At 43.9% G+C, this 115,343-nt stretch carries 98 protein-coding genes, 9 tRNA genes and 1 riboswitch (1 of these 108 running past the window's edge); of the genes, 38 read left to right on the plus strand and 69 right to left on the minus strand.

All coding sequences use genetic code 11. The features are described 5' to 3' along the window. From Q4592_RS17095 to ruvA, 10 genes are all read right to left on the minus strand, one after another. Window positions 1–76: transfer RNA gene (locus tag Q4592_RS17095), tRNA-Lys, on the minus strand. A gap of 197 nt (window positions 77–273) precedes the next feature. Continuing rightward, window positions 274–1,041 carry a tol-pal system protein YbgF gene (gene ybgF / locus Q4592_RS17100; RefSeq protein WP_303515403.1) on the minus strand — a complete coding sequence of 256 codons (768 nt, stop codon included), beginning with the start codon at window positions 1,039–1,041 and terminating at the stop codon, window positions 274–276. A gap of 25 nt (window positions 1,042–1,066) precedes the next feature. Further along, window positions 1,067–1,630 (minus strand): peptidoglycan-associated lipoprotein Pal, encoded by a 564-nt coding sequence (gene pal / locus Q4592_RS17105; protein ID WP_303515406.1) that lies wholly within the window; start codon window positions 1,628–1,630, stop codon window positions 1,067–1,069. 30 nt (window positions 1,631–1,660) lie between these two features. After that, complete coding sequence (tolB, locus tag Q4592_RS17110) at window positions 1,661–3,007, minus strand: Tol-Pal system beta propeller repeat protein TolB (protein WP_303515662.1); 1,347 nt, start codon at window positions 3,005–3,007, stop codon at window positions 1,661–1,663. Window positions 3,008–3,015: 8 nt separating this feature from the next. Continuing rightward, window positions 3,016–3,990, minus strand: coding sequence for a cell envelope integrity protein TolA (tolA, locus tag Q4592_RS17115; protein WP_161985194.1), 975 nt, complete (start codon window positions 3,988–3,990; stop codon window positions 3,016–3,018). Window positions 3,991–4,003: 13 nt separating this feature from the next. Continuing rightward, window positions 4,004–4,441 carry a protein TolR gene (gene tolR, locus Q4592_RS17120; protein WP_137674524.1) on the minus strand — a complete coding sequence of 146 codons (438 nt, stop codon included), beginning with the start codon at window positions 4,439–4,441 and terminating at the stop codon, window positions 4,004–4,006. Window positions 4,442–4,453: 12 nt separating this feature from the next. Continuing rightward, the gene (gene tolQ, locus Q4592_RS17125) at window positions 4,454–5,137 is read right to left on the minus strand and encodes a protein TolQ (protein ID WP_137674523.1); all 684 of its coding nucleotides are present in this window, start codon (window positions 5,135–5,137) and stop codon (window positions 4,454–4,456) included. Then, window positions 5,127–5,525, minus strand: a complete 399-nt coding sequence (ybgC, locus tag Q4592_RS17130) for a tol-pal system-associated acyl-CoA thioesterase (protein WP_137674522.1) — start codon at window positions 5,523–5,525, stop codon at window positions 5,127–5,129. The genes tolQ and ybgC overlap by 11 nt, the downstream gene beginning before the upstream one ends. A 173-nt stretch (window positions 5,526–5,698) precedes the next feature. Further along, entirely contained in the window at window positions 5,699–6,706 is a 1,008-nt protein-coding gene (gene ruvB / locus Q4592_RS17135) for a Holliday junction branch migration DNA helicase RuvB (protein WP_303515411.1), read from the minus strand. A gap of 15 nt (window positions 6,707–6,721) precedes the next feature. After that, window positions 6,722–7,342, minus strand: a complete 621-nt coding sequence (gene ruvA / locus Q4592_RS17140; protein ID WP_303515412.1) for a Holliday junction branch migration protein RuvA — start codon at window positions 7,340–7,342, stop codon at window positions 6,722–6,724. Window positions 7,343–7,566: 224 nt separating this feature from the next. Between ruvA and Q4592_RS17145 the strand changes: the two genes are divergently transcribed. Next, complete coding sequence (locus tag Q4592_RS17145; RefSeq protein WP_303515413.1) at window positions 7,567–7,911, plus strand: hypothetical protein; 345 nt, start codon at window positions 7,567–7,569, stop codon at window positions 7,909–7,911. A 55-nt stretch (window positions 7,912–7,966) separates the two neighbouring features. Here Q4592_RS17145 and Q4592_RS17150 read toward each other — a convergent pair whose 3' ends face one another. The 3 genes from Q4592_RS17150 to Q4592_RS17160 are packed head-to-tail and all read right to left on the minus strand — an operon-like array spanning window position 7,967 to window position 13,009. Beyond that, a complete protein-coding gene (locus Q4592_RS17150) occupies window positions 7,967–11,071 on the minus strand; it encodes an efflux RND transporter permease subunit (protein ID WP_303515414.1) in 3,105 nt (1,034 codons plus the stop codon). After that, complete coding sequence (locus Q4592_RS17155) at window positions 11,064–12,365, minus strand: efflux RND transporter periplasmic adaptor subunit (RefSeq protein WP_303515416.1); 1,302 nt, start codon at window positions 12,363–12,365, stop codon at window positions 11,064–11,066. The genes Q4592_RS17150 and Q4592_RS17155 overlap by 8 nt, the downstream gene beginning before the upstream one ends. Further along, window positions 12,362–13,009 (minus strand): TetR/AcrR family transcriptional regulator, encoded by a 648-nt coding sequence (locus Q4592_RS17160; RefSeq protein ID WP_303515417.1) that lies wholly within the window; start codon window positions 13,007–13,009, stop codon window positions 12,362–12,364. The genes Q4592_RS17155 and Q4592_RS17160 overlap by 4 nt, the downstream gene beginning before the upstream one ends. Before the next feature lie 355 nt (window positions 13,010–13,364). Between Q4592_RS17160 and Q4592_RS17165 the strand changes: the two genes are divergently transcribed. The 5 genes from Q4592_RS17165 (at window position 13,365) to Q4592_RS17185 (ending at window position 16,503) form a co-directional block, all read left to right on the plus strand. Beyond that, window positions 13,365–13,772, plus strand: coding sequence for a hypothetical protein (locus Q4592_RS17165; RefSeq protein ID WP_303515420.1), 408 nt, complete (start codon window positions 13,365–13,367; stop codon window positions 13,770–13,772). Between the two features lie 9 nt (window positions 13,773–13,781). Continuing rightward, window positions 13,782–14,162 (plus strand): hypothetical protein, encoded by a 381-nt coding sequence (locus tag Q4592_RS17170; RefSeq protein ID WP_303515421.1) that lies wholly within the window; start codon window positions 13,782–13,784, stop codon window positions 14,160–14,162. Continuing rightward, a complete protein-coding gene (locus Q4592_RS17175) occupies window positions 14,162–14,320 on the plus strand; it encodes a hypothetical protein (protein WP_303515424.1) in 159 nt (52 codons plus the stop codon). The genes Q4592_RS17170 and Q4592_RS17175 overlap by 1 nt, the downstream gene beginning before the upstream one ends. Before the next feature lie 128 nt (window positions 14,321–14,448). Continuing rightward, window positions 14,449–15,381 carry a patatin-like phospholipase RssA gene (gene rssA, locus Q4592_RS17180; protein WP_303515426.1) on the plus strand — a complete coding sequence of 311 codons (933 nt, stop codon included), beginning with the start codon at window positions 14,449–14,451 and terminating at the stop codon, window positions 15,379–15,381. A gap of 180 nt (window positions 15,382–15,561) precedes the next feature. After that, on the plus strand, window positions 15,562–16,503 hold the full coding sequence (locus Q4592_RS17185; protein WP_303515429.1) for a YeiH family protein: 942 nt from the start codon (window positions 15,562–15,564) through the stop codon (window positions 16,501–16,503). Between the two features lie 36 nt (window positions 16,504–16,539). Here the strand turns inward: Q4592_RS17185 and Q4592_RS17190 are convergent, their stop codons facing one another. Then, a complete protein-coding gene (locus tag Q4592_RS17190) occupies window positions 16,540–16,701 on the minus strand; it encodes a hypothetical protein (RefSeq protein ID WP_303515430.1) in 162 nt (53 codons plus the stop codon). Between the two features lie 176 nt (window positions 16,702–16,877). Here Q4592_RS17190 and Q4592_RS17195 point away from each other — a divergent pair, with 176 nt between their 5' ends. Further along, complete coding sequence (locus Q4592_RS17195; protein ID WP_303515432.1) at window positions 16,878–17,342, plus strand: hypothetical protein; 465 nt, start codon at window positions 16,878–16,880, stop codon at window positions 17,340–17,342. Here Q4592_RS17195 and Q4592_RS17200 read toward each other — a convergent pair. From Q4592_RS17200 to Q4592_RS17215, 4 genes are all read right to left on the minus strand, one after another. Beyond that, a complete protein-coding gene (locus Q4592_RS17200; RefSeq protein WP_303515435.1) occupies window positions 17,339–18,160 on the minus strand; it encodes an Mbeg1-like protein in 822 nt (273 codons plus the stop codon). The two genes, Q4592_RS17195 and Q4592_RS17200, sit on opposite strands and share 4 nt — an antisense overlap. 89 nt (window positions 18,161–18,249) lie before the next feature. Further along, window positions 18,250–18,825 (minus strand): hypothetical protein, encoded by a 576-nt coding sequence (locus Q4592_RS17205; protein ID WP_303515438.1) that lies wholly within the window; start codon window positions 18,823–18,825, stop codon window positions 18,250–18,252. 44 nt (window positions 18,826–18,869) lie between these two features. Further along, on the minus strand, window positions 18,870–19,649 hold the full coding sequence (locus tag Q4592_RS17210) for an alpha/beta fold hydrolase (RefSeq protein WP_303515440.1): 780 nt from the start codon (window positions 19,647–19,649) through the stop codon (window positions 18,870–18,872). Next, the gene (locus Q4592_RS17215; protein ID WP_303515441.1) at window positions 19,639–20,658 is read right to left on the minus strand and encodes a DUF2817 domain-containing protein; all 1,020 of its coding nucleotides are present in this window, start codon (window positions 20,656–20,658) and stop codon (window positions 19,639–19,641) included. The genes Q4592_RS17210 and Q4592_RS17215 overlap by 11 nt, the downstream gene beginning before the upstream one ends. 164 nt (window positions 20,659–20,822) lie before the next feature. On the opposite strand from Q4592_RS17215, the gene Q4592_RS17220 reads away from it, so the two are divergent. From Q4592_RS17220 to Q4592_RS17230, 3 genes are all read left to right on the plus strand, one after another. Further along, window positions 20,823–21,515, plus strand: a complete 693-nt coding sequence (locus tag Q4592_RS17220; RefSeq protein WP_137674506.1) for a sensor histidine kinase KdpD — start codon at window positions 20,823–20,825, stop codon at window positions 21,513–21,515. Between the two features lie 31 nt (window positions 21,516–21,546). Next, complete coding sequence (locus Q4592_RS17225) at window positions 21,547–22,311, plus strand: DNA repair protein (RefSeq protein WP_137674505.1); 765 nt, start codon at window positions 21,547–21,549, stop codon at window positions 22,309–22,311. 130 nt (window positions 22,312–22,441) lie between these two features. Beyond that, window positions 22,442–23,401, plus strand: a complete 960-nt coding sequence (locus Q4592_RS17230; protein WP_303515446.1) for a methylenetetrahydrofolate reductase — start codon at window positions 22,442–22,444, stop codon at window positions 23,399–23,401. Between the two features lie 64 nt (window positions 23,402–23,465). Here Q4592_RS17230 and topA read toward each other — a convergent pair whose 3' ends face one another. After that, window positions 23,466–26,096, minus strand: a complete 2,631-nt coding sequence (gene topA, locus Q4592_RS17235; RefSeq protein WP_303515447.1) for a type I DNA topoisomerase — start codon at window positions 26,094–26,096, stop codon at window positions 23,466–23,468. Window positions 26,097–26,397: 301 nt separating this feature from the next. On the opposite strand from topA, the gene astB reads away from it, so the two are divergent. After that, window positions 26,398–27,738, plus strand: coding sequence for an N-succinylarginine dihydrolase (gene astB, locus Q4592_RS17240; RefSeq protein ID WP_303515450.1), 1,341 nt, complete (start codon window positions 26,398–26,400; stop codon window positions 27,736–27,738). A 56-nt stretch (window positions 27,739–27,794) separates the two neighbouring features. Here astB and sohB read toward each other — a convergent pair whose 3' ends face one another. Together sohB and Q4592_RS17250 are read right to left on the minus strand one after the other, a co-directional pair. Beyond that, on the minus strand, window positions 27,795–28,820 hold the full coding sequence (gene sohB / locus Q4592_RS17245) for a protease SohB (RefSeq protein WP_303515453.1): 1,026 nt from the start codon (window positions 28,818–28,820) through the stop codon (window positions 27,795–27,797). 108 nt (window positions 28,821–28,928) lie between these two features. Further along, window positions 28,929–31,385, minus strand: coding sequence for a VolA/Pla-1 family phospholipase (locus Q4592_RS17250; RefSeq protein WP_303515455.1), 2,457 nt, complete (start codon window positions 31,383–31,385; stop codon window positions 28,929–28,931). A 147-nt stretch (window positions 31,386–31,532) separates the two neighbouring features. Here Q4592_RS17250 and Q4592_RS17255 point away from each other — a divergent pair, with 147 nt between their 5' ends. From Q4592_RS17255 to Q4592_RS17280, 6 genes are read left to right on the plus strand one after another with little or no spacing between them, the layout of a single operon-like run. After that, a complete protein-coding gene (locus Q4592_RS17255; protein ID WP_303515458.1) occupies window positions 31,533–32,294 on the plus strand; it encodes a YciK family oxidoreductase in 762 nt (253 codons plus the stop codon). A gap of 11 nt (window positions 32,295–32,305) precedes the next feature. Next, on the plus strand, window positions 32,306–33,208 hold the full coding sequence (locus tag Q4592_RS17260; protein ID WP_303515460.1) for a LysR family transcriptional regulator: 903 nt from the start codon (window positions 32,306–32,308) through the stop codon (window positions 33,206–33,208). Window positions 33,209–33,216: 8 nt separating this feature from the next. Continuing rightward, a complete protein-coding gene (locus tag Q4592_RS17265) occupies window positions 33,217–33,963 on the plus strand; it encodes a 5-oxoprolinase subunit PxpA (RefSeq protein ID WP_303515463.1) in 747 nt (248 codons plus the stop codon). 6 nt (window positions 33,964–33,969) lie between these two features. Further along, window positions 33,970–34,629 carry a 5-oxoprolinase subunit PxpB gene (pxpB, locus tag Q4592_RS17270; protein WP_303515465.1) on the plus strand — a complete coding sequence of 220 codons (660 nt, stop codon included), beginning with the start codon at window positions 33,970–33,972 and terminating at the stop codon, window positions 34,627–34,629. Continuing rightward, window positions 34,626–35,603: a biotin-dependent carboxyltransferase family protein gene (locus tag Q4592_RS17275; RefSeq protein WP_303515468.1), complete on the plus strand. Its 978-nt coding sequence runs from the start codon at window positions 34,626–34,628 to the stop codon at window positions 35,601–35,603. Before pxpB ends, Q4592_RS17275 begins: the two co-directional genes overlap by 4 nt. After that, window positions 35,596–35,880: a TfoX/Sxy family DNA transformation protein gene (locus tag Q4592_RS17280; protein WP_303515471.1), complete on the plus strand. Its 285-nt coding sequence runs from the start codon at window positions 35,596–35,598 to the stop codon at window positions 35,878–35,880. The genes Q4592_RS17275 and Q4592_RS17280 overlap by 8 nt, the downstream gene beginning before the upstream one ends. Window positions 35,881–35,909: 29 nt before the next feature. Here the strand turns inward: Q4592_RS17280 and Q4592_RS17285 are convergent, their stop codons facing one another. Both Q4592_RS17285 and Q4592_RS17290 read right to left on the minus strand, forming a co-directional pair. Beyond that, window positions 35,910–37,676: a glycerophosphodiester phosphodiesterase family protein gene (locus Q4592_RS17285; protein ID WP_303515473.1), complete on the minus strand. Its 1,767-nt coding sequence runs from the start codon at window positions 37,674–37,676 to the stop codon at window positions 35,910–35,912. A 77-nt stretch (window positions 37,677–37,753) separates the two neighbouring features. Continuing rightward, a complete protein-coding gene (locus tag Q4592_RS17290) occupies window positions 37,754–38,521 on the minus strand; it encodes a copper homeostasis protein CutC (RefSeq protein WP_303515476.1) in 768 nt (255 codons plus the stop codon). A gap of 295 nt (window positions 38,522–38,816) precedes the next feature. On the opposite strand from Q4592_RS17290, the gene Q4592_RS17295 reads away from it, so the two are divergent. After that, window positions 38,817–39,779 carry a TAXI family TRAP transporter solute-binding subunit gene (locus tag Q4592_RS17295; RefSeq protein WP_303515478.1) on the plus strand — a complete coding sequence of 321 codons (963 nt, stop codon included), beginning with the start codon at window positions 38,817–38,819 and terminating at the stop codon, window positions 39,777–39,779. Between the two features lie 13 nt (window positions 39,780–39,792). Here the strand turns inward: Q4592_RS17295 and Q4592_RS17300 are convergent, their stop codons facing one another. After that, a complete protein-coding gene (locus Q4592_RS17300; RefSeq protein WP_303515479.1) occupies window positions 39,793–41,220 on the minus strand; it encodes a cobyric acid synthase in 1,428 nt (475 codons plus the stop codon). Beyond that, complete coding sequence (locus Q4592_RS17305; protein ID WP_137675306.1) at window positions 41,220–41,618, minus strand: CBS domain-containing protein; 399 nt, start codon at window positions 41,616–41,618, stop codon at window positions 41,220–41,222. The genes Q4592_RS17300 and Q4592_RS17305 overlap by 1 nt, the downstream gene beginning before the upstream one ends. A 153-nt stretch (window positions 41,619–41,771) precedes the next feature. Between Q4592_RS17305 and Q4592_RS17310 the strand changes: the two genes are divergently transcribed. Next, window positions 41,772–42,401 (plus strand): MBL fold metallo-hydrolase, encoded by a 630-nt coding sequence (locus Q4592_RS17310; RefSeq protein ID WP_303515481.1) that lies wholly within the window; start codon window positions 41,772–41,774, stop codon window positions 42,399–42,401. 60 nt (window positions 42,402–42,461) lie between these two features. On the opposite strand, the gene Q4592_RS17315 is transcribed toward Q4592_RS17310, so the two are convergent. From Q4592_RS17315 to Q4592_RS17330, 4 genes are all read right to left on the minus strand, one after another. Further along, window positions 42,462–42,929 carry a hypothetical protein gene (locus tag Q4592_RS17315; RefSeq protein ID WP_303515484.1) on the minus strand — a complete coding sequence of 156 codons (468 nt, stop codon included), beginning with the start codon at window positions 42,927–42,929 and terminating at the stop codon, window positions 42,462–42,464. Between the two features lie 165 nt (window positions 42,930–43,094). Further along, on the minus strand, window positions 43,095–46,247 hold the full coding sequence (locus Q4592_RS17320; RefSeq protein WP_303515487.1) for an efflux RND transporter permease subunit: 3,153 nt from the start codon (window positions 46,245–46,247) through the stop codon (window positions 43,095–43,097). A gap of 1 nt (window position 46,248) precedes the next feature. Continuing rightward, a complete protein-coding gene (locus Q4592_RS17325) occupies window positions 46,249–47,331 on the minus strand; it encodes an efflux RND transporter periplasmic adaptor subunit (protein ID WP_303515488.1) in 1,083 nt (360 codons plus the stop codon). A gap of 198 nt (window positions 47,332–47,529) precedes the next feature. Beyond that, window positions 47,530–48,726, minus strand: coding sequence for an MFS transporter (locus tag Q4592_RS17330; RefSeq protein ID WP_303515491.1), 1,197 nt, complete (start codon window positions 48,724–48,726; stop codon window positions 47,530–47,532). A 191-nt stretch (window positions 48,727–48,917) separates the two neighbouring features. Between Q4592_RS17330 and Q4592_RS17335 the strand changes: the two genes are divergently transcribed. Together Q4592_RS17335 and Q4592_RS17340 are read left to right on the plus strand one after the other, a co-directional pair. Further along, complete coding sequence (locus Q4592_RS17335; protein WP_303515494.1) at window positions 48,918–49,808, plus strand: LysR family transcriptional regulator; 891 nt, start codon at window positions 48,918–48,920, stop codon at window positions 49,806–49,808. Between the two features lie 86 nt (window positions 49,809–49,894). Next, window positions 49,895–50,287, plus strand: coding sequence for a carboxymuconolactone decarboxylase family protein (locus Q4592_RS17340; protein WP_303515496.1), 393 nt, complete (start codon window positions 49,895–49,897; stop codon window positions 50,285–50,287). A gap of 42 nt (window positions 50,288–50,329) precedes the next feature. Here Q4592_RS17340 and Q4592_RS17345 read toward each other — a convergent pair whose 3' ends face one another. Both Q4592_RS17345 and Q4592_RS17350 read right to left on the minus strand, forming a co-directional pair. Then, window positions 50,330–51,115, minus strand: a complete 786-nt coding sequence (locus tag Q4592_RS17345) for a helix-turn-helix domain-containing protein (RefSeq protein ID WP_303515497.1) — start codon at window positions 51,113–51,115, stop codon at window positions 50,330–50,332. Window positions 51,116–51,122: 7 nt separating this feature from the next. Continuing rightward, complete coding sequence (locus Q4592_RS17350) at window positions 51,123–51,584, minus strand: carboxymuconolactone decarboxylase family protein (protein ID WP_303515500.1); 462 nt, start codon at window positions 51,582–51,584, stop codon at window positions 51,123–51,125. Between the two features lie 183 nt (window positions 51,585–51,767). Between Q4592_RS17350 and Q4592_RS17355 the strand changes: the two genes are divergently transcribed. The 5 genes from Q4592_RS17355 (at window position 51,768) to Q4592_RS17375 (ending at window position 62,079) form a co-directional block, all read left to right on the plus strand. Further along, the gene (locus tag Q4592_RS17355; RefSeq protein ID WP_154675884.1) at window positions 51,768–51,935 is read left to right on the plus strand and encodes a hypothetical protein; all 168 of its coding nucleotides are present in this window, start codon (window positions 51,768–51,770) and stop codon (window positions 51,933–51,935) included. A 1-nt stretch (window position 51,936) separates the two neighbouring features. Further along, window positions 51,937–52,365 (plus strand): hypothetical protein, encoded by a 429-nt coding sequence (locus Q4592_RS17360; protein WP_303515503.1) that lies wholly within the window; start codon window positions 51,937–51,939, stop codon window positions 52,363–52,365. A gap of 1,006 nt (window positions 52,366–53,371) precedes the next feature. Next, window positions 53,372–57,400, plus strand: coding sequence for a carbohydrate-binding protein (locus Q4592_RS17365; RefSeq protein ID WP_303515506.1), 4,029 nt, complete (start codon window positions 53,372–53,374; stop codon window positions 57,398–57,400). Between the two features lie 156 nt (window positions 57,401–57,556). After that, window positions 57,557–60,664 (plus strand): RICIN domain-containing protein, encoded by a 3,108-nt coding sequence (locus Q4592_RS17370; protein ID WP_303515508.1) that lies wholly within the window; start codon window positions 57,557–57,559, stop codon window positions 60,662–60,664. A gap of 185 nt (window positions 60,665–60,849) precedes the next feature. Beyond that, on the plus strand, window positions 60,850–62,079 hold the full coding sequence (locus Q4592_RS17375; protein WP_303515510.1) for an MFS transporter: 1,230 nt from the start codon (window positions 60,850–60,852) through the stop codon (window positions 62,077–62,079). Between the two features lie 115 nt (window positions 62,080–62,194). On the opposite strand, the gene Q4592_RS17380 is transcribed toward Q4592_RS17375, so the two are convergent. The 29 genes from Q4592_RS17380 to Q4592_RS17520 all read right to left on the minus strand — a co-directional run bounded on the left by Q4592_RS17380 (window position 62,195) and on the right by Q4592_RS17520 (window position 91,146). Next, the gene (locus Q4592_RS17380; protein ID WP_303515513.1) at window positions 62,195–62,581 is read right to left on the minus strand and encodes a VOC family protein; all 387 of its coding nucleotides are present in this window, start codon (window positions 62,579–62,581) and stop codon (window positions 62,195–62,197) included. A gap of 225 nt (window positions 62,582–62,806) precedes the next feature. Further along, window positions 62,807–63,145, minus strand: coding sequence for a thioredoxin family protein (locus Q4592_RS17385; protein WP_303515516.1), 339 nt, complete (start codon window positions 63,143–63,145; stop codon window positions 62,807–62,809). 70 nt (window positions 63,146–63,215) lie between these two features. Next, window positions 63,216–63,908 carry a triacylglycerol lipase gene (locus Q4592_RS17390; protein ID WP_303515518.1) on the minus strand — a complete coding sequence of 231 codons (693 nt, stop codon included), beginning with the start codon at window positions 63,906–63,908 and terminating at the stop codon, window positions 63,216–63,218. Window positions 63,909–63,929: 21 nt separating this feature from the next. After that, entirely contained in the window at window positions 63,930–64,442 is a 513-nt protein-coding gene (locus tag Q4592_RS17395) for a hypothetical protein (protein ID WP_303515521.1), read from the minus strand. 118 nt (window positions 64,443–64,560) lie between these two features. Beyond that, on the minus strand, window positions 64,561–64,956 hold the full coding sequence (locus tag Q4592_RS17400; protein ID WP_303515524.1) for a hypothetical protein: 396 nt from the start codon (window positions 64,954–64,956) through the stop codon (window positions 64,561–64,563). Then, window positions 64,956–65,267: a hypothetical protein gene (locus tag Q4592_RS17405; RefSeq protein WP_303515527.1), complete on the minus strand. Its 312-nt coding sequence runs from the start codon at window positions 65,265–65,267 to the stop codon at window positions 64,956–64,958. The genes Q4592_RS17400 and Q4592_RS17405 overlap by 1 nt, the downstream gene beginning before the upstream one ends. A 188-nt stretch (window positions 65,268–65,455) precedes the next feature. Beyond that, window positions 65,456–66,088, minus strand: coding sequence for a LysE family translocator (locus Q4592_RS17410; RefSeq protein ID WP_303515530.1), 633 nt, complete (start codon window positions 66,086–66,088; stop codon window positions 65,456–65,458). 264 nt (window positions 66,089–66,352) lie between these two features. After that, window positions 66,353–68,206, minus strand: a complete 1,854-nt coding sequence (locus tag Q4592_RS17415) for a retron Ec67 family RNA-directed DNA polymerase/endonuclease (RefSeq protein WP_303515532.1) — start codon at window positions 68,204–68,206, stop codon at window positions 66,353–66,355. Between the two features lie 443 nt (window positions 68,207–68,649). Further along, window positions 68,650–70,467, minus strand: a complete 1,818-nt coding sequence (atzF, locus tag Q4592_RS17420) for an allophanate hydrolase (protein ID WP_303515534.1) — start codon at window positions 70,465–70,467, stop codon at window positions 68,650–68,652. Then, a complete protein-coding gene (gene uca / locus Q4592_RS17425; protein ID WP_303515537.1) occupies window positions 70,467–74,111 on the minus strand; it encodes an urea carboxylase in 3,645 nt (1,214 codons plus the stop codon). Before uca ends, atzF begins: the two co-directional genes overlap by 1 nt. Window positions 74,112–74,198: 87 nt before the next feature. Further along, the gene (locus Q4592_RS17430; RefSeq protein WP_235836254.1) at window positions 74,199–74,846 is read right to left on the minus strand and encodes an urea amidolyase associated protein UAAP2; all 648 of its coding nucleotides are present in this window, start codon (window positions 74,844–74,846) and stop codon (window positions 74,199–74,201) included. A gap of 22 nt (window positions 74,847–74,868) precedes the next feature. Next, window positions 74,869–75,621, minus strand: a complete 753-nt coding sequence (locus Q4592_RS17435; RefSeq protein ID WP_303515542.1) for an urea amidolyase associated protein UAAP1 — start codon at window positions 75,619–75,621, stop codon at window positions 74,869–74,871. A gap of 12 nt (window positions 75,622–75,633) precedes the next feature. Further along, entirely contained in the window at window positions 75,634–76,419 is a 786-nt protein-coding gene (locus Q4592_RS17440) for an ABC transporter ATP-binding protein (protein WP_303515545.1), read from the minus strand. Then, window positions 76,419–77,243 (minus strand): ABC transporter permease, encoded by an 825-nt coding sequence (locus Q4592_RS17445; RefSeq protein ID WP_137674760.1) that lies wholly within the window; start codon window positions 77,241–77,243, stop codon window positions 76,419–76,421. The genes Q4592_RS17440 and Q4592_RS17445 overlap by 1 nt, the downstream gene beginning before the upstream one ends. 9 nt (window positions 77,244–77,252) lie before the next feature. Beyond that, window positions 77,253–78,335 (minus strand): putative urea ABC transporter substrate-binding protein, encoded by a 1,083-nt coding sequence (locus Q4592_RS17450; RefSeq protein ID WP_303515551.1) that lies wholly within the window; start codon window positions 78,333–78,335, stop codon window positions 77,253–77,255. Window positions 78,336–78,394: 59 nt separating this feature from the next. After that, window positions 78,395–78,492: riboswitch (guanidine-I (ykkC/yxkD leader) on the minus strand. A gap of 254 nt (window positions 78,493–78,746) precedes the next feature. Beyond that, window positions 78,747–78,833 (minus strand) — tRNA-Leu (locus Q4592_RS17455). A gap of 17 nt (window positions 78,834–78,850) precedes the next feature. Further along, window positions 78,851–78,924 (minus strand) — tRNA-Cys (locus tag Q4592_RS17460). A gap of 18 nt (window positions 78,925–78,942) precedes the next feature. Beyond that, window positions 78,943–79,018 (minus strand) — tRNA-Gly (locus Q4592_RS17465). Window positions 79,019–79,144: 126 nt separating this feature from the next. Further along, a tRNA-Leu gene (locus Q4592_RS17470) sits at window positions 79,145–79,231 on the minus strand. Window positions 79,232–79,547: 316 nt separating this feature from the next. Continuing rightward, window positions 79,548–79,634: transfer RNA gene (locus Q4592_RS17475), tRNA-Leu, on the minus strand. Between the two features lie 20 nt (window positions 79,635–79,654). Beyond that, window positions 79,655–79,728 (minus strand) — tRNA-Cys (locus tag Q4592_RS17480). 18 nt (window positions 79,729–79,746) lie between these two features. Further along, window positions 79,747–79,822 (minus strand) — tRNA-Gly (locus Q4592_RS17485). Between the two features lie 167 nt (window positions 79,823–79,989). Then, a complete protein-coding gene (pgsA, locus tag Q4592_RS17490; RefSeq protein ID WP_201798767.1) occupies window positions 79,990–80,541 on the minus strand; it encodes a CDP-diacylglycerol--glycerol-3-phosphate 3-phosphatidyltransferase in 552 nt (183 codons plus the stop codon). 43 nt (window positions 80,542–80,584) lie between these two features. After that, a complete protein-coding gene (uvrC, locus tag Q4592_RS17495) occupies window positions 80,585–82,417 on the minus strand; it encodes an excinuclease ABC subunit UvrC (RefSeq protein ID WP_303515553.1) in 1,833 nt (610 codons plus the stop codon). Between the two features lie 2 nt (window positions 82,418–82,419). Next, window positions 82,420–83,064 (minus strand): UvrY/SirA/GacA family response regulator transcription factor, encoded by a 645-nt coding sequence (gene uvrY / locus Q4592_RS17500; RefSeq protein ID WP_303515555.1) that lies wholly within the window; start codon window positions 83,062–83,064, stop codon window positions 82,420–82,422. Between the two features lie 258 nt (window positions 83,065–83,322). Next, a tRNA-Ser gene (locus Q4592_RS17505) sits at window positions 83,323–83,413 on the minus strand. 155 nt (window positions 83,414–83,568) lie between these two features. Further along, window positions 83,569–85,059, minus strand: a complete 1,491-nt coding sequence (locus Q4592_RS17510) for a glutamate synthase subunit beta (RefSeq protein ID WP_303515557.1) — start codon at window positions 85,057–85,059, stop codon at window positions 83,569–83,571. 9 nt (window positions 85,060–85,068) lie between these two features. Next, entirely contained in the window at window positions 85,069–89,715 is a 4,647-nt protein-coding gene (gene gltB / locus Q4592_RS17515; protein ID WP_303515559.1) for a glutamate synthase large subunit, read from the minus strand. Window positions 89,716–90,225: 510 nt separating this feature from the next. Continuing rightward, window positions 90,226–91,146 (minus strand): manganese-dependent inorganic pyrophosphatase, encoded by a 921-nt coding sequence (locus tag Q4592_RS17520; protein ID WP_303515561.1) that lies wholly within the window; start codon window positions 91,144–91,146, stop codon window positions 90,226–90,228. A gap of 303 nt (window positions 91,147–91,449) precedes the next feature. Here Q4592_RS17520 and Q4592_RS17525 point away from each other — a divergent pair, with 303 nt between their 5' ends. The 3 genes from Q4592_RS17525 to Q4592_RS17535 are packed head-to-tail and all read left to right on the plus strand — an operon-like array spanning window position 91,450 to window position 94,608. Then, window positions 91,450–92,115 (plus strand): Bax inhibitor-1/YccA family protein, encoded by a 666-nt coding sequence (locus Q4592_RS17525; RefSeq protein WP_137674752.1) that lies wholly within the window; start codon window positions 91,450–91,452, stop codon window positions 92,113–92,115. Window positions 92,116–92,167: 52 nt separating this feature from the next. Continuing rightward, entirely contained in the window at window positions 92,168–94,237 is a 2,070-nt protein-coding gene (locus tag Q4592_RS17530) for an FUSC family membrane protein (protein ID WP_303515564.1), read from the plus strand. A 41-nt stretch (window positions 94,238–94,278) separates the two neighbouring features. Beyond that, window positions 94,279–94,608, plus strand: a complete 330-nt coding sequence (locus tag Q4592_RS17535; RefSeq protein WP_137674750.1) for a TusE/DsrC/DsvC family sulfur relay protein — start codon at window positions 94,279–94,281, stop codon at window positions 94,606–94,608. A 58-nt stretch (window positions 94,609–94,666) separates the two neighbouring features. On the opposite strand, the gene serS is transcribed toward Q4592_RS17535, so the two are convergent. The 5 genes from serS to lrp form a co-directional block, all read right to left on the minus strand. Beyond that, a complete protein-coding gene (serS, locus tag Q4592_RS17540; RefSeq protein ID WP_303515568.1) occupies window positions 94,667–95,956 on the minus strand; it encodes a serine--tRNA ligase in 1,290 nt (429 codons plus the stop codon). Window positions 95,957–96,141: 185 nt separating this feature from the next. Further along, complete coding sequence (locus Q4592_RS17545) at window positions 96,142–97,458, minus strand: replication-associated recombination protein A (RefSeq protein WP_303515570.1); 1,317 nt, start codon at window positions 97,456–97,458, stop codon at window positions 96,142–96,144. Beyond that, the gene (lolA, locus tag Q4592_RS17550) at window positions 97,458–98,063 is read right to left on the minus strand and encodes an outer membrane lipoprotein chaperone LolA (protein ID WP_303515573.1); all 606 of its coding nucleotides are present in this window, start codon (window positions 98,061–98,063) and stop codon (window positions 97,458–97,460) included. The genes Q4592_RS17545 and lolA overlap by 1 nt, the downstream gene beginning before the upstream one ends. Before the next feature lie 9 nt (window positions 98,064–98,072). Then, complete coding sequence (locus Q4592_RS17555) at window positions 98,073–100,580, minus strand: DNA translocase FtsK (RefSeq protein ID WP_303515669.1); 2,508 nt, start codon at window positions 100,578–100,580, stop codon at window positions 98,073–98,075. Window positions 100,581–100,723: 143 nt separating this feature from the next. Then, window positions 100,724–101,212, minus strand: coding sequence for a leucine-responsive transcriptional regulator Lrp (gene lrp, locus Q4592_RS17560; RefSeq protein WP_040306996.1), 489 nt, complete (start codon window positions 101,210–101,212; stop codon window positions 100,724–100,726). A 419-nt stretch (window positions 101,213–101,631) separates the two neighbouring features. On the opposite strand from lrp, the gene trxB reads away from it, so the two are divergent. The 4 genes from trxB (at window position 101,632) to infA (ending at window position 104,374) form a co-directional block, all read left to right on the plus strand. Next, window positions 101,632–102,588 carry a thioredoxin-disulfide reductase gene (trxB, locus tag Q4592_RS17565; protein ID WP_137674745.1) on the plus strand — a complete coding sequence of 319 codons (957 nt, stop codon included), beginning with the start codon at window positions 101,632–101,634 and terminating at the stop codon, window positions 102,586–102,588. A 111-nt stretch (window positions 102,589–102,699) separates the two neighbouring features. After that, on the plus strand, window positions 102,700–103,389 hold the full coding sequence (gene aat, locus Q4592_RS17570; protein ID WP_368509304.1) for a leucyl/phenylalanyl-tRNA--protein transferase: 690 nt from the start codon (window positions 102,700–102,702) through the stop codon (window positions 103,387–103,389). After that, the gene (locus Q4592_RS17575; RefSeq protein WP_303515581.1) at window positions 103,389–104,072 is read left to right on the plus strand and encodes an arginyltransferase; all 684 of its coding nucleotides are present in this window, start codon (window positions 103,389–103,391) and stop codon (window positions 104,070–104,072) included. The genes aat and Q4592_RS17575 overlap by 1 nt, the downstream gene beginning before the upstream one ends. 83 nt (window positions 104,073–104,155) lie before the next feature. Then, window positions 104,156–104,374 (plus strand): translation initiation factor IF-1, encoded by a 219-nt coding sequence (infA, locus tag Q4592_RS17580; protein ID WP_016401030.1) that lies wholly within the window; start codon window positions 104,156–104,158, stop codon window positions 104,372–104,374. A gap of 69 nt (window positions 104,375–104,443) precedes the next feature. On the opposite strand, the gene clpA is transcribed toward infA, so the two are convergent. Beyond that, window positions 104,444–106,696 (minus strand): ATP-dependent Clp protease ATP-binding subunit ClpA, encoded by a 2,253-nt coding sequence (gene clpA, locus Q4592_RS17585; protein WP_137674742.1) that lies wholly within the window; start codon window positions 106,694–106,696, stop codon window positions 104,444–104,446. A gap of 35 nt (window positions 106,697–106,731) precedes the next feature. Next, complete coding sequence (gene clpS, locus Q4592_RS17590; protein ID WP_137674741.1) at window positions 106,732–107,049, minus strand: ATP-dependent Clp protease adapter ClpS; 318 nt, start codon at window positions 107,047–107,049, stop codon at window positions 106,732–106,734. 192 nt (window positions 107,050–107,241) lie between these two features. On the opposite strand from clpS, the gene cspD reads away from it, so the two are divergent. Further along, on the plus strand, window positions 107,242–107,457 hold the full coding sequence (cspD, locus tag Q4592_RS17595; protein WP_137674740.1) for a cold shock domain-containing protein CspD: 216 nt from the start codon (window positions 107,242–107,244) through the stop codon (window positions 107,455–107,457). A 144-nt stretch (window positions 107,458–107,601) separates the two neighbouring features. Here cspD and Q4592_RS17600 read toward each other — a convergent pair whose 3' ends face one another. Then, window positions 107,602–109,824, minus strand: coding sequence for an NADP-dependent isocitrate dehydrogenase (locus Q4592_RS17600; RefSeq protein ID WP_303515596.1), 2,223 nt, complete (start codon window positions 109,822–109,824; stop codon window positions 107,602–107,604). A gap of 214 nt (window positions 109,825–110,038) precedes the next feature. Here Q4592_RS17600 and Q4592_RS17605 point away from each other — a divergent pair, with 214 nt between their 5' ends. The 4 genes from Q4592_RS17605 to purB all read left to right on the plus strand — a co-directional run bounded on the left by Q4592_RS17605 (window position 110,039) and on the right by purB (window position 113,869). Further along, on the plus strand, window positions 110,039–110,671 hold the full coding sequence (locus Q4592_RS17605; RefSeq protein WP_303515597.1) for a pseudouridine synthase: 633 nt from the start codon (window positions 110,039–110,041) through the stop codon (window positions 110,669–110,671). Between the two features lie 76 nt (window positions 110,672–110,747). Beyond that, window positions 110,748–111,851: a tRNA 2-thiouridine(34) synthase MnmA gene (gene mnmA, locus Q4592_RS17610; RefSeq protein ID WP_137674737.1), complete on the plus strand. Its 1,104-nt coding sequence runs from the start codon at window positions 110,748–110,750 to the stop codon at window positions 111,849–111,851. Between the two features lie 5 nt (window positions 111,852–111,856). Beyond that, entirely contained in the window at window positions 111,857–112,483 is a 627-nt protein-coding gene (gene hflD, locus Q4592_RS17615) for a high frequency lysogenization protein HflD (RefSeq protein ID WP_137674736.1), read from the plus strand. 18 nt (window positions 112,484–112,501) lie between these two features. Then, the gene (gene purB, locus Q4592_RS17620) at window positions 112,502–113,869 is read left to right on the plus strand and encodes an adenylosuccinate lyase (RefSeq protein ID WP_137674735.1); all 1,368 of its coding nucleotides are present in this window, start codon (window positions 112,502–112,504) and stop codon (window positions 113,867–113,869) included. A 142-nt stretch (window positions 113,870–114,011) separates the two neighbouring features. On the opposite strand, the gene Q4592_RS17625 is transcribed toward purB, so the two are convergent. Further along, window positions 114,012–115,343: the end of an Ig domain-containing protein gene (locus Q4592_RS17625; protein ID WP_303515600.1), read on the minus strand. Its footprint extends 1,950 nt past the window's final position; only the last 1,332 of its 3,282 coding nucleotides appear in the window; its start codon lies off the right edge, out of view — the gene reads right to left on this strand; its stop codon occupies window positions 114,012–114,014.

The raw sequence follows: 115,343 nt of genomic DNA on the forward strand, positions 1-115,343 counted from the left end.
TGGTGGGTTGTGAAGGATTTGAACCTTCGACCAATTGATTAAAAGTCAACTGCTCTACCAACTGAGCTAACAACCCGCTCTGAACTTCAGTTAAATCCGGCTCAAAATTGCCTCTGCAATTGCCCCGACTCAACGGCGGCCTATGATACGGATTTAAGACTGTTGTGCAATAGTATTTTGAATCTTTTTTTCTAAGCGTTCAGCAATTAAGCAACCAGCTTCATGTTTGTACAGAATTTTGAATTTGCTGAACTTTATTCGCTTAAAAGCGCGTTAAAACTGCGCTAAGCGATTCTGTGCCAATCCTGCTGCTGCAGAATTTGGATGCTCTTTTACGACGCGAGCAAACAAGCTTTTTGCCTCTTCATTGTTATTTTGAAATTGTGCAATGATACCCAATTTTAACAATGACTCAGCAACCTTATTAGATTGCGGATAATCGTTAACAACTTTATTAAACTGTTCTGAAGCCGCATCACGTTGTCCACGTGTATATTGTAGCTGGCCTAACCAATAATGCGCGTTAGGTGCATAATTGGATTTAGGGTAGTCAGCAATAAAGCCTTGAAAAGCCGGTATGGCGGCGTCGTAATCTTTATCTTGCATAACCAAAGCTACAGCGGCGTCGTAAGCTTGGTCTTCACCGGCAGCGGTTGGCGCAGCAGAATCGGTGGTTGATTTTGCGGTCACAGGCGAACTTTGTACTTGCGCGAATCTGCGATCCATTTCTTGATAGATTTCGCGTTGGCGCTCAATCATTTGTTCAATTTGATAATTACTCTGCTCTAGCTGCCCCACTAAGGTAGACATGCTGTTAGACATATCTTCTACTTGATTTTGTAAGTCGAGTTGAACTTGATTACGCGCTTGCAACATACGCTCTAAGCGCTCAATGCGTTGCTCTAAACTTAAGCTAGACGCGGTTGACGTAACAGCTACAGCTTTTGACGAGCTACCGGCTTCCTCTACAGGGGCGGCGGCATAAATACTAGCGGAAAATAAAACGGCTACAGAAGTAGCCGTAATCATATTAAGTTTCATAAATTACTCTACACGATTAAGCGTATTAATAAACTAACACAGCACGACGATTCTTAGCCATAGCTGCTTCGGTATGAGAATTATCTACAGGCTTCTCTTCGCCGTAACTTACGATTGAGATCTGCGATGCTAACACACCCAAACTTTGCAAATATTTTGAAACGGCTTTACCACGGCGTTCGCCCAACGCGATGTTGTACTCTGGCGTGCCTTTTTCATCGGTATGGCCTTCAATTAGCACTGATACCGATGGGTTATCACGTAAGTAGCTAGCGTGAGCTTCAAGAATTTCGGCGTATTCACCGCCGATGTCTGAACGGTCAAACTCAAAGTAAACCACTTGGCTTTGACGTAATTCAGCAGCCTTTTGGCGCTCTTCTTCTTCAGCACTCAACACTGGATCAACTGAACCAACTTCTACGCCGCCAGCTGTTTCATCAGTAGTGGTATCTTCGATAATAACGGTTTCTCCACCGGCTTTATCTGTTTCGCTCACATCACTATCGCTAGTGTTGTTTGAGCTACACGCTGCTAAACCCGCAAAGGCTAAACCTAAAAATATTGTTTTTACTACTCTTTCGAATTGCATTATGGATTCCTTGTAATCACATAGTTTTTTCTAGTTTAAAAAAGGAGACCAAGCTGGAGCGCGTACACTGCCCTCTTTAGCTGGTAAAGTTGCTTTAAATCTTCCGTCCATGGACACCAATGCCAACACTTGGCGGCCGCCGGCCACTGTGCTGTACATAATCATGCTTCCGTTCGGTGCAATTGTTGGCGACTCATCTAATTGAGTGCGCGTTAATACTTGTACATAACCCGTATCAAAATCTTGGCGAGCAATGCGATATTGGCCGTTAACACGACTCACCATCACCAGTGCTGAACCGTCAGGTGTTACCGAGCCACCTAAGTTCATTTCACCTTCCCAGGTAACGCGGTTGATTTTGTTAGTGTCTAAGTTAACTTTGTAAATTTGTGGTTTACCGCCACGTTCCGAAGAAAACAGTAAATCGTTGCCACTTGGCAACCAGGTAGGCTCAGTATCGATTCGACGGTTTTTAGTGATACGTTTTAACTTTTTACTGGCAACTTCAATCACGTAAATATCTGGTTGGCCATCTTTTGATAATACCAAGGCGATTTTGGAACCGTCTGGTGACCATTCTGGCGCCCCATTAATACCGCTAAAAGATGTGAGTTTGGTGCGTTGTGACGTATAGATATCTTGAACGTAAATCTCTGCAGTACGGTTCTCAAAGCTTACGTAGGCCAGTTGACGGCCGTCTGGTGACCAAGACGGTGACATAAGCGGTTCTTGAGAGCGCAATAAGGTTTTTTCATTGTGACCGTCATAATCAGCAATGCGTAATTGATATGGGTAGGTCGCTTCATTGTTCACCACTACGTAAGCGATACGAGTGAGAAATGCACCCCGCTCACCAGTCAATGACTGATAAGCACCATCAGAGATCAGATGCGACATTTGGCGCAACTGAGCGCGTGCAACACTTTTGAAACGGTCGAGCAAAATATGATCTTGGCTAGTCACTAACTGGCCATCTTTTAGCTCTTGTTTATTACCCGCGGTTACTTGCCCTCGTAATACATCTACCAAGGTGTAACTCACTTTGAACTTACCCGCCTCTAGCGCTTCTACTTTTCCGGTCAGTACCGCTTCTACGCCTAATGCTGCCCACGCTTCATAATCAATTTGTTCTATTGATTGTGGGGTTTGCGGCATATCACTAATGGCAACAGGGTTGAACTTGCCTGAGCGGCGTAAGTCATCCGCGACTACTTTCGCTAAATCTAGAGGGACGTCTCCATGTCCTTGCCATACAAACGGCACTACCCCAACAGGGCGAGCGCTGTCTACACCTTCCGTGATTACAATTTCTAGGTTAGCTTGAGCAACATTCATAAATGCGAACACTAAGCTCACACTCACTAAGAATTTTTTCATCATCACAGCTATTCCGGTTTTAAGGTTAAAGTAATATTTTTCATTTTCGCAAATACATCTGGGTCTTTAGAAACGGGTAACGACACCGCTTTTTTAATCGCTCGACGAGCGGATTCACACACTGCTCTATCACCTTTACCATCACCGATACTGGTAACAAAACCGCTAGAGGCCAAAGTGAGTTGGATCTGGCACTGTCTACCTAACATACTTGGTTCAATCAACCAGTTACGTTGAATAGTAGACATAATTAACGCGCGGTACTTATCTACCTCACCAAGTACTTGGCGTTGATGTCTGGCATTTGCTTCTACAGCCATTTCCGACTGCATTTGACGCTCAAACTCAGCTTCCTGGCGAGCGATTTCAGCTTGGCGTTTACGTTCAGCTTCAGCTTTAGCCGCCTTCTCAGAAGCAACTCTCGCCTCTTCTTCTTTACGTTTGCGAGTTTCTTCTGCTTTACGTGCCGCTTCTTCAGCTTTCTTTTGCTGTTCCACTTTACGCACTCGCTCGGCTTCTGCAGCCACGGCGGCAGCTTCTGCTACTTTGCGCTGTTCTTCTTTCTTAACTCGTTCAGCCTCGGCTTTAGCTGCCTTTTGCTGCTCTAGTTTTTGTTTTTCTTTGGCTCGGCGGGCTTGTTCGTCCGCTTTTTTCTTAGCGTTTTCCTGCTGGCGTTTTTCCAACTCCAGTTGCTTAATTCGCTTTTCTTCAGCTAAGCGCTTTTTACGCGCTTGCTCGGCGTCTTTCTCGGCCTTGGCAATACGTTGTTTTTCTTTATCTACCTTGGCTTGTTGCTGATTCTTTAAACGTTCAACTTGCTGAGTCACTTGATTAATGTCTACAGCCGTTGCGTTAATAATAGGTGCACTCGGTGTTGGCTCTAGCTTCACCCGCTCAAAATCTACCGACCATACCAAAGCGATAAACAACCCGGCATGCAGCACAATTGAAATAATAACCGATAGGCTAAATGGCGACTTCAATGCTATTCCTATTCTAATTATTGTCGGGTTGGGTCATTAAACCCACAGAAGGTACACCTGCACTTTGCAGCAATACCATTAAGTTAATAATTTGTTCATAGCGAACATTTTTGTCACCACGCACTACCACAGGCAAATCAGGGTCTAACTGCAGATGCGCAATCACTAAAGCTTGTAGATCGTCTCCAGACACCGATTGCTTAGCAGAGTCACTGTTATCGCCAGTGTCTAAAAAGTACTGACCACTTTCATCTACGGTAGCAACCAACGGTGGTTTACTGTCTTCGGGCATCGCTTCTGCGCTAGCCTGAGGCAAATCCACTTTTACCCCTTGGGTAATGAGCGGAGCCGTTACCATAAATATGATCAGCAGCACCAACATCACATCGATATAGGGCACCACATTAATCTCGGCAACTAAGCGTCTTTTAGGACGTTGATAATGGTTCACTCTCGCCCCTTACTAGTTAGCGCCAGTGTGCGTTTGACGATGTAAAATACTGGAAAACTCTTCCATAAAGTTGGCATAACCATTTTCTAGTTTAGCCACCCCGGTCGAAAAACGGTTAAAGGCAATAACCGCAGGAATAGCAGCAAATAGGCCCATAGCCGTTGCGATAAGCGCTTCGGCAATGCCTGGTGCAACCATATTCAAACTGGCTTGTTGAACTTCGCCTAAGGCGATAAAAGCGTTCATAATGCCCCACACGGTACCAAACAAACCGATATATGGGCTAATTGAACCAATTGTTGCTAGCATCGGCAGTTGGTTTTCTAAGGACTCAACTTCGCGAGACAAAGATACCCGCATACTTCGGTAAGTACCGTCCATAACCGCGTCAGCACTTCTGCCGCTGGTTTTATGTAATCGTACATATTCTCTAAAGCCTGAATGGAAGATTTGTTCCATTCCTTGTAAATGATCAGCACGCGCGTTGCTTTCTTGATACAGTTTGTTGAGATCTACACCAGACCAAAATTTCTGTTCAAAACTATCACTAGACGATTTTGCAGCCTTAAGTACTCGATTACGATTAATTATCATCGCCCACGAGTAAATAGACATACTCACCAACAATAACATTACAAACTTAACTAATAGGCTCGCCTGCCAAAACAAGCCGATAAATGACATATCAGAGTGCACCGAGTAAATCCTCTTTAAGTGTTTCAGGAATGGCCGTGGCCTTCATTGATGACAATGTGACACAAGCCACGGTAACCATTCCGTGGGCAATGACTTGTTGTGCAGCATTTGTGATTGTTTGTTCGAATACCATACTTGCTCGTTTCATCGTATCAATTCGCGTTGTTACGTTGAGCATTTGGTTAAATCGAGCAGGAAGCTTGTAGTCGATAGTAAGAGAACGAACAACAAAACAAAGATCTTGTTCCATCAAGGTATCTTGATCGTAGCCGAGCTCTCGTAGCCATTCTGTACGCGCTCGTTCAAAGTACTTGATATGGTTAGCATGATAAACAACGCCTCCCGCATCAGTATCTTCGTAATAAACCCGAACAGCTAAAACCGACATTACACCTACCCTAGTATTTCAATTAGAAAATACTATACACAGGCAAGTGCATAAGGTTAAGACTCAAACCACTTAATTTAGAGAATTGCGTGAGAAAACCGGGGTAACGGCTTAAAACTAAACACTTTAAGCCGATTTTTAAACCACACTGTCGTGACTAAACGACAGCATTTTTAACGCTTAGGTATATCAAAACCCAAGTGTAAATAGGCTTTATCGCTAGCAATGCGACCACGTGGGGTACGTTGTAAATAGCCTTGCTGAATAAGAAACGGTTCGAGTACATCTTCAATGGTTTCTTTATCTTCACCAATGGCTGCAGCAAGGTTGTCTAAGCCAACGGGACCACCTGCAAAAGTTTCCGTTATCGCTTTGAGTAGCTTAGTGTCCATGTAGTCGAAACCAGCACTGTCTACGCTCAGTAAATCTAGCGCCTTAGCAGCTACTTCTTGCGTTACTTTGCCATCAAATTTTACGTCAGCAAAATCACGAACACGTCGCAGTAAACGGTTAGCGATACGCGGGGTTCCTCTTGAACGCCTAGCAACTTCCCACGCCCCTTCAGCATCAAGCTCTAAATTTAGATAATGCGCACTTCGTTTAACAATCTCGGCCAAGTCGTCGGTTTTATAAAACTCCAAGCGTTGCACAATACCAAAGCGGTCCCGCAAGGGTGACGTTAACATGCCTGCGCGCGTGGTAGCGCCAATCAACGTAAATGGGGGCAAATCGAGTTTAATCGAGCGGGCCGCTGGGCCTTCGCCAATCATAATGTCCAGCTGGTAATCTTCCATCGCTGGGTACAGCACTTCTTCAACTACTGCGCTAAGTCGATGAATTTCATCAATAAACAATACATCGCCAGGTTCAAGATTAGTGAGCAAAGCTGCCAAGTCACCGGCTTTCTCTAATACAGGGCCAGAGGTGGTTTTAATATTCACATCAAGCTCGTTAGCCACAATATTGGCTAAGGTGGTTTTGCCTAGACCCGGAGGACCAAAAATTAACAAATGATCGAGCGCGTCATCTCTGCGCCTAGCTGCTTCAATAAATATTTCTAATTGTTCAACTACCGCTTGCTGGCCTGTGTAATCATCCAGCTTTTTGGGTCTAATCGCGCGGTCTACAGTTTCTTCTTCAATCACCGGCGTGGCTGAAACTAAGCGATCTGCTTCAATCATCTACTCTACCTTTGTTCACAAAGCCGCTTTTAGTGCTTCGCGGATCAACTCTTCACTGCTCATGCCGTTTGAATAAACTTGCTTAACCAGTTTTTCTGCTTGAATGCCTTTATAACCCAGCGACTCAAGCGCTGCAACGGCTTCTTCTTTAGGATCAACCGTAGCCACTAAGGGTAAGTCACCATGACTAGATAAACTGTCGCTTAATGGTGTTGCCGGTAGTTCGGCATTCCAGTTCTTCAAACGGTCTTTCATTTCAACTAACAAACGTTCGGCAGTTTTTTTACCAATGCCAGGCACTTTTACCAAACTTGATAAGTCTTCGTGTTTAACCGCGAATACAAACTGCTCGCAACTTAAACCAGACAAAATGGCCAAGGCCACTTTCGGCCCAATACCGTTTACTTTTATCAGCTCGCGGAATAACGAGCGCGAGGCTTTATCATGAAAGCCATAAAGCAGTTGGGCATCTTCTCGCACAATAAAATGCGTTAATAACCGCACCGACTCACCCAGTTCGGGCAATTGGTAAAAGCAATTCATAGGAAGTTGTATTTCGTAGCCTACTCCGGCTACATCTATCAATACAAAAGGTGGGACTTTTTCTTCTAAGATACCTTTAATGGTAGCGATCACTGCAAAGACTCCTAACTTTAGATAGCGTAAGCTTACCTTAAACACTGGATATATATCCAGCCCTCTATATTTGAAATTGGAAAATGTGTTGGCTAAGGGCTGATTAACTCGGGCAGCGACAACTCTATGAGTCTGTTAGCGATATATCTAAAACAAAAAGTTGCCATTACAATTGAACAAATAACCAACAAGGAGAGTGCACATAAACTAAATTGAGGTAACACATGAATAAATTAATGCTTATCGTTTCCGCTAGCCTGATTGTTTTAACTGGCTGTTCTAACACTCCCACTACTTACCATGGTGTAACGCTATTGGAAGACGACCGAGATATCTCTCAATGCACCGCGCTTGGCAGTGTTTATTACACTAGCCATCATGATTCAAAAGGACATGAAGCTCGCGATGAATATGTAAAATCGGTACGCCCACAATATCCAACCGCAGATACAGTATCAATCACCAGCTATCGTCAGGCCTCTAAAAAAGCCTTTAGGCGAGATGTGGCCATTAGAGGAATTGCTTATCAGTGTTACGACTTAGCCTCAGCAAACACCTCTACTGGCTAATTTCGTAAATCGACCAAGCCTCATGCTCAAATAGGCAAGAGGCTTGGACATATAACTAATGTAAGCTTTTATGTTTATGCACTAAGTTCCAATCGGCCAAAATAGCGTAGGCCGCCGGGATAATAAACAATACCATCATCGTAGACGCTACAATTCCAAACACAATAGACACCACAATAGGCTGCACCACTTGTGCTTGTAAACTGGTCTCTAACAACAACGGCAGTAAACCTGCTGCAGTGGTAAGTGAGGTTAAAAATACCGCTCTGAAGCGTTCTTTACTGGCGTTCACCACCGCTTGATAAACATCGTCTCCTTCATCTAAATGGTGCCGAATATATTGCACCAGCAATATGGAGTCATTCGTCACAATCCCAGCCAATGAAATAAAGCCTAGAATAGACGGCATACTTAGACTGTGTCCTAACAAAAAGTGTCCCCACAACACACCTATTAACGCCATGGGAATAACGGTTAATACAATCACGGGTTCAAGGTAGCTTCTAAATTGGAAACTCAAAATGGCAAAAACACCAAAAATGCCAATTGTGAAGCTCTTACCCAAAGACGACCCCACTTTAGCGCTCTCTTTAGCCTCCCCTTCAAAATCAACTCTTAAGCCAGGTATTTTAGCGATTAGCTCCGGGAGAAAACTTTTTTGCACCAGTTGCATCACTTCGTTGGTATTAGCAACTCGAGTATCAACATCAGCCATCACAGTTACCGTGCGTAAGCCGTCTATACGCTGAATGCGGACAAACGATCGTTGATATTCTAAGTTGGCAATTGAAGATAGAGGCACTTGTTTTCCGTCGCTAAGCACTACCGGGAAATTAGCCAAGGCTTGTAAACTACCGGATTGCGACTTATCTAAACGTACATCGATTTGAATGTTTTCAGGGCCAAGTTGAAATTCATCCGCAATCGCTCCTTGATAAGACGCTCTCAGTTGTTCAGCCACCATCTGTCCGTTTACATTAAAAGATTCAGCGCCACCACGTAACGAAATTACCACCTCTTCTTTACCGGGTCGCATGTCATCAAGGATGCTATTCACCCCTTTAAACTGGCTCAAATAGGCTTGCAACTCTACCGAGGCAGTTTTTAAGGTGTCTAAATCTGAATGCTGCAGCCTCACTTCAACAGCTCGTCCCGCTGGCCCCATGGTAGGTTGTGTAAACGCCAACGCTAACGGTAAAGCTTGCTCACCAACTTGTTCACGCCAGGCACTAATGAACTCTTCGATATAAGTATTGCGCACTTCTGCTGATAAAATATCTAACCGAACAGTTGCCACATGCGGACCAGATTCTCCGGCATCAGCGTTGTAATTGTATTGAGCGGTAATGTCGTGAATTAAACGCTGCGGCTCGTTATTTTGTTCGGTAAATTGTTCGCCAACTTGACGGGCAGCAGTCACAATTTCAGCAACTAAGGTTTCGGTTTGCGATAAGCTTGAACCGGGTGGGAGAATGATTCTTGCTTCAGCAATATCGCCATCAAGTTCAGGGAACGCGGTAAACTTTAGTAAACCGCTTACCACCAACGAAAACGATAGCAGCAATAAGCCGAATACCGCACCCACAGAAACATAGCGCCACTTAACCACAAAGGTTACAGCCGGCACTAATTTGTTAAGGCGAAAATCTTCAAACATATTGAGGAACTTGGCTTTAAAGCCAGACTTTGGCTTTTCAATGCCTTGATGTTGCAAAGTGTGGCGCAGGTGGTTTGGCAAAATGAGAAATGCCTCTACCAAGCTAATACACAGCACTAACAGCAATGCCATTGGCACTACGCTTAACACTGCGCCCATTTGGCCATCTAGCCACATCAAACTACCCAGCACAAAAATGGTAGTAAAGAAGGATGAAATAACCCCTGGTGCCGCTTTTTTAACCCCCTTAACTACCGCTTCGTCAGCACTCATTCCCCGCTCTAAATGCGCAGCAATCGACTCAGCGATCACAATCGCGTCATCCATCATAATGCCAATGGCCATTAGTAAACCGACTAAGGTCATAATGTTGATCGATAAGCCGAACACCGACATTAAGAACATGCCCCCCATAAATGCAACGGGCAGACCGGCGGCTATCCAAAACGAATATCGCAGCGAAAAGAATAGCCACATGCTCAAAAACACCAAAATGATGCCCTGCCAGCCGTTTTTAAGCATCATGTTTAAACGGTCGCTCAACAGTGACGACATATCATTGGTTAAGGTTAGGCTTACCCCGTTTGGCGCAACCAGACGCTGGTCATCAACAAAACGTTGAACCGAATCTTTTATTCGCAAGGCATCGTCGGCTTTGTTTTTACTGATTTTGAGCATCGCAGAGGGCAAGTCGTTAAACAGTATTTTTTCTTCATCTAGCTCAAAGCGATCACTAATATTTGCGACATCGCCTAAATACACCACGCTGCCATTGCTGTCTGAGGCGACAACGGTTTTTGCTAATGCAATTGGGTCTCGCTTTCGCTGATCAAAACGGATCAACAAATTCTTTTCGTTTAATTCAATGGTGCCAGCCGGCAAATTGATATTCTGCTGGCTAATAGTGCTAGCAATATCGTTAACACTTAAGTTCAGTCGCCGTAGCGCTGTTTGGTCTAATTCCACCCGTAACTGGTGATCAGAAAAGCCACTCACACTCACCATGGCCACGTCGTAATCTACTTTTAGAATGTGTTTCAATTCTTCAGCATAGGCTTTTAAATCGGGCCAACTAGCTGGCGCACTAATAGCGATATCCACTACCGGCTCAGCCCAATCCATTTCTTTTACTACTGGCGGTTCAATTTGCTCTGGAAAGTCTTTAATGGCGTTTATTTCGGTTTGTATATCCACCAACATGCGACCAACATCTGCGTCTCCGTCTAACTTAACGATTAGCGAACCTAAGCCTTCAACAGCCTCACAGCGTGTTTCTTCAATATTAGACAAGCCGTCTACAGCATCTTCCATGCGCATACATAAGCTTTCTTCCACTTCGCTTGGCGACGCGCCAGGGTAAACCACCGTTGCAATAATAAAGGGGTTAGTAAACTCCGGAAATGTTTCACGTTTTAAGGTTCCTAAGCTGCTTAACCCCAGCAGCAAAAAGGTGATCATGCACAAATTGGCAAGGGTTGGATGCCGAATAAAGAAATTAAGCATCGCCCTGCTCCTTGGTACGCAAGGTCATGCCATTTACAGCAGGAATTAAATCATTAAGAATGAGTATTTGCCCCTCATGCAACTCACCACTAATCGCAACGCCCTGCTCACTTCTAAACAACACATTAATGGGCAGTATTTGCAGGTTCTTCTGTTCATCCATTAAATAGATATTGGTGCCATGTAAAGCTCGCTCTGGCACCACAAAATGAGATTGAGGATAGCCTTGTATTTTCGCTTGCACATACATGCCTTTGGTTAAGGGGATCTGTTGAGCAAGATCCATCGCCGCGAGATTTTGCTCAACCTCTAGAAACATGCCAACAGTGGCTTGAGCTACATTGACCGATTCGGCAACTCTAGCGACTTTTGCTGGCCATTTGTATTCAATGCCTGAAGCCACCAAGCTAATAGATGCATCAAAATTTAAGTCGTCAATGGAAGGTAAACCCGCTGTGTTCTGATAGTGTTGAACGCTAGCGATCAGCTGGCGCATATCGCCCAAAGACAACTGTACATCGGCGACCATTGTGTCGAGTTTTTGCGCCACTACCATGACCGATTGCAAGTTAACTACCTGCTCGTTTTCAATATTAACTTCCGCTATTTTGGCATCAAAAGGCAATACAATTTCGGTTTTACTTAGTTGCCGTTTGGCGTCTTCATATTTGGCTTGCTCTACAGCTAATTGCGCTTCTAATACACGGCGATCATCAGGTACTAACTGCAGTGCATTTTCTAACTCTTGAATAACTTTATTTTGTATCAGTACATTTTGTTTTTCATTCTCTAACTCAGAGCTTGAAATAAGGTTTTGTGTTTTAAGTTTTTGTTTTCGTAAGTACTCTTCTTCCACCAATAACGCCCGCTGTCGCTCTATCGATAAACTGGTTTTTAGATTGGTTTCTTCCTGAACTAAGCGGGTGATTTGGGTTTTGCTAGCGTTTAAATTTGCTTCCGCCTGAGTCATTTTTAAGGTGTATTCCAAGGGATCTATTTTTAACAACAATGTCCCTTGTTTAAGAAACCGCCCTTCTTCTAGTTGTGGATGACGAAACACCAAATTGCCACTCACCTCAGCAACAGCTTCCCAATTGGTTTTAGGTTCAACCTGACCAAAAGCAATCGCCATGGGTGCGGCATCAACTTTAGTTAGTGTTGTTACTTCCACTAAGCGAGTTGATTGATGCTCAGTGTTTAACGGCACCACTTCTTTACTGGTGATAGCTAACACCAGCACAATTATGCCTATTGCTACGCCAGGTATAATTAGCCAAGGTTTAGTGATGCTCATGAATCGGTTCCTTTGTGTTTAAATAAGCCACGTTGTAGCAATTGAATATTGTGGTCTGCTAATTTCAAAAACTTAGCTTTAGATAATGCGATTTGATTGGCTTGTAATAAGCGTTCTGGTATCAAAAATGGAAATACCATTAAACTTAAAAAACTTAGCTGAGCTAGCTCTGTGTCAACGTCGTCTAGTAACACATTGTTGCTTAATAACTGGTCGAATAAATGTTTGCTTTTAAAGCGACCCATATTATCGATCATATGTTGCAGTTGCTGAGCACTTTCATGTTCTTTAGGGGTGTTGCTCAGCTTAAATATAAGCTTAGGAAAATACGGGTTTTCTACCATTGTTTGGTAGTAACTGCGCATCAAACGCCCTAAGTCATCGGCATCAAAATCACGACTGGCTTTATCCAAAGTAGCAAAAACTGGTTTTGCCACACTGTTAAGCATTTCTCCAAACAACTGAGCTTTAGATCCAAAGTAGTAGCGTATTAAAGCCGCATCCACTTCTGCCTTGTTCGCTATCATGCGAATTGACACTTTGTCGTAATCAAGGCTCACGAACAATTCTGTGGCTGCCAACAGCAGCTGTTCTCGAGCTTGGCTATCCCCTTTGGGTCGGCCAACTTTGTTCTTAATGGTCATAATCGTTTGGTTATTCTTCAACTGTAGAATAATTCTAATCTAAATGTTAAATCGGTGCGTTAAGTTAAATTCCTCAATCCAATGCATTCAATGAATTTTGTGAAACTCATCGCTTCAAGCCATTGTTAAAGAAAGCCTTATTGCAAACTCACAGAGGCTTTACTCTTTCACGCTGGAGCTTACTGGAAGAGCGGTATTGACCTCAGACATACCGTAAGTTATACGGAAAGTGACATATCTATAAGTCATTTATCGATATTTCTAAACACTAGGTGAATCAATATACTCTCTCCTAAATAGGATTCATCAGACACCGGACGTCACCATACAAATAAGTATCTAATAAGGTGACACGATGACAATACAATTTGGCAAAGGTTTTCTCGGCGTAATATTCGGGCTAACGGCTTTTATCGCCCCTCATTCCCTAGCTAGCGAACTAACTGAAACCACTTATCAACGTTACGAACAACAAACCGCTTGCGCTGCTTCGGTCATTTATCTGCAACAGAAGGTATCTAACGACGCGTTTGACAGTGGATATACTCCTCAAGAATTAATGAACCTGGAAATAAGCTACGAACAAGCAGCCTTAGTGCACTTAAGCACTTGGGATGAACTGAGTCATACCGAACTAGGTAGCGATGAAGACCTTAAGCGCATCACCTTCACCGAAATTGGTCGACGATTTGGTTGGATGCAGTCTTTAGACAGCGACAGGTACGCTGAACAAGTACTGAGCACACTCAACGACTGTATATAGGATTCAATCATGCTAGAACTATTAAAATCATTACGCAGTAAACGCGCGCTACAAAAACAGTTACAACACTTAGATGTAGATCCTTACCTAAGTGCTATGTTAATGAAAAGCATTACCCGCAACGAATGGGGAAAACACAGTGTAGCAACCAGTCACATGAACGAGGCGCAAGCAGGAATATTTAGCTTACACCTCATTGTTATAGCTTCTCGAGAACTCGCACACTTAAGGCGCCAGTGGTTTGGCTATAAGGTATTCAACGAATTGTTAGCAGCTAACGCTTTAGACCTTGGTTATTTAGATCAACAGCAAACCAGTACCGCACTCAATAAAATGAAGTGCTTGCAAATGCCGCACTACAACATTGCTAAAACAGTTTGGGGAACCTAATGAGAAGAAGACAAGAACGCAAACAACTTATCTGGTGTGTTGCTTACGCCCTACTAGGGTTTACCATTGGAATGGCAACAGTAAAAGCAGAAAACGCCGTGTGCCAAGAGGACTACCAACAGTTTATTCAAAGCGAAGTATTAAGAAACCAGCACTAGCGCTATTGGTACCGCAGTTAAAGTAAGCTGATTACTTTAACGTGAATCTGTTGCTTGCGCCGTTGCAGTCACCGCTAATATCAGCAACACTTGCTCGGTAAATACTTGGATTCACAGAGAGATAAAGGATGTCGAATAAAAAGGACCCAGTTATAGGGCTAGCCCTAGGCAGTGGCGCTGCTAGGGGCTGGTCGCATTTAGGCGTCATTTTGGCTTTGCGCGAAATGGGCATACAACCTCATATTGTATCCGGTTGTTCCATTGGCGCATTAGTGGGTGCAGCTTATGCCTGTCATCGAGTCGATAAGCTTACCGATTGGGCCTTAAGCCTATCTAGCTGGCAAGTATTTAACTTAATGGATTTCTCGTTGTATAGAGGCGGATTACTCACTGGTGAGAAAGTGTTTAATGCCGCCGAACAATACATTGGAAGCGACAGCATAGAGCAGCTAGATATTCCCTTTGGAGCGGTAGCCACAGAGTTAGAATCTGGTAAGGAGATTTGGCTACAAAAAGGCAGCGTGCGAGACGCCGTACGTTCATCTTGTGCTATGCCCGGGTTAATGGCGCCTTATCGATTAAACGACCAATGGTTGGTTGATGGAGCAGTGGTTAATCCAGTGCCTGTTTCTTTATGCCGAGCTATGGGAGCGGATGTAGTTATTGCGGTAAACCTAAACAACGATAAATCACGGATTGCACTACTCGATGACGACTTAAACGAGACCCTTAGCCACAATGAAAACCCCAGTAATCAGCCATTTTGGCGTTTATTAGGCGGCGGCAAAGACTACCTCAATTCCATGCTAAGCAATTTAAAGCAACAAAACAGCAACCGCTCTCCGGGAATGATTGGGGTAATGTCTACTTCAATAAACATCATGCAAGAACGATTAACCCGTACTCGTATGGCTGGCGATCCACCAGATATTCTACTTTCGCCTAAACTTGGAGATATCGGCATCATGGATTTCCATCGAGCGGAAGAAGCCATTAGCGAAGGGAAAAGGGTTACTGAGTTAATGCGCCCACAAATCGAAGAAGAGCTTTTTTACCGATAACGAGATAAAACTAGACACTGAATAATATTGATTAATTTAATCAATATTATTGATAAGCAATAGAATATACCAATAAAAACAATAATATATTTATCTTTAGTCGATTTTCATCAATCAAAACTTACTCTACCCTCAGAAGCGCCAAGGCTCTACAATAAAACTCTATTCGATGGGGGCGATATGCAGATAAACCTTAAACAATTTCAAGCCGCAGACCTACTATGTATCGCCATTGCCCTATTGGTGTTAAGTCCTTGGGTTAATGGCCCTGCTGCCTTAGTTATAGGTGCCTGTTTAGCGAGTTTTGGATTTACGCCTAAAGCAATTAATATTGGCGCAGCAACTAAACGTTTATTAGCCATCTCGGTGGTAGGTTTAGGTTTCGGCATTTCCATCGACCAAGCCATAGAATACACCCAAAATGGATTTGGCCTTATTGTAGGTTCTATCCTGTTTACCTTAGTGTTAGGCACTGTAGTCACCAAGCTACTCGGTATTGAAAGAAAAACCGGCTATCTGATCTCTGTAGGTACTGCTATATGCGGTGGTAGCGCAATTGCTGCAGTCTCGCCGGCGATAAAAGCCAGCAGCAAACAAATCTCATTGGCGCTTGCTACGGTGTTTATTCTTAACGCTTGTGGCTTATTTCTTTTTCCAGTGCTGGGCCACCTATTTGATTTAAGCCAAAGCCAATTTGGCTATTGGGCAGCCATTGCTATTCACGATACATCTTCAGTTGTTGGAGCTGCCGCAGCTTATGGCGACGAAGCGCTAACGGTGGCAACCACCGTTAAGCTAGCGCGAGCGTTATGGATCATTCCGGTAGCCCTATTAAGCGCGGTCTATTTTAAAGAGAAAGATGGAAAATTCTCTTTCCCCTACTTCATCGTTTTTTACATACTCGCCATGCTGGTGAGCAACTACGTGCCTATGTTTGATAGCTTATATCAAGGCTTGTTTAGCATATCTAAACAATTATTGGGTGTGTGTTTGTTTTTAATCGGCTACGGGTTAACCGCAAAGAATATGCAAAGTGCTGGAATCAAACCCTTATTATTGGGAGTAAGTCTTTGGATTAGTATCGCCAGCGCCTCATTACTAATAATACTGGCTTACTATTAAAAATAGCTTGAACACTTTGGTAGGTTGAAAATAGGCTTAACGAGATTGTTTATTTCGCTTAACCGAGAATGAGCAAAGCAACATAGCAATAACCGCAACAAACGCGCTAGCTTCAAAAATGGCTCGGGTAAGATCAGCGCTAAACCACGCAGCAACCAAACTTATCACAACAATTAATAACAATAACTTACGTAACATAGCATCTCTCCAGTTAAGCTTATCCTAACCCTTGCTAAGCCCCTTACAAATTCTCTTTTCCTATAAGCTATTTCCCTTACTTATATAGTGGCACTGATAGATACGCGAATAATAATTAGACATACATCACATTTTTGGTAGAATCGTCGGCGATTCCTAAACTTACGGCAGAAATAATGCTTCGAACTTTGCTCTATCGAATTCTTTTTCCATTCATTATTGTGCTGCTGGTTATGATCCTAGCCATATTGCAAATGCAGAAAGTGACCTTAGCGAAGTTTTACGACAAAGAGCTCAGTGTGTCTGATTACCTTAATTGGTTTTCTACCCACCCCGCCAACACTGTTGATGTACTCACCGTACTTAAAGCCAAACAGCCAAATCATCATGGTGGAACCACTAAAGATTGGTGCCCTAGCGTAAGTTCTGACGACGGTTTTGTTCATATTAGCTATTTAGACGAGCAACCCGTTTGTTGCATGTTGGGTAAAGGCCAACGTTACGTTTATTACAAGGAAAATGAACAGGAAATCACTTTACTGTGTGGCCGTTGGCCAAGAACTGAAGTAGTGAGCGTAAACAAGAAAGGAATGCGCGCTGTGCAGTCCTATCGTAGTGCCAACCCAATTGTTCAACCTTAATGTTCGTCAAAGTAGTCTTTGTTACGAATATACTTGCGCATGTAATGGTAAGTAAAAGGAAGCAGTAACCAACTCACTATCGATTTAGATAAGCGATACCAGGTTGGCGTGTTCTCGTAAATTTTCTCGTCATGTAACCAAAGCATTCGACCTACGTGCCAATACATAAATGGCACTGGCGGCAAAAAAGTCACTACATCCAAGTCACAACAGATTCGATAGGTTTTTCGGTGTAGCGTGTAATGCTTTTTAAAATTCCACAATCCCGTTGCTGGTTGACCAAAAGTAACCACCCGTTTAACTTTTTTGGGATACTTCCTCTCTAAACGATCTGCCACTAACACAGCCATGCACCCACCAGAGGAATGCCCAGTAAGTGATATGCGTTTCCCCTGTGCCATTAAGGGTAACAGTATCGACTCTAGCCGCTGGTAAACGGTCAGCTGGTGTTTGCTACGGTGTGGGTCACAACTTAACTGTTCGAGCAGCTGCAAATAGCCCCAGTGCACATGATATTGATAGCCTTCTGCCACATACTTTTTAGGTATAAATGCCAAGTTAACTAACCAATCAAAAATGTTCATTGAGCCGCGAAAAACCACAATCACTTCGTCTTTGTTTTCCTTCCATAATACGCGTGTGGTAGAACGTCCCCAGCGGTCAAACACATCTTGATAAACGTATTTGTCTAATTGCTCAACCATGCCTTCCATCGCAGAGGGATAAGCAAGTCGGCACAACACTGCGTAGCGTTCATATTGGTAACGTTTTAGCTTTTTGAGTTTAGCTGTGGGTTCTTGATGTACAGTGTGGTTCAACAGCAAATCCGAGACTAAATAAGGTAGCTTATTGAAACACAGTGTTTCCTGCGCAATATGACACTTTAGTGAAACCACACAGTTTAACCTTACTCAGCGTAATGCTTTAGCCAGTATTGTTGAGCTCGTTGTGGGTTTGGGGCAACAAGTTTGAACACATAACCCTTAGTAGTGGCGTGCGCCGCAAAAAAGCTGATAGCTTGAACACTACCACTTTCTTTTCGCTCTACCCTGCCCCAATGTTGATTGAAACTTAGTAAATCAGGAAAAGCTAACTGTAATACTTGTTGGCGACATTGATCGTCACTACTAGGGAACAAAACCAACAAATTTGCTTGTTGCCAAGGTTTGTTTTGGCTAATCAAAGCAAGCTGCTTTCCAAGGGTTGCTGTCCAAGCTAACTCAACAATGACCAAGCGACCTTTTAAAGGTGCAAGCGTTTTGTTGATACAGCTAGAGCTAGTGGGAAGGACAACTTGTATATGGTCTTTTAGTTCAGGCTCAAAGCCTGAGCTTTGCGTATTGGCGAGATGTTGAGTTAACTCTGTTACTTTTTCCAATCTAAGCGTAAGTTTTGGATAAGCGCCTTCTACTACCTCTAGGGCTAACTGGTTAGCATATAAAAGTGGGCTAAAAAGTACTAATAGTGTTATCCATAGCTTCATATGTCACATCCTTCTACTCTACCAATTTTAGTCTTAGATGAGGTCTAATCTGAGGTCAAGCTTTCTAACCACGCTTGTATTTGTTTTGCAGTCCAATCGGGTGCGTCTAACGGTAAGTCATGCCCGGCGCTTGTATGTTGCTTATGTGTGCAGGCCCAATGCTTGGCGAGCTGCACACTACATTCCGCACTAACCAACTGATCTTGCTGACTACTTAACACCAAAACAGGCACCACTGGTTTAATGGCTAATTTAAACAACATCGCTGCTTTTAACTGACTAAAGGCATTTGTCTTTGTTACAACATGTTCCTTTGACCATGCTAGCCAGTTTTCCACAACATCGCCATGTAAGGCTGGAAACTGGCTTGTTACGTTCATTATTCGCTGCTGTCGTTGTCTATCTGTTTTAGCAAATAAAATACCCCACACTTTTAGGTATGACTGCCATCTTAAACGCTGATAAAACGGCGAAAACGCTGCGTTTGAAGAATTGATTAATGTTATCGAGTGTATTTCTTGTGGGTATCTATCTGCCCAATCTACTGCCAACATTCCCCCCAAAGAAATCGCGACTAAATCAACCTTGTTTATTTCAAGCGGACTTAGTTTTAGTTGAATCCTCAAAGATTGTCGCAACTCGGCAATACTTGACGGACTTCTAAGGTTTGCAAGCGAACCATTTCCGGGAATATCAAAGCTTAAAATCTTTCGCTCAGGCAAAGTCTGCTGAAGAACTGTTTTGAAAAATCCCCAATGGCGTTGCTCGCGAACCAAGCCTCGAATAAGCACGATTGGGCGAGGCTCCCGATTTTTATTTGTCATTAAACCATTTGTCCTTAGCCAATTTTGTAGCACGTTTTAGCGGCTCAGTTTGATGAAGTACGCGCCAAGAGTAGCTGGCGTTAATTAAAAACTCCATTAGCACCAGGTGTCGCCTTAAAACACGCTGAACGCGATGTGGTTTCATTGGATGGTACAAACCTAAACTACTAAACACTTGTAAGGGGTTTTTCTTTAACCAACGCCAAGATCCCATTTCCAAGGTTAGTGGGATGAAGATGCCTGGTCGTTTTAATGATTGCTCGTAACAATAATCCCAGAGATCACCATTGCAGACGTAATGTTTGGTTTGAGGCTCAAATAAGTAGTTTTGATGGGGAAAGCTCTCAAAAAATACCTGGCGTAAACGATATACAGAACCAATATCTTCAATAGCCGTGGTGGCAGACTTTGCATAGGGAAACCAAATTCGATCTTGGTGACCAAAACCACTGTGGCAATCCAACACTAAACTAAATGGCCTGCCAAAAAGGTGTTGTTCGGCAAAGTCATAAATGGCTTGGCTTTCTGTTTCCATAACGCCGTTTTTATTCCCCTGATACCAAGGTAACCGTCGACTAATTCGCTGGCCTCCCACCATAAACGTCGCCTTACCTTTCGCATAACTCGGTGAGTTACGCATTAGGTCTACCCCATTACCATTAGCTCTTCGCTGTAACACCATTCCGCTCGGGTTTACGATGGGAATGAAAACCAGACAACACGCCTCTAACAACAACTGTAGTTGTTTGTCCCAATCCAAACGGCTTAACAAACTATCCATAAAAGACAGCACAACTTGGCTACCAATGCGTTCTACTCCATGGACCCCACCAACAAAACAAATAGCAGGTTTGTCTTGGCTCGCATTACCGAGTGAGATCAGATGTACCGGAAAGCTGTCGGTTTTACATTCAACTTGGCAAAGCTGTTTTACCGTGACTTTGTCTTGGTGTTTATTAAGTAAGGCTAAAAGCTGTTCCATCTCTGGAAATTCAGATTGGCTTCGCATCGCTAGTCCACTTGCTATAATTGGCAAAATACATCTAGCAAAAAGCCATTGCAGATATATTACACTGGTGACTTATTTAGACCATTCAGCTTTTGGAAGTAGTTGATTTTGCGAGAAAGCTTAGCTTCAGTTACACTGCAATTAAGCGTAAAAAAGGATACATCATGCCACTTAACGACAAGCTCGATTTTTCTTCGGTTTTGGCTACCGCCGTTCACGATATGAAAAACTCTTTAGGCATGTTGACCCAATCAACTGAAGCAATCGCACTTCGTTCTAAGCAGAATGGCCGTGAAGATAGCGAAGAGTTATCTCGCTTGCATTACGAGGTGTCTCGTTTAAATGGCAGTTTGATGCAGCTTCTCGCGCTATATCGCTTTGAAAAAAAACAATTACCCATGACCATTGAAGAGAATTATCTAGAAGATTTACTCAACGATGTGTATTACAAAAACAAAAGCTTCATTGAACAAACCCAAATGAAAATTGATATTGAGGTGGATGAATCTTTAAGCTGGTACTTCGATGTCACCCTAATTGAGTATCTGTTAAGTGATGTAGTAATTAACGCGCTGCGCTATTCTAAAAAACAAATTAAAATATCTGCAAAACAAGCCGATAACTATTTATGTATACAAGTAGATGATGATGGCGACGGTTTTCCGCAAAGCATTATTGACCTAGCAAATGCAAAAGTAGCGTCTCAACTAGATTTTGTTAATAATCGTAGTGGTTTAGGTTTGTTTTTCGCGAAATTGATCGCTAAAGCACATATAAATTCGGGCAAGGAAGGTAGAATACATATCGAAAATGGCAGCTTCTTAGGTGGTAGTCGTTTTAGCTTGTATCTCCCATAGCCCAGTAAATAGGAAATTTTTCGGTTAGATTATGGTATTTACCTTAGTATTGCTTGGCGTTGGCGCATTGTTGTTTCTGGTTATCGGATACAACATGGTGCAACAATTTAAACAAAAACAAGAAACAGAACGTCGTTTAGCAATCGCCAAACAAAAGGCCATTATTAACGAGACTGAAGAACTGTTACTGCACTCCTCTATTCTTCCCTACAGTAAAGAACTGGTAGAGCTTTTACATAAACGTATGTTAGAAGCGCTTAATCAAATTAAAAACACCGACCCCAGTGTAAAAGGCCTAAACAACCGAATTCGCGCCACCCAGGGGCAACTGAGTCAAATTAAAAATGCGGGTGAAATAAGCGACAGCGCATTTCGTGCTCCAGATACCGACAAAGACGCCTTGCAGATGCTGCAAATCGTAAAAAAAATACGTGCCGTGGTACGTTCAGAACACGCTAAAGGCCGTTTAAACACCCAAGTATTTGTATTAGAAGACCGCCGTTTAGAGTTAATGCAACTTAAGGTGAATATTGAAAACGCCTTAAAACGTGCCATCGAAGCCCAAGCGCTTCGCCAATGGGGTACGGCTCGCCAGTTACTCAACAAAGGCATTTCTGCACTGAGTAACATCTCTGACCGTGATGCCTACTTAGAGCAAAAGCTACAAGATATGCGCCGCATGAATCAAGAAATGAGTGACAAACTGAAGTCTGATAGTAAACAAGAAGCTGAAAACTTAGCCGAAAAAGAAACTGACGAATTGGATGTATTATTCCAACCTAAGAAAAAATGGTAAGCCTAGCCTTACATCTTCACCCTACTTCACTTGCATAGCTTTACAGGCCGCTCAGCAACTACACAGAGTTAGACCTAACCATTAAAGCTATGCGAGAATAACCCCAAACAAAAAAGCTAAAAACTCAACCATGCGCAAAACACTTCAACAGATCTCAAGTGACCCTTTTCATGGGGTCTACTTTATTGGAACCACTCCACCTAAACAAAACACCGACATAGAGAAAGTAAGTGATATTGCTGACAAGTTACTGTCTCGTTTAGATGAAATAGATTACGACGGCTTAATTGTTTACGACATTCAAGATGAAAGTAGTCGGATCGACAAACCGCGGCCGTTTCCTTACATGCAAACCCACGACCCGCGCTTGTATGCTCAACTTCTAATGCACAAAAGCCAGCGCTCGGTAATTACTTATAAAAGCGTGTCACAGCGCAATGAAGCTGACTTTGTTAGCTGGTTAAAAGAAGCTTGGCACCAATACGAAATTCGTGATCTGGTTTTAGTAGGCAGCCCCGCGGCTAGCAACAACATTCAATTAAGCTTGGCTGATGCTTATAAGGCAATAGAACAGCATTCACCCGATTTTTATTTGGGTGGTGTAACCATCGCTGAGCGCCACGCAAAGAAAGGTGACGAGCACGCGCGCTTGGTGCATAAAACCGAGCAAGGTTGCCAGTACTTTGTGTCTCAAGCGGTGTACAACGCCCAAGCAACCATCGACATGCTTACCCGTTACGCACACGAATGTAAAAAGACTCAGCAAAAACCGCAACGCATCATCCTTACCTTCTCCCCTTGTGGCAGTGCTAAAACCTTGGAGTTTATTGAATGGCTGGGTATATCGGTACCAGAGGCGACCAGCTTGCGTATTCTCGATGCGGAAAAGCCGCTTAAAGAATCGATTCTAATTTGCTACAACAACTTGGTACAAATTCTAGAAGCCTGCTTACCTTTAGGGATACCACTAGGCTTAAACATTGAAAGTTTAACCAATCGCAAAGAAGAGATTGATGCGTCAATTTTGTTGTATAAGTTGCTTAAAGCCACAATGGACAAAAAGTTAGCTCAACTGCAGTTAAATAACTAATCCGCGTTAAGCAAGCCCAATAAAAAAGGAAGCCTAGGCTTCCTTTTTTAGTGACATAAGTGGCCTACTTTTTAGGCTTTTTACGTTTATCTTCTTCTACCCACTTACCGGTGGTGTGGTAAGCACGCCACCCCGTAGGTTTGCCTTCAACTTCAGTACTTAAATACTGCTCTTTCGTTTTACGGCTATAACGAACTAGAGACTTAACGCCATCGGGATCTGCTACCGGGCCATCGGCTAAGTAGTAGAACTTCTCAGGTAATCTATCTCTGAAGCGTTTCAACTCTTCAACTAAAGGCGCGCGTGTTTCACGTGAGCGAGGGAAGTTACTAGCAGCCATAAAGATACCAGATGCGCCATCACGCAATACAAAGTAGGCATCACTGTTAACACACTCTAGTTCAGGCAGATGAACGGGATCTTCACGTGGTGGAGCCACTTCGCCATTTTTAAGGATTTTACGCGTATTGCTACAATCCTCTCCCGTACAAGCCATGTACTTACCAAAACGACCAGTACGTAGCTGCATGTCGCTGCCACACTTTTCACACTCAACAATCGGGCCGTCGTAACCTTTAATTTTAAAGCTACCTTGCTCAACCACATAACCCTCACAATCAGGGTTATTACCACAAACATGCAGTTTACGGGTTTCGTCAATCAAGTAACTATCCATTGCGGTACTACAAACCGGACAACGCTCTTTAGCACGCAGTGCTTCAGTTTCTTGCTCTTCAGAGTCGGCGGCTACAGCCTCTTCACCAGGGATCAAGTTGATCGTACACTTACAGCGTTCTTTCGGCGGTAGCGAGTAACCCGAACAACCTAAGAACACTCCGGTACTTGCTGTACGGATCCCCATAGGGCGTTCACAGTCAGGACATTTGATATCGGTGATCACCGGGCTATTGCTACGCATGCCGGTTTCGTCATCATCTGCTTTGGTTAGCTGGCCTTTAAAGTTTTTGTAAAACTCGTTTAACGCCTGTTTCCACTCAAAACTCCCGTCAGCTACTTTATCAAGACGCTCTTCCATATCGGCGGTAAAGTCGTAACTCATTAAGTCTTGGAAACTTTCGGTTAAGCGTTCAGCGACAATCTCACCCATTTTCTCCGCGTAAAAGCGACGAGCCTCAGTGCGAACATAACCGCGATCCTGAATGGTTGAAATAATTGAAGCGTAAGTAGACGGACGACCAATTCCACGTTTTTCCAATTCACGAACCAACGACGCTTCGTTAAAACGCGCAGGTGGCTTAGTAAAATGCTGTTTAGGATCAAGTTCTACAAGATTTAGTTTGTCGCCTTGGCTTACAGCAGGCAATACGCCATCGTCAGCTTTACTTGCTTTGCCTACTGGTTGTACTTTTGTCCAACCGTCGAAGCGTAAAATTTTACCTTTAGCGCGTAATTCATACTCGGCAGCATTTACTGTAACCGTCGTCGCATCGTATTGTGCATCGGTCATTTGACATGCTAGAAATTGGCGCCAAATAAGGTCGTACAATCGCTTGGCATCTGCGTCAACACCATCAACGTGTTCGCTTAATACCGTAACATCAGAAGGTCGAATCGCTTCGTGAGCTTCTTGGGCACCTTCTTTGCTCGAATAACGCAAAGCGTTTTCTGGCAGGTACTTAGCACCAAAATTATCACCAATATAGCCTCTAGCAGCCTCTACAGCGTCGTTACTCAAGTTTGTTGAGTCAGTACGCATATAAGTAATGTAACCGGCCTCGTAGAGCCTTTGAGCTAACATCATGGTGCGTTTCACGCCAAAACTTAACCGGGTGCTCGCGGCTTGTTGTAACGTAGAGGTGATATACGGGGCTTTCGGTTTTGAGCGAGTCGGCTTATCTTCGCGCTTAGCAACCGTGTAATTAGCGCCTTTTAAACTATCAACCGCAGCAGTTGCCTGCTGCTGATTAACCGGTTTAAAGGCTTGGCCATTTTGTTTGGCCACTTCTACCCGTAAACCTTCGCCCAATGTCGTCGCTAGGTCGGCGTGAATGTCCCAATACTCTTCAGGTACAAAGGCCTTAATTTCACGCTCTTTTTCTACCACTAAGCGAACCGCTACAGATTGCACGCGGCCTGCAGATAATCCTCGAGCGATTTTCTTCCACAGCAATGGAGAAACCATGTAACCAACAACACGGTCTAAGAATCGACGAGCCTGCTGGGCATTAACCCGGTCCATGTTTAATTCGCTGGGTTGCGAGAAGGCATCTTTAATCGCAGATTTAGTAATCTCGTTAAATACCACCCGCTTAAAACGGCTATCATCACCGCCGATAATTTCTTTTAAATGCCACGCAATTGCCTCTCCCTCGCGGTCCAAATCGGTTGCGAGATAGATGGTGTCAGCATTTTCGGCGAGAGCTTGAAGCTCGCTAACTACTTTTTCTTTGCCAGGCAAAATTTGGTAATTAGCTTTCCAATCTTTTTCTGGGTCTACACCCATTCTGGCCACAAGTGCTTTCTTGTCTTTGGCCTTCTTTAACTTGGCTTTTTCTTCAGCACTTAGGCCCTTTGTAGACACTGGCGCTGCTTTCTTTTTATTGGTCGCGCTGCCGCTGCTAGGCAGATCACGAATGTGTCCAACACTTGATTTCACCACATATTGGCGTCCCAAGTATTTGTTAATCGTTTTTGCTTTAGCTGGTGACTCTACAATTACCAGAGATTTGCTCATATTGTTCTTTTTACCATTGTGTCCGTCTGGTTGGCCCACCGACGGAAAGTAGTAGACAGTTGTTCTTTTTTATATTGCTCGAGAGTTAGCATAGGTCAATAACTTTTTTAAATCTTTGGTTTATTGGGTGAATAATTAAGCACTCGACCACAAAGATACAAACTGATAACATCTGAAACTCCCTATTAAGGGTAGTGTTATACGCTTGATTTTCTTCACATGCCAATATAAATAACCATTGGCAAAGATTTTTTCAACAAAAGATAACTCATTTTTCGATGAGCGTAGTAAAAGGAAGACTATGAAACATTTTGAAGTCAACTTTGACGGTTTAGTGGGTCCCACTCACAATTATGCCGGTCTTTCATTTGGTAATGTGGCTTCGTTATCCAACGCCCAAAATGCTTCCAATCCTAAAGAAGCAGCCAAACAAGGTCTTCTGAAAATGAAGGCCTTAAATGATTTAGGGCTAACTCAAGGCGTGCTGGCCCCGCAACAGCGTCCAGATTTAAATTTATTACGTCGTATCGGCTTTAGCGGTAACGATGCTCAAGTGTTGCAACAAGCCGCAAAGAAAGCCCCAGACGCTTTACTGGCCAGTTATTCAGCATCAAGTATGTGGACAGCCAACGCAGCAACCGTATCACCTAGTGCAGATACCGAAAATGGAAAAGTACATTTCACTCCAGCCAATTTAACTAATAAATTGCACCGTTCCATTGAGCCAGAAGTGACTGGCAATATTCTAAAAGCGGTATTTTCTGACAGTAAATATTTCGAACATCACCAACACCTGCCCGAAAATGACTATTACGGTGATGAAGGTGCAGCCAACCATACCCGCTTGTGTAATAACTACGGTGAAGCGGGTTTGGAACTATTTGTATATGGCAGAACAGCGGCTAACAGCAACGCCCCTGCCCCTACCAAGTTTCCAGCAAGGCAAACCTTAGAAGCCAGCCAAGCGGTGGCGCGTTTACATGGCTTAGACGCTGATACTGCGATTTTCATCCAACAGAACCCCTCAGTGATTGACCAAGGGGTTTTTCATAACGATGTAATTGCAGTAGGCAACCAAAATGTCCTGTTTTATCATCAACAGGCATTTTTAAATACTCAGCAGCAACTTAAGCATATTCAGCAACGTTTCGGCGAAAATAAGCTACATTTCATCGAAGTTGGTGACAATGAAGTAAGTCTAGATGAAGCCGTTAAAAGCTATTTATTTAATACTCAAATCATCACTACCGCGCCTGGCGAGATGGCCATTATTGCCCCAACTAATTGCCAAGAGTCTGAGCAAGTGCATCGCTATTTAGAAGATTTAGTCGGCCGAAATACACCAATTAAACAAGTACATTATTTTGATGTTAAACAAAGCATGAGCAACGGTGGAGGCCCGGCTTGTTTGCGCTTACGTGTAGCTTTAAACGATATGGAGTTAGCTGCCGTGAACCAACACACCATTATGAGTGAGCAGTTGTTTAACAACTTAAATAGCTGGATAGATAAACACTATCGCGATAGCTTAGCGTTTGATGATTTACGTGACCCGCAGATGATTACAGAAGTGAATACCGCTTTGGATGAGTTAACCCAAATTCTTCACTTAGGTTCTGTTTATCCTTTCCAACAAAACTAACTCGCAGATACAAAAAAGCCTGATAATAATCAGGCTTTTTTCATTCAAACTAAACGCTATTTAGTCCAGTCCCAAGACTGTGATTGAACTAATTTCATTACGCCACGTTCAACCCCAACACTAGCGGCTTGGCTGAGTTTTTCAGCGAGCTTTTTCTTAGTATGATATTTAAACTGAATAACTTGTTTATCGCTAAACTGTTCCATTAAGTAATCATCACTAGTACTGACTTCGTCTACCAACTCTAAACCAAAAGCTTGCGTGCCATACCAATGCTCGCCAGTGGCTACTTTGCTAATATCCAATTGCGGGCGAAACTCTTGCACAAACTCTTTGAATAGCACATGGGTCTCTTCTAGTTCGGTTTTAAACTTCTTACGTGCTTCGTCAGTATTCTCACCAAACATGGTCAATGTACGTTTAAATTCGCCAGCGGTTACCTGCTCAAACTCTATATCGTGTTTTTTCAGCACTTTATTAAAGTTTGGTAGTTGCGCTATCACACCGATAGACCCAACAATAGCAAAAGGTGCAGCAATAATTTTGTCTGCAATGCAGGCCATCATATAACCACCGCTTGCGGCAACCTTATCAACCGCAATGGTCAGCTTAATACCTTTCGCTTTAATACGTTTAAGTTGCGATGCAGCTAATCCATATCCATGAACCATACCGCCGCCACTCTCTAAACGAACTAAAACTTCGTCTTGTTCTTTAGCTGCAACGAGTACTGTGGTGACTTCTTCACGCAAACTCGCGACTTCTTTAGCGTCAATACTGCCTTTAAAGTCGATAACAAATAACCGTGGTTTGTTTTGTTCTTCGCCTTTTTTCTTATCTTCTTTTTGTTGCTGTTTCTGCTGCTTCTTATATTGCTTAAGCTGTTCTTTACTCATGAGGTTATGATTCAGCTTGTCTTCTATCTCATCTTGTCGATCACTAAGATCAGTGACCTCTAATTCGCCACTCTTGTGCTTAGTTTTTGAAGATACTGCGATAACCACAACCACCACAGCAATAATGGCGATAACAATGGTTAAAGCCTTCGCAAAAAACAATCCAAACTCGATCAAAAAATCCAAACTTCTGCCCTCTTAAATTCAAGCTGTTATTAGTACCACAGCTTGAAAGACTAACCAAGCAACAAAAAAGGCCTGCGCGATGCAGGCCTTAGATTGGTTATTTTTTACTTATTGAGCGTTGCTAATTACCGAGCTGTCATTCACCACTACCGTTGCATTTCCAGCATCAGCGCTTACTGCATAGCCCACAAATTGGCTTTGCATTTCAACGGTTGTCGCTAAACTCACCGTCGGTGAAATCAACGAACTGTGAGAGCCTTGGCCAAAGCGAATCGCATAACTACCTGCAGACGTTACTGCTGCGCCCTCTAATCCCATGGCAGCAATTAGCGGCTCGGTTCCCACTAGCGGTAACGTTGGCAGCGAGTTTGGTATCACTTGGTCACCACTTCCTTCACTACCATCACCTACTACCTCATGTACCAATACTGGCATAGAAAAGCCTGCTTGCGCATAGTTTAGCGGGTCTGCTCCATCTACTACTGTTTGGCCCAAAGCACCAAATACTTGAGCAAAAGCCGCATAATTGGAGTCAATAACTAGCTGCGCTGCTTCTGGGTAGGTAGCTTGGTAAACCGCAAACTGCTCCAGTGCCGTGGCTGAGTCGTTATCTTCAAACCCTAAGCCGGCAGCCACTAAACCTAAGTAACCAGGGTTTGCTTTAAGGTTTGCTTCAACTAAGGGGGCAAAGCTAGGCGAATTTTGGAAAATACCTGCTAAACCACCACCTGGCACGCTAAACGAAGCACTTTGCAAGGAGTAATCTATAGGAAAGCCACTAACCATGACTTCACCAGCTAATGCGGCGGCGCCAACTCCAACAATAGAGCCCAACGACTGGCCAACAAAATGAACCATGCTACCATCTAATTCTGCCGGAGCCGTAGCTGCTTGAAGTGCAGCTCGCAGGGCTAATAAATCAGCACTAGATTGGCGCAAGTTTTCACGAATGCTTAAAAAGCTACCTAGATTTGCAAATACTTGCGCATCAGCATTAGCACTTAAATCTGCATTTCCATCGCCTGTTAAATCAATGCCACGGGTGCCGTGATAAGGTAAATCCATCGCTAACACCGCATACCCTTGAGCAGCATAACTAGCGGCTATGCCCGCTGCAGTTTCTTTTAGCGAGCCAATCCCATGTTGGAATACCACAACTGGCCAACCATCTGCCGGCATAGTTTGTCCAGTTAAGGTTTCGTCAGGAAGGTAAATATCTAGGTTGAGTAAAGCAGTACTGCGTGTTTCTGGAATCGGGTTATAAGCAGTTAAATGGCGATGTGCATCTACGGCTTTAGTTTCGCCGTCTTCAACGTAGGTTAAACCCGCTAAATCGGCTTGAGCTAACAGGGTTCCGGCAGTTGCAGTATCGCCGCCCGTCAATAGACCACCAAAAGTCGCTGTGTCAAAACCTTTAGCACCAGCTTGAGCCCAAAAACTAGTGGCGCTAGCTTGGTCGGCAAAGTCGGCATTAGTTTGTAACAACTGAAGAATGGCAACCGGGCTATCCGTTCTAGCTTGCGCCCACTTATTCATATCAGCCCCCGTAATGTCTGGATTATCTAAGTCAGACAAATAATAAGGAACCGATAAGGTTGATTTGAAGTACTTAGCTGCAGCAAAACTCGGCTGGCTAGCGCCTAACACGGTATTTGCTACATCTTCTGCAGTAGAGCCAGTATCAACCAATGCGCCTAAAGGCAGTAGCCCGTTCAGCGCCATACCTCCGTATACTTGTTGCAATGCGCTAAGTACACTTCCTACTGATTGCGTAGTAAACACCGCGGCGTAACTAACAGCTTCTGTTACCCCTTCAGCAGCTAACAGACCATTGTTGAAGCCAGTTAAACCTTTTAATTGCTGAGTGGTTGCATCGTCTTCAGCAGTAGCTGCAGTGCTTAGTAATTGATAACCACTGCCCGCTTCTACCGGGCGACCGTTGCTATCTAACAGCGATTCTGTAATCGCAACCATATAAGATGTTGCGGTGGTGAAAGGTTTAAGCGGCATAACAACTATGTTGCCGTCGCTAAAAGTAGCAACGTAGTCTTCGCCATAAACCAACTGTTCATCAATCCTACAAGTTTGGCCGGCTGAAAAACTACCGCCGTTTTCGGTCACATCGGCGCAGGTATCAACAAAACCAGAGGCTCTCACTTTGTAAAGCAAAACGCCTGCAGCAAAGGTGCTTTCATCTAAGGTAGTATCAATTTCTGCATTATATTCGCCTTCTTCGTCACCATAACCAAGAGGAATACTAAACGGTACGCTGGTCTGCCAGCCATCTAGGGCGCCAAGTACGTTGGTAATAGATTGATACTCTTGCGTAGCCACAATAGCAGCTTCACTAGGTAGATTAACGGTCCCGTCTTGGCTGCCATTAAACAGCAAATTATTTGGTGTAGAAACATCACCAATCAGCGGATTGAAACGAATTTTTACTGAGTTTGGCTCATTTGGCGTGATATCATTACTGAAATCAAAAGGCGAGTTGCTACTACCACAACCTGCAAGAGTAACAGAAGTAAATAAAGTGACAGCTGTAGCTATTCGGGACAAACGCATATTAGCAAATTCCTTTTTATTGTATGTTTTTCAAAGAAACCTTAAACATTTGTTTACATTTTTGCAACAGGTCTAACCAGGCGTTAAACAGATGTTTAAATATTAAACAAATATTTGTGGGCTAACGCACATCTACAGGAACAAATAATGAGCACGGAAATCTCTCCTCAACACTTTCAAGCCAGCGCAGATGAACTTAAAGATAAAGTAATTTTGGTTACCGGTGCAGGCGACGGAATTGGCCGTCAGGCGGCGTTAAGTTTCGCTGAATTAGGTGCCACCGTGATCCTCCTTGGCCGAACAGTTAAAAAATTAGAAGCTGTATATGATGAGATAGAAGCGCTAGGCGCACCGCAGTCCGCAATCATTCCGCTTGATTTAAAAGGCGCTAGTCAACAGAACTACCTTGATATGGTTGCCACAATCGACAATCAATTTGGCCGTTTAGATGGCGCATTATTAAATGCCGCGCATTTAGGCGTGCTTAGCCAATATGTGCAAATTGACGAAGATCTTTGGGATCAGCTGATGCAGGTAAATGTGAAATCTCAATTTCTACTTAGCCAAGCCTTAGTACCACTGATGCTTAAAAGCGATAAGGCCTCATTGCTGTTTACCTCTTCTAGCGTTGGTAAAAAAGGCCGCGCCTATTGGGGTGGATACTCGGTATCTAAGTTTGCCATTGAAGGCATGTCTCAAGTGATTGCTGATGAATTTGATAAAACTGGCCTGCGCAGTAACTGTATTAATCCTGGGGCCACTCGCACTCTAATGCGCGCTACAGCCTACCCCGGTGAAGACCCAAAAACGTTGAAAACGCCTTTAGATATCATGCCTAACTATGTGTACTTGATGAGCGATGCAAGTGCTGGCGTGACCGGGCAAAGCATTGACGCTCAAGCGAAATAGAACAACTACCTATGAGCATACCCTTTCGAGCAAAAAGCACATTAGAACAATGGCGTATTTTTCAAGCGGTGGTGGATTACGGAGGGTATGCTCAAGCTGCCAGTCAGTTAAACAAGAGCCAATCTTCGCTTAACCATGCGGTAAGCAAACTGCAAAACTTACTTGGCATTCAATTGCTCGAAGTAAAAGGCCGTAAAGCTTATCTCACGCCAATGGGCGAAGTAATGCTTCGCCGAAGTAAGTTGCTCAGCCAAAATATTCAAGAGCTCGAACTGCTCGCAGCAAGTTTAGAACAAGGCTGGGAACCGCAATTGAGCCTGGCCTGTGAAATTATCCAACCTCGTGCTCCTATTATTAAGGCGCTTAAAGCGTTCTTGCCCGAAAGCCGTGGAACCCGAGTAGAAGTCATTGATACGGTAATTACTGGCGCCGATGAAGCAATTACCGATGGCAAAACCGATTTGGTGATTACCGGATTGTTGCCTAAAGGCGTATTGGGAGAGCGACTTAGTTCCGTTACTTTAGTGCCTGTAATTCATCGCAGCCACCCATTAGCTAAAATGCCCCAACCAGTGTCTATCGACGAAGTATTGCAACATGTACAGCTGGTGGTGCGTGATACTGGGAAAAACCCTCAGCCTGATCGTGGTTGGCTGCGTGCTGAGCAGCGTTGGACATTTAGCGGCTTTAATCAAGTGCTGGAGGTACTCAATCAAGGTTTAGGTTTTGCCTGGTTACCAGAGCATGTAGCAAAACCATTTTTTGAAGACGACAGCTTGGTTGAGTTAAATATTCAAGGAGGGGCATCTAAAACGCTAAACACCTACTTGGTGATTCCTCGACCTGAACAACTCGGCCCTGCGGGTCAATATTTCTCTAAGCTATTGTTACAACACTGTAAGGCTGCTCGCTAAGGACTGACATGTTATTAAATTGCGATATGGGCGAAAGCTTTGGCGTATGGAAAATGGGCATTGATGAGCAAGTAATGCCTCATATTGATATGGCGAATATCGCCTGTGGTGGACACGCTTCAGATCCCGACGTAATGAGTAATACCTTAGCCCTAGCAAAACAACACAATGTAAGTGTAGGCGCGCACCCAAGTTACGCTGATATTGCCGGTTTTGGTCGGCGTTCAATTCCTTACCAGCCTGATCAATTAACTCACCTAGTGCTAGCGCAAGTAGGCAGCCTACAAGCCTTATGCCACTACCATCAACTCAGCCTGCATTACGTAAAACCGCATGGCGCGCTTTATAACGACATGCATAAAGAGCCCAGTATTTTTGAATCGGTGGTTAAAGCTGTCGGCTCACTAGACGGCAATATTAAGCTAATGGTTCACGCTACCCAGTCTGCTGGATTTATAGAGAAAATTGCTGAAAGCTATCGCATCGATTTAATCAAGGAAGCCTTTTGTGATCGCCGCTATTTGGCCAATGGTCAGCTGCAAGCTCGCAGCGAAGCTGGCGCGGTAATCACTGAACAATCCCATTTGATTGATCAAGTCACTACTATCCTATGCAATCACAAAGTGGTCTGTGCAGACGGTAGTGAATTAGCCTTAAAAGCTGACACCTTGTGTGTTCATGGTGATAATCAAGCCGCGCTTGATACCATCAAACAAATAAAGCAGCACATCATTCAAGCTAATCGAGGCAGCTAGCCCGATATGTACTGCATTGATTATGTAAATGAAGACAGCATCTTAATTAGCTGTAAAAACTCAAAAGATTGCTCATCCCTGCCCGCGCTTTCTCAAATACTCAAACAGCAACTTCGCGACATTCTAGATATCATTGTGGCTGCAGACAGCTTACTGATCGTATTAGAGTACAATGCCGATATCGATGCTTTACTATCAGTAGTAACGCAGTTTAACCGCAGTGAAGTAGCCAGCGGCTCGGCAAATGTTATCAACATCCCCGTATGTTATGAATCAAAGCTAGCGCCTGATTTAGCTAAAGTTTGCCAAATAAGTAAGCTAAGTGCAGACCAAGTAATAGAACTACATCAGCAGACAAGGTACCAGGTTAAAGCCATTGGGTTTATGCCCGGTTTTGCTTATTTGAAGGGTTTACCTGCTCAGATACAACTTCCGAGAAAAGCCGTACCCGCTTCAAAGGTTGCGGCAGGCAGCCTAGCCATTGCTGAGGATATGACTGCGGTCTACCCCGCCAGCAGCCCTGGCGGTTGGCATATTATTGGCCAATGCCCAATGCAGCTATTTAATAAACGGTCTGATCCAATGTGTCCTTTTAAGGTCGGTGACGAAGTACGCTTTGTTGCCATCACTTATCAAGAGTTTATCGCTTTCAAGGAGAACCGATGAGCTCTCCTGCCGCCATGAATATAATCAGAAGTGGCCCGCATACATTGGTCGTCGACCAAGGCCGTTTTGGTTATCAAGACATAGGAGTCAGCCCTGGTGGGCCGGCAGATTTACACGCTTACTATTGGGCAAACCGTTTATTAGGCAATTCAATAAACTGTGCAGCATTAGAAATTACCATTGGAGGTGCCCAGTTCCAATTTAGTCGCAGTTGCACAATCGCCGTTTGTGGTGCCAAAATGCCAATCACAGTCACGGCGGCTAATACTAATACCTCAATAAACTTAGCCACTTGGCAAACTATAAAGGTAAATGCTGGCGATAAGCTAAGCCTAGCCCCTGCGCGTAGTGGTTTGCGCAGTTATTTGGCGATATCAGGGGGATTTAGTGTAAGGCCTGAGTTAGGCAGCGTGAGCAGTTCAATAAAACAAAAGTTGGGAGCGTTTAATGGTCGCTTGCTGGCGGCTGGAGATAAGCTTGGATACACAACGTCATGCCAACACCCAACACTCTCACAGCAACAGGTGCCAAACCGCTTTCTGCCTGATTACCAACAAACACTAAAACTAGCGCTTATTCCAAGCTACCAATTTAAACAGTTTACCCAAAGAGACATTGATACCTTACGCCATCAAACCTATACGCTTAGCGAATTAAGTGACCGAATGGGCCTGCGATTGGTGGGTGATCCATTAGTAGATATTCCTCCCAGCGAAGAATCCGAGGCCATTGCTTTGGGCTCGGTGCAGGTTCCTCCCAATGGGCTACCCATTGTATTGTCGGTAGATAAACAAACCATTGGCGGTTACCCCAAACTAGGCTGCATAGCCCGCCTTGACCTATATGCATTAAATCAACGCCGCCCTCAGCAAGCAGTACAGTTTTACATAAGCTCTTGGCAAGCTCAGCGACAGCGTTGGTTAGCATTTCAGCAGTTCTTTTCAATACCACTGGGCGTAACTAGAAATGCCTAAAACTAAACAAGCTACACAACTTAGAGATTTAAAAGGTTTTGGCCCTAAAAGCGAAGAGATATTGGCCAAAGTGGATATTCACACCGTCGAACAATTTATGGCAAGCGACCCTTTTGAGCTTTATGCCAAACTTAAACAAACAGTTAAAGGTACTGGATTAAATTCGATATACGCAATTATTGGCGCCCGCGAAAATTCTCATTGGCAAATCATCAAACAACAAAGAAAAACCGAAATTCTACTAAAACTCGACGATATGGGCCTTGCACCTAAATAGACGATATTTTTGAGTTACTAGGCTAAGTACTACAAACTCAGCCAATGACGTAAGCTATTTACGATATGGTCCATTTCACTCAGCTGATTTAGTCGATCGATAGTTTCTAATGCAATAATCGGTGAATCCGTCACTATGCCATCAACCCTCAGATAATAAAGCCTCTCCACGTCGGCTGCGCTATTTACCGTCCACACGTGTACTTGCTGGCCTCGCTGCTGAGCACTTAACAAGCGCCAAGCATTTACCCATTGTTGGTTAACAATCAACATATCTACGTTTTGCTGTACATCGGTTTCACCAAAACTAGCAGCAGCAATAAAGGCAGTGCTAATGTTTTTTGCCTGCGGAGTATCACTCATTTGAAGCTTTAAGGTTTCTAGCAGTTCACCATCTAAACTACTTATGATGACCGGGTGCGGATAATCTTTGAGCGCGTCCAGCAAGGCAGGAACCAAAGCCAAAGAATCGTTGTAGCGTTTGAGTTCTATATTCAAGGTTATCTTGTCTGCACTTTTAGCTAACCAAACAGGCAAAGCTTGAGGCGTACTAAAACCCGCATTAACAAAGGCTTGTTGAACTTGTTCAAAGCGACTTAAATGCACGACCGCGCTATCGGCTGTTAAGCGCCGTAAATCTCTATCATGCACAACCGCAATTTGGCCATCAGCGGTTAACTGTACATCTATTTCTGTGACTTCTAACCCAAGGTTTATCGATTTTTGTAAGCCTTCTAAACTGTTCTCTAGCGCTAACCAGCCACCTGCTCGGTGGCCCATCACCACAAAAGAGTTGGGTGCGGAAAAGCGCTGACTAAAGCGATTAATTTCATCACTTATTTCGTTAGCGCCAAGCACCAACACCGCCAAAAACATCAGTCGTAAACCTAAATGCAAACGGTGGCTTTCTCTTAGTACCCGCTGATGAGCCAGTTTTAGCCCAGAACGATTACGTTTCACCAATACTTTGAACATATAAAACTGAATGCTGGCATATAGCCAAGTATCAAGAAAGCTCAGTACCGAACCACCAGCAAGCACAGCAAAGCTAAATAAAAATAGCCATAAACTGGTGACCTCTTCAGGCTGCCACCAACTTAAACTAAATCGTAGCAACCAAATAAAGCCACTAATAACCGAAACAAACACCAATGCACGCAACGCAAACCAACCGGCATTTAGCGCCAAGATAAGTCTGCGTTGATGGCGGCATAATTTGGTTGAATCTCTAAGTTGATTGCTAAGCGGCTTTTTTTGCAGCATGCAGTATGGAAGCGCAAACCACCAGTTAAGCCACTTTGCGCCAAGCCATAGCGCTAATGGGATCCCTCCTACGCTTACGGCAGTAACAAAAATCCATAATTGATTACGCTGTTGATCGAGATAATAGTTTATGTCCCAGTCGGCCAGCATTAAGCCAAACAACCAACGGCCAATAAACAAAATGGTACAAGAAATACTGATTAACAAAGCAGATTGCAAAAACGCTAAACGGGCAATTAACCAAGAGCGATTCAGCAATAAACGAACGGCTTGTGATACAGAGCGCCGATTAACTTCATGCTGAGCCAGCAGTAAAGTAATCACCCCCTGCTGTAAGAAAAAGTTGAATAAGGCCATGGCAACGAGCCAAATAGCAAACAGGTATCCACTGGGCGAAAGAAAAAAGGCCAGTAACTGCTGATTAGCAACGCCTTGTAAACCATACCAAGACATTAAAGATTCGCTCACCACAATCGACACAGGGGCTACTACTGCCAACCAACATGCCTGCACCAGCAAATAAGCGCCAAACATTGCAATGCCGCGGCTTTTAAGCGAGCCGGCTAAATAATATATAAAGTGTCGAATACGATGTAATGCGTTGGGGAGAATCACTGGGTATTTAGCCCCAATATAGCGACCATTTGTTTTACTTGTTGTTGCGAAACCTGCAATCGACTTAACTCTTTATCTAAATCTTTTGCTGCAGCCATGGCTAAGGCATATCGCTTATCGAACTGAGAAGGTAATGTTGTTGAGGCAGCGCTATGAAAATGCCTGAGTCCACTATTTAACAGACCGAGTATATTGTGTTCTCGCAATCCACCGGCAGCCAACCATTCAATGCTTGGAAAACATTGTTGCATGTCGAGTAACAAGATGAGTCCATCTTCAATGTTGTTTTTCTGACCAGAACTAAGCACACGTGTAATATTCAATGCGTCTATTTGTTTTGCTGCCCTTTTAGGCTCAGCCACACAATCGAAGGCTCGATGAAAGGTAGTACTAAGCCCCTTGGCTGCTTTAACCAATTGTTGGCATGCAAGTTCGTCCACCGAAGCGTCAGTATTTAGTGCACCAAAAACCACGCCATTAAAGCCTAAGTCTTTAACCATCGTTATATCGGCAACCATTTGAGCAACTTCGTCATCGCTATAACAAAAGTCGCCGCCGCGTGGCCTAACCATTACAGTAATGTCGATTTGGCTTAAATAATCTTTCACCAATAACAATGCGCCATAACTAGGAGTCGTGCCGCCTTCTGCTTGGCCTGCGCAAAACTCTACCCGTGTAGCGCCACCACTAATAGCGTTTTTTACATCACTAATGCTGTAGCAGCAAATTTCAAGAACAGGAGAATTAGAATCAGATTTAGACAAGTTTTGGCCGACGTTCACGGGTTAAGTGTTTTTATTATAACGAATTATGCTCTAGCTTCACCTTCGTAAGCGATACATAATTAGCTTTTTCATCGATAACCCTCGATTTTTATAGCAATAAACCATGCAACTTTGCCTAACTATAGAGAATCGTTAAGCTTTAATGCATTAAACCAAGCGACCCATAGCGTTGATTTTGAGTTCACAACTTAGTAGTTCAAACAAGCGTTTTGCTAAATATCTGTGTATATTAAACGGGTTATTCTAGGGAAAGAAGACACTTTTAGGTGAAACCATGAAACGATTTCCACTTTATTTATTAACGGTGGCATTAAGCATCAATGCTAATTACACCTTAGCTAATGAGTATTTATTTGTAGGTACTGGTAATGTTAGCGGCGTTTATTACCCCACTGGCAACGCCCTTTGTCGCTTGCTAGAGCAGAGCAACGAGCATCGAAAATTAAGTTGTACTGCAGAGAGTTCAGGCGGTTCCAGCGACAACGTGGAAGCACTGCAAAGTGGTGATATTGATTTAGCTATTGTTCAATCAGACGTGCACTGGCAAGCCTACCAAGGTAGCGGCGAGTTTGCTGAACAAGGCGCCTATAAAGAAATGCGATCTCTTCTTTCCCTCTATGCTGAAGCCTTAACTATCTTAGTGCATGCAGACATGAACATAGGGCAAATAGAGCAGCTTAAAGGACATTCGCTAAACCTTGGGCCAGAGGGTTCAGGCCAGTATTCAACCATGCAACTGGTGATGGAAGATCTCAATTGGCAAGCCTCGGATTTCTCTAAGTTAAGTAATTTAAAACCCGACGAGCAAAGCCGTGCCCTGTGCAGTAAAAAAGTAGACGCAATAATCTATGTGGTTGGGCACCCTAATACCTCTATTACCCGCGCCACAACAATGTGTGAGTCCAACCTTATTAGCTTGTCTAAAAAGACCATTATGGCCTTAGCAGATAAGTATGATTACTTTTCGCCAGTCACTATCAAAGGCGGCACCTACCACGGTAACCCTGATGATGTTTCATCTATAGGGGTAAGTGCCACCTTAGTGGCCGACAAGCAACTTTCGGAACAAACGGTTTATAACTTTGTTGCGGCAATTTTTGAAAACTTAAACACCATGCGTTCACTACATCCAGCGCTAGCCGATCTGCAAGTAGAAGATATGATCAATACCAACTTAACCGCTCCGCTTCATGACGGTGCCAAGCGTTACTATCGTGAACAAGGTTGGATAAAGTAAGGTGCAGGCGGGTTTAAAAATCCGCGTGTTTGGCTAACTGACTTAACGGTAAATCTAAAGAGTCACACATTCGGTCAAGTTCCTTCCCTAGAACTTGGTGCCAATCTTCACACTCCCCTTGCCAACCTAAGTGCTCAAGCCAAGCTTGCCTAAACGTTTTGTTAGTGAACAAATCATGCAAGTAAGAACCTTGAACATTGCTAAGTTGCCAGCCCGTATCAGCTTCGACAAAGCTAGCTAAGGGCTCAATGCACAATGTTTTACCGTGATGAATTTCGTAACAATTCAGCTCACTATTTTGCCAACTCAGCTGCCGTTGGCGAGTCGTTTTTTGATCTGAGTATTCGGTAATAATTGGCAGTAAAGACAGGCCCTTAAAGCTCTCTCCTTCTACCGAGTTAGGATCAAGATTTTGTTCACCTAAAATTTGCAATCCTCCACAAACTCCGGTGATTAACACTCCAGCAGAAGCCGCTTTAATAATCTCATTATCCAAACCACTCTTGGCTAAGTGAGCCCGACTTGCCGCAACATGTTTCGAACCAGGCAATATAATCGCATCAAATTGGCTAAGATCTTGGCAGTCACGCATTGGAACAACGTTCACACCTTGTTGGTAAATGAGAGGATCAAACTCGTCAAGATTACTGGCATAAGGATAAACAATCAGCGCAACGTTTATGCTGCCGGCTTGCCAAGTACTGCGATGGAAGAAATTGTCTTCTTCAGGAAGTTGATGCGCTGTCCAAGGGATGACCGCAACAATAGGGATACCGGTTTTTTCTTCTAACCACACATTTGCATCGTGTAACAAGGCTTGCTCACCACGAAACTTATTAAGCACAAAACCCTTAACCCTTTGTTGCTCCGCTTCACTTAAACACATCCAAGTACCCAGTAAATGTGCGTAAGCGCCACCTCGGTCAATATCTGCAATTAAATATACCGAAGCATTGGTATGCAATGCTACTTCCATATTCACAATGTCACTTTTACGCAGGTTAACTTCGGCTGGGCTGCCAGCACCTTCAATCACCAATAAAGGGTGTTTACTCTGCAAACGCTGCAAACTGGCTGTAACGGCCGGCCAAAGCACCGCTTTACGTTGGTGCCAATCTTTAGCCAGCAGCTCATGGCTCACCTTACCGTTCACCACTACCTGCGCGCCCTTTTCACTATGCGGTTTAAGCAGCACAGGGTTCATATCGATGGTGGGTGTTTGTTTGGCGGCAATCGCTTGAAGGTATTGCGCTCTGCCTATCTCACCGCCTTCTTGGGTTACCGCAGCATTATTACTCATGTTCTGCGCTTTATAGGGCGCAACATCAAGGCCTCGAGTAGCTAAAAAACGACACATTAAGGCGCACACTAAGGATTTACCCGCATCACTAGTGCAACCCATAAACATGATGGGATCGGTTGTTGAGAACTGTGGTTTCATTAGTGAGTATTATCTACCAGCAATACCGACAGCACGTCGCGCCAAGTGACTAAACCGAGTAACTTATTCGCCTCATCTATCACCGGTAAACAACTAATACTTTTATCCACCAGCAACTGCCCGGCATCTCTAACGCCGGTAGTCGGTGTGCTGCACAACGGCTCTCTGGTCATAACATGATGTACCCGCTGGGTTAAGGTTTGTACATCTCGCTGATTTTCTGCGGCTTTACCTAAATAAGGACTTAGCGCAGCCAGTAAATCGGATTCGGTAAGCACCCCAACCACTAAATCTTCGTCATCAAGTACCACCAAATGATGAAAGCTCACGTTATCAAAAATGTCTTTTATGTCGAATAGGCGTTGATCCATTCCCACAGTGACAACTCTGGTTTGCATAATATCTTTGATTATCAAGTGATTCTCCAATCCGCTGATGTTTCAACCATTATAAACACAACAATGGCTTTTTCGCTGTTTAGTTAATGACAACTATAGAAAAATTCATGCACATACGTACACTAGGGCGGTAACTAATTAGAGTAAGAAATCATGGCCTATCAAATTATTCCGGTAACTCCTTTTCAGCAAAATTGTAGCCTCATTTGGTGTGAAGCAACCATGCAAGCAGCCATCGTTGATCCAGGTGGCGATCCCCAGCTAATTCAAGCTGCAGTTGATAAGGCAGGCGTAACCGTAAGCAAAATCTTGCTAACGCATGGTCACCTTGATCATGTTGGTGCTAGCAGCCTTATTCAACAACGTTACCAAGTGCCGTTAATCGGCCCACATATAGAAGATGACTTTTGGATAAGCAAAATGGCCATGCAGTGCCAAATGTTTGGTTTTCCTGAAGTGGCTAATTTTACTCCAGACCAATGGCTAGAACATGGCGAAGTGATTGAAGTGGGCGAGTTAAAATTGGAAGTACGCCATTGCCCAGGGCATACTCCTGGCCATGTGGTATTTGTTGACCACGACAATAAGCTAGCGATTGTAGGCGATGTACTGTTTAACGGCTCAATTGGTAGAACAGATTTTCCAAAAGGCGATCACCCTACTCTCATTAACGCTATTAAAACTCAGCTTTATACGCTAGATGATGAGTATCAGTTTTTACCAGGTCACGGCCCCATGTCTACCATAGGCCATGAGAAACAACATAACGGCCATACCCGCTAAACACAAAAAAGCACCTTTTGATTCAATACTTCAAAAGGTGTTTTTTTATTATCTATACCATTACACTGGGCCAATTAGCTTGTGTTTATCACGATAAATCAAATAAGCACAACTTAACCAAACTCCCACCGCCATAAAGAATAATGGATACTCCCTCGGACAACCTGCTTGCAAACAACTTAGGTCGGTATAGGGAAATAGACCTAAAGGCGTGAAAATATGGAAGAAAATCGCGCCCGACATAATACCCAAACCCAACAAGGCACCATAAAGGCGAGTTGCCTTACTCAAAATGAGAATGCTAGCAATCAGCTCAGCTAAACCAATTACGGTTTCACCGTATTGGCCAAACAAGTCGCCAATTAGCGTTAAGCCTAAACCTTCCCGCATCCATTGCCCTACCGTTTGAAAAATGTAAACGGTAATATCTGCTGGGCTACCAAACCAACCTGCAAATTTAAATACTAACGATTGTAAAAATACAAAAGCGACATAAATGGCAAGCACCAACGGTATATGTTTTTTCAAAGCAAACTCCCTGTTTTAAGCTTTTGTTTAAGCGTAGTTGATCAAATTGCTTACGCCTGTTTAAGCGCCAAGCATGTGACCCGACAACTAAGCCTTCGCTTTCAAAAAAGCTCAGCCGCTAGGTAACAAAACGGCTGAGCTTGAACAGAGTTTTTATTAAAACCGCTAAGTATTAAGCGGCAACTCCAGTACTGGGGGCTTTTCTTCATTAAGCGTTCTGCCCGCAAACCGCTCTCTTAAAGATTGGAATAACACAAAAAACGCCGGCACAAATAAACAACCAAGAATCGTAGCCGCAAGCATCCCACCAAAAGACGCCATGCCAATTGCTTTCATCGCCGATGCCCCCGCAGACGAAGCGAGCATTAATGGAACCACACCTAAAATGAATGAGAATGCGGTCATTAACACTGCACGAAAACGTAACTTAGCAGCCGCTACACCCGCCTCAACAATGCTGTAGCCTTTTTCTTCCCGTAACTGCTTGGCAAATTCAACAATAAGAATTGCGTTACGACTTGCCATGCCAATTAACAACATAATGGCAATTTGGGTATATAAGTTCACGGTAGTGCCACTCACTAACACCGCAGACAACACGCCAAACACAGCAGTAGGCACTGCAAGCAAAATCGCTAAGGGGGTTAACCAAGATTCATATTGAGCAACCAAAAACAGGTAGGTAAACAACATGGCAAAAGCAAAGGCAATTAAGCTAGCGTTACCGGCTTGTTGCTCTTGTAAGGTTAAACCTGTCCATTCGTAACTAAAGCCGCTAGGTAGAACATCTTCTGCTACTTGCTCCATCGCACTAATGGCTTGGCCAGAACTGAAGCCAGGCATAGCAATACCGTTAATGGTGGTACTGCCGGCAACGTTATAACGCACCAGCGAACTTGGGCTCAATACCGTAGATACCGACACCAAATTGCTTAAACGCACCATCTCGCCCTGATTAGAACGTACATACAAATTAGACAAATCATCAATCTGTTGTCGCGAATCGGCTTCGGCTTGCAGCATTACTCGGTAGTTGCGTCCACCTTTAGTGAAATCGTTAATATAGCTACCGCCGTATTGCACATTTAAGGTATTTACGATATCGCCAAAGGCAACGCCCATCGCAGCCGCACGCTCTTCGTTAATATCTAGAAACAAGTTAGGCATGCTAATACTAAATGTTGAAAACGCCGAGGCGATCTCTTCGCGCTGATTGGCTTCAAGCAATAGCTGTTCTAGTACTTCTGCGGTGCGTTCAGGCCCATGGCCCATTTCATCTTTTAAGACAAATTCAAACCCATTAACCATACCTAAAGCTGGTATCGCCGGTAAACCGAAGGCAAAACCTACGCCTTCTGGCAGCGCGTCTATCGCACGTTGTACTCGAGCAATCACTGCGTCTTGGTGTTGCTGCTGGTCAGTTCGCTGCTCCCAGTGTTTCAAACTAAATACCAATAAGGCTGAATTTGAATTACTAGACCCATTAAGCAAGTTGTAACCCGCCGCTGAGAAGGTCATCTCAATGTCTGGATCATCACTAAGCGACTCAATCAGCAACTTGGTCATATCACGCGTGCGATTTAGCGCGGCTCCTTCGGGTAAATCAATCACCGCGAAAAACGTTCCTTGATCTTCATCAGGCAAAAATCCACCTGGTAGCTTAGCGCCCATCCACGCACTTCCAGCGATCACAATGGAAAACAGCAATACCGCTAAGCCTAAACGGCGACACAATACTGCCACTGATTTACCAAAGGCTTCGGTAAACCTTTCAAAGCCTCGGTTAAAAGCCTGAAAAAAGCGGTTAGGTGTTAAATCGCGGGTCATTAACAATACACACAAAGCAGGCGTTAAGGTCATCGCCACGAGGGTAGAAATAACAACCGATACTGAAATGGCAATACCAAACTCAGCGTAAATAATGCCTACCATGCCCGGCATCACCAAGGTTGGACCAAATACCGCTAACAGCACAGCTGCAGCCGCTATACAGGGTCCAATCACCTCTTTCATGGCAATTTCTACGCATTCTTTTACCGGTTTAGTGGTTTCGTGTAACAGGCGTTCCACATTTTCAATCACCACAATGGCTGCATCTACCACAACACCAATAGCTAACACCAAACCAAACAAGCTGATCGTATTAATAGTGGAGCCAAACGCTTTCATCACGGCAAAGGTAGCAATCAGCGAAACCGGAATAGCAATTGCGGGAATCAACGTAGCTTGCCATGTTTGCAAAAACAGGTAAGTCACCAAGGTGACTAACACCAGGGCGATAATGAGCGTTTCTTTCACATTATAAATGGATACATCAATGAACTCGGTGGCATCGTAGGGCAAGGTAAACACCATGCCATCAGGTAAGCTTTGCTCAAGTTTAGCCATGGCTTCTTTTACATCCGCCGCGACTTGCATAGCGTTAGCAGTAGGGTCTTGATAGACCATCATTGCTACCGACTCTTTATTATTTAAGTAAGTATCCACTAGGTACTTCTGCGCACCCAGTTCAATACGAGCAACATCTTTTAGGCGCACTAAACTGCCGTCGGCATAAGCTTTAATCCGAATGTTACCAAAGGCTTGTTCGTTGGCTAATCGTCCTCTAACTTGCACCGTATATTGCCAATCATTATTCCCAGCAACAGGCTCTGCACCAACACTACCCGCTCCGCGTACTGCATTTTGATCCGCAATAGCGGCAGCAATATCATTCACCGTTAGGTCTAGGGCTTGCAGGCGCTCAGGCTCTAGCCATACGCGCATCGCATATTCTTTTTCGCCCAAGGGCGTTACTTTACTCACCCCTTTTATTCGTGAAAGGGTTTCTCGAACAATGCCAGTAAGGTAGTAACTCAACTCCAAGGTATCATGAGCACCAGATTGCGAGTTTAGGCTGGCAATCATTAACATAGACGGGCTCATTTTTTCTACGTAGATACCCGAACGACGCACTTCTTCTGGCAATAATGGCTGGGCTGCGTTAACCCGGTTTTGTACTAACGTGGCTGCACGGTCGGCATCAAAACCTGTTTCAAAAGTCACGTTAAGGTTATAAGAACCATCGTTGTTCGAGGTAGATTTCATGTAAATCATACCTTCAACGCCGTTCACTTCTTTTTCAATCACCGAGGCTACAGTGTCGTTTACGACTTTGGCGTTCGCACCGTTGTATTGAGTAAATACATTGATCATTGGCGGTGCAACATCAGGGTATTGCCCTACCGGCATGGTGTAGGCGGCTAACGCGCCTAACACACTCATGATCACCGATAAAACAATGGCGGTTTTAGGGCGAGAAATGAAGAATTTAATCATATTAACCTCGCTGTCTTACAAGACTACCATCTGTTAGTTTCTGCTGGCCTCTAGAGACCACCACCGTGCCATCGTCTAAACCTTGTAATACCTCGGTTTGATTTCCTAGCTGGTCACCCAGCTCAATGGCTTGCAACTGGGCTTTACCACGAACCACTTTAAATACTGCAGGGCCACTTTGGGTTTGCACCAAGGCTCGACTAGGGATCACCACGGTGTTTTTGTGTTCCCGTAAAACAACTTCTACAAATTGACCCACAAATACACTGTCGTCGTTATGAAATTTAAAACCAACAGCTAATGCACCTGTAGCCGGGTTTATTTTGTTGTCGATGTAATCAAGATCTCCCCCTATTGGGTACTCACTGCCGTCTAAGAATCTCGCCAGCACTTCAAACTGCGAAGTCCCATTACGGTATTGTTGAACTGCTTTAAGCACGGTTTTTTCATCAATGCTAACAGTTACTTTAAAATCACGGTCATCAACAATTGATGCCAGTTGGTAACCCACACTCACGGTGTCGCCAGGGCTGAGTTCAGCTTGACTAATTCGACCAGCACGAGTGGCTTTTATTTCGGTTCTACTAAGCAGCAATTGTGCGTCGTCGACTTGCTTTTCAATAGCCTTAAGGCTGGCTTGATTGACTAAGAATTGCGTTTCAATGTCTTCAAGCTCTTGCTTAGAAATTGCGTCACCCAGTTTTTGGGCGCGCTGCAAACTGTTTAAAGCGGAGTTGTATTTTGCACGCAAGTTAACCAAATTAGCTTGTAAGCTGGCTAAGTTAATTTCAAATTCTAAAGGGTCTAAACTAAACAGAAGTTGCCCAGTTTGTACGTAATCACCTGCTTGAAAATGTTTATCTAGCATGGTGGAGGTTACCCGCGATACCACTTTTACTTCTTCATCTGGAAGAACAGTGGTGGTGTAGATTTCTTCAATTACCAAGCTCTCTTGGCTGGCATTAGCTAAGTCCACGGGAATAGTGTCACTTACCGTACTTTGCAGTGGCTCATTACTGCTAGACGTTTCACAGGCTGTGACAAACATGCTAGCCAACAACATACCTAATAATCTTATTTTCATTTTCTGCCCTTGTTTTGGATTTATTGTCCTTAGCGTTATGCAATTGGTTACTTCCCTGCAGGCGCATAGTAAGCCCGAGGCATAAATAGCTTAAACGAGCAGCTATAAGGGCAGCTTATAGCTATGACCTATTAAGATGGTCAGAGAGTAAAAAAGGGAGCCCAATGGCTCCCTATCCTTACTGGCTAAGTTTAACAATTATGCGGCTTCACAAAGCTCTGGATTGCCAGCTTGTTGCTGCCGTTTATCTAAAGCGCTACTGATTCTTGTGAGAAGCAATGCGCCCAGTACAATTAGCGAGCCAGCCCAAGGTGTATGCATAACACCAACCTTAGCAACAATCATCCCACCGCCCCACGCACCTAAGGCGATACCAACGTTAAAAGCCGCAATGTTTAAACCAGAGGCTACATCTACCGCGTTTGGTGTATGTTGCTCGGCAAGCTTTACCACATAAACTTGCAAACCCGGTACGTTGCCAAAGGCAAATGCTCCCCAGACTAAAATGGTCGCTACCGCCGCTATAGGATTAACCGCAGTAAAATTGAACACCATAAGCACTGTAGCTAAACCTAGAAATATCCAGCTTAAAGCTTTAATGGGCCCCATTTTGTCGGCCATCTTTCCGCCCCAAATATTGCCAAACGCTACCGATACGCCATAAACCAACATAATTAAACTAATTGCACTGGCGTCAAAACCACTGATGTCCTGCAAAATAGACGCTAAAAAAGTAAACGCGGTAAACGAACCACCGTAGCCAATAGCGGTAATCGCATAAACCAACAGTAAACGCGGCTGGGTAAGTACACTTAATTGGTCTTTTAATTTGGTCGCTGGCGGCTGTTTTAGGTTATTAGGCACTAATAACGCACTGCCGATTAAAGCGATAAGGCCCAAGATGGCCACCACTAAAAAGGTTGTTTCCCAACCAAAATGTTGGCCTATATAAGTGCCCAAAGGCACACCAGTAACCAAAGCCACCGTTAAGCCAGTGAACATAATCGCAATAGCACTGGCGGCTTTATCTTTAGCCACCAAACCCGTAGCAATGGTGGACCCAATAGAAAAGAATACACCATGCGCCAAACCAGTGAGAATACGCGCCCCCACTAAGGTTTCATAGCTAGGCGCTTGCCACGCGAGTAAGTTGCCAGCTACAAACAAACTCATTACCGCCAGTAATACGTGTTTTCTATTCCACTTACCGGTTAAGGCGGTAAGTACCGGAGCGCCTATAGCTACACCCAAGGCATATAGGCTTACCAGTAAGCCGGCAGAAGGAAGCGAAACCGCTAAGTCTTGCGCCATGGTGGGGATTAGCCCAACAATAACAAACTCGGTGGTTCCTATGGCAAATGCGCTTAAGGTAAGCGCGAATAGAGCTAATGGCATAACAGTAATCTCTCGTCATCGATTAGGTTGTTGCACTGCGCAACAAGTGATGGCGAGCATTATTATCCAAAGAACTATTGTCAAAAATGGCACTTAGAACAAAATACTTTTGTAGAAATTATTGTTAATCCGCTAGGTAAACTGATCTAGAAGTCGCTAATATTAAGCAACCTTATTGTTAGAGTGTGGCTATGTTTACCCTTAAAAACCGATCTGATGAACTCGAAATACTGCTAGCGGTGGTAGACAGCGGTGGCTTCTCGGCTGCTGCAGACGCCTTAGACATTCAAGTGGCTAAGGTATCTCGAGCGGTTAGCAAAATAGAGAAGCAGCTAGGCATTACTATTCTTAATCGAACCACCAGACGGGTGGTACAAACCGACGAAGGCCGCCAATTTATAGAAGCGGTACGTATAGGCTTGAGCCAAATTCAACAAGCTGAAGAAGACATTATTAGTAAGGGTGAGTTGCCTCAAGGCAGGCTGCGTGTTGATGCCGCCAGCCCATTTGTGATACACCAATTAGTGCCACTAATTGGTGAGTTTAAACGCGCCTACCCCAATATAGAACTAGAGCTAAATACTAACGACGGTTTTGTGGATCTGCTGGAAAAGAAAACAGATTTAGCCATCCGCATTGGTACATTAGCAGACTCCACACTGCATGCTCGCCCCATCGGCGTGAGTAACTTGTATATTGTCGCCGCGCCCGCTTACCTGGAACAGCGAGGGGTGCCGCTGCAGGTTGCACAACTAAACGAACATGAGCTGATCGGCTTTAGCGGGGCAAAGGTGCTAAACCATTGGCCATTAAAAGGGTTTAAAACAATGAGCCCAGCTATAACTGCCAGCAGTGGCGAAACCATTCGCCAATTAGCTTTAAGCGGCAATGGCATTGCCTGTTTGTCGGGATTTATGGTGAAACACGACATCGAGCAAGGAACCTTAGTGAGTTTATTCCCAGCCCTGCAGGTAGAAGAAACTAACCAGCGACAAATTAACGCGGTGTATTACCGTTCATCTAAAGTAGCGCGACGCATCACTGCGTTCATTGATTTTATTAAACCTCGCTTAAGCTTGTAAGTTGCTGCTTGACTTGGAGTTAGCTCCAAGGTTTAGGCTACACCTTGAGTCGCAAACTTTGGGTCATTACATCAGAGGAAAAGATCATGGAAAGTAACCGATACCAACGCGGATTAGACAAGCTTAATGAAATAGACGGTGAAGCAGGCCATAAAGTTATAAATAGTCTTGCTACTATTTGCCCAGAGCTCGCTAAATTCACCATTGAATTTCCCTTTGGCGACATCTACAGTCGCCCAGTCTTAGATTTAAAATCGCGAGAAATCGCTACCGTATCTGCCCTCACGGCAATGGGAAACTGCGCACCACAACTTGCAGTGCATATTCATGGCGCGCTTAATGTAGGCTGTAGCCCAAAAGAAATTACCGAAGTGATTTTACAAATGGCGGTATATGCAGGATTTCCGGCAGCAATTAACGGCATGTTAGTCGCGAAACAGGTTTTTGAAGAACGTGGCATTTTAGAGCCTTCACAATAACAAGTAGTTAGTTAACCTGGCATGGGTCATCGCCAGTTGCGACTAGGCACTTAACACCAGTATTAAATATTGCTTAGGGGTGATTTTGGCGATGCTTTTACACTCTCGTGTCATGTGGGCTTGATCAGAAAAGCCCTGACTTAGTGCCAACTCTGCTAAATCTACAGTAGGCTGGTTCTTTAGGGCCTTAAGAGTCATTTTCACTCTTAAGGTACGTTGCCACTGCTTTGGGGTCATGCCCATCAAATGTTGAAAATGCCGCTCAAGTTGACGCTGGCTTAACGCCACTTTGTTGCTCAGCAAGCCAATGTCTTTTGCATATTGCATAAAGTTAATGGCTTGAGTAAAACTTTGCGGTGGAGAATCAACTGCACTCAAACTGTGCTGTAGCCACTTGTACATCACAATAATTCGAGACTGCTGCCCCCTAAGTTCTTGCAATTGTTGGCAGAGTAACTGGAGTTGGTGATTGCGTTGCGGATCGATACTATCATTGGTGTTTCTTGGCAGAGTACCAAAGAACCCTGTACTCACTCCGGGTAAAAACCTAAATCCTGCAAGCTGTGCCTTGGCAGGTAAGGTGATTGAACGCGCCACTTTGCTAACCGGCAAAATAATCATTCCAGCTTCATATTGTTTGCCATCTAAACGCAGCGGCGGCCCTAAATTGAACAGCACACCGCTGCAGCCGTCGGCCTGCAACCAGCGTGTCATTGAGCCAGCACTTTGGCCATCAAGCGAAGCCGACCACAAGGCTTGAATGGTATCGGCCAAACGCCCCTTGGGTCGAAATAAAGAAAACCTAAAACGCTGGTCAACCTCGTTCAATATTTGCTTAGCTGGGTGTATAACTGCCTACCTTTGATGTAAATGCTTTCGCGATTCTATTCCAACTATTGATCGCATTAGTAGCAATGGTCAAATCAACCAAAGCTTTTTCGCCAAATTGATTTAAAGCTTGTTTATAAAGCGCATCGCTTATCGGATGCCCGGCACTAATGGCTTCTGCCCACTCTAGTGCCATGCGTTCATTATCCTTGTACCAAGGCAAATCCTGCCAGGCGCTTAAACCAATAATTCGTTGCTCGGTTTCTCCCGCTTTTAAGGCATCTTTACTATGCATATCAATACAAAACGCACATTGATTAATTTGGGATATACGCAATTTAACCAGCTCCCACATGGCTAAGTTTACGCTGTCAGATTCAAGAAATTGGCCTCGTAAATAGTCCTCTTGTTGCATGAGGATCTCCATACCCTTCGGCGCATTAGCAAAATAGTTCAGTCGAGTTTTCATAGTCTTCTCCTTTTTAGTTACAGAAAGACTAACGGGAAGCCCTAAAGGTTTATTGAAGATTTTCGACATCCTTCATCAGCAAACAAATTGCAGCTATAAGTTAGCCTGAAAGGTGCTTATTTAACTAATATTAATAAGGCGCAGATAATAGACACATACAAACAACAACAGTGAAAACAGACCATGAACAACCTTAGCAAAATTCTTATTGCCTCTGTACTTGGTGCAGTGTTTTACAATAGCGCAGCCACAGCTAACATTGTAGAGATTGAAATCTACCAAGATGGTATTGAATACGAGTGTTTACAAGATACTCAAACTGGCAAAATTTTTAACTGTGAGCGTGATTAATATGAAAACCTACTTAGCTATACTTGCCGCTTTAATTGGATTCACCGCCAATGCCGACACGCTTAACAATGCTATACAATGGCAGGTTGGCGACAACAATAATGCCATGATCGTAAGTAAAGATTTAGGTTACGTAGCCGAATTTAGTTTTTACGATGGCGGGATTACTTTCTCTAGTACCTTGCGTGGTAAATGTGCTGGTACACAGCAGAGCCATCAGGTACAAGGTAAAACCGTTGAATTTACCCTAAAGCAAAACAACGAACATTGTTCATTGATTCCAACAAACAATAAAGACAAAGCAGTAGTGAATGGATCGTTTAATCGCTTAAGTACGGTGAGTTTTAACAACGCTACATTTACCACTAAGGGCTTCCACGACGCCTTGGTAAGGGCTGAAAAAATCCGTTTTACTCGCACTAACAGCTAAGCCTGTAAAGGATAAAGCCGTTTCAACAAAATACATGATGTTATTATCGGTTTTCACCTCCTCCGGTTAACCACATTCAATATTTGTATCTACGTAGAAGTTGAACAAGGACGTTGCTAAATCATAAACTCAATTAGCCAATGGGTTCTTCATTTTTAATATGAAGATTTGGAAACACCAATAACCCTTAATAACCGCCCCCTTCCCCCTAAGTCGACAGTTTTGAATAGCTCATCGTCAAACATTAACAACAACACAGTTACTCGGAACTTAGCCAGTGTCTACTCTGTTGCTAATTATTGTCTATTCCTTAACTTTTAGTATGCAAAAATACGCATATTATTCATTAACTTAATAAAGTAGTCCCTGCTTTAGAGCAGTCGAATAATCAACCAATAGCTGCTCGTTATTCCACCACACAGTATTCAGTGACAAGGCTGAAACTATAGTTACTAAACCATTAAGGTATTACAAAACAACAAGTTAAAGCTCATACAACTCCGACCAGAAGGTACATTAGATTTACTTAGTAATCTCTCGTTTCACCACCATGCACTCCGCTTTGAGCTTCTGCACATTTTTGTAAAACAGCTAATTATTCACCCACCCGAAATAAATATTGATCAACCAATTGTGATGAAGATCTAAATATTGGGTTACCAATAATGTTACTAATTTCTTATTGATACAATTATTGGTCAACCTGTGTAGTTATTTAGGGACACTAATAAGCCAATAAGGAGGTTGGTAATTCTAGAATCGCTTAACCAAGGGAGTGGTTACCAGTGTTAAATAATTTATTTGAAATAATCATATTACTTAAGCCCTTGGCTTAAGTGTTGCTGCTGGTGACTAACGTAATTGGTAAGTAACTCCCCTAGTGCTTAAGCAAGTAAACAATCAATTTTGGTAACCAATATTGGTGTACCAAAAAAGCATATGCGTTTAAAAAATAGAGAAGTAGCAAACGCGAATAGATAACTAGGATATAAACATAGGAAGTTTTATGACTATTAAGGCAAAGAAAATGGCTCCACTCTACTTTGCCGTCAGTTCAATTCTGAGCATAGGTGTATGTTCAGCGGCGACTGGCGAAGCAATACGAGTAGAGGCCGAAGATTTCGTTATGATTGGCGGAACCTTCGATGATGGCCAAATTGCTGCGGTAAGTACTTATACGGTAAATGGCGCAACCGCAATCAACTTTGTAAACAAAGGTGACTACTTAGATTATCAAGTAGACATTGCCGAAGCAGGGTCTTACAGCATTGAATACTTTATTGGCACTGGTATAGCAGACGGTGCGGAAATTGAAGTGCTAGTAAAAGACGGCGGTGCTTGGGTTTCTCAAGGAAGAACCACAGTACCTGCGTCAGGTTGGGACAATTATCAAGCGCTAGACTCTAACCACACGCTAGAGCTGCCCAGTGGCCAGGTCGATATCAGAATATCAGCCTCTGGCACTAACGATTGGCAGTGGAATTTAGACTACTTTACCCTGCAAAAAGTTGCTGACCAACCGGTTGATCCAGAACCTCCGGTGGTATTACCCCCAGAGGCGATTATTACCCAAGCGAGTAGCTTTGCGTCTAGTGGTGGCACCTTTGCCGATGGTCAACCCTCGCCTGTTAGCACCTACACCAGCAATGGTGTAAGCGCGATTAACTACATCAACAAAGGCGACTACGTTGATTACAACCTAAACATTGCAGAGTCAGGTGATTACAGTATTGAGTACTTGATTGCTACCGCAATTGATAGCGGCGTAGAAATTGAAGTACTGCTAAACACCGGCAATGGGTGGGCATCAGTAGGTAAATCTTCGGTAGCAGCTGGTGGCTGGGATAACTACCAATCTCTAAAACCTAGCTACCTGTTATCTATTCCTAGTGGTTCAGTACAATTACGTTTAAATGCCTCAGGCAGTAATGATTGGCAGTGGAACCTAAGCAGCTTTGCTCTATTACGAGAAGCTGATATTACCGATCCAACGGACCCTACCGATCCAACGGACCCTACCGATCCAACGGACCCTACTGATCCAACAGACCCTACTGATCCAACCGACCCTACTGATCCAACCGACCCTGTTGATCCTCCCGTGGTTATTCCACCGGGTAACGGCAGTGACCCAGTACCAGTAAGTGGTAGCTTTACCTTAGAAGCCGAAAACTACCAAGCAGTGGGCGGCGAAGTTCAAATCTACGACTTGGATAACGGTAAAGCAGTCAATTACTTTAACTCTGGCGACTACTTAGAGTTTTACATTGAGCTAGAAACCGGCGGCTTATACGACGCCAGCTACCGAGTCGCTACCGGTACGCTCAGTGATACAGCCGTAGGTTTAATGGTCACCGACCACAATGGCCAGTTGGCGGTTAAAAACGTAACAACAGTTAATAGCGTTGGCGGAGACTGGGATGCATTTTACACCCAACCTGGTAATGGTAAATTTAACGTCTTTAGTGGCGTAAATACTATTCGAGTTTATGGTGCAGGATCAGCAGATTTCCAGTTTAACATCGACAGCATCAGCTTTAGTCGCGTGGGTAATATTGACCTCGCAGCAGATGGTGATAACGATGGTGTGCCAGATGTAGATGACTTATGCCCTAGCAGTCCAAGTGATGAAACAGCAGACGCAACTGGCTGTACGCCATCGCAAAAAGACAGCGACGAAGATGGCATTAATGATCGCATCGATCAATGTCCAAACACGCCTCCGGGTTCTTTTGTTGACGACATAGGTTGTATTAGCACCGGCGGTGACGATGACGACTTTGATGGAATTCCGAATACCATTGATCAGTGTCCTAACACCCCATTTGGCCAAAACGTTAATCCACAAGGTTGCCCTGTTTCAGGAAGCGATGCCGATGAAGATGGTGTTGCCAATAGTGTAGATATTTGTCCAAATACACCAGCCGATGAGTTCGCCAATGCCGAAGGTTGTTCGACTTCTCAGTTAAACAATAGCCACACTGTATCGGTTAGTGTAAACGCCAACATCATGCACGAAGTAAACGGGGTATCTGACTTTGGCCGTAATCGCCATATCACCATGCACAGTGCTATTTACGAGAATGATTGGAACGGCCACAGTGACCGCCTAAATTACATCGTAAATACTCTTGGTGTAACCTTAGGTCGAGACAACGGTACTGCTACATGGCGCTTTAACGAAACCGCCCAAAATCCAAACGAGGCCAATACGCCAGATTTAGATTGGATGGTTAATCGTGGTGAAGTACTGCGTAACGACTACGCAAATAATGAGTTTTATAAACGCTTCTCACCAACTAGCACCGAATTAATTGCTGGTACTAACCCGCACCCTACTTACCCTACCCTTAGCTGGTACGACAATGGCATTACTACCACTGGTTGGCAGCCGAAAACCATTGAAACCTCAGCCAAATGGATGGGTCATTACTTAGCGAATTACTATGCTAACTCGCAAAATGGAAACGTAGGCGAACCAATGCCTAAGTTTTGGGAAGTGATCAACGAACCTGACATGTTAATGAAAACCGGTCAGTTCATGGTCACTAACCAAGAAGATCTATGGCGTTATCACAAACTGGTTGCTCAAGAGATTAAGCAAGCACTGGGTGACGAAGCACCAATGATTGGCGGCATGACTTGGGGTCAGCATGACTTCTACCGTCGTGATGGTATCTCTCGCTACGCCGACGACTACCTATGTGCATGGGTAGACGAAGAAGCCTGTGAGTTATTCACCAGCAAGATGCAAACTACCGTTGATGATACCCGTGAACAAGACTGGTACCAGTGGGATGTTATGTGGCGTGGCTTTATGGAAGAATCAGGTGCCGATATGGACTTCTACGCAGTGCATATTTACGACTGGCCAAGTGAAACAGCCGGCGGTCGCGCACCTACCGTTCGCCGTGGTGGACACGTACAAGCCATGCTAGACATGATGGAATGGTACGACGTGAACCTAGGTGGACTAGAAAACCGTAAACCGATCGTAATGTCTGAATACGGCGCAGTAAATGGCGCTTGGGACCAATTGCCACACGAAGAACGTTACGACATAGCCAACCTTAAAGCGTTTAACGGCATGTTAATGCAGTTCTTACAACGCCCAGACTACGTTATTAAGTCTATGCCGTTTACCCCAGCTAAACCTTTATGGGGATACAAGCCTGGTGGCTGTGGTTACGACGCAAGCGTTAACTGTACCGCGCCTTACCATTACTCAATGATGATGGAGTCAGAGCTGAATAACGGTGATTGGCAGTGGTCTTCTTACATCAAGTTCTTTGAGCTATGGGCTGATGTAGATGGTACACGTGTTGACGCGCGCTCTAGCGATCCAGATGTTCAAGTCAATGCCTACGTAGACGGCAAAGAGCTGTTTGTCATCATCAACAATCTTGAAGATTACGACACTAGCGTAAACCTAAACGTAGCGGGCTTAACTGGCCTAAACGTAAGCAATGTTGAATTACGTCAAATGTACTTCGACGGTGTAGAGCACACTAAACTAGAGCGCCGCCATAAACAGCAGCTTCCTTCTAGTTTAACGCTGGCAGGTGATGGAACAGTTGTATTGCGTTACAGCCTAAGCGCCAACGTTAACGTTAACCAAAAAGTGGTTGAACACAAATACTTTGGAGAAAGTGTTAGCGGTGGTTCAGTACCACATCGCATTAGCGTTGAAGGTGGAGCTAAAACCGTAAAAGTGAACGGCCTTGCTGTTCCAAGCGGCGCAGCTGAAGCAATGTTACGTTTAACCGTCGCCTTGTTCCCAGACCAAGATGATCTTGAAGGTGGTCTACTTACCATTAATTCACTCGTAGTGAATGGTAACGAAGTGAGTACGCCTATCGATTGGCGCGGACCTGCTAAATACTCAGCAGACCGTTACTTTGCCACCTTAGAAATTCCTGTACCGGTAGAGTACCTCTCTACCAACAACACCGTAAATGTTGATTTCAAACATAACGGTGAGCTAACGGTAGCCAGCATGGTGGTTTGGGACTTCTCCGCCCCTCCACAACGCTAATACCTTAGCTATTTCTTGGCCCTAGCACCAAGACCGTAAGCAAAACGCCGCATCCCTGTGCGGCGTTTTTTTAAGCACCCAAATACAATAGCCTTAGTTCTACGATGTTGTTTTCGAGTTAGCGCTAAGGAGCGATTAAAAAGGATAACTAAACCAATGAAAACGTTTAGCTTTACCACATGTCACTCACGCTTAGTAAAACTAAGTACTAGCAGTTTGTTAGCGCTAAGCCTTAGTGTGCCTGCCGCCAATGCCTGGCAATGGGGCGATGCGACCAACGACACCAGCTATCAGCAGCTTAAGTCGCAAGCACAAACCGCGCGCACTCAACTTATTCAAACCATCAATCAAGCCGAGCAACAAGGCCTTAACACCGACTATGCCAATGTATCTAAAGTGGTCATTGATCTATTTCTTAGATACGCCGAATTTGATCGGCAAAACCCGCAAGTTATTCAAGCTAAAATTGACGCTATTTGGTGGAATGAATTCATTCCTAACAACTACGCACAAAACATTCCCTTTGAAGAATTAAAAGACAGTATTACCGTCGCTGAGCGTGCCGTAGAAGAGCTGCAAGCCCAAATGAATGGCAGCTTGGTATTACAAACACCTTTCGACTTTAGCTCTGGGCCAGTTGTTCTCAAAGGTGACAAGTTCACTATTAATGACCAAGCCGTTTATCCTAGTAGCTTTAATTGGTTACCCAGCGAAGACAATTACATTGATGCCTTTGGTCGTATTGGCGGCGATTACTACCCAGTAGCAGAACTAAAAGAAAGCGGTGGCTTACACAGTTGGTCGGTTAGCGGTGCAGTAGAAGAACTGCAAAAACAAAACAGTAAGTACATGGATCCCAAAGTATTCTTCTTGGGTTATAACGCCAGCACTTGGCAAAAAAATGCCGCGCCAGAAGCCTTTGAAACTGGCCGATACTTTGTGCCCTTCGATATAGACAACAGCAGCATTCGCAGTTGGTATCAACAACTCATGCAGCACTATATTCCTGGCACCAAAGATCAAGCTGGTCAAGGCACAAGAATTCACTTATTAGCTAACGAACCACACTTTTCTACCCGCGAGGGCGGTTGGTTAGCCGGCAACGGGGTATCTGCCACCACCAAACAAAAGTACCAAGATTGGCTACTACAAAAATACAGTAGCATTAGCGATTTAAACCAAAGCTATGGCACTCAATATGCCAATTTTACGCAAGCTAAAAACGGCTTAGTGTTGCCAATTGCTAAATCCCTACAAGGTGGCCCCATTTGGTACGATTGGTGCAAATTTAACATGGCGCGTGTTACCGAGTGGTTCAGTTTCTTAAAACGCAACGTTCAACAGCACGATCCTCAAGCCAAAGTCACCATTAAAATACTGGGCTGGATCATGAGTTCAGAATGGCGAGACCATGGCATCGACATTGAAGCACTGGCCAAGCTGCAAGATGTAATGGGTTCAGATTTTAGTATGGGTCCAAAAGATTTAGTGAACTTTAAAAACAAAGAATTTGAATTTAGAGAGCGCTACAGCATTGAATGGGTAGAGCAATCTCGAGGCTTAGACTTTTACCGCAGCATCGCCCCTAACAAACCATTCTATGATTCTGAGTGGCATGGCTTATCGGCCGAATGGCAACACTTTGACATGGAACCCAACTACGTACGCGCAAGCCTTTGGTTAGCCCACACCCACGGTATGAAAATGAATACCGCTTGGGTATGGGGCCGCAAAGACGACGGTGATCCAAGCAGCGTAAACTCAATATTTGTGTCAGAACCAACCACCCAACCTCTCGTGATGGATGCCTACGGTCGTACCATGAAAGAGCTAAACGCTCATACCGACAGTTTCAACCAACTGGTAGATTACGACACAACATTCCGTATTTTCTATTCTGAAGATTCAGCCATTCAAGACGGCAGCTACATTGGCAAACTCACCAAAGTGTACGAAGCACTTAAAATGTTGAATGTAGATGTAGGGTTCACTACCGCGTCAGAGTTAAGCAACGTAGGCGCAAACAACGTGATCATTATTCCGCCCACACCGTATCTAAGTTATTGGGAATATAAAGCACTGCAAGATAACGCCGCTGAAAAGATACTGGTTGATCGTCAAGCGTCCTTTGTTAAGAACCAACACGGCAAACAACGCAATCAACCACAAATGCCCTCTTATGCCGATATTACCTTTAGTAGCGTATATGACATGGCAGACGAACTCGCTAGCAACGTTAACGCTTTAGCTAAGCAGCGAGTGGTAGATTTCCAAATAACCGATATGCAAAACCAAGCGGCTTATGGAGTGTTTGTTCGCCAAGCAACTGACAACAACGGCGATACGACCCTGTCCATCATTAACGTGAGTAAAGACAAGCGTAAACTGCGTTTAGAGCTTCCTAATAAAGTAAAAGACTTAGTGACTGGCAATATGTTAGCTCAAGATTTTGAGTTAGCGCCTTATGATGTTTATCTGGTAAAAACCAGCCAACAAGCCACCGCAGATAACAGCTTAAGCAGCATAACTGTTCCGGCAACCATCAATGCTGGGCAGCAACTATCTGTCGGTGTTAATTACTCGGCAAACGCCCAACAAAACTTAGAACTGCACTTGGTCAGTCGTACCACCTGGGCATCCGTGGCAAAACAACAAAAAGTGGTTTACTCGGCAAGCAATAAAAACACGTGGTTTGGTTTTGAGGTACCTAGCGATATCCCCAGTGGCGACTACGAGTTTAGAGCCATGTTAATACCTGAAGGCCAAACCTGGCGCGAGGCACATGACATACTCAACCAACGGGTGGTGGTTAGCGAAAACCAAAACGGTAGTGCCATTCCAAGCGATTGGACCAACCTAGAACTCGCCCACAGTGGACGCTGTTTCGACTTAACCGGTGGCAACACCGCTAACGGCACCGGTTATCAACAATGGGATTGTAATACGTCCAACCTAAATCAACGTTTTAAGTTTGTTCCTGTCATCGATGGGTGGTACCTCATTCAATCTCAACGAAGCGATAAGTGCGTTGATTTAGACAATGGGTCAACCGCCGATGGAGCGAAGGTGCAACAATGGAGCTGTATGCCAAACAACCAAAACCAACATTGGAAGATAAACCCTAAAGACAATGGCAGGTATGAGCTAATCGCTCGAAAGAGTAATAAATGTATCGATGCCGAAGGTAAAGCCACCACGAATGGAACACCGTTAGTGCAGTGGTCTTGTTACAACGGAGATAATCAGCAATTTACTTTTAAATAACCGCAAATACATCAAGCTTCCTGCAGGGAAGCTTGATGTTACAACATCCACTTCACAACTACATTGATATAACTAATCACTTCTAATGACAGAGTAAAACAAAGATTAAACAATGGCTTAGTAAATATGTATTACAAATTAAGCAATTTGATGTAAAATCTATTCTTTATCTTGCCTATGCTGTCATGCCACGTTTTTTACCATCTACATTAATTACGCTATTGGGCGTATTTTTAGTTGCCCTTAATTTACGTGCACCTTTTACCAGCCTAGCGCCGGTATTAGAGCAAGTGATGGAAAGCCTATCGCTAACAGCGTCACAGGCTGGGTTTATTACCGCCCTCCCCTTAATCTCTTTAGCCGTGTTCTCCTCAATGGCGCCTAAGCTCTCCCATCGCATAGGTTTAGAGAAAGCGCTGGTAGTATCTTTAATCTGTATAGCAATTGGCATAGTGGTTCGTTCATTGGGCAATGTATCGCCTCTTTATCTAGGAACGGTGATCCTGGGTGCCGGTATTGCCTTTGGTAATGTATTGTTGCCTGCGGTAGTGAAAAAGTTTTTCCCAGAGCGAATTTCTGAAGTCTCATCGCTATACATTTTTGTTATGGGTGTAGGCTCTACATTGGCTGCAAGCTTAATGGTACCCTTATCTCATCAAGCGCCTGCCCAGTTTTTTGGTTGGCAGTTTTCGCTGGCTTTTACCCTCATTTTTCCAATTGCAGCACTAATGTTTTGGTTACCAAGCTTATCTTCTCAGTCAAAATCCAAGCAACACCAAAGCGAAAAAGACGCAACAGAGCATACGCCGCTGTCCTCTCTTTTACGCTCGCCAGTGGCTTGGTTTGTAACCTTAGCGCTAGGTATTAACTCGTTCACCTTTTATGCTTTTGCCGGGTGGCTGCCTAAAATCCTTAACGACGTTGGCTACAGCGAATTAGATGCTGGCTATATTTACGGTTTTTTGCAGTTTTCTACCATGGTGCCTGGCTTAGCACTCATGCCTATTTTGGCAAGAGTACGCAACCATGCCTTGCTTATAGGCCTGTGTGCTTCTGGCGTTGTATTCAGTTTACTTGGCACGATAGTGGCGCCTAATTTGGCCATTATGTGGGTGGGGTTATTTGGTTTAAGTAACTGCTCTACCTTTATTATTGCGCTAAGTTTTATCGGCCATAAAACCTCTAATACTCAGCAAGCGGCTGCTTTGTCGGGCATGTCTCAAAGCATTGGTTACGCGCTAGCGGCTACTGGCCCATCGTTAATTGGCTTTATTCATACAAGCAGTGGCAACTGGCAATGGCCAATTATTACCATCGCCCTATTTGCGGTAGCGTGTACGGTATTTTCAGTACTTGCCGCCAAAGGGAAAAGGCTAAAGCTCAACAGTAAGGGAAAGGAAAACCCTAACACTTAGCCCTTCTTAATCACCTACCGCTTAACAACTCAAGCGACTAAAGGAAGTTAGGCAGAGGTAACTACAACAAAACCAGTGGCTAGCATGGCTGGTTTTGTTATTTTAAAGCAGTAAATTATTCATTAGGTATAAAATGAGTGGCGCATATTTTGTTGCCGTCTGGGTCACGTAAGTAAGCCAAGTAAAGCTGGCGCGGCGCTTTACCTCTCACCCCCGGCGGCTCTTCAATCGCTGTTCCTCCGTGTGCTATCCCTACGCGATGCCACTCGTTTATAATCTCTGGACTACTGGCAATAAAGCCAACGGTCATGCCGTTGCCGATACTGGCGGCTTCACCATCTATAGGTTTAGTGAGGCCCAATACTCCTGACGCGGTGGCATACATACAACGCCCTTTGGGGTCTATCACGCCTTTGTTGTATCCAAGTACCAACATAATTTCATCATAAAAAGCTTTCGAACGTGTTAGATCATTAGTACCAATCATCACGTGACTAAACATAACTTATCCTTAAGGTTAAACGTCTACTGCTTATCAAGTTAAAACAGTAACAACTCTAGAAATAGAACGATATTGCGATTACAGCGAGCCGCCTAAAAATCACTAAATGAGGTTTGAGCCTCACTGGCTAAACAGTAAAGCTTAGTGCTTGTTAACTATATGCCGCTCTCTCCCCCACATTTGGCGAATTAAGCAACCAGTACTGATAAGGTCAGTAGGTAAAATTTAGGCCTTTATATTTGCCAATAAAGCGATTATTTCTTCAGTTTCTACCGGCCTCACTATACGCGCCACTTCTTTCCCTGACTCAAGCAAAATTAAAGTTGGCCAAAGCTTTACCTTAAACGAACGACCTAAGCGCTTTCCCTTACCGTCAAACACTTTTATGTGTGGTAAACCTGCCTTAGATAACACCGATTCAATAGCAGGTGCAGCCGCTTTACAGTGGCCACACCACGTTGCGCCAAATTCAAGTATTGCGTAGCCGCTAAGCTCAGCCACCTCTTCAATGCTGGGGGCGTCTTCTTGGTATTCAGGGTTAAAACCTGTGTGGCTTGCTTTCATGCTATTTTCCTATGCGATTACAAGATAATTAAAGCGACTCAGCGCTTTTAGTAAGCTAAGTCCTTTTGGGTTAATGTTCAAATTCACCCGTTTTTAAAAACAACTTCACTTGTTTTATAACGTCTTCATTTTTCATCATAAAAGTATGAGTAACCGGCATAACAAGGTGATCAGTCATTCCCTCAACTTTAGTACGCTCTACGGACACTTTTCCATCATCAGGGTTGGGTAGCATTAACGAAAGAAAGGGATTAAAGGTAGAACTCCCCGCGATAATGCCAACGGGATAAGTCACCGGGCCAATAGAGTTTGGCACGCTGTCATCTTCTGTTCCTAGCTGCATACCCGCAGGGCCATTAACCAATTCAAAGCCGGGTACATTTTTAAGCTTATCGACAACCTCACTACTTTTATTTGGTGGCCCTAACATCACCACGCGGCCAAGCTCATTAAGCCTGTTTTCGCTCAAATACTTTCGCAATACAATGCCGCCAAGCGAGTGAGTAACAAAATTTACCGGTTTAGCACTACCACATGCTTCTAATGCTTTGGTCACGTGAAACTTAGATATTGCCTCAATTTCCAAACTCGTTGATGGATAACCATAATTAGAAACAACATACCCTTCTTCCTCTAGTGCTTTGGCAAGTTTACCCATAGAACTCTCTGAGCGGGCCATTCCATGAAGTAAAACCACGCACTCGTCGGCCAAAACTGCATTGCTAGATATCAACAACAATACAGCGACAAAGACACTTTTCATTAATACCACGCTGAGTAGTTCCTAATCTAGACAGTATAATCCGCAAGCATTAGCCCAAGTCTCGATTAAATATACAAATCTTTCGTTTCTCAAGTAAAACACATTTGTGTCATCACTACCTTCAAAGTACAAAGCTTCAAGTTTTGGTAAAGCAACGCTAAAAAAGTACTTGTTGCTCACATAGTTCGAAGCGCTTTCCATATACTTAGCTTTACTGTTTTCTGATGTGAACTTACGAAAAACGGGTCGGCTTTTTGACCTACGACCTTTGAAAGTAAAACTTATTACCTCAGTATTTTCTGCAATAACTCTGGAAAAGCTATCAAACTTTTTATCTCTCTGTCTTTGTTCAATTTCTGGCACGTCTGCTAGCAACTTATTTGCTTCGACTTCACTTAACCAATGATCAAAAACTGAAATAGCCATGAATCTGTATTTGTCGGTATCTTCAACTGAAAAAACCTTTTCCAGCTCTGGATACAGTTCAACGAGTGGGGCTTGCTCCTGCTGACTCAAATTTTGAAATTTACGCATAACTTCCTTGAGAATCTAACACTGTAAAAGCAGCTAACTGTTACTTGTCTAAAATTGTTGGGGTACGAAACACAGGTAGCCGTTATAGGTTGGTTTTTATTCATCAATTGTTAAGCACCTATTTTTCGAAAAGAGCTATAAATAGGGGAGCTATATTAACAAACAAGAAAGCGCCAACAATTACACCTGTCATTACATTTATTAACATATATAAAAGCCTGGGCAATAAAGTCCTTAATGGATAAATCAGGCCAGAAGCGGCAACCCAAAATGGAACAGAGAACATCACAGATAGTACAACACCAATGAGGTGCTCATGTCTTACTGGATTCGCGTCTGTATCAATCAAATAAGACAGATAATATTTCCCCGCGATACCAAGGAGAATTACTCCTCCAACGACTGTTAGAGTAGCAAATGAAAACAAAATTTTTTGTTTTATCGTGGCATTATATTTAGGTTTATTTCGAATTAAGGGTTCGTTCGGGTGCTTGACCATCTTATTGTGCAACATTAACTTTCAAAGACTTCATCTAGTATGCCAAAAACATACTCATGCATATAAGAATTACCACCACAGTGAGTCAATTCATTATCTTGAGTTTGAAATACCAAGTATGGGTTAACAACAACACCGTCAAATTCTGTAGTCGATGAATTATCTAATGTGGTGGCAATACTGAAAGCAATATTTCCAACCATTTCTTTTAGTTGCTCATCTTTTACCCCAGCAAGTTTAAGATCACTCTTTACTCTGTCAATAATCTCACCAATCAAGATCATTTGATGCTCGTCAAAACTCTCAGCGTTTAACTTTAATTCCATTTATCTCTCTGCTTAATTATTATCACCACAAAAACAAAGCCTCCTATTATATCAATTCTTACAAGACTGAAAGGCCAACAAGCTGATTGGTAGTCAACCCTGATCTTCGTACTTCAATCTCCTTTCAATTAGGAAATTTAATTCGACCACGTCCCCTTTTACTACACCTATTCTTAATTATTAGAGCTTTATTCCGAGCTCGCTCTAATAATTAGTTTAAAACCTAAGCCACCAATAATAAAACTTGCCACACGGTCAAGAATCGTCTTTAAATTTAGATATACTTTTCTAGGAATATTTGAAGACAGCGCTAAAGCAACGATAGAATACCAGCCAGCCTCAAGTATAAATAACATTAGAGCTAAGAGCAGTATCAATGAAATAGACAAATCGGCAGGAAGTAGAGCTGCAAAAACACTTCCATAGAAAATAGCTGTTTTAGGGTTGCTTAGTTGAGTAACCAATCCTATTTTGAATGATTGGTAAACTTTACTTGGCTTTTCACCCGAGCCATCAACAATATCAACAGTCTGTTTTGATCCTCGCCATATTACAACAGCAAGGTAGAATAAGTAGGCTCCGCCTAGTATTTTTAACACCATGTATAGAGTAGGAACGCTCAACAATACTGCTTGTAATCCCAAAAGAGCCAAAGCTGCAAAAAATAGAGCACCAACTCCCATACCAAGAGCCGTTGCTAAACCGTCGGCTCTTGAGTTGGCTACTGCCGTTCGAGCCACTAATACAAAACTTGGCCCAGGGCTCATTATGCCAAGGCTCATTACTCCCAATATGCTTATGAGAGGCGCTATAATTTCCATATTCTAGTCCTGTACAATATTTTATGAAATTTTACTAATCGTAATTAAGGCGCAGCGCTAATCGCTTAATATTTGATACCTTAGCAACAATAAGCACTTTTAAATAATTAAGTATAAAAGGAGCCTAGTTCACTTAATTTTACCATCATAAAAAATACGAAAATATATTTTCTAGGTGTTTTAATTTTACTCTTACCCCTTTAATTTTGTGGGGTTCCCTCAGACTCTGACCCCTTTTATTCTGCATTTTGCATTTTGCAAAAACTACCTCAGAGAGCCATAATGATTAATCACTTTTACAACAGAGTTTAAAAGAGGCTTTAACCCATTAAAATCTATTTTCGTTTTGTTTTCTTTGACTATATGTGTAGCAAATCCATCTTTGCTCAAATCACTTTTTGAGTCCCGGTTCTTTACAGTGTTGAAACACTTACCATTAGGGTGTTTCATTAAACGCGTTTTATCATCAAAGAAATACTCTATATCTGTCTCTCCGCCATCTTTAGCTAACGGTGTAAAAACAACATATAGGTTTTTGATAACATGTATAAATTCAGACTTTCGAATATCCTCCTTCTTATCAAGAGTAAATGGAAACAATTCGATTTTTTTCTGAAAGTTTTTTGACTTCAACAAATTCACCACTTGTTGAGGCCCTTCATCGTTATCTAAAAAGACAATAACTGGATGTTTAGGTGTTATGGCATCGTAGAATTTCATGTTCTTTTCGAAATTATCCACAAAACCTCGGAGGTAATCAGCCCCTCCGAATAACTCTAACAAAAACCGGCTTCGCTTTGAGTACTCGACAAAACGTACTAAAAGCTCATACTTATCCCCTTTGCGGTGCGCTAATTGAGGATAATCTCTACTTAACTCACTGATTGCAGACTTTAAGTAGATATTATCTGTCTTACCTTCACATAAGATAGTAGGTTTCTCGTTTCCACAGAAAAGTCGATAATATAAGAAACTACTAAAAATTTTTTCTCGACCTGAGAGTATGACCTTAGTATTTTTCCCAGCTTTAGTATGCGTGTAATCGGTACTTAAAGGTGTTTTTTGCCTCATCCGGTTATAGTGATCAACTTGATCAATAAAGTTTAACTGCCCTTCAAGTTCATTGAGGTTACCGTCAATTTCATTCCCGTCTTTTATAGTTGTAAACTTACCTGTTTTAAATAGCTGATTGCATTTCGCCCGCGCTAACCGCCAATATTCTTTCTTGACATTAGGTTTTTTGTTTACTACAAGACCTGTTACATCTTGTCTGGAATTCTTATATTGAATTCTAGTTTTACTAGAATTTATAGAAAACCCTGAACGTCTTATCTCACTCTTTAACAATCTACCTGCTACATAACCAATTTCATTTTGTCTCATTATTTGAGGAGGAAACTCAGATTTCCTAGTTGAAAATGTTATGTCGTCAGCGTACCTCGTATAAGTACATTTATATTTCTTGGCTAACGAGGCTAACCGTATATCTAGGGTATGTGAAATAAGGTTAGTTATTACGGGAGAGCATGGACTGCCTTGAGGCAGTTTGTTATCAAAGCAGGCAATTTGAGCTATTACTGTTGCAATATGTGGGTCAAGATTGAAGTTAGCATTTTTAATAAAAAAACCACGAACACGTCCAAAATTGAAACTATCAAAAAAACTTTCTAAATCAATATTGAGGACGTTCTTTTTTCCGACATGCATCATAGCATTCGTAAGAATTGAACGCTCTCTTACAAAACCGTGAGATAACGAAGGTTGATTTACTTGCACATTGGGAATTTTTATCTTAAGAACTTCAGCAGCATAGTCTGGATCACCATTTTTTCGAAGTTTCGGTTTAGACCACTGTGAATCTGGATATTTTTCTGAATTAATTTCATCAATGCAGTCTAATAGTAATATTGACTGATTTTTTTGAAGGCTCTTAAGTTCCTCTGAGGGTGCATTTATAAGTCTTTCACCGCCTGATTTCTTCGGAATGGAAAACTGGTGATATTGGTTCTCTGGTTTGTTGATATATAAGCAGCGAGTAAGAAAAGCTGCATCAATGCCCAACACTTTAGCAAATTCAGGTTTGGTTGATACTGACTTTAGACGCTTTAATCTTGACATTGATTACCCCTAATTAGAGGCTTATGGGCACTCCTACGCACTATATATCCTATAAATACCTATATGATATACTATATAAGGCAATCCGAACGGACCATTTCTTCACTGATCGCGAAACGCGAACTAAAAATCTGCCCATAAGCCGAACGGAATTCTAGAGCTGTTATGAAACATAATCAATATAAAACTCGAGAGAAACTCAACTAGCCACTTAATATATTATTAAAAGGAAAGGTTCCTTGTTTAAACAAGGAACCTTTCCTTTTATACCGCATTTATTGAGTTCAATATTATCACTAAAGCTTACTCAATTCAGCAGGCTAGCCAACACATTGACAAAAAGCTCATGATGAAAGTATGCAAGCCGCCGGGGAAAGAAGGAAAGAAAAAGCACTGAGTGATTACCCAATGCTTTGGTGTTGATTGAGCGTCTTAAAGGCTTATTACAGGCTAGCTAGGTAAGCGCGCCAGCCGCCAAACTCGCTGACATCTTTGGCTGTAGCCGCTGCATAACCTTCGCAGATAAAGCTATTTACCCAGCTTCCATCGGCAAGTTCTATTTTGCCCAAACCTAAGGGATGCGGAATACCTTGCAAAAAACTGCCTAAGTGTTGTTTTGGTAGTCGCCATACTTCTACTTCTATGGCTATACCGTTTTGCTCATCGCGAATCATTCCTGGTCTTGCGGGTGGCCCACCGGCTAAAGCATAAAGCTTATACGCTGCTGCGCTATGAGTGGCTTTAACTAACTGCCCTGCTCGCTCGGTGAGTTGTCCGTTGAGCGGTAAGCCACTTAAGTGTGCGCCACATACAGCCAATTCCATCATCTGGTCTTCGCAAGGCGCTACAGCGTCTAAGGCCGGTAAAGGCTGCTTGCTCGCGCCCAGCGAAAAACCGTTGTCTTGCTGGATTAAGGCCGACATGCTGAGTAAACGTCTATCGGCATAAGCGCGACTAAACAAGGTAATGCCAAAGCTTTGTTGTTGGCCTTGCGGGTTTTGGTAGAAACCAGCGGGTACAGATATCGCACTGTAATCCAACAAATTCATGAAGTTAGTGTAGTACCCCATGTTAGAGTTAAGTTGAATGGGATCATGGTTTACCGCTTCTATGGTATAGCTGCTACCAGCCGTTGGCGTAACAATGGCGTCAAACTGCTCCACTACTTGATCACATATCACTTTATAGGCTTGTAGCTGGTAAAAAGCTTTAAAAGCGCCCACTGCATCGTGCTGCTTTGCACCGCCAATAATGGTTTGAATTACTGGCAAACATTGGCTGGGATCTTTTTCGAAAAATGCCTCAATCGCCGCATACCGCTCGGCGACCCATGGGCCTTCATAAAGTAATTTGGCGGTGGCTAAAAACGGTTCAAAATCTATCTCCACCAGCTCAGCCCCTAATCGGCGCAGTTGTTCTAGGCTTTCGCTAAATAACTGCTCGGTAGATGCATTGCCAAAGAAGGCAAGGTTCTCGGCTTTAGGCACCGCGATCTTCAAACCAGTCAGTTCGCTTAAGGGCTGATAATGGTTTTTTGCGTTATCGGCTTGGTTTGGCCTTGCGTAACAGTCTTTGGCATCATATTCGCCCGCTACGTCTAGCAGTAGATTTAGATCATCGGTGGTATGTGCAAACAAAGTAACGCAATCTAAACTCTTACACGCAGGAACCACTCCGCTGCAACTTAGTAAACCTTTAGTGGCTTTTAAGCCTAGTATGTTATTGAGCGCGGCTGGCACCCTGCCCGAACCAGCGGTATCGGTACCTAATGAAAAACACACTTGCCCTTTGGCTACGCTTACTGCGCTGCCAGAGCTGGACCCGCCAGAGATATAGTTTTCATCAAAGCTGTTTTTTACTGCTCCCCATGGGCTACGAGTCCCCACTAAGCCAGTAGCAAATTGGTCTAAGTTGGTTTTACCTAAAGGCACTGCGCCTGCGGCAATGAGTTGCTGAACCACAAAGGCGCTTTCACTAGGCTGATAAGCATACTCTTTACAGCCAGCGGTAGTTGGCAGCTCCACTAAATCGATATTGTCTTTAATGGCAAACGGCACACCGTAAAGCGGCAAGTCGGCAATGTTTTGCTGCTTTAGCGCGTCTAGGTAATGATTAAGCTGTTGTTCACTAATCAGTGAGATCCAACAATTGTTAGTGTCGTTGTTTACTGCGGCTAACTGCTGCTGCAAAAACTGTTTGGCGCTAAACTGCTTGTTTAGGTAGGCCTTACGCAATTGTGAAATGGTGTAAGTACTATTCATTATAAGGTCTCCATAATCATTAAGCGCTGCCCTGCATGCACTTGTGATCCTTGAAATTGATTAAGCTGTTTTATGGTGCCGCTTTCTGGCGCGAGTACTTCCAGCTCCATTTTCATGGCTTCTAGCACCGCGACCACTTGGCCAGATTTAACCTCTTGCCCTGGCTCTACCATTACTTGCCATAGATTTCCGGCTACGTGGCTCTCGATAGCGAGTTCCGAATCCTCTAATACGTCGTCGGTGCCAGTTTGTTCGTTAAGCTGTTCAGCCACAAAGTTGGCTTGGCCTGTTTCTTCCCAGCGCTGACGCTCTGCTTCAAAGGCGACTTGTTGGTTTAACTTAAAGGCTTGAATACTTTCTTGCTGTTCATCTAGCAAGGCTTGATAACCCTTTAAGCTAAACGCTGTTTCTTCAATTTTCAGTGGGTAATCACCCCGCGGGAAGTCATTACGAATTTGCTTAAGCTCGTCAGCACTGACTGGGTAAAACTTAATTTGATCGAAAAAGCGCAGCAACCAAGGTTTGGTAAACTCAGTGGTGGTGCGATAGCGATTCCACATTTGCAAGGTGCGACCAACAAACTGATAGCCACCGGGCCCTTCCATGCCATATACACACAAATATGCGCCGCCAATACCTACCGCATTTTCTGGTGTCCAGGTGCGCGCGGGGTTGTATTTAGTGGTGACCAAGCGGTGGCGAGGGTCAATTGGCGTAGCCACGGGTGCGCCAAGGTATACATCGCCCAACCCCATGACTAAGTAGTTGGCGTTAAATACAATGTCTTTCACTTGTTCAACTGTATCTAAGCCGTTAATACGACGGATGAATTCGATGTTATCGGGGCACCATGGGGCATCTTTACGCACTACATCGTTGTACTTTTGAATAGCCAAGCGGGTGGCTTCGTCGTCCCACGATAAGGGTAAATGCACTACTCGCGCTGGCACACTGAGTTGATTAATATCGCCAAGGCTGGCTTCTGCTTGTTCAAGAATGTCGAGCAGCTTGCTTAGGGGCAGCTCAAGGTTGTTGTAATGCACCTGTAAAGAGCGAATGCCCGGGGTTAATTCTTGAATACCGTTTACGGTAAGTTTTTGCAACTTAAGCATTAAGGCATGAACCCGAAAACGCAGTGCTATATCTAGGCGTTGCGGGCCATATTCAATCAGTAAATAGTCTTCACCCGCTGGGCGGTAAACCACTTTTTCGCCATATAACTCAGCGGCCAAGGTTTTAACTACTGGTGTGGTGATCGGCGAAGCACTAATGGCTGTACTGTAGGCTTTGCCTAGGCTAATGCATTCTAGCTGCTGACGCTCTGCTTGCTCGGCTTGTTCAATAGTGACCGGAATAAAGCAAATTTCGTCACCCGCTTTAAGTTGACCCATTTTCCACAAGTCAGCTTTAATGATGGTAGCTGGACAAACAAAGCCGCCTAAACTTGGGCCATCGGGTCCTAGTATTACTGGCATATCACCGGTGAAATCAATGCTGCCAACGGCGTAAGCATTGTCGTGAATGTTAGATGGATGCAAGCCAGCTTCACCGCCGTCTGTGCGTGCCCATTCAGGTTTTGGCCCGATTAAACGCACGCCAGTTCGGCTAGAGTTAAAGTGCACTTTCCACTTTGCAGCAAAAAACTGTGCAATATCGTCATCGGTAAAGAAATCAGGCGCGCCATGCGGGCCGTAAATAACGTGAATAGTCCAATGTTGCTGAATACTGGGCGCTTGCTCTAACGCTCGGCCCACTATAAATTCATTTAGGTGCTTAACATCGTTAATCACAGGCAGTTGTAATACGTCTCCGCTGCGTAACGCTCGACCCGCATGCCCGCCAAACTGACCTAGAGTGAAGGTAGATCTACTGCCTAAGTATTCAGGACATTGGAAGCCGCCACTAATCGCTAGGTACGATCTCGCGCCAGCGCCTTTAACTTTACCTAAGGCCAAGCTTTGCCCTGCCAGCACTTTAAATACTTGCCACATTGCTCGTGGCTGTCCGTCTAGGCTTAGCTCTATATCTGCTCCGCCAATGGCCACTAAACTATCTTGGTTAAAACGCAGCGATGGGCCTTGCAGAGTAATTTCTAGCCCTGCTGCATCGCTTTGGTTACCTAATAGCTGATTTAGTAGCTGAAAGCTTTGCGCATCCATTGGGCCTGATGGCGGTACGCCAATATCCCAATACCCGGTACGAGCAGGATAATCTTGAATAGTGGTTTGTGTGCCTGCGCTTAATACATCAATAGTATTTGGCTTGTAGGCAAAGCTGTTTAAGCTAGAGGTAAGCAAAGTACCTTGTTGAAGTGCTGGCAGTTTAAGCAACTGCTGCAAGTACGCTAAGTTGTGCTCAATGCCATACACTTGGCAGCTAGCAAGCGAGCGAGCTAAACCGGCGATGGCTGTGTGTCTATCTGCTCCATGAAACTGAACTTTAGCTAACATGGGATCAAAAAATGGTGAGACTTCTACGCCACTTTCAATCCAGTGATCAATGCGCAGTTGCTCATCGCTGGCTAAGCCTAGTTCTTCTGCCTTTGGCCAACTAACATGGCTTAATAAACCGGCGTTAGGCTGGAAATCTTTATTGGGATCTTCGGCATACAAACGCACTTGAATAGCGTGACCTGTGGGTTGTAAGCCCTCGGCTTTGTCACTTAGCGGATAATTTTTGTTACACGACTGAGCAAAGCCCAGCTCAATCATCCATTTGACTAAATCTACGCCAAATACCATCTCGGTAACGCCATGCTCTACCTGCAGGCGGGTATTCACTTCTAAAAAGTAAAAGGCTTGGCTTTGCTGATCAAATACAAACTCTACGGTACCTGCACTGCGGTAATTAACACTTTGGGTGAGTTGTTTAGCGGTCTGCTGTAGCTGTTCTCGCGTGGCCTGGCTTAAGTTGGGTGCTGGCGTTTCTTCAATTACTTTTTGGTTGCGGCGCTGCGCTGAACAATCTCGTTCGCCCAGGGTGAATACTTCACCTTCGCCGTTACCAAACACTTGCACTTCTATGTGGCGTGCTTGAGTAATAAATTTTTCTAAGAACAAACCCGCATTACTAAAGTTGTTCTCGCTAAGGCGTTTAACACTGTCGAATGCTTGGCTTAGTTGCTCTGCACTGTCGCAGCGCTGCATACCAATACCACCGCCACCGGCAGTACTTTTTAGCATAACCGGGTAACCCAGCTCCTCGGCACAGCTAAGTGCTTGCTCGCAATCATCTAACAAGCCGCTGCCTGGTAATAAAGGCACCTTGGCTTGCTCGGCTAATTCACGCGCTCGATGTTTTAGGCCAAAGGCATTCATTTGATCTGCCGTGGGGCCTAGAAATACCAAACCTTGTTCTTCACAACGTTGGGCAAATTCTTGGTTTTCACTTAAAAAACCGTAACCAGGGTGAATCGCCTGCGCGCCACTTTGTTTGGCGATGGCAAAAATTTTGTCGATATTAAGATAGGTTTGGCTGGCTGAGCCCTCGCCTAGGCAATGGGCCTCAGACGCTTGGCTAATGTGTAAACTGTCGGCGTCGGCTTCGCTGTAGAGTGCAACGCTGGCAATATTCATTGAGTTGAGGGTTCGAATGATCCGACAAGCTATCGCGCCGCGGTTGGCTATCAATACTTTTTCGAACATAGTGTCACCTGAGAACTGCGGGTCGTCCCGGCTTATTAGTAAAGGCGTGTTTAGGGTCGTCCCTAGCCTTAATGTGGAGCGTGTTGCTTATGCAGCATCCCATATCAGCATTTCTACTGGTGTTGGGTTATAGGCGTTACAAGGGTTATTAAGTTGTGGGCAGTTAGACAGTAAAACTATCACATCCATCTCGGCGCGCATTTCAACGTACTTACCTGCGCCACTGATCCCATCGGCAAAGCTTAAACCGCCTTCAGCAGTCACGGGCACATTCATAAAGAAGTTAATGTTGTGGGTAATATCGCGCTTGGTTAAGCCATATTGATCGTTTTCGGCCACGGCCAATAACCAGCTGTCTCTGCAGGCGTGCATGCACTTTTTCTCTAAGGCATAACGCACGGTATTGCTCTCGGTGGCACAAGCTCCGCCGAGGGTGTCGTGTCGGCCACAGGTATCTGCAGTAATGGTGAGCATCTCGCGGCCTAGGTTTGACACTAAGGTCGTGCCCGCCGTTAAATACACATTGCCTTGTTCACGAATGGTGTCCATAGCGCTGTAACGTTCGCTAGGATCGTTAGCGTTATAAAATAGGGTATCGGCGGCTTGGTTACCTTCTAAGTCTAAAATACGCAGGGTTTGACCGGCTTTTAGCACTTTCATATAATAGTCACCGGCTGGAACTACATCACGTAGCGTGGCGTCATCGGCTACTAATTGGCTTGTTTTAATCATCATTTTTTCCTTCTAGTCCCAATACTTAAGCAACACAACAACTGGCTTGCGTTGTTTCGCAGCGATAACGTTCAGTGTTTTCAAAACCTCGACCATTCTCTGGCCTAAAGTTGCGGCAATAATCATCTTGGCTCACACTCTCCGCCTGACACATTTCTACGCTTACTGGATGGTTGGGATAGTCACTAGCGGGGTTCATAGGGTGTGGGCAGGTAGACATCAGCACCAATGTGTCCATTTCGAATCGCAACTCAATGACATCGCCGGCCTTACTCGCTTGTTCATCAAACTGCAGGTTGCCTTCGGCGTCTGTTGCAACTTTGCTAAACAAGTTTAGGTTGGCCGCCATATCACGCTTGCCTAAGCCGTATTTGGCGAGCTCGACCAACATGCTGTCGTAACCATTTTGTAGCCACTGGTTACCTTGGGTCTGATAACTACGCTCGCCCCACTTGGCGGCGACTTTTTGCTTGTTGGCTAAACCACCTACGCTGTCTATCCAGCCGCTATCGTCTCGAACGATTGAGCAAAATATTCTGCCCATGTCGGAATATAAACAGTTGCCTTTAGTCAGTTTGAAGGTGTGCTGACATTTAAGCGTATCCGGCGCGTTGTAGCGCTCTAGCAAGTCTTTTGGGTTGTGAAACAACAGGCTAACATTAGCTTTACCGCTGGTATTAATAAAACGTAGGATTTTACCCGCAGGCACAGTAACCGACCAATGAGCCGCTCCTGCGATGGTTTCTTGATAAATAATATCTTGGGTTGATGAGGTCATAATTTGTCCTTATTACGCGACAGATGCATCGATAATCGGTTTCATATCCTCGGTAAAAGACAGATTTTTGATGTCTTTTGCAATGGGGATATCGTAAGTAACTTGAGCACCAAAACGCTCTGGTTGCTGTGCATCGTGACGGGGTTTATCAAATACCCACAGACGATTACCTAGGCTAAAGCCCTCTGATAAGTCGTGAGTAATCATAAAAATAGTGAGTTTGTGTTCTTGCCAAAGTTGATGCACTAACTTGTGCATGTCTTTACGAATACCGGGGTCTAACGCACCAAAAGGTTCATCTAATAACAAAATTTTTGGTTTTTTCATTAAGGCTTGAGCAATGGCTAATCGTTGCTGCATACCTCCCGATAATTCAGCAGGATATTTATGTGCTGCGTGGCTTAAGCCAACTTTGTCTAACATCGCCATTGCTTGGGTATAGGCTTGTTGCTTCGCTTTACCAAACAAGCGACTAACAAAAGGCGACTGGGCAAATACATCACTTAACATCACATTTTGCACGGCACTTAGGTGAGGAAACACCGAGTACTTTTGAAACACAATACCGCGCTCAGGCCCGGGCTCGTTTGGTAGTATGTCGCCATTAAGCAATAACTGGCCTCGGCTAACGCTTTCGTTGCCCAGTAGCAAGTTTAAAAACGTAGACTTACCACAGCCAGATGCGCCAACAATGCTCACAAACTCGCCTTCCATTACGCTCAGGTTGATTCGCTCTAACACTACGTTGTCGCCGTATTCTTTCCATACATCTTTGGCTTGTATGATGGGGGCTGCCATTACGCGTCTCCTTGTGCAGTGTGGTACCAAGTAAACGCATGTTGCGACAGCTTGCGTAACAACCAATCCATTACAAAAGCCAGCAAACTAATCCAAAGCACGTAAGGTAAAATAACGTCCATGGCGAGGTAACGACGAATCAGGAAGATGCGATAGCCTAAACCTTCGGTAGCGGCAATGGCTTCAGCTGCAATCAAAAACAGCCACGCGCTGCCGAGAGTTAAACGCACTGCTTCAATTAATTTAGGCAGTATTTGCGGCACAACAATGGCAATTATGGTTTGCCAGCTTGATGCTCCCAAGGTTTGTGCTTTAAGAATTTGTTCTGGCGGTAAGGCATCGGTTCGCAGCTGTAAATCACGGATCATGATTGGACAAATTCCAATGATGATTAACATCACTTTGGATAGCTCACCCAAACCAAACACAATGAACAAAATCGGTAGTATTGCCATGGGTGGCACTAACGACAAGGCTGTAACCAAGGGTGATAATGGCGCGCGTACAAAGGGCACCATACCGTTAGCCACGCCTACGATTAAGGCAATCAGTGCGCTAATCCCTACTCCCATCGCTAAGCGACTCAAGCTAGCTAAGGTGTCGGCCAACATTAAGTATTCGCCGCTACGTCTGCTTGGCTCAAAGGCCATGCGGTTTATTGCGTCTACAAAGCTAGACATTGCCGGCAATAGCTTGTCATTTGGGTTATCTACCAAACGGGCTTGCGATGCCATCATGTACAGCACAATCAACACAATGAAAGGAAGTAAGCCCAACAGCAGCCGAGTAATTCGGCTAGGCTTTTTATTAATTAGTCGAGTCATAGAACGGCCTTATAGTTTGCCTTGAACCGCCATGTCCATGTACTCAGAGGTAAAGCGTAGTTTTACATTTGCGCTGTCACCGTAGGTACCTGATGGCGTTTCGATACCAATGAAACTAGCATCTGGTGCGCCTTCACCTAACAGACCGTGGTGGTGAGAAAACTCAGCCACTTTAGCCATGGTAGATGGCAAGGTAGCGCTATTGGTAAAATCTACTGCCTCTTTTGCTTCGTAGAACATTTTGGTAGAGGCTAATTGAGCATCGTAACCCGCTAAATCTGTACCCGATGCTTCGGCCATAAAGCTGCGCGCTTTAATCGCTGCTTCGTCACTGCCCGACATAGTAGCCATAATTTCGTACCAAGCGCCGGTTAGCGCTTTACCCAATTTAGGATCTTGATTTAGGGTATCGGTATGCACAACTAACAGGTCGATGATTTCGCCAGGGATCTTGGAAGAGTCAAACACCATGTTGGTATCTGGCATTGAGGTAATTTCGCTTAGCAGTGGATTCCACGTGGTTACTGCCGTTACATCTGACGTGGTAAACGCAGCCACAAGGTCTGCATCGGAAGTATTCTCTACTTTAATGTCACGCTCTTTTAAGTCTACCGACTCCAATGCACGTGCTAATAAGTAATGAGAAACGCTAAGTTCAACAAGGTTTACTTTTTCGCCCTTCAGATCTTTTAGGCTCTTATTACCTTTTAACACTACGCCATCGTTACCGTTTGAAAAGTCACCCACAATTAACGCCGTAGAATCAATGCCGCTAGCTGCGGGAATGGTTAAGGCATCCATGTTAGTCATTACGGTAGCGTCGAAGCCGCCTGCAGTGTATTGGTTAATAGATTCGATGTAGTCGTTAACTTGAACTACTTCGATATTGATGTCGTATTTGTCGGCCCATTTTTGCACGATGCCAGAAGCCGCCCCGTAATCCCATGGCATCCAGCCCACGTAGATTGTCCATGCAAGTTTATAGGTTGGTTTATCGGCGGCTTGCGCTGAGCTAATACTCATTACACTAGCACTTAGAATAGTGGCTGCTACAGCCAAAGAACGGAGTGGAGATTTAACTAAGTTCAACATGGTCACCTCAATGTGGTTGTACACTTAAAATAAAAACATGAGAGACGTATTTAAGTGTCATCTCCCGGGCTTTTATCCCTCCGTGTAACCCCTTAATGAGGTTGACAACTCTCGGTCCAGACACTGCGTTGCAGCCGGAACCCTAGATGTCTATTGCAAATTGTAGTGGCGGCTCTTGATGTGGCAAAGCCATACATCTCTCATGTCGCATAGTTAATAGAGCAAACGCTATGCCAAAGCATGAGTACCTAGTTTTGGGTACTTGATGGGTCATTACAAGAAACTTTGCGCACCGAATTGGCGCATATCGACCTAGCGCGCACCAAAGCAGTGAAACTAAACAAAAGGATAATTTTTGTGGGAATTAGAAACCAAAAAAGCCAGTAGCAAATGCTACTGGCTTTTCTGAATTGGTGCCCGGGGCCGGACTTGAACCGGCACGTCCTTTCAGACGAGGGATTTTAAATCCCTTGTGTCTACCAATTTCACCACCCGGGCAAAACTTTACTTTGTAATGGAGGCGGGTCCCGGAGTCGAACCGAGGTCCACGGATTTGCAATCCGCTGCATAGCCACTCTGCCAACCCGCCATACAGCGTTACAAATTTTGGAGCGGCACATCAGGTTCGAACTGATGACCTCAACCTTGGCAAGGTTGCGCTCTACCAACTGAGCTAGTGCCGCTTAATTCTTTAATCAACACTGAAGCAGTGCTAACTAATTTCTATCTTCATTAGTCTTTGGTAAGGACTAACAAATTAGTTCTTTTGTTACCGCTTATGCAGTAACGAGATTTTCAACTCTAAATACTGGTGCCCGGGGCCGGACTTGAACCGGCACGTCCTTTCAGACGAGGGATTTTAAATCCCTTGTGTCTACCAATTTCACCACCCGGGCGACACGTTTGTTGCTAACAATATCGGCCTAAGGCCTGAAAGCGAGATGTACTTTAACGTATTACAGAAATGAGTCAACGGATTTTTTAAGGGAGTTGATTCAAGTGCTTAAAAAGCGATCTAGCAACCACCAATTAGCTTCTTTAGTGAACGACTAGCCTGCATATTACACGCTATGAATTAGCGTTTAACTACAGATTACGTCTAGAGAGCATGATTGGTAAATTAATAAATGGAACTAAACAGGAGAAGAGTTTGAATCAAAATACAGATGAAAGGTTAGCTGAAAAAGCTGGGAGAATAATGCAAAGAAGAGTTGGTGCCCGGGGCCGGACTTGAACCGGCACGTCCTTTCAGACGAGGGATTTTAAATCCCTTGTGTCTACCAATTTCACCACCCGGGCGACACAAATTTCGATAGTAATGGAGGCGGGTCCCGGAGTCGAACCGAGGTCCACGGATTTGCAATCCGCTGCATAGCCACTCTGCCAACCCGCCATACTATCTGTGTTAAATTGGAGCGGCACATCAGGTTCGAACTGATGACCTCAACCTTGGCAAGGTTGCGCTCTACCAACTGAGCTAGTGCCGCTTCTTTGCTTTGCTTGCTAATTAGATAACTAGTCAAGTTCAGCTTTTTAACACTCCAGCGTTGCCGCTGAATGTGCTGTGCATTTTAGCGGCCAGAATCCTTACGTCAACTGTCTTTTAGCAAGTTTCGTACTGTTCGTTGGATTTTTAGACTAAAGCTGCGATTTATTAGCCATTCTGCTTTAATTGTGGCCATGCCAGCATTAAATAACTGACCATCGACCATAACGTTAATATGGTTGCGACATAAAACAAGCCATAACTTGCTTGGGTAACCAGCGGATCAATTTGTGCAGTAAGGCCGGTAATAGCTGCCATTTGCGCAGCTGTTTTGTATTTGCCAATCCAAGACACTGCTACGCTTGAGCGTTTACCTAACTCCGCCATCCACTCTCTTAGAGCTGAAATTATGATCTCGCGAGAAATCATTATCACCGCAGGCACGGTAATCCAAAATGTTTGGTAATGCTCAACCAATAGCACCAAGGCAGCAACCACCATGGCTTTATCGGCTACGGGGTCTAAAAATGCGCCAAACGGAGTGGTTTGGCCTAGGCGACGCGCTAGGTATCCATCTAAATAATCTGTTGCAGCTGCTAAACCAAAAATGAATGCAGCAGCAAGCATGCCCCACTCTACAGGAAGGTAAAAAGCTAAGACGAAAAATGGAATTAATACAATTCTAAACGCGGTTAGTAAATTTGGAATATTTATCATTATTTTTCATTTATAAAACTACTGCCGCTATGTTGCCTAATCTTGCCTAGTGATGCAACGTATCAAAAATCTTTTGCGCTAAAGTCGGGCTAATTCCGGGAACTTTTTTCAATTCGTCTACGCTGGCGTTTTTCATTTGTTGCATTCCACCTAAATGGGTAAGCAACGTTTGCCTACGTTTAGCTCCTATACCTGGAATATCTTCAAGCACACTGGTTTTACGTGCTTTGTCGCGCCTATTTCTATGGCCTGTTATCGCGAAGCGGTGGCTTTCATCACGAATATGTTGAATTAAATGCAGAGCAGCCGAGTCACTCGGTAGATGAATCTCAGTCATTGCCTTACCAATTAGCAATGTTTCTAAGCCAGGTTTACGTGTTACACCTTTAGCGACACCTACCAGCAATGGCATAGGATCGAGGTTTAAAGGTTCAATACTGGAGAATGCCGCCGATAACTGCCCTTTCCCACCATCAATAAACAGTACGTCGGGGATCTTTTCAGCCAATTGGGCTTTTTGATAACGCCTTTTTAGGGCTTGTGCCATTGCCGCATAATCATCTCCGCCGGTAATACCTTCAATATTGAAACGCCGATACTCTGATTTGTTAGGCCCTTGCCTATCAAATACCACACAAGACGCCACGGTACGTTCACCTTGGGTATGGCTGATATCAAAACACTCCATCCGTTTTATCGGCTTATCTTGTTGAAGCAAGCTCTCTAACTCGGTCACTCTATGGTGAATAGTCGCTTCTTGGTTAAGCTTAGTGAGTAGAGCGTTCTCTGCATTAGTATTGGCCAAAGCAACAAAACGGAGTTTTTCACCGCGCTTAGGTGAAGTGAGTTTTACCTTCGTACCTAACTCGGATTCTATCGCCGCTTCAATCTCAGGCCAATCGCCTTCAACGTCAGGGAGCAATACCTCGTTAGGCTGGTTACCTTTACGCTGTTCAGATAGATAATACTGCATCACAAAGCTTCGTAATACTTCCGGTAATTCTGCTTGTTTTGGCACTTTAGGGTAGTAGGAACGACTACCCAGCACTTGACCATCACGAATAAGTAATAGATGAACCACTGCAATACCGTTTCTAAAGGCAAAGCCAAGTACGTCACTATGTTCAGTATTTCCGCTAACAAACTGCTGCTCTTGCACCTTACGCATGGCTTGAATTTGGTCTCTAAAGCCTGCCGCAGCCTCAAAATTCAGGTTATCGCTAGCAGCTGACATTTTATCAACCAGCTGATTAATCACCTGCTGGCTTTTACCTTTTAAAAACATGCTCGCAAGATCGACCTGCTGCTGGTAGTCAGGTTCAGAAATAAAATTAACACAAGGTGCTGAGCAACGCTTAAGTTGATATTGCAAACATGGCCGTTGACGATTGGCATATTCGCTATCACTGCATTGACGAATGGGGAACAATTTCTGCATTAAGTGCAGACTTTCGCGCACCGCATTGCCATTAGGATAAGGCCCAAAGTAGTCACCCTTGGTACGTTTAGCGCCACGGTGCATCGAGATACGCGGATGTTTATGATTACTGATTAAGATATAAGGATACGATTTGTCATCCCTAAGCAATACATTGTATTTGGGTAAATACTTTTTAATCAGGTTATGTTCGAGGATTAACGCTTCGGTTTCAGTATGAGTAACCGTTACTTCGATATTGGCAATGTTCGACACTAACGCGCGGGTTTTATTGCTATCAACATTTTTTCTAAAATAACTACTTAAGCGTTTTTTGAGTGACTTAGCTTTACCGACATAGATCACGTCGTTAGCGGCATTGAACATCATGTAAATGCCGCTAGCTTCTGAGACTTGGTTGAGAAAAGCCTTACTGTCGAATGGCGTGTTTTTGTCAGCCAAAATTACAATTTGTCAGTATCAATCATACCGTGGCGAATAGCTAAATGCGTTAGCTCTACATCGCCGCTAATATCGAGCTTGCTAAACAAGCGATAGCGGTATGAATTAACCGTTTTAGGGCTAAGACTAAGTTGCTCTGATATATCCGTGACCTTTTCGCCTTTGGTAATCATTAGCATTATCTGTAACTCTCGTTCAGATAAACTTTGAAACGGATTGTCTTCTGCTGGATTAAATTGGCTTAGCGCCATTTGCTGAGCGATCTCAGGTGATAAGTAACGCTGACCAACATTAACTGCACGAATGGCCTGTAGCATTTCGTCTGGGGCTGCGCTCTTGGTTAAATAGCCACACGCACCTGCCTGCATTACCTTGGTAGGAAACGGGTTTTCGGTGTGTATGGTCAATACAATAATCTTGGCATCTGGATCGTAACGTAAAATTTTACGGGTAGCTTCCAAGCCACCGATCCCGGGCATGTTCATATCCATTAGGATAACGTTGGCTTGATTGCTTCTGCACCACTGAACGGCTTTCTCGCCACTTTCAGCTTCACCAACAACTTTAAATCCTCGAACGTCTTCTAAAATGCGACGGATCCCTGTACGCACTAGCTCATGATCGTCAACCAGAAATACGTTTATCAAGCGTTCTCTCCGCTGTAACTAAAACATCAATCTACTAATTGGGCGGGTTGGCAGACTGAGTGTTGCCTGCGCAGCAAATGTTATATCCCATCAAGATAAGAATTTAAAGGATTAAGCTTTATAAGTTTAGATTAGAACCGTGTTTATTGGCAGGTTGCGCAATAAACTAGCAATTTATCAGTTAGAGATACTGGATTGGATTTAGCTAAGCGGAAAACAAAAAGCGCCGACTCATTAGTCAGCGCTTTTCGTTTAATATGGCGGAGGAGGAGAGATTTGAACTCTCGAAGGGCTATTAACCCTTGCCGGTTTTCAAGACCGGTGCATTCGACCACTCTGCCACCCCTCCGCAGCAACGGGGCGCATATTACCCCCCTATCTTGGGCTTGTAAACTGTCTTTTTAAGGTTTTTTGACAAGAGCATGCCAAGTGCACATTTAGCAGACAAATTTTGCTTATAAAAAAACCCAGCCAAAGCTGGGTTTTTTAATCTTTTAAGGCGACTTACTTAGGCAGGTAGCTTTTACCCATTAAGAAGGTGTCTACTGCTTGTGCAGCACCACGGCCTTCGTTAATTGCCCAAACAATCAAGCTTTGACCACGGCGAGCATCACCCGCAGCAAATACGCCTTTAACGCTAGTGGCATATTCATCGTAAGCTGCTTTAGCATTTGAGCGAGCGTCTTTTTCTACGCCTAACTCATCAATAATGCCGGCTTCTGGACCCATAAAGCCCATTGCCAATAATACTAAGTCAGCTTTAATAACTTCTTCGCTGCCTTTTACTGGCTCAGGAATCATTTGACCATTGGCGTTTTTAGCCCAGTTGATCTTGGTAGTATGAACTTCGGTAACATTACCTTGTTCATCACCAGCCATTTTCTGCGTCATTACTAGGTAACGACGAGGATCTTCGCCTTGAATAGCAATAGCTTCGTCTTGACCGTAATCACGCTTCAACGTGCGTTTAAACTCGGGCCAAGGGTTATCTTGAGCACGCTCTTGTGGAGGCTGAGGCATAATCTCTAACTGCATCACGTTTTTACAACCGTGACGTAGAGATGTACCCACACAGTCTGTACCTGTATCACCACCACCAATAACCACAACGTGCTTATCTTTAGCGCTAATGTAACGACCGTCTTCTAGGTTGCTATCTAGCAAGCTCTTAGTATTTTTACCTAAGAACTCCATTGCAAAATGAACACCGTTAAGCTTGCGACCTTCAACTGGCAAGTCACGAGGTACCGTTGCACCAGTGGCCAGCAGCAAGGCATCAAAATCATCGTTTAAGCGAGTGATTGAAATATCTTTACCAATCTCAACAGAGGTTTTAAAGATAATGCCTTCTTCACGCATGATGTCGACACGACGCTGAACAATCTCTTTTTGCAGCTTCATGTTCGGAATACCGTACATTAACAAGCCACCAATGCGATCTGCTCGTTCAAATACCGTTACCGTGTGACCAGCAGAATTCAATTGCGCCGCTGCAGCTAAACCAGCAGGGCCTGAGCCTACGATAGCAACTGTTTTACCGCTGCGTTTTTTAGGAACATTAGGTTTAACCCAACCTTCTTTAAACGCGCGCTCAATAATGTTTACTTCTTGGCTCTTAATGGTAACTGGTGGAGCATTAATCCCCAGTACACAAGAATCTTCACAAGGAGCTGGACATACTCGACCCGTAAACTCAGGGAAGTTATTGGTTTTGTGTAAACGGTCGATAGCATCTTTCCAGCGACCACGGTAAACCAAGTCATTCCACTCAGGGATCAAGTTGTTAATCGGACACCCAGCTACGCGCGGGGCGTAAGCTGAGTCACCTGAATGACAAAATGGGATCCCGCAATCCATACAGCGCGAAGCTTGGTCTTTAACCGCTTCTTCGCTCATAGGCGTTTTAACTTCTAGCCAATCTATCAAACGCTCTGCTGGGTCGCGGTCTGTCGATAGCTTCCTGTCTATTTCCATAAATCCAGTTGGATTTGCCATGTCTCTCTCCTAAACCGCTTCAGCTTTCTGTTTGGCTTGTTCAGCCTTGGCTTTTTTCGCTTGCGCAACGCTATCAAGGTGCATATCGAATGCAGCAACTGCTACATCGTAATCCGTTTCATATTCACCGGTAGCTTTCGCGTCTTTCATGTAATTTTGCATACGTTCATAATCAGTAGGCATTACACGAACAAACAGACTTAGCGCATTGTCCCAATCTTCCAACAACTCTTTGGCTACGTCTGAGCCAGTGTGAGCTAAGTGGTTCTCGATTAGGGCTTTTAACTCGGCGGCTTCAGCTGCATCTTCGATGCCACCAAGTCTCACCATTTCCATGTTACAGCGAGAAGCGAACTGCTTGCTGCGGTCTAATACGTAAGCCACACCGCCAGACATACCAGCAGCGAAGTTACGGCCTGTTTCACCAAGAATAACCGCTTTACCACCAGTCATGTATTCACAACCGTGGTCGCCAACACCTTCTACAATGGCGGTAACACCTGAGTTACGAACACAGAAACGTTCACCAGCAATACCGCGAATGTATGCTTCACCCGCTGTACCACCAAAGAAGGCTACGTTACCTACAATGATGTTTTTGCGCGCTTCAAACGGTGCACTTGAATCTGGGTAAACCACCAATTTGGCGCCGGATAAGCCTTTACCGAAGTAGTCGTTGGCATCACCTTCAAGTTCAAACTTGATACCTGTAGCAGCAAACGTACCGAAGCTTTGCCCTGCACTACCGCTAAATTTAACGTTAATGGTATCTGCAGGTAGACCTTCAGCGCCGTAGCGTTTAGATATCTCGTTCGACAACATAGTACCCACACTTCGGTCGGTATTGATGATTTCAGAGCTTAAAGAAACTTTCTCGCCAGACTCTAGCGCAGCAGCAGCATCTTTAATTAAGCGACGGTCAACAATGTCGTGAATTAAGTGTTTTTGCTCTTGGCTACAGTAAAGCGTCTCGTTTCCGCTATCGTCTGCTTTATACAAGATTGGCGATAAATCTACGCCTTTGTATTTCCAGTGGTCAACGTCGGTGCGAGGCGTTAAACACTGGCTCTGGCCTACCATCTCGTTGATGGTACGGAAGCCAAGTTCAGCCATAATTTCGCGTAAACCTTCAACCATCATTTGGAAGAAGTTAACAACGTGGTCAACTTGACCCGCATAACGCTCACGTAAACGACGGTCTTGTGTAGCAATACCTACCGGACAGGTGTTCAAGTGACACTTACGCATCATGGTACAACCTTCAACCACTAGTGCAGCGGTTGCCACGCCCCACTCTTCAGCACCTAGCAAGGTTGCTACTGCTAAATCGCGTGGTGTTTTAAGTTGGCCATCGGCTTGCACTGTAATACGGCTACGCAGTTTATTTTGAATAAGAGTTTGGTGTGTTTCTGCTAGACCCAGCTCCCACGGCAAACCTGCGTGTTTAATTGAGCTAAGTGGAGAAGCACCTGTACCACCGTCGTAACCAGCAATAAGCACTACATCGGCGTAACCTTTACATACACCCGATGCAATTGTACCTACGCCAGCTTCTGATACTAACTTAACGTTAATACGTGCGTCGCGGTTAGCATTTTTCAAATCGTAGATTAGCTGAGCTAAATCTTCGATTGAGTAAATGTCGTGGTGTGGCGGTGGTGAAATTAGACCTACACCCGGCGTTGAGCCACGTGTTTTACCAATCCATGCATCTACCTTATCACCAGGTAATTGACCGCCTTCACCAGGCTTAGCGCCTTGTGCCATTTTGATCTGTAATTCTTCAGCATTCGCTAAGTAATGGCTGGTAACACCGAAGCGACCAGAAGCAACCTGCTTGATCTTGGAGATCATTGAGTCGCCATTTTCCATAGGCTTGAAGCGAATTGGGTCTTCACCGCCCTCACCAGAGTTACTCTTACCGCCAATGCGGTTCATGGCAATTGCCAATGTGGTATGAGCTTCCCAAGAGATTGAACCAAAGCTCATTGCTCCTGTAGCGAAACGCTTCAGGATCTTGTCAGCTGATTCTACTTCTTCTAGAGGTACACTTTCGCGGTCAGTCTTAAACTTCAGTAAGCCACGCAGTGTAAAGGCTTCTTTCGCTTGGTTATCTACATTGGCTGCGTATTCTTTAAATACCTTGTAGTCATTAGTAGATGAAGCGTTTTGCAGCAAACGGATAGTCGTTGGGTTAAACAAATGGCGTTCGCCATCTTGACGCCAAGCGTAATCACCACCAGTTTTAAGAATCAAATCATTAAACGGGTTATCGTCTGCAGGGAAACCTTCGCGGTGACGATTTAAAGCTTCAGTGGCAATTCCGTCCAGGCTTAAACCTTCGATACGAGTTACTGTGCCAGTAAAGTATTTCTTAACCACATCAGAGTTAATACCCAGCGCTTCAAAGATTTGCGCGCCTTGGTATGACTGAAGTGTAGAGATACCCATTTTCGAGAAGATTTTTAACAAGCCACTATTTACTGCATTGCTGTAACGCGATATCACATCATCGTTAGACATGCTGCTATCAATAATGGCTTGGTCACGCATGTCTAGCAGTGTTTCAATGGCTAGATATGGGTTTACCGCCGCTGCGCCGTAACCTAATACAGTGGCTAGGTGATGCGTTTCACGAATGTCGCCTGATTCAACAATCAAGTCTGCGTGAGCACGGATACCTTCGCGGATTAAGTAGTGGTGAACAGCGGCTGTGGCCAATACCGATGGTACTGCAGCATGGTCGCTATCTACTCGACGGTCACTCAAAATAAGGATTGAGAATCCGTCATCTACAGCGTCTTTAGCATGACGACAAATACGGTCGATTGCTTTTTCTAGTTCATTTTCCGCGCCAGTGGCTTGGAAAGTAGTAGAAATAGTCGCTGCTTGGAAGTGGTTATGATCAATGCTACGTAGCTTAGCCAACTGTTCGTTGGTTAATACTGGCTGCTTGATTTCTACTTTACGACAATGCAGTGGTGTTTCTTCAAGTAAGTTTAAGTCCGCGCCTACGTAAGTACGTAGCGACATCACCATTTCTTCTCGAATTGGGTCGATTGGCGGGTTAGTTACTTGAGCGAACAACTGCTTAAAGTAATGCGATAGATGCGGATTTTTGTCAGACAAAATCGCCAATGGCGTATCTGTACCCATTGCACCTAATGGTTCTTTAGACGTTCCAACCATTGGTTTAAGAACGGCATTAATGTCTTCTTGGCTGTAACCAAAAGCTTTTTGACGTTTTTCTAAGCTGTGCTGCGTAGCAAAACGGTCGTAACCTTCTGGTAAAGGTAGGTCATCAAGAACAATCTTATTCTCTTCTACCCACTTGCCGTATGGCTGACTAGAACACACTGTGTGTTTAACTTCGTCGTCAGCAATAATGCGACCTTGTTCTAGGTCTGCAATAAAGATTTTACCTGGCTGCAAGCGGCCTTTTTGAACCACTTTAGATTGGTCTACTACTAACGCACCTGTTTCTGAACCCATGACAACTAGGCCATCATCGGTAACAAGGTAACGAGAAGGACGTAATCCGTTACGGTCTAAAGTTGCGCCAATCACTTTACCATTGGTAAATGAAATTGAAGCTGGGCCGTCCCATGGTTCCATCATGCACGAATAGTACTCGTAGAAGGCGCGCTTCACAGGGTCCATATCGTCTTGAGTTTGCCATGCTTCTGGCACAACCATCATCATTACTTGCTCAAGTGGGCGACCACTTAACACCAGTAATTCTACACACATGTCTAGGTTGGCTGAGTCAGAACGCGTGATATCACACACTGGATTAATCATATCCAGTTCTTCTTTGCTGAAGTTTACACTTGCAAGCAGTGATTCACGGGCACGCATCCAGTTTACGTTACCTTTAACCGTGTTAATTTCGCCATTGTGGGCAATGTAACGGAAAGGCTGTGCTAAACGCCAAGCTGGGAAGGTATTAGTAGAGAAACGCGAGTGGAACATGGCAATTGCCGACACTACGCGTGGATCTTGTAAGTCTAAATAGTATTTACGTACTTGCGCGGTTGTTAGCTGCCCTTTATAGACAATAGTGCGCGAAGACATCGACGCCATGTAAAAGCTTTCGTTTACACCTGCAACCGTTGCATCGGCAATGTGCAGCGTGTATTTACGTAAAACAAATAGCTTACGTTCAAAAATCTGTTGGTCTAGATCAGATGGGCGCGCAATAAAGACTTGCTCAATTTGCGGCTCATTATCAACTGAGGCCTGACCCAAACTTGAGTTGTCTTTTGGCACTACGCGGTAACCTAATAAGGTTAAGCCTAGTTTCTCAATGTTTCGGTTTAAAATTTCGCGACATTCGCGACGAATAGCTTCATCACGCGGGAAGTAAACCATACCCACGCCATACTCACCTGGGTTAGGTAAGCTGAAACCTAGTTTTGTCGCTTCTTCTTTAAAAAACTCATGAGGAAGCTGAATGAGGATACCTGCGCCGTCTCCACTATCGACGTCACAACCTGTACCACCACGATGCTCCATGCAAGTAAGCATGGTTAATGCGTTTTCGATCACATCATGACTTTTACGCCCTTTTAAGTGGGCAACAAATCCGATACCACAGCTATCGTGTTCGAATTCAGGCCTATAAAGGCTCTTATTGTGTTGAGTTATGTTTGTCATCCAGTAATTCCTATTTACTGCTATATTGATGTTATTCAGACCGACAAGACCTTGAACATCAATAGTATTTTCATTTAAAGAGGAGCCACATCAGCTCTCGATGATGTGTGAATAATCGTCTTTATCAGTAGATTATCCTTACAACCTCCAAAACAACAGCATTCAATAACGCAGGAGCTAGTCCATTCGTCACGAAAGTAACGGAAATGCTATCACAGATATAATGAGAATTTCAGACTTGACTTGAAATTAAGTGTGATTTTTTTTTACAAAAACGCCTAAGAGACTAAATAAACGAGTTTTTTCTCACATTTTTTGCAGAAAAATTCATTAAGTGACGATAACAACAGTAAATACTGTTTAAAAAGTAATTAAATAACGTAATTTGTAAACTAAAAACAGCGCATGGGTTACTGAAAACGAAACTCAAAGTTAGAAAATTAATTTAGCGATCAACAAACACAAAAAAACCAGCCTAAATCGGCTGGTTTTCTATACAAAGGTGAGTGTTTAACTGGCGTCAAACTCACGTTGTAAGGGCGGCATCACCTGCTTCTTACGGCTAACTACACCAGGTAAATCAATAATAGAGCCATCAATGCTTCCACCTAAAGTAGACGCCACCAATGCGGCTTCATCACTACAGATTAACCCAGTAGAATTTAATGTAGTGATATCAGTAAGCAATACTAATGCGGTGTGGTAGTTATGAGCTTGTTTAAGCGCCACTAATTCTGTTTCTAACTCATCTAAGCGCGCTAATACCGGTGCAACCGAGGTTAACTCAAGCTGAGCGATAGCAAATTGCTTACCGTTAATCTCGTAAACCTTTTGGTCGCGAAGCACCAACTCAGATGCAGGCACTGATGCTACATCTGACTTAGCAGCAAACTGCTCATCAGCGAAGGCATTAATATCCGCTACGCCGGCCAATTTCGCTAAGGCTTCTGCAGCTTCACGATCTACAGGAGTAAATGTAGGCGAGTTAAACTTAACCGTGTCGCTCAAAATAGCACCAAGCATTAGTGTTGCCGCTTCTTTACTTGGTGTGATGTTCGAGGCTTGGTACATGCTGTAAACAATGGTACAACTACAGCCCACTGGGCGGATCCAACACTCTACTGGTTCAGCAGTGGTAATGTCGCCGAGTTTATGATGATCAACAATACCGCGAATATTGGCTTTCTTAGCATCTTTAGGCGCTTGGCCCCAATCAGAGTAATCAATTAACCATACATCTTCACCGGCAATCTCGGTGCGAACTTCTGGCGCTTGAAAGCCAATTTTGTCTAAAAGAAATTGTGCTTCAGGGTTTGGTTCGCCCTGAGCAATAGCAGTAGCAGGTGTACCTTGCTTAGTTAATAACTCTGCTAAAGATATTGCACCGGCAATACTATCGCAGTCTGGATTAGTGTGTCCTAAAACTAACATCTGTTATCCGTCTCACTTAATCGTTGAAGGGTTGAGGCAAACTGCCCTGTTAATGCGCTGATCATAGGGCTATGTGAAACCGAGTGCAACACTCGCTTTAGTATAAGGTAAGGTGATTTTGCACTGACAAACATTCAAAAAGCTAAGTCTTTGAGTGCTTTATTAAATTTATCTGTGATGAATTGGTGACGCTACCAGCATTTTTAGATGGCGGATTTGATTTTTTTTAGTTAAAAACTGGTTATACTACAATTTCGGTTTATATAAACTAACCAACTAACTCAGCCTGAACGGAGTGAAATAATGAATCAGCCTAGCACGATAAACTATAGCGCTGCATCGAAACTGGAAACAAATAAGGTATTGCGTAATACATACGCTTTACTATCGATGACCTTGTTTACCAGTGCAATTGCAGCTTTCTTTGCAGTAGTCGCCGGTATTGGTCACATGGCGTCTATTGGTATGATGGTTGCCGCTATGATCATCGTATTCTTCGTCTTACCTCGCAGCATCAATTCTTCGATGGGGCTTGTTTGGACATTTGTATTTACAACCTTAATGGGTGCCTCGTTGGGTCCATTGCTTAGCGCTTACCTACAGTTTCCACAAGGCCCAGCCATTGTGATGCAAGCCTTAGGTATGACAGGTCTTATTTTCTTCGGCTTGTCTGGCTATGTACTCACCACCAAAAAAGACTTCTCTTTTATGAGCGGCTTTTTAATGGCGGGTTTAATTGTGGTTGTAGTGAGCATGTTACTTAACTTGTTCTTACAAATACCAATGCTTAGCCTAGCCATTAGTGGTGCAGCGGTAATGTTGTTCTCTGGTTTTATTCTTTACGATACCAGCAACATCTTAAACGGTACCGAAACCAACTACATTCGAGCAACTATCTCTATGTACTTGAATATATTTAATATTTTCGTACACTTGTTACATATCTTAGGTTTCTTGAACGACGACTAAGCCAGATTGGTAAAGGATAAATACGCCCTGCCTTTGCAGGGCGTTTTCATTTATGGCACTAACGTTAAAAATTGATTCATCTGCACTTAACTGGACTGTAGCGTTAAAAGCTGCTGGTTTAGCTACGTTAGTATTAAGCCTAGGCTTGCTGCTAGACGTAGATCTCGCACTTACCGCCACTCTCGGTATTGTGGCTGCGGGTTTAGCCGACAGCCCTGACTTCTATCAACAACGCCTGCAAAGCACAGCCTTAATGGTAACCAGTTTTACCTTAGCGACTGTATCGGTCACTCTATTATTCCCTTGGCCGTGGTTGTTCGCTGTTGGTTTATTTAGTTCATGTTACTTGTTTATGCGCATGCCGGTGCTTGGGCAAAAATACGGTTCTATCTCTCTTTGTTCCTTGATTATTGCCATTTACACCATGCTAGGGTATTCCACCTATGCAAACCCTTGGGTGCAACCACTTTGGTTAGTGATAGGAGCACTTAGTTATGCGTTACTTTCGCTGGTTATAAACGCCCTTTACCCTACCCGCTGGGTAGACAAACAGCTGGATAATGTATTTCGCCAAATCAGTTTGTACCAATTAACTAAAACCCGGCTATTTCAACGCGCAGCTAACATCAACGACATTCAAGTTAAGCTAACAGCCCAAAGCGCTGATATTGCTGAGCAGCTAGGCGTTATACGCCACGGCTTGTATGTGCACCAACAGCGTAACAAACAGCAAGTTGGCTCAGGCCAAATGGACCGATTTTTTAAAGCCCAGTTACTCCATGAGCGCTTAAGTTCGTCCCATTTAGATTACGAACGTTTGCAAAAGGTTCTTCCAAGAACATTGCTCGCTGAAACGAGAACTATATTAGTTAAAATCGCCCGGGTTATTGGTGCAAGACAAACCCCGCCAGAAATAGAACAAGAACTTAACTATGCAATTGATACTCTTGAGCAAAACCGAGCTAATTTAAAAGATGTGCCACCGCGCTTTGCCTACATGCTCAAAAACTTAAAGAAAGTCACCGCTCTATGCTTTCATGAGCAGCACTTTCCTGAACCAGAACAAAGCTTTTCACCTTTTAGTTCTATTTCAATAAAACAATATTTGCAGCAAGCTTTCGACTTTACACTCTCCATAAACCGCCATGCCTTAAGAATGGCTACCATTATGTTAGCCGCTTATGGCTTAATTCAGCTCTCGGGAGACGAACACGCTTACTGGTTGATGTTAAGTTGTTTATTAGTAGTTAAGCCGAATTATCACGATACTAAAAAGCGAGTAGACAAACGAGTTTATGGCACTATCGTGGGTGTTGTGCTTGCAGCGGGACTCAGCTATTTAGCTCTTCCAGAGATCATTCTTATAGCATTGCTCCCAGGCTTTATATTGCTGTTCTTTTTGTTCTTCCATTTTAACTATGCTATTTCTGTGGCTGTTATTACGGTGTTTGTTGCCATGTCTTTAGACATACAAGGCTATCCCGCAAATGAAGCGTTAATGGTAAGAACCTTTGTCACTATTCTTGGGGCGGTAATGGCAATGACAGCGATGCGTTATCTGTGGCCCGATTGGCAACATAAGCAAAGCCGCAAAATTATTAGCCAGTTATTTGCCAATATTGCTAAGTATCAGCAAGCCATATTCGAGCAGTATTTCTCTCAAACTACCGATGAGTCAACGGCCTTTCGCTTAAGCCGCTACCACGCCTATCAAAGCGAAGCCGAACTGGTTCGCCATTGGCAACATATGCTGGCAGAACCCAGTGCTAAGCAGCGATTATCACCTGATTTGTATCAACTGGTAGGTTTAAGCCATCATTTGCTGTCTCACCTGTCTGCCCTCTCTACGCATCGTAATCAGCTGCAATCTAGCCATGCAGCTGAACGCTTAGCGAGTCTAGGCGAGACCATTCAAAACGAGCTGTGTTTAATGCACGATTACCTGTTGCTAAAATCGGAGCAAAGGCCAAGTTTAAGCCTGCAGCATGAGGCTTTAATGCGCGCCATTAACCAACTATTGCCTCAATTAGTTGGCAACGAACTATTGATTGCTTATCAGCTACAGCTCATCGGTAAAGACTTAAAGAAAATTCGACAGTTATTGCTTAATGGTAAGTGGTAAACTAGCCGTGATAACAGGCTAATAAGGCACGAAACACTGGCATGATTGAATTTAACGGCAAACAATACCCTACCGATAAAAACGGCTACTTACTTGAGTTAGAGGTATGGACAGAAGCGCTAGCCGCTCATATTGCTGAACTAGAAAACATTGAAATGAATGAAGCCCATTGGGAAGTGGTTCACTTTGTTCGAAATTTCTATCTGGAGTTTAATACCTCACCAGCCATGCGGGCGCTAGTTAAAGCCATGGCCAAAAAGTTTGGCCCAGAAAAAGGCAATAGTCGATACTTATATAAGCTGTTCCCAGAAGGCCCGGCCAAACAAGCAACCAAAGTAGCTGGCCTACCTAAACCAGTTAAATGTATCTAATTTAAATAACAAAAAAGCGCCTTAAGGCGCTTTTTTAATACTCATTTATTAGTTAGTGCTAAGCAGAAATAAGCTCTACTCCGCCCATGTAAGGTTGCAGGACGTCTGGAATACGAATACTGCCATCAGCATTTTGGTAGTTCTCTAAAATAGCCACCAAGGTACGGCCGACTGCTAAACCAGAACCATTTAATGAGTGTAACAACTCTGGTTTTTTAGCGCCGGTTGGTCGAAAACGCGCTTGCATACGGCGCGATTGGAAGTCTTCACAGTTAGATACTGAAGAAATTTCTCGGTAAGCATCTTGCGCCGGTACCCATACTTCTAAGTCATAGGTTTTAGTTGCGCCAAAGCCCATATCTCCGGTACACAAAGTAACTACCCGGTATGGCAATTCAAGTTTCTGAAGAATATTTTCCGCGTGTTGACGCATCTCTTCCAAGGCGTCGTATGATTTCTCAGGGTGAACCAGCTGCACCATTTCAACTTTGTCGAATTGGTGTTGACGAATTAAACCGCGAGTATCACGCCCGTAAGATCCCGCTTCGCTGCGAAAACACGGAGTATGAGCAGTCATACGAATGGGCAACTCGGTTTCATCTACGATGCTATCACGCAACATATTAGTGAGCGGTACTTCGGCCGTTGGAATCAAACTCATGCCAATACCTTCTTCGGTTGCCGGCTGAGTATGAAATAAGTCTTTACCAAATTTAGGCATTTGACCCGTGCCATACAAAGAATCAGAGTTAACCAAGTAAGGCACGTACATCTCTTGGTAACCATGTTCTTCGGTATGGGTATCTAGCATAAACTGAGCAATGGCACGGTGTAACTTAGCAATTTTGCCTTTCATTACGATGAAGCGTGAACCACTAATCTTTACTGCGTTGGCAAAATCTAAACCTTGTAAGTCAGTACCTACATCAACGTGATCTTTAACGTCAAAATCAAAATCCGGTAATTCACCCCAAGTATGCAACTCAACGTTTTCGTCTTCATCTTTGCCTATTGGCGCACTTGGATGAGGTAAGTTAGGTAGCGTTAAAGAATAATCTTTAATTTCTTCTAGTAACTCGTTTAGCTCGCCCTTCGCGGCGTCGAGTTTTTCACCCAATTGGCCTACTTCGGCAAGCAGCGGAGCAATATCTTCGCCACGCCCTTTGGCCTGACCGATTGATTTGGAACGGGTGTTACGCTCATTTTGTAGTTCTTGGGTGCGAACTTGTAGTTCTTTACGACGACTTTCTAATTCAGTCAATCGAGCTACATCAAGTTCAAATCCACGAGTCTTTAAGCGCTCAGCGGTGGTGTCTATTTCGCCGCGCAACAAATTAGCGTCTAACATTCAATAACCTACTTCCAATTCAATTTGATAATTAATCACAATACCCTGCCAAATAACGCCTAGTAAGGTATTGCTAAATGTTTGCTTTACAAAACTCGCTTATTATAGAGCAACTACCTACAGACACAATCTAGCTTTCGACTAGATCGCGCAATATAGGTGAATTACTTTGAATAAGTGGGTGCTTATTTGGCTTGCTGGTCGAGATTATGTAAATAACTCAGTTTTTCAGCTATCTGTTTTTCTAAACCGCGCGGTTGTGGATAGTAAAATTGGCTACCGTGTAAAGCGTCTGGCAGGTATTGTTGACCAGCCGAATAAGCATTGGGTTCGTCGTGTGAATAACGATACTCAGCCCCATACCCTAGCTCTGCCATCAATTTGGTGGGTGCGTTACGTAAATGTACTGGCACTTCTGCATCGCCGTATTCTTTGGCTGCAACACGGGCGGCTTTAAAAGCGGCATACACCGCGTTGCTTTTAGGTGCGCAAGCCAAATAAACCACCGCTTGAGCAATCGCACGTTCACCTTCTGCTGCACCAACTCGAGTAAAGCAGTCCCATGCACTAACCGCAATTTGCATCGCGCGAGGATCGGCATTTCCCACATCCTCTGAGGCAATTGCTAAGCAGCGACGCGCAACCGATAAAGGGTCGCCACTGGCTTCTAAAATACGGCTATACCAATACAAGGCAGCATCTGGCGATGAGCCACGAATTGATTTATGTAAAGCCGACAACAAATCATAAAACTTGTCGCCTCCTTTATCGATATGGCTATAACGCTCTCCAGCTACTTGCTTAAGCAGACTAAAGCTTAAGTACTTACCTTTTGCATCTACTTCAGCCAGCTCAGACATCATCTCAAGCAGATTGAGTGCACGACGCGCGTCGCCGCTCACTAAGCCAGCTAAGGCCTCAAGCACACCATCTTCGAAGTGCAGATTTTGTTGCTTTAGAAGTGAATCATCGTTAATCGCACGATCTAGCAGCTGCATAATTGCCGCGCTATCTAGTGAGCGTAATACATAGGTTTTTGCCCGCGACAATAAAGCGTTGTTAAGCTCAAACGAGGGGTTTTCGGTTGTTGCACCCACAAAAATAACGGTGCCATTTTCTACATATGGTAAAAATGCATCTTGTTGGCTTTTGTTGAATCGATGTACTTCATCAACAAACAATATTGTGCGACGGCTTACTTGCTGATTTTGTTGAGCCCGCTCAATAGCAGCCCGAACTTCTTTAATGCCACCAGTTACGGCAGAAATTTTTTCGACTTCAGCATCGGCATAATGCGCAGCTAGCTCAGCAATAGTGGTTTTACCGGTGCCAGGCGGCCCCCATAAAATCATTGAATGTAGCTGGCCACTTGATATTGCTTTATACAAAGGTTGATCAGCCGCTAAAATGTGCTGCTGGCCAACGTAATGCGCTAATTCTGTAGGGCGCATTCTTGCTGCTAGAGGCCGAAAATCGGCCTCAAAGTTTAACTCCAAACTCATTAGCGTTGGTCGTCAATCATTGTATTTGCCGGAATATCGAATTGAAACAGTTTGCTATCAAACTTTGGATTAGCTTTAAAACTGTCTAATGTAAATTCACTGCGCTGGCCGGTACTTTCAATGATGTCGAAACGCGAAATACTGCTATCGGCATTTAGTTTCACCCAAAACGCAGCTTGCATTGGATCTTGTTTAGATTTAACTAAATAACCCTGCTCTAACTTTTCTACCTGATAGTTCTGCCAACTCTCTTTACGATCGTCTGCTAGTAAAATAAAGGGCGATTGATTAATCGCTTCACCCGCATCCATGATGGTAACCTGCTCAACAAACGGGCTGTAATACCAAATAGTTGAACCGTCCGACACAATCATATCTTGCTCTGGCATCACTTGTTGCCAGTTAAGTTTGGCAGGCCTTGCTAAGCTAAGTTTACCTTCTGCCTCATGAATATTGACACCGTCGGCATCTATCACCGTTTGTTTAAACTGTGCTTGAAAGCCCTGCAAGTCTGCAAGGTGTTGTTTTAATTCCGCAGCGGCGTCAGCCGCTACAGCCTGGCCTGATACCAATGCAGCGAAAGCAATACTTACTAATGTTTTCATCTTATCTCTTTAATCAATTCGAACAGGAGGTGGTGCAATCACTTCTCGATTGCCGTTGTGCCCAGGGGCACTCACAATGCCTTGAACTTCCATTTGTTCAACGATACGCGCCGCGCGGTTATAACCAATTTTAAACTTACGTTGTACTCCAGAAACAGAGCCGCGGCGAGTTTCGGTTACGTGCATTACCGCTTGGTCAAATAAAGCATCTAATTCTTCGTCGGATTCAGCGACTTCGCCAGGCAGCATGGCATCTGGGCCAGCTTCGCCGTTTAATATCTCATCAATGTAATCGGGTTCTCCGCGTTCTTTCCAGGCCGAAACCACCGCGTGAACTTCGTGATCGTCTACAAATGCACCATGCACACGTGTTGGAACACCGGTACCCGCTGGCAAGTACAACATATCGCCCATACCCAGTAAGGTTTCAGCTCCTTGTTGGTCCAAGATGGTTCGAGAATCGATACGACTAGAAACTTGGAATGCCATTCGTGTAGGAATGTTGGCTTTAATCAAACCCGTAATCACATCCACCGAAGGACGCTGTGTTGCCAAGACTAAGTGAATACCTGCAGCACGGGCTTTTTGCGCAATACGTGCTATCAGTTCTTCTACCTTTTTGCCTACAATCATCATCATGTCGGCAAATTCATCAATCACCACCACAATATGCGGTAGCTTTTCTAAGGTAGGCGCAATTTCTGCCATGCTGTCTTCTGGCTTCCACAGAGGGTCGACAATAGGATTACCCGATGCCATGGCATCCAACACTTTTTGGTTATAGCCTTTTAGGTTACGTACGCCGAGTGCTGACATTAATTTGTAGCGTCGTTCCATTTCACCCACACACCAGCGCAGTGCATTAGCTGCCTCTTTCATGTCTGTAACTACTTCAGACAGCAAATGAGGAATGCCTTCATAAACCGACAACTCCAACATTTTAGGGTCGATCATGATCAAGCGAACATCTTCGGGTGTTGATTTATAAAGTAGGCTCACGATCATTACGTTTACCCCAACAGACTTACCCGAGCCTGTTGTACCAGCCACTAATAAGTGCGGCATTTTGGCAAGATCGACGACTACAGGTTGACCGGCAATATCTTTACCTAACACCATAGTGAGTGGCGATTTAGCCTGATGAAATACTGGACTATCTACCACTTCGCTTAAGTAAACTATTTCTCTGAAGCGATTTGGCAGTTCTAAACCAATCACTGACTTACCGGGAATAACCTCAACCACACGCACACTAATTGCCGATAAAGCTCGCGCTAAATCTTTAGACAAATTGGTGATTTTGCTTACTTTTACCCCAGGCGCTAAATCCAATTCAAAACGGGTAATTACTGGGCCAGGGTGCACTGCGACTACCGATGCTTGAATATTAAAATCCAGTAATTTGGCTTCGACTAAACGAGAAACTTGTTCTAACTCTTCTTGAGAAATCGGGTTTTGCTTTTTGTCTGGCCTATCCAATAAATTCATATCGGGTAGTCTGCTTAATCGAGGTTGAGCAGCTGCAGCTGGAGTTTGTGGCTGACTGGGTGCGACAGCTTTCGCCTTAGCGGGCATTGAGCCACCTTCAAAGGGAATATCAGGCATTGGCTCAGGTGGTGTTTGGTCAAGAATCACGCTTGGTGGGTCTACACTTTCGTCTTCAAAGGCAAACTCAATATCTTCTTTAGCTTGAGATAACTCTTCCTCAAATGAACTGTCTATTGAAAAGCTCGGTTCAATCGCTTGCGAGCTCACTAAAGGCTCTGCTTCTAATTTTTCTTGTAAAGAGGGCTGCTGTTCATCTACAAAATCAGTTTGCAAATGAATATCAGAATCCATATTTGGCTCTGGCAATTCAGTGCTTTCTTCAGCTTTTGCTTCTGGTTCAAAGTCGCGCATTAATACATCTTGCTCTAATTCGCGTTGTTTCTTATTCCGCATTCGCTCGGGCAAAGATACCAGGCCACTATAGGCTGCGTTTAAAAGACTGCCCAGTTGCTCAACAAACTGAATCCAAGATACGCCGGTGAATAAGGTTACACCACCGGCAAATACTGCTAACAAAATAATACTAGTGCCTAACAAACCAAACACTGGGATCATTAGCTGAGTGAAAATATCTCCCACTAAGCCTCCTGAAGAAAAAAAGAAAAAATCATCAATATGAATGCTCGCTAAAGTGGTTAAACTCGCGAAAGTGAAAACAAACCCAATTACCCTTAAACCTAGAGTAAAGAAATTGAGTTGGGCAACCGGACAGGGGCGCCAAAATAAAGCCCAAGCTAAAAAACCACTGATCAAAGGAACGCTATAAGCCATAAAGCCAAAACTAAATAGCAGTAAATCGGCAAACCAAGCACCAGAACTGCCAGCTGCATTAGCAATGGATTGTTCAACTGCTGTTTGCGACCAACTCGGATCACTAGGATTAAATGTTAATAAGGCTACCATTAGGTAAACACCTAAAGCGCCCATTGCGATAGCGCATACTTCCGCAATACGAGCAAAGCCAGACAATCTGTTGTCTGTAAGATCTGTCACAAGCGTTCCCTTGAACTAAAAATATCCAATAAATATTCTGTTTGGTTAAAAACAAAACAAGCGGCATTAGCCGCTTGTTTAACTTTATCAAAAATGAATTGGAGGGGGAAACGACTCCGTTAGTTTTTGATAACTAGTCGATTACTCTGCTTCACTTCTTCCATAACAACGTAAGTACGCGTGTCGTTTACACCAGGCAAACGAAGAAGAGTTTCGCCTAACAACTTACGATAAGCAGACATATCCGCTACGCGAGTCTTTAATAGGTAGTCAAAATCACCAGATACTAAGTGACATTCTTGAATTTCTTCAAGCTGCTGCACTGCATGGTTAAATTGTTCAAATACATCTGGCGCACCACGATTCAACGTGATTTCAACAAAAACCAACAGTGAAGCGTCTAAATACTGAGGATTTAAAATTGCGGTGTAACCGGTAATGTAACCTTGGCGCTCCAGGCGTCTAACCCTTTCTAGACAAGGTGTAGGGCTTAAACCTACGCGTTTTGAAAGTTCCACATTTGATATGCGGCCATCTTTTTGCAACTCATTAAGTATGTTGCGATCAATACGATCCAGTTCCTTCATTGGTCGACCTTTTGCTTCCATTAGTGGTGATACGATTGTTGTCCCTAAGTACACCAAGTTGAGCTGACTTTTTATGCATTATTACTGGTTGTCACTGCATAAACTATGTGGGTATCCCTTCACACATAAATAAGTCATTACAAGCGAGATGCAGAGCTAAAACCCAAGCGAACAGATTTTTCTAAACTTTTGTTTTATCCCCGAGCATTATTTATTCCACAAAATGCCCAGACTATCAAGTAAAAAGCCGAATTAAAGGCTAGATAAATACGCATATCCATATAAAGTTTTATTATTTGTTGGGATTAACGAAGACGATTATGCTGTATCCAACAAATCAGCTTGCCCGTGCAGGCCGCAAGTTTTTCATATTTTGATGCTTGATATTGAGTTTTATACCCTCATATACCAAGCAAGGACTTTAAGGAATTGAAACAATCATGAGCAACGCGAAACATCATAAACTAATCATTCTCGGTTCAGGCCCTGCGGGTTACACTGCAGCGGTTTACGCTGCCCGAGCAAACCTTAGCCCTGTTCTTATCACAGGCATTCAACAAGGTGGCCAGCTAACCACAACCACCGAAGTTGAAAACTGGCCTGGCGATGCCGAAGGATTAACCGGTCCAGCGTTAATGGAACGGATGCAAGCTCATGCTGAAAAATTTGAAACTGAAATTGTGTTTGACCACATCAACGAAGTCGATTTTAAAGAGAAACCATATAAGCTTAAAGGCGACAGCGCTGAATATACCTGCGACGCTCTAATTATCGCTACAGGCGCTTCCGCTAAGTACTTAGGGCTTCCATCAGAAGAAGCATTTAAAGGTAAAGGCGTATCGGCTTGTGCAACCTGTGATGGATTTTTCTACCGCAACCAAAAAGTAGCTGTTGTGGGTGGCGGTAACACTGCTGTTGAAGAAGCACTATATCTTTCAAATATCGCTTCAGAAGTTCACCTTATTCACCGCCGCGAAGAGTTCCGTAGTGAAAAAATCCTTACTAAACGCTTAATGGACAAGGTGGCAAACGGCAATATTGTTCTTCATTTAAACCAAACATTGGATGAAGTACTGGGTGACGAAATGGGCGTAACTGGTGTTCGCGTGCGAAACGTAAACGACGACACCACTCAAGATATCGACGTTATGGGCGCATTCATTGCCATCGGTCACCAACCTAACACTGGCATTTTTGAAGGCCAATTAGCAATGAAAGATGGTTACTTAACCATACAATCTGGTACCGAGGGCAATGCAACTCAAACCAGTATTCCGGGGATCTATGCCGCAGGTGATGTTGCAGACCACATTTATCGTCAAGCAATTACCTCTGCTGGCGCTGGCTGTATGGCTGCCTTAGATGCTGAGCGTTACTTAGATAGCCTAAACGACTAGAGTTACCATCTGTGCAATCTAAAGCCGGCCTCAATGCCGGCTTTTTTATTGCCTATTCACCTTGGTTTTGCTGATATACTCAACTAATAACCATTTTACATCCAAGTTATTTTGCAGCCGGTATATCTAGATCTTAATCGACCCTTTCCTGACCCACACCAAGCACTTAGCGATCCAAACGGGCTACTAGCTATAGGCGCAGACCTAAGCAGTAAACGGCTAATCGATGCATATAACAATGGTATTTTCCCGTGGTTTAGTGATGAGCAGCCAGTATTATGGTGGAGCCCCGATCCTAGAATTGGGCTAGAATTATCAAGCCATACCATTAGCAAAAGCATGCGTAAATTTATCCGTAAATCTTCCTTAAAAGTCACCATCAATCGTGATTTTGAACAGGTTATTCGTCAATGTGCATTGCAGCGAGAAGGTGAGACCTGGATTAACAACGACATGTACCAAGCTTACATAAAGCTTCATCAACTTGGTCATGCTCAATCAGTTGAAGTATGGCAACAACAGCAACTAGTCGGTGGCCTTTATGGCGTTAATGTAGGCCAGGTGTTTTGTGGTGAGTCGATGTTCCATACCGTAAGCAACGCTTCAAAACTGGCCTTTCACCTTTTCTGCCAGCACTTTGCTGCTCATGGTGGCGTTTATATTGACGGCCAAGTAGAAAACCCTCACCTGCTAAGTTTAGGTATGCAAACTTTAGCAAGAGATGATTTTCTAAGTTTATTGAAAACTACTAAAGATAAACCGCTAAATCCAAGCTGCTGGCGGCCACAGGAAATACGTTAATGCAATTGCCTATTGGCTTAAGTCAAATAAGCCCCTGCCCTTACCTACCTGAAGAAAAAGAGCAGTTATGTTTTACCCTATGTAATTCTCAGCAAAAGACTGACTATTACCCACAGTTATTGGCCTTAGGGTTTCGCCGTAGCGGCAATGAGTTATATCGCCCAGCCTGCGAACACTGTCACGCCTGTCAGTCCTTACGCGTTGATACTCAAGCATTTAGCGCTAGTCGCTCTCAAAAACGTATTTTGAACAAAAACAAACTAGTCATAATGCAGTGGGAGGAAGAACTTAATCAAGTTGATTACCAGCTCTTTGAGCGTTACATAGCCGCACGACATCAAGATGGCAGCATGTACCCTGCCAGCGAGGAGTCATTTTTTCAGTTTTTAAGTTGTGAGTGGACACATACTCAATATCTAAAACTGTTTCTAAATGACCAGCTGATAGCGGTATGCGTCACCGATGTACAAGAAAACGCCTACAGCGCCGTATATACATTCTTTGAGCCGAACTTATCACAACTGTCACTGGGTAATTTGGCGGTACTAATGCAAATATCAGCCGCTCAACAAAACAATAAGTCATGGTTGTACTTGGGTTATCAAGTCGATAACTGCAAAAAAATGAACTACAAACGGAACTATTTGCCACATCAACGATTTATTAATGGGAAATGGCAATAGATTTGGAGGATAAACTTTACACAAGGCGGTAAATCTGGCATTCTCCCTGCGTTTTTATAAGTGCGTGTCAAACAGAGGACTCAATGGCGAAAGAAGACAATATTGAAATGCAAGGCACAGTGTTAGACACCTTGCCTAACACAATGTTCCGTGTAGAACTAGAAAACGGACATGTTGTTACAGCCCACATTTCCGGCAAAATGCGTAAGAACTACATCCGCATTTTAACCGGGGATAAAGTTACGGTTCAACTAACACCGTACGACTTGTCAAAAGGGCGCATTGTTTTCCGCGCGCGCTAATCCGCATATTGTTGTGAGCAACAATTAAAAAAGCCAGCTTATCGCTGGCTTTTTGCATATTGGCCTAAATTATACTTCGGCCACTTCATCTTCATACTGAAAATCAAGCTTGCCATCTTTCAAACCAATATCAACATGGCCACCTTGGTTTAAACGTCCAAACAAGATTTCGTTAGCGAGTGGTTTGCGCAGTTGTTCGCGAATAACCCGAGACATTGGCCTGGCTCCCATAGAGCGATCGTAGCCTTGTTCTGATAACCACAAACGTGCTTCTGTGTTCACTTCCATTGATACGCCGTTAGCATCAAGCTGTGCTTGCAGCTCTACAATGAACTTATCCACCACTTGCTCGATGATGTCTTCACCTAAGTGATTAAACCAAATAATGTTATCTAAGCGGTTTCTAAACTCTGGAGCAAAAATACGGTTAATTTCCGCCATCGCATCAAAACTCATATCCTGCTCTTTAAAGCCAATAGCTGAACGTTGAGTTTCTTTAACACCGGCGTTACTGGTCATAACCAAAATAACATTGCGGAAGTCTGCATGACGGCCGTTGTTGTCGGTGAGTGTACCGTGATCCATTACTTGCAATAACAGGTTGAATACATCTTCGTGTGCTTTCTCAATCTCATCGAGCAATACCACGCAATGAGGATGTTTGAGTACTGCATCCGTTAACAAACCACCTTGGTCAAAACCAACGTAGCCAGGAGGTGCTCCAATCAAACGAGAAACAGCATGGCGTTCCATATACTCAGACATGTCAAAACGAATAAGCTCTACACCCATAGCTTTGGCTAACTGTTGAGTAACCTCAGTTTTACCGACACCAGTTGGCCCGGCAAACAAGAACGAACCCACTGGTTTTTGTTCTGCACCTAATCCTGAGCGGTTTAAGCGAATCGCATCCACTAATACATCAATGGCTGGATCTTGCCCAAACACCACCATTTTAAGGGTATCGTTTAAGCCGCGTAAGGTTTCTCGATCAGAAGACGATACTTTGGCTTCAGGAATACGCGCAATTTTTGCAACAATCGCTTCGATATCACCGGCACCAATGGTTTTTTTACGGCGACTTACCGGCAGCATTCGCATACTAGCACCCGCTTCATCGATGACATCAATGGCTTTATCAGGTAAATGACGCTCATTAATATACTTGGCTGCTAATTCTGCAGCGCTGCGCATTGCTTGTTTGGTATAACGTACGTCGTGGTGAGCTTCATAGCGACTCTTCAAACCCATCAAGATCTTAGTGGTATCCTCAACTGTTGGTTCCACCACATCAATTTTTTGGAAACGGCGAGCCAAAGCTCGATCTTTCTCAAAGATCTGATTGTATTCTTGGTAAGTTGTTGAGCCAACACAACGCAATAAGCCATTGCTTAGTAGAGGTTTAATCAAGTTAGCGGCGTCAAGTTGGCCGCCTGATGCTGCACCTGCGCCAATAATGGTGTGAATTTCATCGATAAACAAAATGGCGTTTTCAGCATTTTCTAGCTGTTTTAGCAACGACTTAAAACGCTTCTCAAAATCACCGCGATACTTAGTACCGGCAAGCAAAGAACCAATGTCTAAAGAATAAATAGTAGCGTCTTTAATGACATCAGGGACGTCTTCGTGAACAATTCTGTAAGCAAGTCCTTCAGCAATGGCGGTTTTACCTACCCCTGCTTCACCCACTAACAACGGATTGTTTTTACGACGACGACATAATACTTGAATAGTACGCGACAGTTCTTTGTCACGACCAATAAGAGGATCGATTTTACCTTTCAACACTAAATGATTTAGGTTGCTAGCAAAACTCTCTAGTTGTTTAGTTTCTTCAGATTGCGCTTCAGTATCCGCTGCAGGGCCTTGTTCAGCACTTGGCTCATCATCTTTACGAATACCATGTGATATAAAGTTAACCACGTCTAAGCGGCTAATATCCGCTTTTTTAAGGAAGTAAACCGCTTGGCTCTCTTGCTCACTAAAGATAGCGACTAGTACGTTAGCTCCGCTAACTTCACTGTTGCCTGATGATTGAACATGAAACACTGCACGTTGCAGCACACGTTGAAAACCTAGAGTAGGCTGAGTCTCGCGCTCGCCATCGTCCTCTGGAATGATTGGGGTGGTTTGTTCAATGAAACTACTTAACTCTTGGTTAAGTTGATTGAGATTAGCCCCACACGCGACTAGGGCTTCTTTTGCGGCAGAATTTTCTAGTAAACCCAACAACAGGTGTTCTACCGTCATGAATTCGTGTTGCTGTTGTCTCGCTTCTTTAAACGCTTGGTTTAAAGTTTGTTCCAACTCTTTATTTAGCATGCATAGGCCCCCTAAAGACAATCAATACTACGTAGCTATGCTTTCTCCATGGTGCACATCAAGGGATGGTCATTTTGTTTAGCATAACTATTTACTTGTGCAGCTTTTGTTTCAGCTACTTCGGCCGTGAAAACCCCACAAACTCCTTTACCTTTATAATGAATGGTTAACATTATTTGTGTTGCTTTATCTAAATCCATATTAAAAAACAACTGCAACACTTCGATAACAAACTCCATAGGAGTATAGTCATCATTATTTAATACCACCTTATACATTGGTGGTGGTGCCGTCTCGCTTTTGGCCTCTTTGGTGAATTCTTCAACATCTAGCCAGTCAGATAATTTGCTCATAAAAACTATAGTAGTAAAAACGCGTTTCTGTATTCAACATAACCGCTTTGAGTTAACAAGGCTAGTAGAAAAATGCCTTGAAAACTTGACTGTAGTAAATATTTTACTAAATTGTTAAACAGCTGACTTAAAGTTGCGTCAAAAATGACCAACAAGTTGGTTTGGTAGATAAATTTAATAGGGAAATGTCGTATGCCAAACGGTACAGTTAAATGGTTTAACAACGCAAAAGGATTTGGTTTTATTTGCCCGGATACAGGCGGAGAAGATATCTTCGCTCACTATTCGACAATTCAAATGGAAGGGTATCGTACTCTTAAAGCTGGTCAGCCAGTTCAATTTGAAACTCAGCAAGGGCCAAAAGGTAGTCATGCTGTAAGCATTGTCTTTGACGATAGTCAGCAATGACCTTTTAATAGCAATACTCTGCTAGGCCAAATGCCAGTCTTAATGACTGGCATTTTATTTTCTAGCTCCCCCACTCTCATTTATCAGCAGATACAAAAAAGCCGATAACAATGTACCGGCTTATTGAAATGGCTTAGCTCGAAATTAACGCAAGCTATCAACTATTTCGTTAAAGATAGCGCTTGGGCGCATTGCTGCTGACGCCTTAGCGGCATTAGGCTGGAAATAGCCGCTTAAGTCTACACTTGGGCCTTGAGCTGCGTTTAACTGCTCTACAATCGCGCTCTCTTGCGCAACTAGCTTATCAGCAATGGCTGCAAACGCTTGCTTAAGCTCTTTATCACCTTCTTGCTCGGCTAAGCACTGAGCCCAGTACATACACAAGTAAAAGTGACTTCCACGGTTATCGAGCTCTTTAACTTTGCGTGAAGGCGACTTGTTTTGGTCCAAGAAAATGCCCGTTGCTTTATCTAAGGTCGCAGCTAGAACCGCAGCTTTAGCATTATTGGTAACTTGTCCTAAATGCTCCAAAGAAGCAGATAGAGCTAGAAACTCACCTAAAGAATCCCAACGTAAGTGGTTCTCTTTCTCGAATTGCTGAACGTGTTTCGGTGCTGAACCGCCAGCACCCGTTTCAAACAACCCACCACCATTCATTAGCGGTACAATCGACAACATTTTAGCTGATGTACCCAGTTCCAATATTGGGAACAGATCCGTCAGGTAATCACGCAATACGTTACCCGTTACTGAAATAGTATCTAGGCCCTGTTTAACGCGCTCTAGCGAGAACTGAGTTGCATCATTAGGTGCTAAGATCTTAATCTCTAAACCACTAGTATCGTGGTCACCTAAGTAGCTCTCTACTTTAGTAATCAACTGAGCATCATGGGCACGGTTTGCATCTAACCAAAATACTGCAGGAGTATTGCTTAGGCGCGCACGGTTAACAGCGAGTTTTACCCAGTCACGAATAGGCGCGTCTTTAACCTGACACATACGGAAAATGTCGCCTTGATTAACTGATTGGCTAAGTACTACTTGGCCATTTGCATCAATTACTTCAACCGTACCCGCCGCAGGAACAGCAAAGGTTTTGTCATGCGAACCGTATTCTTCAGCTTTTTGCGCCATTAAGCCAACGTTAGCTACCGAGCCCATTGTCGTTGGGTTAAATGCGCCATTCTCTTTACAAAAATCAATAGTTTGCTGATAAATACCGGCATAGCTACGATCAGGAATAACCGCTTTAGTATCTTGTTGCTTACCGTCACTATTCCACATTTGACCAGAAGCACGGATCATTGCAGGCATTGAAGCATCAATAATCACGTCACTTGGTACGTGTAAGTTGGTAATGCCTTTATCCGAATCCACCATCGCTAACGCCGGGCGAACTGCGTAAACAGCTTCAATAGCGGCTTTTATTTCTTCTTGCTTTGCACTGTCTAAGCTTTGAATTTTAGCGTATACATCGCCTAAACCATTACGTACGTCTACACCTAGCTCGTCAAATAACTCACCGTATTTAGCAAATACATCTTTGAAGAATACTTTAACTACATGGCCGAAAATGATTGGGTCAGACACCTTCATCATGGTCGCTTTCATGTGAAGTGAAAACAAAATACCTTTTGCTTTAGCGTCTTCTATCTCTGCTTCAATAAAGGCTGATAACTGGGCCACATTCAGTGCTGCTGCATCAATAACTTCACCCGCTAATACAGGGAAAGCCTCTTTTAGCGTAATAGTTTCACCAGCGTCAGTTTTTAATTGAATCGCTACCGTGTCAGCCTGTTGAATAGTTGCCGATACTTCACTACCGTAAAAATCGCCCTGCTCCATACTGGCTACATGGCTTAAAGAATCTTTAGCCCAAGCCCCCATAGAATGAGGGTTGTTGCGAGCATATTGTTTAACAGAACCAGGTGCGCGGCGGTCTGAGTTACCTTCACGTAGTACCGGGTTTACTGCACTGCCTTTAATTTTGTCATATTTAGCTTTAGCGTCACGCTCTTGGTCGTTGCTTGGCTCTTCTGGGTACTCTGGCAAGGCATAACCTTGTGCTTGAAGCTCTTTAATTGCCGCTTTTAACTGCGGAACAGAAGCACTAATGTTAGGTAACTTGATGATGTTAGCTTCAGGCTTTTTCGCCAATTCACCTAACTCTGCTAATGCGTCTGAGATTTGTTGTTGCTCAGTTAAGCATTCTGGAAAGCTAGAAATAATGCGACCCGCTAAAGAAATATCGCGGGTTTCTACGTGTACACCAGCAGCGCCGGTAAACGCTTGTACAATAGGTAGCAATGAATATGTGGCTAAGGCTGGCGCTTCGTCCGTTAAGGTATAAATAATCTTTGACGTCATGTCGGTCCCTAAAGTTGTGGTTGCTCTCGCTACGGCTGCCATTTTTTGAATAATGATCGAGTCCGCGAGGTGGTCAATTTTACATATAAAAGCAAATAAGCTGCTGTTATTAGCAACTGACCGTCCAATAATTCGGCCAAAATAATAAACCATTTACAAACGCATTAACATTGTTTTACTAGTGGTACATGCATTAGCTGTTACAATCGACGCTATGAATAAGTTTGCAAAAGCGCCAAAGCCGCGCCGTTTTAAACGAAAGGCTGAAGCTAAACCCATTAAACCGCTCAACGGCCCACGCCGTTTAGTTTTATTTAACAAACCTTTTGACGTACTCAGCCAATTTACCGATGGCCAGGGCCGAGCCACCTTAAAAGACTTTATTGATATTCCAGAAGTGTATGCCGCTGGCCGCTTAGATAGAGACAGCGAAGGGTTACTACTGTTAACAAACGACGGAAAGCTGCAACATCAATTAGCGAACCCTAAAGCCAAAACCAGCAAAACCTATTGGGCACAAGTAGAAGGTGCGCCAACAGAGCAAGATTTAGCGCCGCTACGTAGCGGTGTAACACTCAAAGACGGCCCTTGTTTACCCGCCAAAATAAAAATAATAGCCGAGCCAAACCTTTGGCCACGCAATCCTCCCGTTAGAGAGCGTAAATCTATTCCCACTACTTGGCTCAGCATTAGCATTAAAGAAGGTAGAAATAGGCAAGTAAGGCGCATGACAGCAGCGATTGGTTTCCCTACTCTACGCTTGGTACGTTATCAAATTGGTAGCTATACCTTAGATGGCATCAACAATGGTGAGTACCAACAATTAATTGGTGATCAGATAGCATAGTTTGGCTATGTGAAATGCTGTTTTCATCACAGATTTTCTGGTAGAATTCGCCCCAAATTTTTTCCAACTAGTTAGCATGAACTCAAACAACACTAAAAAAGTGATTGTCGGTATGTCCGGCGGCGTTGATTCCTCAGTTTCAGCCTACTTGCTTATTCAGCAAGGCTATCAGGTTGAAGGTCTTTTTATGAAGAACTGGGAAGAAGACGATAACAGCGAATACTGTGCAGCGGCTGAAGATTTAGCCGATGCCCAAGCTGTGTGTGACAAATTAGGTATTAAGCTTCATACCATAAACTTCTCAGCGGAATACTGGGATAACGTGTTTGAACACTTCTTGGAAGAGTACAAAGCGGGTCGCACGCCAAATCCAGACATTATGTGTAACAAGGAAATTAAGTTTAAGGCATTCTTGGAATTTGCCGCAGAAGAACTGTCTGCCGATTACATCGCAACCGGTCACTACGTACAACGTCGCTTTAAAGACGGCCATTGGCAAATGTTACGTGGCTTAGACAGCAACAAAGACCAAAGCTACTTTTTGTATACTCTAGAAGAGAAGCACGTGGCTCAAACGTTGTTCCCTGTTGGTGAAATCGAAAAACCAGAGGTTCGCCGAATCGCCGAAGAACAAGGTTTGATCACCGCTAATAAAAAAGATTCCACCGGAATATGCTTTATTGGTGAGCGTAAGTTTACTGACTTTTTGGCTCAGTACTTACCCGCTCAACCAGGTGATATAGAAACGTGTGAAGGCAAAGTAATTGGTACTCACCAAGGTTTGATGTACCACACCCTAGGCCAACGTAAAGGTTTAGGTATTGGCGGCACCAAAGACGGTGACGAAACGCCATGGTACACAGTAGATAAAGACATTGAGCGTAATGTGCTTATTGTTGGCCAAGGCCATGACCACCCTCGCCTTAAATCACAAGCTTTAATCGCCGCGCAACTGCATTGGGTTGACCGCAAAGTGATTAAGCAGGAGTTGCGTTGCAGCGTTAAGATCCGTTACCGCCAGCAAGACGTAGCCTGCACCATTATCCCGCAAGGCGATGATGAAATTAAAGTCGTTTTCGATGAGCCTCAAATTGCCGTTACGCCAGGTCAATCTGCGGTATTTTACTTAGACGAAGTATGTTTAGGTGGCGGTATCATTGAACAGAAAATTGGCCTATAGCGCTTATGAGTAATCCTCTATCTGATCGTGTTATTGCCTTTGCAGGCATTTGCCAAGCGGCCAAGCTGGTACAAGACGTTGCTCGCACCAGTAACTGTGAAGAAGCCGGTTTAAGTACCTGCCTCAACAGTATTTTGGTGACCAACCCTGATCAAACGGTTGAAGTGTTTGGTTCACTAGAAGAGCTAAAACTAGGTTTAGGCGTAATGAACGCTCAACTTAGTAGCCAACAAGAAAAGCGCAACGCCGAAATCACTCGTTACTTGGTTAGCCTATTAGCGTTAGAACGGCGTTTAAATAAACGTCCTGACCTTATGAATATGATGGGCGAGCGGATTACCCAACTCGATCGCCAGTTACAGCATTTTAACTTACTCGACCAACAAGTATTAGGTGGCATCGCTGATATCTATAGCGACATTATTAGCCCGCTAGGGCCACGCATTCAAGTTGCAGGTAACGTGAGCTATTTACAACAGCCGGTGGTTCAACACAAAGTGCGTGCATTACTCTTAGCCGGTATTCGTGCTTGTGTACTGTGGCGCCAATTAGGCGGACAACGCCGCCAACTACTGTTTTCAAGAAAGAATTATTTACAGCAAACATCAACACTTTTACACACCATTGATTAGTTAATTTAGGAGAACACCATGGAACTGTCGGCCTTGACAGCCATTTCCCCGATAGACGGACGCTACGGGGATAAAACTTCTGAACTGCGCAGTATTTTTAGCGAATTTGGCTTAATAAAATACCGCGTAAGGGTAGAAATTCGTTGGTTACAAAAACTTGCCCAGCAAAACAACATTGCAGAAGTGCCTGCCTTTTCTCCTGAAGCCATTGCTTTTTTAGATAGCATTAACGATAACTTTAGCGAAGCCGATGCTGCTCGCGTTAAAGAGATTGAACGTACTACCAACCACGATGTAAAAGCGGTTGAGTACTTTCTTAAAGAAAAAGTAGCAGGTAACGCAGAGCTTAACGCCGTATCTGAGTTCATTCACTTTGCCTGTACTTCTGAAGACATTAACAACTTGTCTCACGCTTTAATGCTAAGTGAAGCACGTAGCGAAGTATTAGTGCCTTACCTGCAACAGCTAATTGATGCGATTACCAGTCTTGCTAAAGAACTGCGTGAAACACCGTTACTATCTCGTACTCACGGGCAGCCGGCTTCACCAAGTACTATGGGCAAAGAAATGGCTAACGTAGTAGCACGTTTACGTCGCCAGCTTAAACAAATCGAAGCAGTGGAAGTTTTAGGTAAAATTAACGGTGCTGTAGGTAACTACAACGCTCACATCTCTGCTTACCCAGAGGTAGACTGGCACCAGTTTTCTGAAGAATTCGTTACCAGTTTAGGTGTTCAGTGGAACCCTTACACTACGCAAATCGAACCGCACGATTACATTGCCGAGTTGTACGATGCCATTGCCCGTTTTAACACTATTTTGTTAGATTTTGACCGCGATGTTTGGGGCTATATCTGCCTTGGTCACTTCAAGCAAAAAACCATTGCTGGTGAAATTGGTTCTTCTACCATGCCACACAAAGTGAACCCAATTGATTTTGAAAACTCTGAGGGTAACTTAGGCATCGCCAACGCATTGTTCGGTCACTTAGCCGCTAAACTACCGGTTTCTCGCTGGCAGCGTGACCTTACCGATTCTACGGTATTACGTAACCTTGGTGTGGCAATGGGTTACTCGCTAATTGCTTATCAAGCTACGCTTAAAGGCGTAAGCAAGTTGCAAGTAAACGAAGAAAACTTATTGAAAGATCTTGATGGCAACTGGGAAGTATTGGCCGAGCCAGTACAAACCGTTATGCGCCGTTACGGTATTGAAAAGCCATACGAGAAACTGAAAGAGTTAACTCGCGGTAAGCGAGTGGACGCAGAAGCAATGCGCAACTTTATCGACGGTTTAGATATGCCAGAATCGGCGAAAGATGAGTTGAAGAAAATGACCCCTGCCAACTACATTGGCGATGCGGTTAAGTTAGTTGACCAGCTTTAAACGCTAGGCTCACTATCAAAAGCCAGTAGCAACGCTACTGGCTTTTTTGTATCTAAAGGCTTTTAAAACACCAAAAAGAAAAATCCCCGCCATAGAGGCAGGGATTGTTGTAAAAGTATCTATGCTAGAAAACCACTAACAATTAATTTGCAGAGTTAGTCTCTACCCATTGCATATTGTATTTAACCGCTTCCATAAACTGGCTTTGGTCGTCTTTTACCTTACCAATGAAGCTATAAGTATCTCCATCATTCAGAGCTCGACTAAAATCAAAGTCATATGCCGCTGATTGCACGCCATTTTCGACTAAATCGAAACATTCAGTACTAGTAACGCTAAAACCATCCGGACCGTTTAAGGTGAAAGCACTGTAAAACTCTCTTATCGCAGAGCAGCTAATACTTTCACCATCCGCAGGGTCAAAGTAAAGATCCGCATCGTAAAACGCTCCTAGGTCACTAGTGTCTTTTTTTATCGATAGTGACACCGTACCTAGCTGATACTGTAATGCTTCACTTTTAGGTAAGTAAAAATCGAATGCACGTTTGAACCAAGCATCACTGGATTTACTTTGTAAGCGTTTCTCCGCTTCTTGCAAATCACTATAATAGGCATAACGTTCGCCTCCAAACGCTTCAACCATAAACGCGCCCTCTGATAGATCATCAGCAAGGGCTTGAATAAATAGCTCGGTGTACTCAAATTGCGTTGCACTTATTGTATCGTCAACATCAGCCGTAATACGGATAGACAGTTTATTGTTTACAATTTTGTACTCGCCCACTTCAATGTCAGCTTGTGTATCACAAGAGGTTAAGTTTTCTGGACTACGATGGTTCATAAACATCTTACCGTCTTCAAACAACGCTGTATCACACCAAATACGGGTGAAGTTGCTGGTAGAATCATCACCATCGTCACTACCATATTCGGTGTAGTACCAGTTCTTACCAATCAACGCTTCGACATTGTGTTCAGGGTTTTGTGATGGGTTCCATTGTTGAATGGTACTTTCGATAAGCGTTAAGTTTTCTGACTCCAGCAAAGTGAAAAGCGATTCGCCCTCAGCTTGGTCATAAATGATACTTAACACCTGCTCACCCTCACCAAAAGTGCGCATGTAAACCCAAGTGAAATCACCTTCATCTGAGCTACTTAGGTTTAATCGTTGTATGTCATTTTCAGCAGTAACTGTCCAGTCACCACTAAACCCTTGTTCGCCCCAATTATGATGTGGCCACATTGCTTCGAAGCTACCCGCTTTAAGCGCCGAGTTTAGATAAATATTTTGGCTAGTTTGCTTGTAAACAACTTGCTGTAAGAATACATCAGTCCCATCGGGGTGATCTTCAATTGCTTGATATAAAGTATTGTTAGCGACAGGCACTGCTGCAGTGTGAGTAAACGGTGTATCATTACTGTCGAGCCAGAATAACTCATTATCCATAGCAAACATGATCTGGTAATGGTTGTC

The sequence above is a fragment of the Agarivorans sp. 1_MG-2023 genome (assembly GCF_030548385.1).
In the GTDB taxonomy this organism is placed as follows: Bacteria; Pseudomonadota; Gammaproteobacteria; order Enterobacterales; family Celerinatantimonadaceae; genus Agarivorans.

Coding starts and splice junctions, on each gene's coding strand:
- ybgF (WP_303515403.1), bottom strand. CDS start 1,041: ATGAAACTTAATATGATTACGGCTACTTCTGTAGCCGTTTTATTTTCC.
- pal (WP_303515406.1), bottom strand. CDS start 1,630: ATGCAATTCGAAAGAGTAGTAAAAACAATATTTTTAGGTTTAGCCTTT.
- tolB (WP_303515662.1), bottom strand. CDS start 3,007: ATGAAAAAATTCTTAGTGAGTGTGAGCTTAGTGTTCGCATTTATGAAT.
- ybgC (WP_137674522.1), bottom strand. CDS start 5,525: ATGTCGGTTTTAGCTGTTCGGGTTTATTACGAAGATACTGATGCGGGA.
- ruvB (WP_303515411.1), bottom strand. CDS start 6,706: ATGATTGAAGCAGATCGCTTAGTTTCAGCCACGCCGGTGATTGAAGAA.
- Q4592_RS17145 (WP_303515413.1), top strand. CDS start 7,567: ATGAATAAATTAATGCTTATCGTTTCCGCTAGCCTGATTGTTTTAACT.
- Q4592_RS17150 (WP_303515414.1), bottom strand. CDS start 11,071: ATGCTTAATTTCTTTATTCGGCATCCAACCCTTGCCAATTTGTGCATG.
- Q4592_RS17155 (WP_303515416.1), bottom strand. CDS start 12,365: ATGAGCATCACTAAACCTTGGCTAATTATACCTGGCGTAGCAATAGGC.
- Q4592_RS17160 (WP_303515417.1), bottom strand. CDS start 13,009: ATGACCATTAAGAACAAAGTTGGCCGACCCAAAGGGGATAGCCAAGCT.
- Q4592_RS17165 (WP_303515420.1), top strand. CDS start 13,365: ATGACAATACAATTTGGCAAAGGTTTTCTCGGCGTAATATTCGGGCTA.
- Q4592_RS17170 (WP_303515421.1), top strand. CDS start 13,782: ATGCTAGAACTATTAAAATCATTACGCAGTAAACGCGCGCTACAAAAA.
- Q4592_RS17175 (WP_303515424.1), top strand. CDS start 14,162: ATGAGAAGAAGACAAGAACGCAAACAACTTATCTGGTGTGTTGCTTAC.
- rssA (WP_303515426.1), top strand. CDS start 14,449: ATGTCGAATAAAAAGGACCCAGTTATAGGGCTAGCCCTAGGCAGTGGC.
- Q4592_RS17185 (WP_303515429.1), top strand. CDS start 15,562: ATGCAGATAAACCTTAAACAATTTCAAGCCGCAGACCTACTATGTATC.
- Q4592_RS17190 (WP_303515430.1), bottom strand. CDS start 16,701: ATGTTACGTAAGTTATTGTTATTAATTGTTGTGATAAGTTTGGTTGCT.
- Q4592_RS17195 (WP_303515432.1), top strand. CDS start 16,878: ATGCTTCGAACTTTGCTCTATCGAATTCTTTTTCCATTCATTATTGTG.
- Q4592_RS17205 (WP_303515438.1), bottom strand. CDS start 18,825: ATGAAGCTATGGATAACACTATTAGTACTTTTTAGCCCACTTTTATAT.
- Q4592_RS17210 (WP_303515440.1), bottom strand. CDS start 19,649: ATGACAAATAAAAATCGGGAGCCTCGCCCAATCGTGCTTATTCGAGGC.
- Q4592_RS17215 (WP_303515441.1), bottom strand. CDS start 20,658: ATGCGAAGCCAATCTGAATTTCCAGAGATGGAACAGCTTTTAGCCTTA.
- Q4592_RS17220 (WP_137674506.1), top strand. CDS start 20,823: ATGCCACTTAACGACAAGCTCGATTTTTCTTCGGTTTTGGCTACCGCC.
- Q4592_RS17225 (WP_137674505.1), top strand. CDS start 21,547: ATGGTATTTACCTTAGTATTGCTTGGCGTTGGCGCATTGTTGTTTCTG.
- Q4592_RS17230 (WP_303515446.1), top strand. CDS start 22,442: ATGCGCAAAACACTTCAACAGATCTCAAGTGACCCTTTTCATGGGGTC.
- topA (WP_303515447.1), bottom strand. CDS start 26,096: ATGAGCAAATCTCTGGTAATTGTAGAGTCACCAGCTAAAGCAAAAACG.
- astB (WP_303515450.1), top strand. CDS start 26,398: ATGAAACATTTTGAAGTCAACTTTGACGGTTTAGTGGGTCCCACTCAC.
- Q4592_RS17250 (WP_303515455.1), bottom strand. CDS start 31,385: ATGCGTTTGTCCCGAATAGCTACAGCTGTCACTTTATTTACTTCTGTT.
- Q4592_RS17255 (WP_303515458.1), top strand. CDS start 31,533: ATGAGCACGGAAATCTCTCCTCAACACTTTCAAGCCAGCGCAGATGAA.
- Q4592_RS17260 (WP_303515460.1), top strand. CDS start 32,306: ATGAGCATACCCTTTCGAGCAAAAAGCACATTAGAACAATGGCGTATT.
- Q4592_RS17265 (WP_303515463.1), top strand. CDS start 33,217: ATGTTATTAAATTGCGATATGGGCGAAAGCTTTGGCGTATGGAAAATG.
- pxpB (WP_303515465.1), top strand. CDS start 33,970: ATGTACTGCATTGATTATGTAAATGAAGACAGCATCTTAATTAGCTGT.
- Q4592_RS17275 (WP_303515468.1), top strand. CDS start 34,626: ATGAGCTCTCCTGCCGCCATGAATATAATCAGAAGTGGCCCGCATACA.
- Q4592_RS17280 (WP_303515471.1), top strand. CDS start 35,596: ATGCCTAAAACTAAACAAGCTACACAACTTAGAGATTTAAAAGGTTTT.
- Q4592_RS17285 (WP_303515473.1), bottom strand. CDS start 37,676: ATGTTTGGCGCTTATTTGCTGGTGCAGGCATGTTGGTTGGCAGTAGTA.
- Q4592_RS17295 (WP_303515478.1), top strand. CDS start 38,817: ATGAAACGATTTCCACTTTATTTATTAACGGTGGCATTAAGCATCAAT.
- Q4592_RS17300 (WP_303515479.1), bottom strand. CDS start 41,220: ATGAAACCACAGTTCTCAACAACCGATCCCATCATGTTTATGGGTTGC.
- Q4592_RS17305 (WP_137675306.1), bottom strand. CDS start 41,618: ATGCAAACCAGAGTTGTCACTGTGGGAATGGATCAACGCCTATTCGAC.
- Q4592_RS17310 (WP_303515481.1), top strand. CDS start 41,772: ATGGCCTATCAAATTATTCCGGTAACTCCTTTTCAGCAAAATTGTAGC.
- Q4592_RS17320 (WP_303515487.1), bottom strand. CDS start 46,247: ATGATTAAATTCTTCATTTCTCGCCCTAAAACCGCCATTGTTTTATCG.
- Q4592_RS17325 (WP_303515488.1), bottom strand. CDS start 47,331: ATGAAAATAAGATTATTAGGTATGTTGTTGGCTAGCATGTTTGTCACA.
- Q4592_RS17330 (WP_303515491.1), bottom strand. CDS start 48,726: ATGCCATTAGCTCTATTCGCGCTTACCTTAAGCGCATTTGCCATAGGA.
- Q4592_RS17335 (WP_303515494.1), top strand. CDS start 48,918: ATGTTTACCCTTAAAAACCGATCTGATGAACTCGAAATACTGCTAGCG.
- Q4592_RS17340 (WP_303515496.1), top strand. CDS start 49,895: ATGGAAAGTAACCGATACCAACGCGGATTAGACAAGCTTAATGAAATA.
- Q4592_RS17350 (WP_303515500.1), bottom strand. CDS start 51,584: ATGAAAACTCGACTGAACTATTTTGCTAATGCGCCGAAGGGTATGGAG.
- Q4592_RS17355 (WP_154675884.1), top strand. CDS start 51,768: ATGAACAACCTTAGCAAAATTCTTATTGCCTCTGTACTTGGTGCAGTG.
- Q4592_RS17360 (WP_303515503.1), top strand. CDS start 51,937: ATGAAAACCTACTTAGCTATACTTGCCGCTTTAATTGGATTCACCGCC.
- Q4592_RS17365 (WP_303515506.1), top strand. CDS start 53,372: ATGACTATTAAGGCAAAGAAAATGGCTCCACTCTACTTTGCCGTCAGT.
- Q4592_RS17370 (WP_303515508.1), top strand. CDS start 57,557: ATGAAAACGTTTAGCTTTACCACATGTCACTCACGCTTAGTAAAACTA.
- Q4592_RS17375 (WP_303515510.1), top strand. CDS start 60,850: ATGCCACGTTTTTTACCATCTACATTAATTACGCTATTGGGCGTATTT.
- Q4592_RS17380 (WP_303515513.1), bottom strand. CDS start 62,581: ATGTTTAGTCACGTGATGATTGGTACTAATGATCTAACACGTTCGAAA.
- Q4592_RS17385 (WP_303515516.1), bottom strand. CDS start 63,145: ATGAAAGCAAGCCACACAGGTTTTAACCCTGAATACCAAGAAGACGCC.
- Q4592_RS17390 (WP_303515518.1), bottom strand. CDS start 63,908: ATGAAAAGTGTCTTTGTCGCTGTATTGTTGTTGATATCTAGCAATGCA.
- Q4592_RS17395 (WP_303515521.1), bottom strand. CDS start 64,442: ATGCGTAAATTTCAAAATTTGAGTCAGCAGGAGCAAGCCCCACTCGTT.
- Q4592_RS17400 (WP_303515524.1), bottom strand. CDS start 64,956: ATGTTGCACAATAAGATGGTCAAGCACCCGAACGAACCCTTAATTCGA.
- Q4592_RS17405 (WP_303515527.1), bottom strand. CDS start 65,267: ATGGAATTAAAGTTAAACGCTGAGAGTTTTGACGAGCATCAAATGATC.
- Q4592_RS17410 (WP_303515530.1), bottom strand. CDS start 66,088: ATGGAAATTATAGCGCCTCTCATAAGCATATTGGGAGTAATGAGCCTT.
- Q4592_RS17415 (WP_303515532.1), bottom strand. CDS start 68,206: ATGTCAAGATTAAAGCGTCTAAAGTCAGTATCAACCAAACCTGAATTT.
- atzF (WP_303515534.1), bottom strand. CDS start 70,467: ATGAATAGTACTTACACCATTTCACAATTGCGTAAGGCCTACCTAAAC.
- uca (WP_303515537.1), bottom strand. CDS start 74,111: ATGTTCGAAAAAGTATTGATAGCCAACCGCGGCGCGATAGCTTGTCGG.
- Q4592_RS17430 (WP_235836254.1), bottom strand. CDS start 74,846: ATGATGATTAAAACAAGCCAATTAGTAGCCGATGACGCCACGCTACGT.
- Q4592_RS17435 (WP_303515542.1), bottom strand. CDS start 75,621: ATGACCTCATCAACCCAAGATATTATTTATCAAGAAACCATCGCAGGA.
- Q4592_RS17440 (WP_303515545.1), bottom strand. CDS start 76,419: ATGGCAGCCCCCATCATACAAGCCAAAGATGTATGGAAAGAATACGGC.
- Q4592_RS17445 (WP_137674760.1), bottom strand. CDS start 77,243: ATGACTCGACTAATTAATAAAAAGCCTAGCCGAATTACTCGGCTGCTG.
- Q4592_RS17450 (WP_303515551.1), bottom strand. CDS start 78,335: ATGTTGAACTTAGTTAAATCTCCACTCCGTTCTTTGGCTGTAGCAGCC.
- Q4592_RS17510 (WP_303515557.1), bottom strand. CDS start 85,059: ATGGCAAATCCAACTGGATTTATGGAAATAGACAGGAAGCTATCGACA.
- gltB (WP_303515559.1), bottom strand. CDS start 89,715: ATGACAAACATAACTCAACACAATAAGAGCCTTTATAGGCCTGAATTC.
- Q4592_RS17520 (WP_303515561.1), bottom strand. CDS start 91,146: ATGTTAGTTTTAGGACACACTAATCCAGACTGCGATAGTATTGCCGGT.
- Q4592_RS17525 (WP_137674752.1), top strand. CDS start 91,450: ATGAATCAGCCTAGCACGATAAACTATAGCGCTGCATCGAAACTGGAA.
- Q4592_RS17530 (WP_303515564.1), top strand. CDS start 92,168: ATGGCACTAACGTTAAAAATTGATTCATCTGCACTTAACTGGACTGTA.
- Q4592_RS17535 (WP_137674750.1), top strand. CDS start 94,279: ATGATTGAATTTAACGGCAAACAATACCCTACCGATAAAAACGGCTAC.
- serS (WP_303515568.1), bottom strand. CDS start 95,956: ATGTTAGACGCTAATTTGTTGCGCGGCGAAATAGACACCACCGCTGAG.
- Q4592_RS17545 (WP_303515570.1), bottom strand. CDS start 97,458: ATGAGTTTGGAGTTAAACTTTGAGGCCGATTTTCGGCCTCTAGCAGCA.
- lolA (WP_303515573.1), bottom strand. CDS start 98,063: ATGAAAACATTAGTAAGTATTGCTTTCGCTGCATTGGTATCAGGCCAG.
- lrp (WP_040306996.1), bottom strand. CDS start 101,212: ATGGAAGCAAAAGGTCGACCAATGAAGGAACTGGATCGTATTGATCGC.
- trxB (WP_137674745.1), top strand. CDS start 101,632: ATGAGCAACGCGAAACATCATAAACTAATCATTCTCGGTTCAGGCCCT.
- Q4592_RS17575 (WP_303515581.1), top strand. CDS start 103,389: ATGCAATTGCCTATTGGCTTAAGTCAAATAAGCCCCTGCCCTTACCTA.
- infA (WP_016401030.1), top strand. CDS start 104,156: ATGGCGAAAGAAGACAATATTGAAATGCAAGGCACAGTGTTAGACACC.
- clpA (WP_137674742.1), bottom strand. CDS start 106,696: ATGCTAAATAAAGAGTTGGAACAAACTTTAAACCAAGCGTTTAAAGAA.
- clpS (WP_137674741.1), bottom strand. CDS start 107,049: ATGAGCAAATTATCTGACTGGCTAGATGTTGAAGAATTCACCAAAGAG.
- cspD (WP_137674740.1), top strand. CDS start 107,242: ATGCCAAACGGTACAGTTAAATGGTTTAACAACGCAAAAGGATTTGGT.
- Q4592_RS17600 (WP_303515596.1), bottom strand. CDS start 109,824: ATGACGTCAAAGATTATTTATACCTTAACGGACGAAGCGCCAGCCTTA.
- Q4592_RS17605 (WP_303515597.1), top strand. CDS start 110,039: ATGAATAAGTTTGCAAAAGCGCCAAAGCCGCGCCGTTTTAAACGAAAG.
- mnmA (WP_137674737.1), top strand. CDS start 110,748: ATGAACTCAAACAACACTAAAAAAGTGATTGTCGGTATGTCCGGCGGC.
- hflD (WP_137674736.1), top strand. CDS start 111,857: ATGAGTAATCCTCTATCTGATCGTGTTATTGCCTTTGCAGGCATTTGC.
- purB (WP_137674735.1), top strand. CDS start 112,502: ATGGAACTGTCGGCCTTGACAGCCATTTCCCCGATAGACGGACGCTAC.